This is a genomic window from Vibrio sp. D404a, assembly GCF_030248535.1.
GTDB lineage: Bacteria > Pseudomonadota > Gammaproteobacteria > Enterobacterales > Vibrionaceae > Vibrio.
Map to the genome: position 1 here is coordinate 1 of NZ_JAHGAJ010000025.1, position 115,054 is coordinate 115,054.

The 115,054-nt window shown below is 46.3% G+C and carries 107 protein-coding genes and 3 pseudogenes (1 of these 110 cut by a window edge); 47 read left to right on the top strand and 63 right to left on the bottom strand.

Going from position 1 to position 115,054, the window contains the following annotated elements; translation table 11 throughout:
- The 14 genes and pseudogenes from KI655_RS15530 to KI655_RS15595 form a co-directional block, all read right to left on the bottom strand.
- Window positions 1–87: pseudogene (locus tag KI655_RS15530) on the bottom strand (peroxiredoxin); the annotation flags it as partial.
- Between the two features lie 267 nt (window positions 88–354).
- Window positions 355–876 carry a DUF3833 domain-containing protein gene (locus KI655_RS15535; RefSeq protein ID WP_285406881.1) on the bottom strand — a complete coding sequence of 174 codons (522 nt, stop codon included), beginning with the start codon at window positions 874–876 and terminating at the stop codon, window positions 355–357.
- Between the two features lie 15 nt (window positions 877–891).
- Window positions 892–1,452: a chalcone isomerase family protein gene (locus tag KI655_RS15540; RefSeq protein WP_285406884.1), complete on the bottom strand. Its 561-nt coding sequence runs from the start codon at window positions 1,450–1,452 to the stop codon at window positions 892–894.
- A 3-nt stretch (window positions 1,453–1,455) separates the two neighbouring features.
- Window positions 1,456–1,980 (bottom strand): DUF2878 domain-containing protein, encoded by a 525-nt coding sequence (locus KI655_RS15545; protein ID WP_285406886.1) that lies wholly within the window; start codon window positions 1,978–1,980, stop codon window positions 1,456–1,458.
- Complete coding sequence (locus KI655_RS15550) at window positions 1,958–3,238, bottom strand: cyclopropane-fatty-acyl-phospholipid synthase family protein (protein ID WP_285406889.1); 1,281 nt, start codon at window positions 3,236–3,238, stop codon at window positions 1,958–1,960. Before KI655_RS15550 ends, KI655_RS15545 begins: the two co-directional genes overlap by 23 nt.
- Before the next feature lie 31 nt (window positions 3,239–3,269).
- Window positions 3,270–4,163 carry a DUF1365 domain-containing protein gene (locus KI655_RS15555; RefSeq protein ID WP_285406890.1) on the bottom strand — a complete coding sequence of 298 codons (894 nt, stop codon included), beginning with the start codon at window positions 4,161–4,163 and terminating at the stop codon, window positions 3,270–3,272.
- Window positions 4,160–5,413, bottom strand: a complete 1,254-nt coding sequence (locus tag KI655_RS15560; protein ID WP_285406893.1) for an NAD(P)/FAD-dependent oxidoreductase — start codon at window positions 5,411–5,413, stop codon at window positions 4,160–4,162. Before KI655_RS15560 ends, KI655_RS15555 begins: the two co-directional genes overlap by 4 nt.
- 2 nt (window positions 5,414–5,415) lie before the next feature.
- The gene (locus tag KI655_RS15565) at window positions 5,416–6,129 is read right to left on the bottom strand and encodes an SDR family NAD(P)-dependent oxidoreductase (RefSeq protein ID WP_285406896.1); all 714 of its coding nucleotides are present in this window, start codon (window positions 6,127–6,129) and stop codon (window positions 5,416–5,418) included.
- A gap of 1 nt (window position 6,130) precedes the next feature.
- Window positions 6,131–6,562 (bottom strand): nuclear transport factor 2 family protein, encoded by a 432-nt coding sequence (locus KI655_RS15570; protein WP_285406898.1) that lies wholly within the window; start codon window positions 6,560–6,562, stop codon window positions 6,131–6,133.
- 28 nt (window positions 6,563–6,590) lie between these two features.
- The gene (gene phrB / locus KI655_RS15575) at window positions 6,591–7,988 is read right to left on the bottom strand and encodes a deoxyribodipyrimidine photo-lyase (RefSeq protein WP_285406900.1); all 1,398 of its coding nucleotides are present in this window, start codon (window positions 7,986–7,988) and stop codon (window positions 6,591–6,593) included.
- Complete coding sequence (locus tag KI655_RS15580) at window positions 7,985–8,932, bottom strand: DUF523 and DUF1722 domain-containing protein (protein WP_032553637.1); 948 nt, start codon at window positions 8,930–8,932, stop codon at window positions 7,985–7,987. The genes phrB and KI655_RS15580 overlap by 4 nt, the downstream gene beginning before the upstream one ends.
- 72 nt (window positions 8,933–9,004) lie before the next feature.
- A complete protein-coding gene (locus KI655_RS15585) occupies window positions 9,005–9,721 on the bottom strand; it encodes a ChrR family anti-sigma-E factor (RefSeq protein WP_285406905.1) in 717 nt (238 codons plus the stop codon).
- On the bottom strand, window positions 9,714–10,343 hold the full coding sequence (locus tag KI655_RS15590) for a sigma-70 family RNA polymerase sigma factor (RefSeq protein ID WP_032553635.1): 630 nt from the start codon (window positions 10,341–10,343) through the stop codon (window positions 9,714–9,716). Before KI655_RS15590 ends, KI655_RS15585 begins: the two co-directional genes overlap by 8 nt.
- Window positions 10,344–10,426: 83 nt before the next feature.
- On the bottom strand, window positions 10,427–10,996 hold the full coding sequence (locus tag KI655_RS15595; protein WP_285406910.1) for an LON peptidase substrate-binding domain-containing protein: 570 nt from the start codon (window positions 10,994–10,996) through the stop codon (window positions 10,427–10,429).
- A 297-nt stretch (window positions 10,997–11,293) separates the two neighbouring features.
- On the opposite strand from KI655_RS15595, the gene KI655_RS15600 reads away from it, so the two are divergent.
- Window positions 11,294–11,680 carry a tautomerase family protein gene (locus KI655_RS15600; protein ID WP_285406914.1) on the top strand — a complete coding sequence of 129 codons (387 nt, stop codon included), beginning with the start codon at window positions 11,294–11,296 and terminating at the stop codon, window positions 11,678–11,680.
- Between the two features lie 23 nt (window positions 11,681–11,703).
- On the opposite strand, the gene KI655_RS15605 is transcribed toward KI655_RS15600, so the two are convergent.
- Window positions 11,704–12,504, bottom strand: coding sequence for a DUF4344 domain-containing metallopeptidase (locus KI655_RS15605; protein ID WP_285406917.1), 801 nt, complete (start codon window positions 12,502–12,504; stop codon window positions 11,704–11,706).
- A gap of 184 nt (window positions 12,505–12,688) precedes the next feature.
- On the opposite strand from KI655_RS15605, the gene KI655_RS15610 reads away from it, so the two are divergent.
- Both KI655_RS15610 and gltS read left to right on the top strand, forming a co-directional pair.
- Complete coding sequence (locus tag KI655_RS15610; RefSeq protein ID WP_032553629.1) at window positions 12,689–13,045, top strand: YibL family ribosome-associated protein; 357 nt, start codon at window positions 12,689–12,691, stop codon at window positions 13,043–13,045.
- A 315-nt stretch (window positions 13,046–13,360) separates the two neighbouring features.
- Entirely contained in the window at window positions 13,361–14,587 is a 1,227-nt protein-coding gene (gene gltS / locus KI655_RS15615; protein ID WP_285406920.1) for a sodium/glutamate symporter, read from the top strand.
- Between the two features lie 279 nt (window positions 14,588–14,866).
- Here the strand turns inward: gltS and norW are convergent, their stop codons facing one another.
- The 4 genes from norW to KI655_RS15635 all read right to left on the bottom strand — a co-directional run bounded on the left by norW (window position 14,867) and on the right by KI655_RS15635 (window position 19,632).
- Window positions 14,867–16,030, bottom strand: a complete 1,164-nt coding sequence (gene norW / locus KI655_RS15620) for an NADH:flavorubredoxin reductase NorW (protein WP_285406923.1) — start codon at window positions 16,028–16,030, stop codon at window positions 14,867–14,869.
- A gap of 1 nt (window position 16,031) precedes the next feature.
- Entirely contained in the window at window positions 16,032–17,531 is a 1,500-nt protein-coding gene (norV, locus tag KI655_RS15625) for an anaerobic nitric oxide reductase flavorubredoxin (protein WP_285406925.1), read from the bottom strand.
- Between the two features lie 318 nt (window positions 17,532–17,849).
- Window positions 17,850–18,506 carry an NAD(P)H-dependent oxidoreductase gene (locus KI655_RS15630; RefSeq protein WP_285406927.1) on the bottom strand — a complete coding sequence of 219 codons (657 nt, stop codon included), beginning with the start codon at window positions 18,504–18,506 and terminating at the stop codon, window positions 17,850–17,852.
- 256 nt (window positions 18,507–18,762) lie between these two features.
- Window positions 18,763–19,632 (bottom strand): glycerol kinase, encoded by an 870-nt coding sequence (locus KI655_RS15635; protein ID WP_285406929.1) that lies wholly within the window; start codon window positions 19,630–19,632, stop codon window positions 18,763–18,765.
- Window positions 19,633–20,172: 540 nt separating this feature from the next.
- Between KI655_RS15635 and KI655_RS15640 the strand changes: the two genes are divergently transcribed.
- The 3 genes from KI655_RS15640 to KI655_RS15650 all read left to right on the top strand — a co-directional run bounded on the left by KI655_RS15640 (window position 20,173) and on the right by KI655_RS15650 (window position 23,941).
- A complete protein-coding gene (locus tag KI655_RS15640; RefSeq protein WP_285406932.1) occupies window positions 20,173–22,065 on the top strand; it encodes a PTS mannitol transporter subunit IICBA in 1,893 nt (630 codons plus the stop codon).
- A 140-nt stretch (window positions 22,066–22,205) separates the two neighbouring features.
- On the top strand, window positions 22,206–23,354 hold the full coding sequence (locus tag KI655_RS15645; RefSeq protein ID WP_285406934.1) for a mannitol-1-phosphate 5-dehydrogenase: 1,149 nt from the start codon (window positions 22,206–22,208) through the stop codon (window positions 23,352–23,354).
- A 50-nt stretch (window positions 23,355–23,404) separates the two neighbouring features.
- On the top strand, window positions 23,405–23,941 hold the full coding sequence (locus KI655_RS15650; protein ID WP_285406938.1) for an MltR family transcriptional regulator: 537 nt from the start codon (window positions 23,405–23,407) through the stop codon (window positions 23,939–23,941).
- A 313-nt stretch (window positions 23,942–24,254) separates the two neighbouring features.
- Here the strand turns inward: KI655_RS15650 and nagB are convergent, their stop codons facing one another.
- Together nagB and KI655_RS15660 are read right to left on the bottom strand one after the other, a co-directional pair.
- Complete coding sequence (nagB, locus tag KI655_RS15655) at window positions 24,255–25,055, bottom strand: glucosamine-6-phosphate deaminase (protein ID WP_004737010.1); 801 nt, start codon at window positions 25,053–25,055, stop codon at window positions 24,255–24,257.
- Between the two features lie 467 nt (window positions 25,056–25,522).
- On the bottom strand, window positions 25,523–25,876 hold the full coding sequence (locus KI655_RS15660; RefSeq protein ID WP_285406941.1) for a DUF413 domain-containing protein: 354 nt from the start codon (window positions 25,874–25,876) through the stop codon (window positions 25,523–25,525).
- Window positions 25,877–26,032: 156 nt separating this feature from the next.
- Between KI655_RS15660 and KI655_RS15665 the strand changes: the two genes are divergently transcribed.
- Window positions 26,033–26,923: a LysR family transcriptional regulator gene (locus KI655_RS15665; protein ID WP_285406943.1), complete on the top strand. Its 891-nt coding sequence runs from the start codon at window positions 26,033–26,035 to the stop codon at window positions 26,921–26,923.
- 128 nt (window positions 26,924–27,051) lie between these two features.
- Here KI655_RS15665 and KI655_RS15670 read toward each other — a convergent pair whose 3' ends face one another.
- A complete protein-coding gene (locus KI655_RS15670) occupies window positions 27,052–27,255 on the bottom strand; it encodes a hypothetical protein (RefSeq protein ID WP_285406945.1) in 204 nt (67 codons plus the stop codon).
- Window positions 27,256–27,484: 229 nt separating this feature from the next.
- Here KI655_RS15670 and KI655_RS15675 point away from each other — a divergent pair, with 229 nt between their 5' ends.
- From KI655_RS15675 to KI655_RS15685, 3 genes are all read left to right on the top strand, one after another.
- Window positions 27,485–28,876 carry a DNA-3-methyladenine glycosylase 2 family protein gene (locus KI655_RS15675; RefSeq protein ID WP_285406946.1) on the top strand — a complete coding sequence of 464 codons (1,392 nt, stop codon included), beginning with the start codon at window positions 27,485–27,487 and terminating at the stop codon, window positions 28,874–28,876.
- A 49-nt stretch (window positions 28,877–28,925) separates the two neighbouring features.
- On the top strand, window positions 28,926–29,411 hold the full coding sequence (locus KI655_RS15680) for a methylated-DNA--[protein]-cysteine S-methyltransferase (RefSeq protein ID WP_285406947.1): 486 nt from the start codon (window positions 28,926–28,928) through the stop codon (window positions 29,409–29,411).
- A gap of 89 nt (window positions 29,412–29,500) precedes the next feature.
- Complete coding sequence (locus KI655_RS15685) at window positions 29,501–29,869, top strand: hypothetical protein (protein ID WP_285406951.1); 369 nt, start codon at window positions 29,501–29,503, stop codon at window positions 29,867–29,869.
- 166 nt (window positions 29,870–30,035) lie between these two features.
- On the opposite strand, the gene nhaD is transcribed toward KI655_RS15685, so the two are convergent.
- Both nhaD and KI655_RS15695 read right to left on the bottom strand, forming a co-directional pair.
- Window positions 30,036–31,472 (bottom strand): sodium:proton antiporter NhaD, encoded by a 1,437-nt coding sequence (gene nhaD / locus KI655_RS15690; RefSeq protein ID WP_285406952.1) that lies wholly within the window; start codon window positions 31,470–31,472, stop codon window positions 30,036–30,038.
- 210 nt (window positions 31,473–31,682) lie between these two features.
- Window positions 31,683–31,853: a hypothetical protein gene (locus KI655_RS15695; protein WP_285406954.1), complete on the bottom strand. Its 171-nt coding sequence runs from the start codon at window positions 31,851–31,853 to the stop codon at window positions 31,683–31,685.
- Window positions 31,854–32,383: 530 nt separating this feature from the next.
- Here KI655_RS15695 and KI655_RS15700 point away from each other — a divergent pair.
- The 4 genes from KI655_RS15700 to KI655_RS15715 all read left to right on the top strand — a co-directional run bounded on the left by KI655_RS15700 (window position 32,384) and on the right by KI655_RS15715 (window position 35,127).
- A complete protein-coding gene (locus tag KI655_RS15700; RefSeq protein WP_285406957.1) occupies window positions 32,384–33,121 on the top strand; it encodes a nucleoside recognition domain-containing protein in 738 nt (245 codons plus the stop codon).
- Window positions 33,121–33,588: a YjiG family protein gene (locus tag KI655_RS15705; protein ID WP_285406959.1), complete on the top strand. Its 468-nt coding sequence runs from the start codon at window positions 33,121–33,123 to the stop codon at window positions 33,586–33,588. Before KI655_RS15700 ends, KI655_RS15705 begins: the two co-directional genes overlap by 1 nt.
- A gap of 613 nt (window positions 33,589–34,201) precedes the next feature.
- Window positions 34,202–34,588, top strand: coding sequence for an MAPEG family protein (locus tag KI655_RS15710; protein ID WP_285406962.1), 387 nt, complete (start codon window positions 34,202–34,204; stop codon window positions 34,586–34,588).
- An 8-nt stretch (window positions 34,589–34,596) separates the two neighbouring features.
- Complete coding sequence (locus tag KI655_RS15715; protein WP_150868349.1) at window positions 34,597–35,127, top strand: DNA mismatch repair protein; 531 nt, start codon at window positions 34,597–34,599, stop codon at window positions 35,125–35,127.
- A 42-nt stretch (window positions 35,128–35,169) separates the two neighbouring features.
- Here KI655_RS15715 and KI655_RS15720 read toward each other — a convergent pair whose 3' ends face one another.
- Together KI655_RS15720 and KI655_RS15725 are read right to left on the bottom strand one after the other, a co-directional pair.
- The gene (locus tag KI655_RS15720) at window positions 35,170–35,796 is read right to left on the bottom strand and encodes an START domain-containing protein (RefSeq protein ID WP_285406966.1); all 627 of its coding nucleotides are present in this window, start codon (window positions 35,794–35,796) and stop codon (window positions 35,170–35,172) included.
- Between the two features lie 202 nt (window positions 35,797–35,998).
- Window positions 35,999–36,856: a DUF2608 domain-containing protein gene (locus tag KI655_RS15725; protein WP_285406968.1), complete on the bottom strand. Its 858-nt coding sequence runs from the start codon at window positions 36,854–36,856 to the stop codon at window positions 35,999–36,001.
- A gap of 340 nt (window positions 36,857–37,196) precedes the next feature.
- Between KI655_RS15725 and KI655_RS15730 the strand changes: the two genes are divergently transcribed.
- Window positions 37,197–38,654 carry a bifunctional NUDIX hydrolase/phosphatase PAP2 family protein gene (locus tag KI655_RS15730; RefSeq protein ID WP_285407228.1) on the top strand — a complete coding sequence of 486 codons (1,458 nt, stop codon included), beginning with the start codon at window positions 37,197–37,199 and terminating at the stop codon, window positions 38,652–38,654.
- Window positions 38,655–38,739: 85 nt separating this feature from the next.
- On the opposite strand, the gene KI655_RS15735 is transcribed toward KI655_RS15730, so the two are convergent.
- Entirely contained in the window at window positions 38,740–39,216 is a 477-nt protein-coding gene (locus KI655_RS15735) for a YHS domain-containing (seleno)protein (RefSeq protein WP_285406970.1), read from the bottom strand.
- A gap of 110 nt (window positions 39,217–39,326) precedes the next feature.
- On the opposite strand from KI655_RS15735, the gene KI655_RS15740 reads away from it, so the two are divergent.
- Window positions 39,327–40,151, top strand: a complete 825-nt coding sequence (locus KI655_RS15740) for an AraC family transcriptional regulator (protein WP_285406971.1) — start codon at window positions 39,327–39,329, stop codon at window positions 40,149–40,151.
- Window positions 40,152–40,230: 79 nt separating this feature from the next.
- Here the strand turns inward: KI655_RS15740 and KI655_RS15745 are convergent, their stop codons facing one another.
- Window positions 40,231–41,271 carry an acyltransferase gene (locus KI655_RS15745; protein ID WP_285406973.1) on the bottom strand — a complete coding sequence of 347 codons (1,041 nt, stop codon included), beginning with the start codon at window positions 41,269–41,271 and terminating at the stop codon, window positions 40,231–40,233.
- Window positions 41,272–41,395: 124 nt separating this feature from the next.
- Complete coding sequence (locus KI655_RS15750) at window positions 41,396–42,352, bottom strand: AEC family transporter (RefSeq protein ID WP_285406975.1); 957 nt, start codon at window positions 42,350–42,352, stop codon at window positions 41,396–41,398.
- A gap of 198 nt (window positions 42,353–42,550) precedes the next feature.
- Here KI655_RS15750 and KI655_RS15755 point away from each other — a divergent pair, with 198 nt between their 5' ends.
- Entirely contained in the window at window positions 42,551–43,144 is a 594-nt protein-coding gene (locus KI655_RS15755; protein WP_285406978.1) for a TetR/AcrR family transcriptional regulator, read from the top strand.
- A 214-nt stretch (window positions 43,145–43,358) separates the two neighbouring features.
- Window positions 43,359–44,204, top strand: a complete 846-nt coding sequence (locus KI655_RS15760) for an alpha/beta hydrolase (RefSeq protein ID WP_285406980.1) — start codon at window positions 43,359–43,361, stop codon at window positions 44,202–44,204.
- 142 nt (window positions 44,205–44,346) lie between these two features.
- Here KI655_RS15760 and KI655_RS15765 read toward each other — a convergent pair whose 3' ends face one another.
- A complete protein-coding gene (locus tag KI655_RS15765) occupies window positions 44,347–46,887 on the bottom strand; it encodes a glycosyl hydrolase family 18 protein (protein ID WP_285406983.1) in 2,541 nt (846 codons plus the stop codon).
- Window positions 46,888–47,260: 373 nt separating this feature from the next.
- The gene (locus tag KI655_RS15770) at window positions 47,261–47,725 is read right to left on the bottom strand and encodes a DUF2850 domain-containing protein (RefSeq protein ID WP_285406986.1); all 465 of its coding nucleotides are present in this window, start codon (window positions 47,723–47,725) and stop codon (window positions 47,261–47,263) included.
- A gap of 303 nt (window positions 47,726–48,028) precedes the next feature.
- On the opposite strand from KI655_RS15770, the gene KI655_RS15775 reads away from it, so the two are divergent.
- Window positions 48,029–48,310, top strand: coding sequence for a pyrimidine/purine nucleoside phosphorylase (locus KI655_RS15775; RefSeq protein ID WP_285406988.1), 282 nt, complete (start codon window positions 48,029–48,031; stop codon window positions 48,308–48,310).
- Between the two features lie 410 nt (window positions 48,311–48,720).
- Here the strand turns inward: KI655_RS15775 and KI655_RS15780 are convergent, their stop codons facing one another.
- Window positions 48,721–49,575 carry a pirin family protein gene (locus tag KI655_RS15780; protein WP_285406991.1) on the bottom strand — a complete coding sequence of 285 codons (855 nt, stop codon included), beginning with the start codon at window positions 49,573–49,575 and terminating at the stop codon, window positions 48,721–48,723.
- 294 nt (window positions 49,576–49,869) lie between these two features.
- Here KI655_RS15780 and KI655_RS15785 point away from each other — a divergent pair, with 294 nt between their 5' ends.
- Complete coding sequence (locus KI655_RS15785; RefSeq protein WP_285352971.1) at window positions 49,870–50,151, top strand: hypothetical protein; 282 nt, start codon at window positions 49,870–49,872, stop codon at window positions 50,149–50,151.
- Here KI655_RS15785 and KI655_RS15790 read toward each other — a convergent pair.
- From KI655_RS15790 to KI655_RS15805, 4 genes are all read right to left on the bottom strand, one after another.
- Window positions 50,148–51,302 (bottom strand): GGDEF domain-containing protein, encoded by a 1,155-nt coding sequence (locus KI655_RS15790; RefSeq protein ID WP_306416367.1) that lies wholly within the window; start codon window positions 51,300–51,302, stop codon window positions 50,148–50,150. The genes KI655_RS15785 and KI655_RS15790 overlap by 4 nt on opposite strands.
- A 258-nt stretch (window positions 51,303–51,560) precedes the next feature.
- Window positions 51,561–52,031, bottom strand: a complete 471-nt coding sequence (locus KI655_RS15795) for a GNAT family N-acetyltransferase (RefSeq protein ID WP_285406994.1) — start codon at window positions 52,029–52,031, stop codon at window positions 51,561–51,563.
- An 88-nt stretch (window positions 52,032–52,119) separates the two neighbouring features.
- On the bottom strand, window positions 52,120–52,383 hold the full coding sequence (locus tag KI655_RS15800) for a YdcH family protein (protein WP_285406995.1): 264 nt from the start codon (window positions 52,381–52,383) through the stop codon (window positions 52,120–52,122).
- Between the two features lie 133 nt (window positions 52,384–52,516).
- Window positions 52,517–53,500 (bottom strand): rhodanese-related sulfurtransferase, encoded by a 984-nt coding sequence (locus tag KI655_RS15805; RefSeq protein ID WP_285406997.1) that lies wholly within the window; start codon window positions 53,498–53,500, stop codon window positions 52,517–52,519.
- Window positions 53,501–53,879: 379 nt separating this feature from the next.
- Between KI655_RS15805 and KI655_RS15810 the strand changes: the two genes are divergently transcribed.
- The 4 genes from KI655_RS15810 (at window position 53,880) to KI655_RS15825 (ending at window position 58,645) form a co-directional block, all read left to right on the top strand.
- A complete protein-coding gene (locus tag KI655_RS15810) occupies window positions 53,880–54,734 on the top strand; it encodes an ABC transporter substrate-binding protein (RefSeq protein ID WP_285407230.1) in 855 nt (284 codons plus the stop codon).
- Window positions 54,735–54,738: 4 nt separating this feature from the next.
- On the top strand, window positions 54,739–56,211 hold the full coding sequence (locus KI655_RS15815) for a methyl-accepting chemotaxis protein (RefSeq protein WP_285406999.1): 1,473 nt from the start codon (window positions 54,739–54,741) through the stop codon (window positions 56,209–56,211).
- Window positions 56,212–56,445: 234 nt separating this feature from the next.
- Window positions 56,446–57,387: a LysR family transcriptional regulator gene (locus tag KI655_RS15820; protein WP_285407001.1), complete on the top strand. Its 942-nt coding sequence runs from the start codon at window positions 56,446–56,448 to the stop codon at window positions 57,385–57,387.
- 229 nt (window positions 57,388–57,616) lie between these two features.
- Entirely contained in the window at window positions 57,617–58,645 is a 1,029-nt protein-coding gene (locus KI655_RS15825; protein ID WP_285407004.1) for a hypothetical protein, read from the top strand.
- Between the two features lie 85 nt (window positions 58,646–58,730).
- On the opposite strand, the gene KI655_RS15830 is transcribed toward KI655_RS15825, so the two are convergent.
- Window positions 58,731–58,988, bottom strand: coding sequence for a DUF2999 family protein (locus KI655_RS15830; RefSeq protein ID WP_032553574.1), 258 nt, complete (start codon window positions 58,986–58,988; stop codon window positions 58,731–58,733).
- Window positions 58,989–59,093: 105 nt separating this feature from the next.
- Window positions 59,094–60,245, bottom strand: a complete 1,152-nt coding sequence (locus KI655_RS15835; RefSeq protein WP_150868381.1) for a PLP-dependent aminotransferase family protein — start codon at window positions 60,243–60,245, stop codon at window positions 59,094–59,096.
- Between the two features lie 116 nt (window positions 60,246–60,361).
- Here KI655_RS15835 and KI655_RS15840 point away from each other — a divergent pair, with 116 nt between their 5' ends.
- Complete coding sequence (locus KI655_RS15840; RefSeq protein ID WP_150868383.1) at window positions 60,362–61,231, top strand: GyrI-like domain-containing protein; 870 nt, start codon at window positions 60,362–60,364, stop codon at window positions 61,229–61,231.
- 23 nt (window positions 61,232–61,254) lie between these two features.
- Entirely contained in the window at window positions 61,255–61,503 is a 249-nt protein-coding gene (locus tag KI655_RS15845; RefSeq protein ID WP_150868385.1) for a hypothetical protein, read from the top strand.
- Between the two features lie 90 nt (window positions 61,504–61,593).
- Here the strand turns inward: KI655_RS15845 and lldD are convergent, their stop codons facing one another.
- Together lldD and KI655_RS15855 are read right to left on the bottom strand one after the other, a co-directional pair.
- Entirely contained in the window at window positions 61,594–62,736 is a 1,143-nt protein-coding gene (gene lldD, locus KI655_RS15850) for an FMN-dependent L-lactate dehydrogenase LldD (RefSeq protein ID WP_150868387.1), read from the bottom strand.
- 238 nt (window positions 62,737–62,974) lie between these two features.
- Entirely contained in the window at window positions 62,975–64,669 is a 1,695-nt protein-coding gene (locus KI655_RS15855) for an L-lactate permease (protein WP_285407011.1), read from the bottom strand.
- A 183-nt stretch (window positions 64,670–64,852) separates the two neighbouring features.
- Between KI655_RS15855 and KI655_RS15860 the strand changes: the two genes are divergently transcribed.
- Window positions 64,853–65,761 carry a LysR family transcriptional regulator gene (locus KI655_RS15860; RefSeq protein WP_285407013.1) on the top strand — a complete coding sequence of 303 codons (909 nt, stop codon included), beginning with the start codon at window positions 64,853–64,855 and terminating at the stop codon, window positions 65,759–65,761.
- Between the two features lie 117 nt (window positions 65,762–65,878).
- On the top strand, window positions 65,879–67,927 hold the full coding sequence (locus KI655_RS15865) for a prolyl oligopeptidase family protein (RefSeq protein WP_285407015.1): 2,049 nt from the start codon (window positions 65,879–65,881) through the stop codon (window positions 67,925–67,927).
- 170 nt (window positions 67,928–68,097) lie between these two features.
- Here KI655_RS15865 and KI655_RS15870 read toward each other — a convergent pair whose 3' ends face one another.
- Both KI655_RS15870 and KI655_RS15875 read right to left on the bottom strand, forming a co-directional pair.
- Window positions 68,098–69,726 carry an ABC transporter ATP-binding protein gene (locus KI655_RS15870; protein WP_285407016.1) on the bottom strand — a complete coding sequence of 543 codons (1,629 nt, stop codon included), beginning with the start codon at window positions 69,724–69,726 and terminating at the stop codon, window positions 68,098–68,100.
- 13 nt (window positions 69,727–69,739) lie between these two features.
- Window positions 69,740–70,234 (bottom strand): hypothetical protein, encoded by a 495-nt coding sequence (locus KI655_RS15875; RefSeq protein ID WP_285407019.1) that lies wholly within the window; start codon window positions 70,232–70,234, stop codon window positions 69,740–69,742.
- 258 nt (window positions 70,235–70,492) lie between these two features.
- Here KI655_RS15875 and KI655_RS15880 point away from each other — a divergent pair, with 258 nt between their 5' ends.
- Window positions 70,493–72,853 carry a Lon protease family protein gene (locus KI655_RS15880; protein WP_285407022.1) on the top strand — a complete coding sequence of 787 codons (2,361 nt, stop codon included), beginning with the start codon at window positions 70,493–70,495 and terminating at the stop codon, window positions 72,851–72,853.
- A gap of 163 nt (window positions 72,854–73,016) precedes the next feature.
- On the opposite strand, the gene KI655_RS15885 is transcribed toward KI655_RS15880, so the two are convergent.
- Window positions 73,017–73,763 carry a flagellar brake protein gene (locus tag KI655_RS15885; protein ID WP_285407024.1) on the bottom strand — a complete coding sequence of 249 codons (747 nt, stop codon included), beginning with the start codon at window positions 73,761–73,763 and terminating at the stop codon, window positions 73,017–73,019.
- A 240-nt stretch (window positions 73,764–74,003) separates the two neighbouring features.
- Between KI655_RS15885 and KI655_RS15890 the strand changes: the two genes are divergently transcribed.
- The 3 genes from KI655_RS15890 to KI655_RS15900 are packed head-to-tail and all read left to right on the top strand — an operon-like array spanning window position 74,004 to window position 76,543.
- Window positions 74,004–74,288, top strand: a complete 285-nt coding sequence (locus KI655_RS15890; RefSeq protein ID WP_285407027.1) for a GNAT family N-acetyltransferase — start codon at window positions 74,004–74,006, stop codon at window positions 74,286–74,288.
- Window positions 74,289–74,298: 10 nt separating this feature from the next.
- Complete coding sequence (locus KI655_RS15895; RefSeq protein ID WP_285407029.1) at window positions 74,299–75,372, top strand: aminoglycoside phosphotransferase family protein; 1,074 nt, start codon at window positions 74,299–74,301, stop codon at window positions 75,370–75,372.
- The gene (locus KI655_RS15900) at window positions 75,362–76,543 is read left to right on the top strand and encodes an MFS transporter (protein WP_285407030.1); all 1,182 of its coding nucleotides are present in this window, start codon (window positions 75,362–75,364) and stop codon (window positions 76,541–76,543) included. The genes KI655_RS15895 and KI655_RS15900 overlap by 11 nt, the downstream gene beginning before the upstream one ends.
- A 113-nt stretch (window positions 76,544–76,656) precedes the next feature.
- On the opposite strand, the gene KI655_RS15905 is transcribed toward KI655_RS15900, so the two are convergent.
- From KI655_RS15905 to KI655_RS15925, 5 genes are all read right to left on the bottom strand, one after another.
- Complete coding sequence (locus KI655_RS15905) at window positions 76,657–77,568, bottom strand: DMT family transporter (protein ID WP_285407032.1); 912 nt, start codon at window positions 77,566–77,568, stop codon at window positions 76,657–76,659.
- A 314-nt stretch (window positions 77,569–77,882) separates the two neighbouring features.
- The gene (locus KI655_RS15910; RefSeq protein WP_285407035.1) at window positions 77,883–78,536 is read right to left on the bottom strand and encodes a hypothetical protein; all 654 of its coding nucleotides are present in this window, start codon (window positions 78,534–78,536) and stop codon (window positions 77,883–77,885) included.
- Between the two features lie 75 nt (window positions 78,537–78,611).
- A complete protein-coding gene (locus KI655_RS15915) occupies window positions 78,612–79,265 on the bottom strand; it encodes a hypothetical protein (RefSeq protein ID WP_285407037.1) in 654 nt (217 codons plus the stop codon).
- Window positions 79,266–79,445: 180 nt separating this feature from the next.
- The gene (locus KI655_RS15920) at window positions 79,446–80,381 is read right to left on the bottom strand and encodes a LysR family transcriptional regulator (protein WP_285407039.1); all 936 of its coding nucleotides are present in this window, start codon (window positions 80,379–80,381) and stop codon (window positions 79,446–79,448) included.
- A 134-nt stretch (window positions 80,382–80,515) separates the two neighbouring features.
- Window positions 80,516–81,424 (bottom strand): DMT family transporter, encoded by a 909-nt coding sequence (locus tag KI655_RS15925; protein ID WP_285407041.1) that lies wholly within the window; start codon window positions 81,422–81,424, stop codon window positions 80,516–80,518.
- A 125-nt stretch (window positions 81,425–81,549) separates the two neighbouring features.
- Between KI655_RS15925 and KI655_RS15930 the strand changes: the two genes are divergently transcribed.
- A complete protein-coding gene (locus KI655_RS15930) occupies window positions 81,550–82,032 on the top strand; it encodes a MarR family winged helix-turn-helix transcriptional regulator (protein ID WP_150868408.1) in 483 nt (160 codons plus the stop codon).
- A 155-nt stretch (window positions 82,033–82,187) separates the two neighbouring features.
- Here KI655_RS15930 and KI655_RS15935 read toward each other — a convergent pair whose 3' ends face one another.
- Together KI655_RS15935 and aceB are read right to left on the bottom strand one after the other, a co-directional pair.
- On the bottom strand, window positions 82,188–82,628 hold the full coding sequence (locus KI655_RS15935; RefSeq protein WP_285407044.1) for a heme-binding protein: 441 nt from the start codon (window positions 82,626–82,628) through the stop codon (window positions 82,188–82,190).
- Window positions 82,629–82,720: 92 nt separating this feature from the next.
- Window positions 82,721–84,343, bottom strand: coding sequence for a malate synthase A (aceB, locus tag KI655_RS15940; protein ID WP_285407046.1), 1,623 nt, complete (start codon window positions 84,341–84,343; stop codon window positions 82,721–82,723).
- 314 nt (window positions 84,344–84,657) lie between these two features.
- Between aceB and gcl the strand changes: the two genes are divergently transcribed.
- The 6 genes from gcl (at window position 84,658) to KI655_RS15970 (ending at window position 92,281) form a co-directional block, all read left to right on the top strand.
- Window positions 84,658–86,430 carry a glyoxylate carboligase gene (gene gcl, locus KI655_RS15945; protein ID WP_032553539.1) on the top strand — a complete coding sequence of 591 codons (1,773 nt, stop codon included), beginning with the start codon at window positions 84,658–84,660 and terminating at the stop codon, window positions 86,428–86,430.
- Window positions 86,431–86,519: 89 nt separating this feature from the next.
- Window positions 86,520–87,296, top strand: a complete 777-nt coding sequence (hyi, locus tag KI655_RS15950) for a hydroxypyruvate isomerase (protein WP_032553538.1) — start codon at window positions 86,520–86,522, stop codon at window positions 87,294–87,296.
- 37 nt (window positions 87,297–87,333) lie between these two features.
- Window positions 87,334–88,230: a 2-hydroxy-3-oxopropionate reductase gene (locus KI655_RS15955; protein ID WP_285407050.1), complete on the top strand. Its 897-nt coding sequence runs from the start codon at window positions 87,334–87,336 to the stop codon at window positions 88,228–88,230.
- A gap of 275 nt (window positions 88,231–88,505) precedes the next feature.
- Window positions 88,506–89,816, top strand: coding sequence for a glycerate kinase (locus KI655_RS15960; protein WP_285407052.1), 1,311 nt, complete (start codon window positions 88,506–88,508; stop codon window positions 89,814–89,816).
- Between the two features lie 134 nt (window positions 89,817–89,950).
- Window positions 89,951–90,559, top strand: a complete 609-nt coding sequence (locus KI655_RS15965) for a TetR/AcrR family transcriptional regulator (RefSeq protein ID WP_261883222.1) — start codon at window positions 89,951–89,953, stop codon at window positions 90,557–90,559.
- A gap of 285 nt (window positions 90,560–90,844) precedes the next feature.
- Window positions 90,845–92,281, top strand: coding sequence for an amidohydrolase (locus KI655_RS15970; protein WP_285407056.1), 1,437 nt, complete (start codon window positions 90,845–90,847; stop codon window positions 92,279–92,281).
- Window positions 92,282–92,389: 108 nt separating this feature from the next.
- Here KI655_RS15970 and KI655_RS15975 read toward each other — a convergent pair whose 3' ends face one another.
- On the bottom strand, window positions 92,390–93,163 hold the full coding sequence (locus KI655_RS15975; protein ID WP_285407059.1) for a hypothetical protein: 774 nt from the start codon (window positions 93,161–93,163) through the stop codon (window positions 92,390–92,392).
- An 85-nt stretch (window positions 93,164–93,248) separates the two neighbouring features.
- Here KI655_RS15975 and KI655_RS15980 point away from each other — a divergent pair, with 85 nt between their 5' ends.
- Window positions 93,249–93,929, top strand: coding sequence for a hypothetical protein (locus KI655_RS15980; RefSeq protein WP_285407061.1), 681 nt, complete (start codon window positions 93,249–93,251; stop codon window positions 93,927–93,929).
- 83 nt (window positions 93,930–94,012) lie between these two features.
- Here the strand turns inward: KI655_RS15980 and KI655_RS15985 are convergent, their stop codons facing one another.
- The 4 genes from KI655_RS15985 to uraH form a co-directional block, all read right to left on the bottom strand.
- Entirely contained in the window at window positions 94,013–95,365 is a 1,353-nt protein-coding gene (locus KI655_RS15985) for an 8-oxoguanine deaminase (RefSeq protein WP_285407064.1), read from the bottom strand.
- Between the two features lie 188 nt (window positions 95,366–95,553).
- Window positions 95,554–96,981, bottom strand: a complete 1,428-nt coding sequence (locus tag KI655_RS15990; RefSeq protein ID WP_285407066.1) for a nucleobase:cation symporter-2 family protein — start codon at window positions 96,979–96,981, stop codon at window positions 95,554–95,556.
- Between the two features lie 228 nt (window positions 96,982–97,209).
- Window positions 97,210–98,553: an NCS2 family permease gene (locus tag KI655_RS15995; RefSeq protein WP_032553527.1), complete on the bottom strand. Its 1,344-nt coding sequence runs from the start codon at window positions 98,551–98,553 to the stop codon at window positions 97,210–97,212.
- Between the two features lie 195 nt (window positions 98,554–98,748).
- Window positions 98,749–99,102 carry a hydroxyisourate hydrolase gene (uraH, locus tag KI655_RS16000; RefSeq protein ID WP_285407069.1) on the bottom strand — a complete coding sequence of 118 codons (354 nt, stop codon included), beginning with the start codon at window positions 99,100–99,102 and terminating at the stop codon, window positions 98,749–98,751.
- A gap of 398 nt (window positions 99,103–99,500) precedes the next feature.
- Between uraH and puuE the strand changes: the two genes are divergently transcribed.
- The 7 genes and pseudogenes from puuE (at window position 99,501) to KI655_RS16030 (ending at window position 104,983) form a co-directional block, all read left to right on the top strand.
- Window positions 99,501–100,415, top strand: coding sequence for an allantoinase PuuE (gene puuE, locus KI655_RS16005; protein ID WP_285407071.1), 915 nt, complete (start codon window positions 99,501–99,503; stop codon window positions 100,413–100,415).
- Between the two features lie 77 nt (window positions 100,416–100,492).
- The gene (uraD, locus tag KI655_RS16010) at window positions 100,493–101,008 is read left to right on the top strand and encodes a 2-oxo-4-hydroxy-4-carboxy-5-ureidoimidazoline decarboxylase (protein WP_032553523.1); all 516 of its coding nucleotides are present in this window, start codon (window positions 100,493–100,495) and stop codon (window positions 101,006–101,008) included.
- Window positions 101,009–101,130: 122 nt separating this feature from the next.
- Complete coding sequence (gene alc, locus KI655_RS16015; RefSeq protein WP_032553522.1) at window positions 101,131–102,117, top strand: allantoicase; 987 nt, start codon at window positions 101,131–101,133, stop codon at window positions 102,115–102,117.
- A gap of 14 nt (window positions 102,118–102,131) precedes the next feature.
- The gene (locus tag KI655_RS16020) at window positions 102,132–102,692 is read left to right on the top strand and encodes an ureidoglycolate lyase (protein WP_285407074.1); all 561 of its coding nucleotides are present in this window, start codon (window positions 102,132–102,134) and stop codon (window positions 102,690–102,692) included.
- Between the two features lie 14 nt (window positions 102,693–102,706).
- A pseudogene (locus KI655_RS16025) lies at window positions 102,707–103,648 on the top strand (urate hydroxylase PuuD); the annotation flags it as partial.
- 87 nt (window positions 103,649–103,735) lie between these two features.
- Window positions 103,736–104,038: pseudogene (locus KI655_RS24180) on the top strand (hypothetical protein); the annotation flags it as partial.
- A gap of 228 nt (window positions 104,039–104,266) precedes the next feature.
- Window positions 104,267–104,983 carry a hypothetical protein gene (locus KI655_RS16030; protein WP_285407077.1) on the top strand — a complete coding sequence of 239 codons (717 nt, stop codon included), beginning with the start codon at window positions 104,267–104,269 and terminating at the stop codon, window positions 104,981–104,983.
- A gap of 15 nt (window positions 104,984–104,998) precedes the next feature.
- Here the strand turns inward: KI655_RS16030 and KI655_RS16035 are convergent, their stop codons facing one another.
- The 8 genes from KI655_RS16035 to KI655_RS16070 all read right to left on the bottom strand — a co-directional run.
- Complete coding sequence (locus tag KI655_RS16035; protein WP_150868444.1) at window positions 104,999–105,877, bottom strand: AEC family transporter; 879 nt, start codon at window positions 105,875–105,877, stop codon at window positions 104,999–105,001.
- A gap of 317 nt (window positions 105,878–106,194) precedes the next feature.
- Entirely contained in the window at window positions 106,195–107,529 is a 1,335-nt protein-coding gene (guaD, locus tag KI655_RS16040; RefSeq protein ID WP_285407080.1) for a guanine deaminase, read from the bottom strand.
- Between the two features lie 59 nt (window positions 107,530–107,588).
- Window positions 107,589–108,467 carry a xanthine dehydrogenase accessory protein XdhC gene (gene xdhC / locus KI655_RS16045; protein WP_150868448.1) on the bottom strand — a complete coding sequence of 293 codons (879 nt, stop codon included), beginning with the start codon at window positions 108,465–108,467 and terminating at the stop codon, window positions 107,589–107,591.
- Window positions 108,468–108,587: 120 nt separating this feature from the next.
- Window positions 108,588–110,978, bottom strand: coding sequence for a xanthine dehydrogenase molybdopterin binding subunit (gene xdhB, locus KI655_RS16050; RefSeq protein ID WP_285407081.1), 2,391 nt, complete (start codon window positions 110,976–110,978; stop codon window positions 108,588–108,590).
- Complete coding sequence (gene xdhA / locus KI655_RS16055) at window positions 110,971–112,416, bottom strand: xanthine dehydrogenase small subunit (protein WP_285407083.1); 1,446 nt, start codon at window positions 112,414–112,416, stop codon at window positions 110,971–110,973. Before xdhA ends, xdhB begins: the two co-directional genes overlap by 8 nt.
- A 421-nt stretch (window positions 112,417–112,837) precedes the next feature.
- A complete protein-coding gene (locus KI655_RS16060; protein WP_032553512.1) occupies window positions 112,838–113,572 on the bottom strand; it encodes a GntR family transcriptional regulator in 735 nt (244 codons plus the stop codon).
- Window positions 113,573–113,805: 233 nt separating this feature from the next.
- The gene (locus KI655_RS16065; protein ID WP_150868454.1) at window positions 113,806–114,492 is read right to left on the bottom strand and encodes a DNA-3-methyladenine glycosylase I; all 687 of its coding nucleotides are present in this window, start codon (window positions 114,490–114,492) and stop codon (window positions 113,806–113,808) included.
- Between the two features lie 65 nt (window positions 114,493–114,557).
- Window positions 114,558–115,054: the 3' portion of an HD domain-containing protein gene (locus KI655_RS16070; RefSeq protein WP_285407231.1), read on the bottom strand. Its footprint extends 130 nt past the window's final position; the window shows 497 of its 627 coding nt (coding positions 131–627); its start codon lies off the right edge, out of view; the stop codon is at window positions 114,558–114,560.

Consider the following 115,054-nt stretch of genomic DNA (forward strand, 5'->3'; position numbering starts at 1 on the left):
ACCTTTCACGTCTTGCTCTGAGATTTCTACGAATTCGCCGTTTTTGAATGCCGTTGCGTTGAATGGTTTGATTTCTGTGTTGATCATGATTTTACTCTCTTTAATTTGTTGTTTTGACGCTGCCTTGCGTCGATGGAGATATATTGCCTCGATAGGCTCAGAGGGTAAATTCGGACGTTTCTATTGTTCTAATAGGAGATAGCTATCAAGCATGAAAGGCAAAAGCTATTGAAAGGTAAATCTAGTGATAGGTAAGTTCAATCAGCGCTGTGAAGGTTGATTTGAGATGATGGAAACAGAAAGCCTCGACTCAAAGAGTGAGTCGAGGCTTGTGTAATCTGTTGCTATGGACGGCTAGCGTTTTTCGATAAACAGTACGACTTCGCCAACCTTGAAACCGAACTTGGACATTTCGGTTTTGTTGAACAGACGTTTGTCGTCCATTAAAAACATCCAGTCATCTAGCGTCACTTCATACATTGAACCGTCGACTTCGATTTCTAGCGTGTATTTCCAGTAAAGGGCAGAGCCTTGAGTTTCACCATACGCTTCGCCTATTACGTCACCCGCTGTGCCTGTGTAGGTGTTGTCGCCAGTTTTAACCAGTTTCCAGATCCGAGTGGACCGTTCACCATCAGCGAAGCGAAACCACTCTTTGATTTCACCCTGGTCGCCTTGCCACTCTGCTACCAAATCCGCTTCAAAACGTCGCAGTAGATTACCAGAGCGATCGAGCACCATGCCATAAGCGATGAGGTCGCCGTCAAAGAACTGTTCGAGCTTGAGTTCAGGTGTGGTGCCCGTATGTTCGGATAAGTTGGCAGAGCCACACCCTATTAGAAGAGAGCAAAGTAAAAGAAGCCATCCTGTTTTCATTCATTGTGTCCTGTTTTATTTATTGAGACCTAACAACTGCTGGCGGAGTTTCGGTTCCGACGTGTTTTCTGACAGCCAGATAGAGAGAAAGGCTTGTCCAAATTGGGTATCGGTAATGGTGCCGATTGGTTGTTCGTCGAAATAGAATTGGCTCTGCTGGTTTTCTGAAACGCGAATGGTCAGAGTGCTGCCCTGTTTTACGTTCGGCCACATTTCGTAGAGTGGAGCGATCCAGCTCTTGATTTTGCTGTCTGAGTAGCCGAGTTTTTCCCACTGATCTTGCGTTGCATCGACTAGATCTTTGCTATCAATGTCGCGGTAGTATTCGATTTTCAGTGCTTGCTCAGAGCGAGTGGGTGTGGTGTACAGCTCGGCGTTGTACAGTGTCCAAAAGAGATAAGTCATCTCTCCCTCGCCCTGCTTATTCAAATCACCGACGGGAGAGGCGTTAGCGGCGTTGTGGAAGATAAGTGCACTGCACGCAAACAGGGTTGCAAGCGCTGACAGTAAGTAACGCTTCCATTGCGAATAAGGGTGGCGCTGAGCTTTAGCACGACCCTGTGATGAATAAGCCATAAGTCACCTCGTTGTCTCCGCCATATTAGGCTTGTTTAGATACGAGTAGCCGACCACTAACAAGGGAATCACTAATCCCCAACTGACCGCAAGCGTGGATAACACCCACACATCTGGCCATGTGGACTGAAGCGCACCTGCCTTGATGCCGCCCCAGTAGCTACTAGTACCTCCTACGAAACCGAGGAGAATGAGGATCACGTTCGGACATTTCATTAGCCAATTGAGGCTATGGTTAAAACTGATTAAGAACATCACCCACAAGCAGGCGAGCCACACCGGGAACCAAGTTTGGTTAGCGATACTTGGGTGTGCTGAAAAGGCGCCAAGGCCAATCATTAAGCTATCGAGAAGCAGACCTATTGGCAGCAAGAGTAAGACTCTGAAGTCGTCACGACGAGTGGGTGAAAGAAGAAAATGCAGCGCCACCAATAGTGGCGCTATAAAGACGGCTTGCTCGGTAAAGAAAGCACTGCTTACCCAAGTGGCTTGAAACAGAACAAGGTTAATAATCCAGAACCGTTTCATCTTTTGCTCCATAGTAGCGAGGCTTACGCGCCACAATGTGATGAGTGCTGATCACGCGTTCAAGGAAGGCGCCCTCGCAGTAGCAGAAATAGAAGGTCCACAGTCGCTTGAACTCTTCTGAATACCCTAGGCTTTGTAGTTCATCCCAGCTCCGCTCAAACGCGACATTCCAATCGTTTAGCGTGCGCGCGTAGTGCAAGCCGATGTCGTCAATTTCTTGGACGACAAGATCAGTGCTCTGTGCAAGGTGACCTGTCATGACAGCAACAGAGGGTAGGCAGCCGCCTGGGAAGATATATTTCTGAATGAAATCGACCCCTTTACGGTATTTCTCATAACGCCCATCTGCGATGGTGATCGCTTGTATCAACATCTTGCCTGTTGGCTTGAGCAGCTGAGAGCAGGTAGTAAAGAAGGTTTGTAGAAATTCATGACCAACCGCTTCAATCATCTCAATAGAGACTAGCTTGTCGTATTGGCCTGATAGGTTGCGATAGTCCTCTTTAAGCAGAGTGATCTTGTCGCTTAGTCCGAGTGCTTCAATGCGCTGCTTGGCAAGTTCGTGCTGAGCATCAGAGATAGTCGTGGTTGTAACATGGCAGCCGTAGTTTTGCGCCATGAATATCGCAAGTCCACCCCACCCAGTGCCTATCTCAACCACACTGTCTTGTTCTGTTAACTCTAAGCGTTCACAAATGGTACGCATCTTATTTTGCTGAGCGTCTGCGAGCTGGGTAGCTTGTTCACTGTAGATAGCTGAAGAGTATTGCATTGATGGGTCTAAGAAGCGCTCGTAAAGCTCATTGCCAATATCGTAGTGAGCCAGAATGTTACGTTTCGAGCCTTGCTCTGTATTGGCGTTCTGCTTTCTCAAAAACAGATTTTTAATCTTGGACAGCCACTGTGTCTTGTCATCTAGCTCGTCGAGTTGCTGCTGGTTGCGAGCCATGATTTGAATGACACGAGTTAAATGTGGACTTGTCCACTTGCCGTCAATGTACGCCTCTGAAGCGCCAATACTGCCGTTAAGGACAACGTCTTTAAAGAAACTAGAATCGTGAATGACAATCTCGGCGTGAAGGTTGGCTTCTCGGTCACCAAATATTGAATGCTCATCCCCTTCGATGACTTCGAGCTGGGCTCCCTGTAAGCGTTCCAGAATAGTGAAAACAAGGCTTCGATACTTACAGTTTTTGTTCAGCACTGCGGTTTGAGGCTGCTGCTTGATGTTGTGATTTTGTTTGGCAAGCTGTTCCATGTAGACCTCGCTGAGAAAATTCTCGTCTTAGTTAATTCTTGTATTGTGGTGGCTTGGAAACTGAATCTGGGTGCGAGATAAAGGGCACCTTTTTGATGAACAGTTTTAAAGCCTGGTAATAAATGCCTAGCACAACCTTAGTGGTCATGGCCGGAGTTCGAATCAGTGTTTGTCGTATATCACTGGCAGTCATCGGTTGTTTTTCGAGTGCCAATGTGGCGTCAAACACCTTCTTGTCTCCGGGATATTGCTCGTCCCTATGATTTTCAATATGGACTAAAGTGCGGCGTGATGGAGGCTTGATCTTCCAATGGTAAGTCATGTCTAAATCCATAAATGGTGACACGTGGAAGTCTTTCTTCGCCTTCAACTCTTGCTGCATGTCTATCAAATAATAGTGTCGTTCACGCCAAGGGGTGTTGCTTACCTCAGCCAGCATGTAACGGCACTCCAAATTTTCGTCAAAGCAAAAGAAGCAGTTGATTGGGCTAAAATAAATCCCGAAACAACGGCACTGTGCGAGCATGGTGACACGGTTGGATTCGCTCCATTGACCGCCCAGTGATTTCACTTTGAGAGCTATACGCTGCTTTAGAGTTTTTGGTTCAATGCTGTTTTGCGTTTTATAGCTATTTGACGTTTTATCATTGATTTGCGATTCATGATTGCCTAAAGACTCATCTCCGTTGAATGTCTTCTCCGGAACATAATCTGTCTCAACAAAGCGAATGGGGTTGAACCAACGGGTACCGAAGACCAAGCTACGCGCTGTTGTCTGCTCGATCTCATCCAAATCAAGTCCCATCATATACAGCTGATAGCTAAACTCGTGGGTAATGGCACCGAAACGGCGGTGCCTTACGTTGCCCCAGTAGATGCCACTGCGTTCGGTGTTTTCATCAAAGTGGCGAGTTACCGTGCTCATAGTTCTAGTCCAAAGCGTTTGGTCACGTCGAGTGCACTACGCACACCATCTTCATGGAAGCCGTTGTACCAGTACGCACCCGCAAAATGAGTGCGATTGTGCCCACACATGGTTTCACGTTGCTGCTGCGCTTGAACGGTATTGGAGTTAAGCACTGGGTGATGGTAGACAAATTGACGAATGATCTTATCTGGGTTAATGGCATCGCTCTGGTTGAGGGTTACACAGAAGGTGGAATCGTCTTCAATCCCTTGCAAAATGTTCATGTTGTAGGTGACACAGGCTGGTCGCTTGCTGTTGCCATCTAACATGTAGTTCCAACTCGCCCACGCTAGCTTGCGATCAGGTAGTAACTTTGTATCGGTGTGAAGCACCACTTCATTGCGGCTGTATGGAATTTCACCCAATACCGCTTTCTCTTGTTCAGTCGCGTCACCGAGTAGCGCCAGAGCTTGGTCAGAGTGACAAGCGAAGATCACTTCATCAAAAATTTGTATTTCACCAGATTCAAATTCGATAGCGACTTCACTTTCATAGCGGGTCACCTGTTTGATGTGGCTGTTGAGCTGAACGGGTTTAGATAGGCGAGATAGAATAACATCGACGTAGGAGCGTGAACCTTTTGGAATCACATACCACTGCGGCCTATTGGTGATATCGAGTAACCCATGGTTAAAGAAGAATTGGATAAAGAACTTAAGTTCGAACTGTTCCATCTCTTCTAGGCTGGTGGACCAAATAGCCGCACCCATAGGAAGTATGTAGTGTTGGCTGAAAAAGTCTGAAAAGCGGTAGTGATTCAGGAAATCGCCCAAGGTTTCATCTTCGGTAAACTGATGGTTTTGAAAGCGTTCCTTGCACAGTTTGTTGAATTTGATGATCTCAAGAATCAGGGTCCAAAACTGCGGCTTTAAGATATTGCTGCGCTGAGCGAACAATGAATTGATGCTGTGACCGTTGTACTCAAACTGAGTGTCAGTGTTGTGAACACTGAAGCTCATTTCTGTTTCTTGACGATCGACGCCAAGCTGTTCGAGTAGCTTGTTGAAGTTAGGGTAGGTGCGATCATTGAAAACAATGAAGCCGGTATCGATAGAAAATGCCTTGCCTTGGTGTTCAATATCGACTGTGGCGGTGTGCCCACCGACATAATCATTTTTCTCGAAAACCGTGATGTCGTGGTGTTTATCTAATACGTGTGCGCAAGTGAGTCCGGAGATACCGGAGCCAATAATGGCAATCTTTTTCATTGTTATACCATCCTTGAGGCAAGCTTATGCCAAACCGACTTGGGTAAAAATCGCAAGCATTTCATGATGAAGATAAACCTGCGAGGAAAATCTACTTCGCTCTTTCCTTGTTCGAGTCCACTGATGATTCTTTGAACGGCTTGTTCGCTACTTATAATCATAGGCATAGCGAACGTATTTCGCTCTGTTAATGGTGTATCTACGAAACCAGGATGAACGATAGAAACGTGAATATTGTGTGCTGCGAGGTCGACAGCAAGCGTTCGACCTAAATAGGTCAATGCAGCCTTTGAAGCTCCATAGGCTTCAGCTCTTGGTAATGGCAAAAACCCTGCACTGGAGCTGACTAGAACGACTCTGCCTGCTGGCTTTATACATTTCAGCCAAGCCTCTAGGGCGTAGCCAATTGAGATCAGGTTAATGTTGATTACGCGTTCAAATAGCTTGGCGTCAAAGTTGACTGGGTCATCAATATACTCGCAATCCCCAGCGTTCAAGATGACCATATCTAATGGTTCATCTGAAGTAAGGTCTGGGTAATTTTCGTAGTCCAAAAGATCAAAGCAGAGCGGCTCAACATTATCTTGCTCATTGGTTAGTGAATCGAGCTTGTCTTGGCTACGACCACAAGCGATGACGACATGTCCAAGTTGAGCGTATTTGATTGCTAGATCTCGACCGATACCTGAGGTTGCGCCTGTGATAAGAATTCTCATGTTATTGGCTCGCTCTACGCTTGATGGACTTGATCGCACAGCCAAGAACTGGAATGTGCTCGTAAAGCATGGATCCCACGTCGAGATAGTCTCTGTGATAAATCACAAGGTCGTCTTTCATTTGAAGGTGAGAGTGTCCCTCAACGGTAATCGGCTTGCGTCCATTAAGCTGTTTGTGGGTAAATTCCATAGACCAGTAAACGGCGGCTTCTTCGCCAGACTCGAACGCACTGATGATCGTAAATTTACAGCTGGCAACATTGGTGTAGATGTTCTCGAAGTAACGGGTTAGTGCGTCCAACCCGTTTACTTGATGAAGTGGATCTTTGAATTCAACCTGCTGGTGGTATACATCCTGTAATGCACCAAAGTCGTCAGTACCCAGCTGCCTATACATATCAAGAAAATTATCTAGCCATCGTGAATTTTCCATGGGTTCACTCTCACTTCCGTCTATCGTGCTATTTGTAAAAATCTAGGGCCCTTAACCGCGCTTCTTTATGTTCAACGATAGGTCCCCAATAACGACTGTCATGTCCACTCTTGGTGATAAATGTGTGCGGAAAATGCACGTCTCTATCGGGAATGTTTTGCAGCTCTGGGAGATATTTACGGATGAAAACTCCTTTAGGATCAAACTTTTCACTCTGAGTTATCGGGTTGAAAATCCTAAAGTAAGGCTGCGCATCACAGCCGGTGCTTGCAGCCCACTGCCATCCGCCATTGTTGGCACTGTAATCACCATCAATCAGGTGCTCCATAAAGAAGCGCTCGCCCCATCGCCAATCAACCAACAAGTGCTTAGTCAAGAAGCTGGCGACGACCATTCGTAGACGGTTGTGCATCCACCCTGTTTCGAGTAGTTGGCGCATTGCTGCATCAACCAGTGGGTAACCGGTTTTCCCTTCACACCAGCGTTGGAAATCTTCTTGATCGTTGTGCCAGGTGAGTCCGTTGTATTTTTCTTGGAAGTTCTCGCCTTTCACTAATCTCGGATGGTGGAAGATCAGGTGTTTATAGAAGTCACGCCAGATCAACTCGTTGAGCCAAGAGAACTCAGCGCACTGGGTATCGACCAGAAGTTCTGGGTGTTCTTGAATCAATTGAATCGCCAACCAACGAGGGCTAATTGCGCCAATGGCAAGATAAGGAGATAAGCCAGAGGTTCCCTTTATGGATGGGATGTCTCTATTGTCCGCGTATTGGTAGAGCTTTTCTGCAAGAAACTGAGGTACCACTTGCCCTAACACATCGTCGGCTAATGGCCAGCGAGAAGAGTCCTGCTTTGGGAAATCAAAATCATACTCTCTTGAGAAGGTTTGAAGTTCTGGTTGCGCTCTTTTTGAATCGACTTTCGGATAGGGTGCGCAATCAATGCCAGAAGCTTGAACATACTTTAGCCAAGCCTTTTTGAACGGGGTAAATACCTTAAACATCTCCCCCTGCTGATTGAGAACTCTTCCTACAGGAACAATGACGTCGCAATCAAAGGTGGTCAATGTGATGTTGAGGGCACGTACTGCTTCATCTCTCTGTTGTTCGTCCACTTCCGGCTCAGAGTTGGCCATGACTTGGGTGATGCTGTGCTCGCGGCAGTAGTTGGCTAGGGTGCTCGCTTGATCGTCAAAGTCGGAGGCTTTCAGGTGAACGAGCTCAATGCCAAATGAGGCGAGTTGTTCTGATAGCAAGGTTAGGTGGCGGTATATGAAGTCAGCTTTGATCGGCGCTAAATGGTGTTGTTGCCACTGTTTAGGTGTAGAAATAAAAACGGCGTGTGTAGCGCCGTTTTCAATTGCAGAGACCAAAGCTGGATTGTCATGAACGCGCAGGTCGCGTCGTATCCAGAGTAGAGTGCTCAATATCCGTATCTCAACTTAAGTTCTTGTGGGTGCGGGTTTAGATAAACCTGCGACTGTAAGTACTCGTTTGGGTACTCCATCAAATAGTGATTAATCAGCGTAAGTGGCACCAGCAATGGGATAGTGCCTTCACGGAAATCGTTGATTTGTCGTGACAGCTCTTGCTTATGAGTGCTGCTTAGTTGCTTCTTAAAGTAACCTTGTAAGTGCTGAAGTGTGTTAGCGTGCGTACCACGGTTAGCATGGTGTTGCAGTGCCGTCATTAGCCCCTCAATGTAGCGTTCAGCCAGCTCATTGATCTCTAGATCACTTTCACCCAATAGTTGGCCGAGTTCTTTGTAGCCTTCAACGTGGTGACACATAACTAGGTATTTGTGAGCGCTGTGGAACTGAATCAACTTGTGCTTAGTGATGCCTTCATCAACCAAGTCGAGCCATTTCTGGTACGTAAACACACGAGTCATGAAGTTTTCGCGAAGGATTGGGTCGTTCAAACGGCCGTTCTCTTCGATCGGCAACAATGGGTTATGATCCATTAGCTGCTTGGTAAACATACCAATGCCTGTCGATTCTGAGCCGCGACCGTGGTGGTGATAGACCTTCACACGTTCCATACCGCAGGTCGGGCTTTTTTGACACACAATAAAGCCCGCAATGTGTTCGTTATTTTTTGCGTAGTTTTGCCCATATTCGATCAGCTCATTAGTGACATCACCAGTACCATCAGGGCGAGACACATGGATGACGTCGTCTAGCATTCTGGTCTGACGAATCGTTGGGCGAGGCGTTGGAAGCCCCACTCCCATTTCCGGGCACACTGGCTCTAACTCAACATAGTCAGCCAGATCGTCAGTGCAGAAACGAGAGCGTTTATGACCTGTATCGAATCTAACCTTGTGTCCTGCAACACAAGCGCTGATACCGATTTTTATTTTTTTGTCCATAGGTCAAATCCTTATAAACATTACTCAAGACGTTGTATATAAGATGGTGTATTTATTAATGTTTTTCAATCACTAATAAATGAACTTGCCAATTGGGTTAAACAACTGACTCACACCTTTCGTAAAGTATAGAGCATCGCTTGAAACCGTTAGGCACACACAACCTTCCTTAGTAAAAGGTTGGTGCGTATGTTCACCATCTAACCAGATAAAATCGCCCTTATGATATTCGCCCATCTCATCTTCAAAACTGCCCTCTAAAAGCAAGGTAATCTCAAAGCCTTTGTGAGTATGGCAAGGCACAGCGCCCTCTTTATCAATATGCAGTAGGCTGGTGTGATGATCACCATCTTCGAAGTCGAGACGTGCGCGCGAGATCTTGCCTAGATTGAGCCAATCTTTTCTCACGACTTGGTTAAGTGCTCGTGGTAATTCAAATTCCGTGTCAGCGACTTTCACCAGCTGCGGTGAATGGTCTTCAGTGGCATCGATGCTAGCCAGCTGTTCATCAGCCGTGATCATATCGATGAGGCTCATGTCGAAGTCTGCGTGGATATCGTCATCGTTGCCGTGAAGTACCGCATTCACTTGGTTCTCAATCAGCTCGTCAGCAATAACTTCTTCCGAGCCAAAGCTATCAGTTGCTGCAAGTTCGGTAAGGCGCATAACCTCGGCTTGGCACTGTTCACACATCTCTACATGGCTTGATACGATCAATGAGAGAGAATCAGGAAGTTCACCAGTGACGAAGTCTCTGAGTATTTCTGCTGTTGGGTGATGTTTAATCATGGTTCTGTTCCCCCATATGAAGCTTCAACTTGGCGAGTGCGAGTCTCAGTCTTGATTTCACTGTGCCGAGTGGCACTCCGAGTTGCTGCGCCAATTGCTCTTGAGACAGCTCTTGATAATAAACCCCTTCAACGATGGTTCGCTGCGCTGGAGGCAGCTTGTCTATTTGATTACGTACATGGCGACTCATCAAGTGGTCGCTGTATTCGCTCTCATCATCGCTTGCTTCAGACAGTGCAGCATCGATAGGCCAGATGTCATCCGCAACATTTTGCTCTGCTTTGGCCTTCACTTTACGCAGCATGTCAAAAGCGGCATTACGCATTACCGTATAAACCCAAGTGGTTGCAGCACCTTTCTCGCTGTTGTAAAGATGCGCCTTTTTCCAAACGTTGGTCATGGTGTCTTGTACTAACTCGTTAGCGGACGCTTCACTCCCCAACTTGTTAATACCAAAACGCTTGATCTTGGGCGCGAAAAATTGAAACAAACGAGTGAACGCTTGCTTGTCTCGATGAGATGCAACTAAAACTAGCCAGCTGGATAACTCTGGCGGCACTTTACTGTCGGGTACGATGACAGACTCCTTGGCTTTTTCGTTTTTTACTTTACCTAATTGCATAATAGACTAACCTTCATCCGGGTTTGAGGACTTATACGGAGGAAAGTGATGCTTAGATCAAACAAAAAGAAAAAAAGTTTGAGCTAGTCGTTACCAGTAATTATTTGATTTAAAAAAGGAACCAAAGCTGGGAAGCTTGATGGCGAAGTGAAGCGCACTTTCTTCTCGATCGGAAGTGGCATCACCTCCAACAAGCGTGCACAGATCCATTGCGGATCTTCGAAATTAGTATGCGGGTAGAGCTCTCTAATCGCGTCATGTTCTCTGAAAAGTTGGACTAGAAAGTTACTGAACACTGGGGGAAGCTGACAATCTAAACTTGGCCAGTGAGGTAGTGTCTCGAAGTCCGCTTTTAAAAGGCCTGTGTTGTCTCTTCGTGTGTTGAAAAGCCTAACCAAAGACTCACCTTCCACATCAATTTCCAGCAACTTGTCGTCAGAAAGATTGAAGTCGACAATCTTGACCTTTGTACCCCAATCTTTAAGGGGGCTATTGTTGCGGTTATCGTGGCTCGCTATTACAAAGCCATCGCCTTGAGCTGCTTGTGCCACCATGGTTAGGTACTTTTGTTCAAAGATTCTCAACCGTTGTCGACCGCCGGGTAGTATAAACAGCGGCAACGGGAAAATTGCGTAGTCGGTTTTTGTTTCCATAGAAAGTGTGCCCCAAAAAATAAAAAAGTATCAAACACCAAACTTTCTGTGATTCGTGAAGGTTGGTTGTGATAGCTATACGCTACGCAATTTACTTTCGATCAAACTGCCACACGGTTCACTTCATGAAGAGTTAAAGACAAACCCGCTTTCTGTTAGAGCTGTCTAGAAAAACAACAATGGCACTCTCTATTCAGGGGAATTTTAAGTAGTATATGTAGGGTGATTGATACCTATGCGTATCAAATGAAAAATTCGTTGAGTGAGCTCAAATCATAGAAAATCCAAGGAATGGTCATGATTGTGATTTACGGAATTAAGGAACATCTAAACCCAATTAAACAGCAGTTGTCGGATGTATTGCAGCAATGTTTGAATCGTGAACTGGGTTTGCCGGATGATAAACGCGCTCATCGCTTTGTTCCGCTAGATAGAGAAGACTTTTTCTTTCCTCAAGGTCGCACAGAGGCCTATACCGTTATTGAGATTAATATGATGGAAGGGCGCACGGTCGATACCAAAAAGCGCTTGATTAAAACGATTTTCGATGAAGCAGAAAGGCAGCTTGGTTTATCACCTACCGATATAGAAATTACCATCAAAGAGCAGCCGTCACACTGCTGGGGTTTTCGCGGTATGACGGGCGATGAAGCTCAGGATTTAAAATATAAAATCAATGTTTAACGCCAGCACTGAGTTGGCTTTATCTATTCGCTCTCTGTTGATGCACTCAAATATCGGTGCCAGTTCTCGTTCATGATTTGATAATGCTCGACACAAAACTCTTTTCTGTCTTTTAGGTAGTCTTTTTCGACTTCATCAAGCAGGTTTTTGTGGCTCTCAGGATCGCTACCATAAACAAGGCACAAGGTTGAGAAGTAGCGTTGTAGATCAAAGCTGTGTTCGTCGATGTATTCGCCAAGATCGTAGTATTCCGGTCGATCTTCTGACTCATAAGCAAACAGATCAGCGGCACTGATTGCTGCGTCTGCTCCGTGTTCAACATAATCAATCAGTAATAGCGTCGCGAAGTTATCTGCGGCATCTTCTTCTTTACCCAAAATGGCAATGTTCTGGTCGGCGATATACGCGTGTGCCGCTTCATGCAGTAACGTATGGAGTAAGGTGTCTACCGCGCCAGCTTGGGCTGATTTATCGTACTTCTCTTGATACTTGTTTTTCTCAAAATAGTTCACTGATTCAGAGTAGAACTGATAAGGCATGTGGATGACATGAGTGTTCGGATCGTAAAGCGGACCATCAGAACCACCGTATTGCACCACAAGCGGTGAGTCGAACGGAAACAGCTGCTCAGAGAGATCAACCAATGTGTCGTTCACTTCACTTTCTATAATGGCTTGTTTGATGTCCGATTCGAGTTCATTGGTGGGGGCTTGATACTGAATCGAGATATTTTGAGTTGGTGTCGTCTCTGCAGAGACATGAGTTGCGGCAAGTAATGCGCACGCGATACCACTGTTAAGTACGGTTTTTCCGAGGGTGTACATAATGACGTCCTGTTGTTCTTGTATTGGCCCTAAATCGATGTTTTCTGAGCGACTTTATCGCTTTCCAGTTTAGGCTATATTTAGCTTGGTGTGTATTTAGCAGATAAATTTCGGTTCAGGATAACCCTTGTGCTATACTCCGCGCCCCAATCCGCATTGGCTTGCTTAATTTTAGGAAATTATTATGAGTGCTAAAAACGAACTTCAACAAATTAACAACCGTCTAGACAAGTGTCGCCACAAGTTAGCGGCTGCTAAGGCTCGTAATGATCGTCCTGTTGTTCGTCAATTCGAAGACGAAATCAAAAAGCTAACCAAGAAAATCGCACAGCTGAAACACAAGCAAAGCTACGATGTAAACAAAGAGCGTAAAGCACTGCTAGATATGCCTTTTAGCCGTGAAATTACTAAAGCTGAGCAAGCGGACATGGGTAAACTGAAAAAGTCTGTAAAGGGACTCGTAGTTGTTCACCCAATGACGAAGATCGGTAAAGAACTTCGTCTAGAGGTTATGACTGGTTACGCACCGAAAAAATTCTAATTACCACCACTGGTAATGAAAGAGGAGCTATCAATAGCTCCTTTTTGCTTTTTTAGGTTTCCAGAACGATAGTTAACGTTAAAAGTTTCCAAATGTCATAGTGAATTTTTCGAGGTGATTGCGGTCACAAAATACCCTAGACCTCGCTTAAATTGACCTAGCACTAACATCTTGGTTGTCTTTCACACTATTGTGGAGCGTTTTCTAAACTCACTATCTCACCATTTGCATAAACACAGGTAGAGCAGCACCAAAAACTACAGATAAAACTAGACTCATTAGGGAAGATGAGGAACGTAAAAATATAGAGGTGATATGAATCATTTAATTTCAATAGGGCCACTAGAATCTTTCCTAATCGCGATTAGTGTTTTGTTTCTAGGTCATTTTGTAAACGCGAAGCTTCCGGTTCTTAAAAAGTACAATATCCCAGAACCCATTGTCGGCGGCTTGATTGTCGCGTTTGCAATCACAGGTCTTCATTTCAATGGCATTGATCTAGAGTTCTCACTCCCGTTACAAAACACATTCATGTTGATGTTTTTCGCAACGGTTGGTTTAGCCGCGAACTATACCCAGTTGATGAAAGGGGGCGCGAAGGTGTTCCTATTCTTGGCCGTCGCGTCGGTTTACATCATCATTCAAAACGGTGTGGGCGTGACCTTGGCTACAGCGTTAGGGTTAGAACCGCTGATGGGCTTGATTGCTGGCTCGATTACTCTGTCTGGTGGACACGGCACCGGAGCCGCATGGTCTCAGACTTTTGCTGACACGTACGGAATTGCTAATACACTCGAAATCGCAATGGCATCGGCAACCTTTGGTCTGATCATTGGTGGTTTGATTGGTAGCCCAGTCGCACAGAAACTGATCGACAAAAACAACCTAGAGTCAGAGTACGGTACGGGCACACATACGCACGAGCGCTTCCCTGAGCTGGTGACGTACAACGAGTATGAAGAAGACAAGGTAACGGCGAAGAAGGTCATTGAAGTTCTGTTTATCCTTCTTATCTGTATTACCGGTGCTAAATACCTAGAGCAGTGGGTATCGACCTTTGAAATTACTTGGCTGATGATCCCTGACTTTGTTTACGCGCTGTTTATCGGTGTGTTCATTACCAATATATTTGAAGTCACTAAGCTGCACAAAACCGACAGCGAAACGGTTGATATTCTTGGCACAGTGTCGCTTTCTCTGTTCTTAGCGATGGCGTTAATGAGCCTTAAACTGTGGAACATCTTCGACCTTGCGATCCCATTCTTGGTGATCTTGGGCGTGCAAGCGGTCGTGCTAGGTTTGTTCTCGTACTTTGTGACCTTCAAGGTGATGGGCTCAAACTACGATGCGGCGGTTATGTCGGGCGGCCACTGTGGCTTTGGCCTAGGCGCAACTCCAACGGCTGTAATGAACATGGGTTCTTTGGTGAACCGATTCGGTCCATCGCCACAAGCCTTTATGGTAGTGCCGATTGTGGGCGCGTTCTTTATCGATATCGTGAACCTGATTATCCTACAAGGCTATATCTCGTTTATCGGTTAACCCATTGATGATGAGATAATCCGTTTTAAAGTGAAAAGCTCCACGATGATCGTGGAGCTTTTTTTATGGGTTGCGTTTACCTACTTGGGAGAAAGTAAGTAGTGAGCTTACAGGCACTTACAACAGAATTTCGCTAACCGTGTTACCTTCTTATCTCATTAGATTTGTAACTCGGAATCGCTCTTCTTGAGTTAATTATTGGGCTGTTCGGCTTGGGTTTGAACAGCCCATTTTTTTATCTTATTCTCGCTTCTCGCTTCTTTGATTTGTCAGCTAGAACTAGGCGGTCTGTAGCTCGCGAAACAGTGCAAAGGAAGAAGAAGCATCGTCACCTGTAACGACAAACCCTACCATTTTTTCGCTGTCGTCAAAGGCTCGTGCAACGATGCCACTTGGTTTGATGCTGGCTTCCCAGCGTGCGTTTTTCCCGAACGTTCCAGAAAACAGAATTGGGTACTTAGGCGTTTTTACCTTGGTCATCATGTGCGGCAGCGCCAGTTTGCTCGGCAGTCCAAGTAGCTGCTTCGCGAGCACGTTGGCCGACAAGATCGCAGGTTGTAAGTACGCGCGTATTTGCCCATCTATCTCGGTACAATCGCCAATCGCGTAGACATCCGGTGCACTGGTCTGCATTTGTTCGTTAACCAAAATACCGCGCTGAGTCGCGATGCCTGCTTGCTGTGCCAATGCCATATTTGGCTTAAGCCCTGCAGCGACGATCACCTCGTCGACCTCCAAAGATTGCTTCTGTTCATTGGCGGTCGGTGTCGTAGATTCTAGCCACAGTGTCTTGGTGGCTTCGTTATCCACTATCTCAGCTACCTGCGAGCTTGTTTTAGTTTGCACCCCTGCATCGTTTAGAGCGTTTTCCAATTCTCTAGCAATGAACCTAGGCAGCAAACTCGCCAGTAACGATGGAGCAGGCTCTACAATAGTGACCTGTTTCCCTGATGATTGCAGATCGAGTGCGAGTTCGACTCCGATCAGTCCACCACCGATCACTGCAACGCTATTGGCTGTTTGAAGCCTCTCTTGGCCTTGCGAGAACTCTTGCAAACTGTTCATGGTTAACAGCGAGGCTTTATGCTCTGCTATTGCTGGTGGCACAAAGGTATTCGCTCCGGTTGCCAGCACTAATTTAGAATAGCTGTAGCGCTCGCCACGCTCAGTGATCAGCGTATGCTCGTCAGTATCCAGTGAGGTGACGCGCGTATTTGTGATCATGGATACGCAATATTTTTGCTCAAGTTGCTCTGCTGTATGTGTGACCAAATCATTTGGAGACTGTTTTTCACTGAACACGTGCGACAGACTTGGTTTGTTGTACTCAACACCTTGGTCTGCAGTAATGACCGTGATTGGCAGTTCGGTATCACCATTTCGTATCATCTTGATGGTTTGTAGGGCAGCGAAGCCACTGCCGATAATAATGATGGGGGCCATGTTATACCTCCACAAACACTTCTTTGCCCAAGTGGCACTCTGGACACAGGAAGCTATCGGGTACTTGCTCCCAAGGTGTGCCAGGAGCGACATCTTGGTTGGGCTCGCCCTGTTTAGGATCGTAAACCCATTCACAAACCGTGCAGCGCCAGCAAGTACAGTCGTCGGCATGGGGAAGGTGCTGCTCAGTTTGCTCAGGCACAGGAGTTTCAGCTTGCTCAGATACAGGAGCTTCATTTTGCGTGTCCGATGCTTCTAATTTGGTTGCTTGCTGCTCGACGACTTTAGGCTGACTGTACGACTCATCTTGGTTCCAGACCTCGGCCAGAGTCGCACCGTAATCAATACACTGACGTAGAGCATCGGTATCTGGCTTCCAATGAATATGTTGTGGTGGGCTCACCTCAAAGTTTGCCTCGCGTAGGCGACTGTCGATACGTTTGACGGCACCACCTGTCCAGCCAGAAGAACCGAAGGCTGCGGCTTTTTTGTCAGCAAAGCGCAGGCCGTGCATCTCTTCTAGCAAGGCTGCGATTTGCGGCATCATCACGTTATTCATGGTTGAAGAGCCAACAAGTACGCCTTTAGAGCGGAAGATATTGGCGAGAATATCGTTCTTATCATGCTTCGAAATGTTGAACACTTTAATCGCAGTGTCAGGGCTACCTTGACGAATACCCTTGGCGATCGCATCGGCCATCATTCGAGTGTTGTTCGACATGGTGTCGTAGACGATAGTGATGCGATCTTCTTTGTACGCTTTCGACCACTCATAATATTGCTCGACGATCTGAGTCGCGTTATCGCGCCAAATACAGCCGTGTGAAGTGGCGATCACATCGATCGGCACACCGAGGCTCAATACTTCTTCAATTTTTGCTTTTACTAGAGGGGCGAACGGCGTCAGGATGTTCGAGAAGTAGCGTAAGCACTGTTCGTGCAGTTCTACTTGATCGAGTTGGTCGTTGAACAGGCGTTCGTCACAGTAGTGCTGACCGAAGGCGTCATTACTAAATAGAACCTCATCGCCAGTGAGATAAGTTGCCATCGAATCTGGCCAGTGCAGCATTTTCATTTCTACAAAGATAAGCTGTTTGCCATTACCTATGTCGAGAGTGTCACCGGTTTTGACTGTACGGAAGTTCCAGTCAGGTTGGTGATGATGACCAACAATGGAGTTAACGCCCGCTTCAGTACAATAAACAGGTGTGTTCGGGATTTTAGCTAACAGTGCCGCGAGTGCCCCTGAGTGATCTTCTTCGGCGTGCTGACAGATGATGTAGTCGATCTCGTTGAGGTCGATCTCCATCTCTAGGTTTGCTAAGAAATGATCAGTAAATCTGTGGTCTACAGTATCAACCAGCACAGTCTTCTCTTCACGAATCAAGTATGAGTTGTAACTTGTCCCTTTATTCATATGGTACTCTTTGCCGTGGAAGTGCTCTGTTTCCCAGTCGTGAATACCAACCCAATGGACATTTGATTTAACGTGAATTGTCATAACGATACTACCTTCTATGAATGTTTCTAAGGTCTGTACTGCATCGCTTGTGCCAAATTTTTAAGTTGCTGATAAGTATGGATTAAATTGTTGGTTCTATCTGTTTTTGAGTCCAAATGACACGCGTTGTTTTTGTGTCTAATTAAATGCTATGTGTCTTTTGGACTTGGTTCAGAAATGCGGTTTGCTCTTCAAATAGCGTTAATGTCTTTTGCCTCATTCTCTCTTTCCTTTCTTCCAAATACAAAAAAGGCCAGACGTGTCTGGCCAAATAAAGCAGTGCGATTATGTGAACGATAATCGTGTCTTAGAGACGGATTATAGAGTCTCTACAACTTGTTCTAGTGCTAGGCGAGCTTTTGGCAGGCCGTGGTTGTAGTCTTCGCCGTCTTTGTGGTAACCGATAGCTAGAGCAACGTCTACAACGTGGCCTTCTAGTTCGTCTGCAAACTTCTCACCGATCAGTGCTGAATCAACACCTTCCATTGGAGTCGATGCAATACCTAGACGCGCCAGCGTGTGTAGGATGTTACCTAGAGCGATGTAAACCTGAGCTTTAGTCCAGTTACCGTTGAAGCCTTCTTCGTCAGTATTCATGTCTGCGAATGCGTAAGCACCCATGAACATGTCGTACATGTCTGCAGGAAGGTGACCAGAACTTACTTCAGCATCTACACGCTTAGCAAACTTCTCTTTTGTGAATTTAGGGTCGTGAGCAAACAGAATTGTGTGAGACGCTTCTTTCGCATGCGGTTGGTTAAACTGATGCATGTTCTCGAATGTATCGTGGAAGCGTTGTTTTGCTTCGTCACTCTCAATGATGATGAATTTCCAAGGCTGAGAGTTAATAGAAGACGCAGATAGACGCAGCGCTTCTTTGATGATTTCCATATCTTCCGCAGAGATGCGTTTGTCAGCATCGTATTTTTTAGCAGTGTAGCGAGTGTTCAAATCTTTGATGATTGGATGAGTCATGTTGGCTCCTAGTATCTATATGAATAAATGTTGTAGGGTTTAATGTTCAGTAACGTCAACAATAAACGGATAACCAAAACGGTCATCGAACATGCCCCAATGATCGAGAATCTGCGGTAGCTCAAATCGATGGGTGTAAGATAAAGGAACTCTCGAGGGAGAAAAATAGCGAAGATCTCAAATGACTATGGACTTAAATGTCCATAATCATGTGAGGTGTGTTGGGTTATGCGTGCTACACAAGGCGGAAAGCGTTTTAATACGCCTTAATACCGAATTGTCGTAATAGAGGAGGGAGCACTTTATCAAGGTTGGGAATATCTTCTGGGTAGATCTCAATCAGATCGAAGCCGTGCTCTTGATAGACGAGCTTTGTGCTCTGTTGCTTCTTTTCATCGACCATACCCTTATCGCTTCCCCAAAACTGGATGTATACCTTACCCGAGGGTAAATAGAAGTCACTGACAATTTCGGTTGCGATAGGAAGAGGACGCTCATAAGCATGGACGACACCCGCCATATAGAGCCAGTTGTCGATAATAAGCTCCCCCTTGGAGCGAACATAATGCCCATCTAAGGTGCGGTGCTTAGCCTCAAACTTCTGTCTAAAGCTAGAGAACGATACATCGGTAGAGTGACTCTCGGCATCTTTACCCAAGAACTCAACCACGGATTGCTTTAGGCGTTTGTTCTTGGCGACCGTGTCGTGCCAAACCACAAACACATTATTGGTGGCTTTATCTTCTCTTTGTTCACCACCCACTTTCAAACCAGTATTGGTAACATGCCATCCATCGTCTTCACGGCGAATCCAACCTAGCTCATTGAGCAACAAGTTGACCTTTTTAGCACTTAACCTTAGGGACTGCCCTAATTGGGTGGCTGTCAGTGTCGCGCCTGTGGTCGAAGCGGTATCTATTAGTAGGTTTTCCGGCCACACAATAAATTGCCCAAACTTTTTATGTTCAACGTATTCGCCACCAAAAGACTCACCGCGTTCTGTTAATACCCATTTATCCTGATTACGGACAATATAGCCTGCACTCTTCAATTGATTGAAAAGGGCTTTGGGTTCGCTCTCTCTCTGCTTGGCGAGCGCTGATGTTGATAGTTTATTTGATGGCATATAAGTGTTTCTTTTTTTGGCTGTGGCTGACAGTAATCACGTGAGTTCTATTTATATCACTAACTTAATCACAGACAGAGTGTCGCAACGACATTTATCTGCTCTATGCTCTTTTGAAATACCAATAAGCACATGTTCAAAGTTGTAATTAAATTACATAATGAGGGTTTTGATACATATGGGTGCATATAAATTGAACTTGGTATGCTGTGTTTTTATTCGGTGGGTTATGGTTTATGGTGCTATGTTTTAATAAGTGTGATTTGGGTCACTATTTATTTTTGAGGATTCGAAATTAAAGTGTGATCTAGATCGTATGTAAATGGTAATCAATCTCATCCATTTGCGCTTGTAATTTAGATTCACCCTATTTTTGTGATCAAAGTCATCATGACTAACTCGTAGTTGTATTTTGTGTGTGATTTGCATCACTAAATTGGCGTCGACGTGCGTTTTTTGAATCTTGTGTTAGATTTTACTCAACTTTTGAGCACACACTTTCGGTCATTTGACCAACCAATACACTACGGGGTTCTACCTATGTTATCACCAGAAGCTAAGATCAAGGTTCAAAACTTTGGTCGATTCTTATCCAATATGGTAATGCCAAATATCGGCGCATTCATTGCGTGGGGTTTCATTACTGCACTATTTATTCCAACTGGTTGGCTTCCTAACGAAACGTTAGCGTCTATGGTTGGCCCGATGATCACTTACTTGCTGCCTCTACTTATCGGTTACACCGGTGGTAAAATGGTTGGCGGCGACCGTGGTGCGGTAGTAGGTGCTATCACAACAATGGGTGTTATCGTAGGTACGGACATTCCAATGTTCATGGGTGCGATGATTGTTGGTCCTCTTGGTGGTATCGCAATTAAGAAATTCGATGAAGCAGTTCACGGTAAAGTGAAGAGCGGCTTCGAAATGCTAGTGAACAACTTCTCTGCCGGTATCATCGGTATGATCTGTGCGATCATTGCTTTCCTAGCAATCGGTCCTGCAGTAAAAGTGTTGTCTGGCGGTCTAGCGGCTGGTGTTAACGCAATGGTTGAAGCAGGTGCACTTCCTCTAGCATCTATCTTCGTTGAGCCTGCGAAAATCCTGTTCCTAAACAACGCAATCAACCACGGTATCTTCTCTCCTCTAGGTATTCAGCAGTCTGAAGAGATCGGTCGTTCAATCTTCTTCCTAATCGAAGCGAACCCAGGTCCTGGTCTAGGTCTACTACTTGCTTACATGGTGTTTGGTAAAGGTAGCGCGAAGCAGTCTGCTGCGGGTGCATCTATCATCCACTTCCTAGGTGGTATCCACGAAATTTACTTCCCTTACGTTCTAATGAACCCACGTCTAATCCTTGCGGTAATTGCAGGTGGTATGGCTGGTGTATTCACTAACGTAATGTTCAGCTCGGGTCTAATTTCTCCAGCGTCTCCAGGTTCTATTTTCGCAATCCTACTGATGACACCAAAAGGTTCTTACATCGGTGTGATTCTATCGGTTATCGCAGCAACAGCAGTATCGTTCGTAGTCGCGTCAATTCTTCTAAAAACATCAGCGCAAGATGACAACGAAGATTCACTAGAGAAAGCATCTGCACAAATGAAAGACATGAAAGCGTCTTCTAAAGGTGCAACAACAGGTGCAGACATCAACCTAGCAGACGTGAAAGCGGTATACGTAGCATGTGACGCGGGTATGGGTTCAAGTGCAATGGGCGCGGGTCTACTTCGTAAGAAAGTGGATGCAGCAGGCCTAGACATCACAGTAACCAACTACGCGATTAACAACCTACCAGCGGACTCACAGATTGTTATTACGCACAAAGACTTAACAGACCGTGCTCGCAATACCATCCCAGGTGCAATGCACATGTCTCTAAGCAATTTCCTAGACGGCGCGGTATACGACAACTTGGTTGCAGAACTGGTTGAAGCACAAAGCGGTGACGCAAAAGCAGCACCTGCAGCAGCGCCAGCACAAGAAGAGTCAAAAGAAGAAGGCCTAGCACTAACAAGTGATGCGGTATTCCTTGGCCTAAAAGCTGCGGATAAGAACGAAGCGATTAAGTTTGCAGGTGAGCAACTTGTGAAACTTGGCAACGTAGCACCTGAATATGTAGATGGCATGTTCGCTCGTGAGGAACTGGTTTCAACTTACCTAGGTGAGTCTATCGCAGTACCGCACGGCACGATTGAAGCGAAACAGCACGTACAAAAGACCGGCATCGTATTCTGTCAGTACCCTGAAGGTATTCAGTGGGGCGAAGACGAAGACGATATCGCGAAAATGGTAATCGGTATCGCAGCTCAAGGTGACGAGCACAACATGGTACTGATGGCTATCACGAATTCACTTGATGACGAAGAAGCAGTGGAACGCTTACAGAACACCACCAACCCAGAGGATGTTCTGAAGATTCTAAACGGACAATAAGAAGCTTTAAGTCAAGCTCCTGAGTGAACCGAGGCCAGTCCCCCCTGGCCTCATTTTCCCAGTCTAGATAGCTCACGGTTTAGAAGTATGTTGTTGAACCGTCATCTATACAGATTACATAGTTAAAAGGTCTAAAAATTATGAAAGCGTTACATTTCGGTGCTGGTAATATCGGTCGTGGTTTCATTGGTAAGTTGCTTGCTGACGCAGGTCTTGAAGTCACGTTTGCAGACGTTAATGAGACTGTGGTTAATGCGCTAATCGAGCGTAAAGAGTACCCAGTTAAGATTGTTGGCGAAGAGTGTGTTGTTGAAGTAGTTAAAAACGTAACAGCAGTAAACTCAGCGACAGGCGCAGTGGTTGACTGCATCGCTGAGTCAGACCTAATCACAACGGCTGTTGGCCCTACTGTATTAAAGATCATCTCTAAGTCGATCGCACAGGGTATTGAGAAGCGTGCAGCGGCAGGTAACACTGCACCAATGAACATCATCGCGGCAGAGAACATGGTTCGTGGTACCAGCCAACTTAAGGCTGCGGTTCTTGAGCATCTATCTGATGAGATGAAGGCGTTCACTGAAGAGAACATCGGTTTCGTTGATTCAGCGGTAGACCGTATCGTTCCGCCGGCAGAAGCGGGTGAGACAGATCCTCTAGCGGTAACGGTTGAAACGTTCAGCGAGTGGATTGTTGATGAGACTCAATTCAAAGGTGAGATTCCAAACATCCCAGGTATGGAATGCACAGATAATCTAATGGCGTTTGTTGAGCGTAAGCTATTCACACTGAACACGGGTCACCTAGTAACAGCTTACCTTGGTGTATTGGCTGGTCTTGAGACAATCAAAGACTCTATCGAGAACGATGAAATCCGTGCGCAAGTGACGGCGACGATGGAAGAGAGTGGTGCGGTTCTAATCAAACGCTACGGTTTTGATCCAGAAGCTCACGCCGCTTACATCCAGAAGATTCTGGGTCGTTTTGCAAACCCATATCTACGTGATGAAGTGGACCGTGTTGGCCGTCAACCAATCCGTAAACTGAGCCCACAAGATCGTCTAGTCAAACCACTGAACGGTACGCTAGAATACGGCTTACCAAATGAGAATTTGATTAAAGCGATTGCTGCGGCGTTCCACTACAAGAATGAAGATGACCCTCAAGCGGTTGAACTTCAAACAATGTTCGCAGAAAAAGGTTTTGCTGAGACATTAGCACATTATTCTGAGCTGAATATCGACTCAGAAGTTGTTAAACTAGCGGAACAAGCTTATCAAGCATTGAAATGATAAATCATCAAAGTGCCACTCCTGTGGCACTTTCTTATTGCAGAGCCGTTATGCCAATACATCCTAGCCATGAAACAGAACTCCTAGAAGCACTTGCAGAGGCGACCACCGCTAATGCATGTTTTATGGCGGCTTACGATGCATTGGACGACACGGTCGATGCAGTTCTTAAAAGCATATTCCAGAAAGATGACACTGCGGTGAAATTTGTGGTCGAGCCTCTCCTTAATAGTGGAGGCCCGCTAGGCGAAATCATGGTTCGTGCAAAGCTGTTGTTGGGCTTGGGTGTGATCAGTAAAGAGGTCTACGATGACCTAGAGATTTTTGTTACTTTGAAAGAGTGGGCAAAAATCCAAGGTGATGAGGTTTCATTTACCGATCCTAATGTTCTGTTTGAACTGAATAAAACCCATGCAATCCAAAAGATTATGCCGATTGAGTACGATGCGGAAATGGTGGAGTCGATGTCGGGCCCTATGCTCGATATGTTTATGGGTCGCCATAATCAAAAGGTTCAGTCGACCATCGTTTTGGCGATTACAGACCTCATCAATACGCTCTGTCGTGATAACGCACTGATTGTTTAGTCTCATTTCATCTATCTAATTGCACCGCTTTCCCTTTATCTGAGCTATTGCCTTTGAGTGTAGTCAGCTCGGCTTAGTTCAACCTTCCCCTATGGGTTGCCAGCTTAGGTTGGGGAAAGCTCGCTTTCGTTATTATCTATTTGTTTTAGAATTCCCTTTCGTTTTGGTTACCGCCTTTCACGCTCTCAAATTTCTCCTTTGCTATTCTCCCTAAGCCCTGAATTCAAGTTATCGATAGCTGGTATCTGCTTGATGAAATAGCAGGCACAAAAAAAGCCACCGAAGTGGCTTTTTGTATCAGCAAAACCTTAGATTATAGGTCTTGGATGTTTTCAGCTTCTAGCTCTTGGAAGTAGCGTAGAGTCTTAACTTTAAGCTCTTGTTGAGCTGGCTCATCAGCAACGATGATAGCTTTACGGTGCATTTGAAGCGCTGTAACAGTCCACATGTGGTTTACAGAACCTTCGATAGCCACTTGTAGAGCTTGTGCTTTGTTGTGACCCATAGTCAGGATCATTACTTCTTCAGCGTCTAGTAGAGTCGCAACACCGATTGTTAGTGCGTATTTTGGCACTTGGTTGATGTCGTTGTCGAAGAAGCGAGAGTTCGCGATGCGAGTCTCTTCAGTTAGCGTCTTGATACGAGTACGAGAAGCTAGAGAAGAACCTGGTTCGTTGAATGCGATGTGACCGTCGATGCCGATACCACCCATGAACAGGTTGATTTTGCCGTATGAACGGATTTTTTCTTCGTATGCAGCACAGTGAGCGTCGATGTCTTCAGCTTGGCCGTCTAGTAGGTTGATGTTCTCTTCTTGAATATCAACGTGGTTGAAGAAGTTTGTGTACATGAAAGTACGGTAAGACTCAGGGTGGTTAGGATCGATACCTACGTACTCATCCATGTTGAATGTAACAACGTTTTTAAAGCTAACTTCACCCGCATTGTATAGCGCGATTAGCTCTTTGTAAGTCGTTAGTGGTGTGCCACCAGTAGGTAGACCAAGAACGAATGGACGATCAGCTGTTGGGTTGAATGCTTTGATCGCTTCAACGATGTGACGAGCTGCCCATTTACCTACTTGTGCCGCGTTGTTTAAAGGAATAAGTCTCATTTTTGTAGCCCCTAAGATAAATAATTTATAGTGTGCTGAAACATTAATTCGCATTATAAAATAAGTGATCTGTTTCTGCCATTGTTTTAGGTCAAATTTTTAGTTTTTTAATGATATCTGTGACAGTAAGTCTCAAAATTGCACAATGTTACTAGGGATATTTATCATCGTTAAACAAGCTTCATCTGCTTGTCATAAAAGGGATTTTTGCTCGAATTATCACCGCTTAGTTTGTAACAAATTGATGGCTTAAAAAAATGACATTTATTTTGTTGTTTAGAAGGGGAGGTAAGGCGCTTCGGGTTGCAGTAAATGCGGGATGTGCAGAGGCATGATGACGAGAAGATTCTCGCTATCATTATGAAATTTATAAATATATTGTAAAGGCGCGCTTATTCGCTACACTTGTAACAGGTGCCGTGTGGGGAAGTAAGCTCAAGGCGTAACAACACCTTGAGCTCAGAAGATTAATCTTCCAACACTAACTCGCTGTCGTACTCTTCTCTTGGCATTTCGCCACGTTTACAGCCGTTAAGAGTGTGGAAGCGACGACGCCCGCGGGCAAGCTGGATGTATTTCAACCAAACACGCTCTAACTTAGACTTCGCCTTGTGAGGGTGAGATAACACTTTCACAAAGTGTTTTTCTTCAGCGTTGGTCGGTGCAAGTTCGCCCGATTCAAGTGCTAGCATGGTATCACCAAACAAGGTTAGGATTTCTTCTTCTACAAGAGTAAAATCACCTGACTTAGCAAACCCTCTTGGGAATTTATTGGTGTCATAAAAACGTTTTTTTCCGTGTCGGAATTCGGTCTCAGACATAACAGCCTCAGTAATGTGGTTGGATTGAAATTAGTGTTTTTGTTGCTCACGCGAAAATATTGTTAAAAGGCAAAAATGGAAAACAAAACGTTTTTGCCCTTACGATAAACAATCCTAGATCTGCTAGTTAGCAGATTTATTACAGAGATGTATTTGATGGATGTGAAAGTATTTAGAACCTTTCTAGAGGTTGCAAGGGTGCGCCATTTCGGTCGTGCTGCTGAAAACTTGTATTTAACTCAGGCGGCAGTCAGTGCCCGAATCAAACAGCTTGAGGGCTATTTTGATACTCAGCTTTTTATTCGCGATCGCAACAATATTAAGCTGACTTCCTCTGGTGAGCGCTTGATTGGTTATGCAGAAGTAATGGTGTCTACCTTGCAACAGGCGAAGTTTGAGCTGTCTCTTGAGAGCGGCAAAGCGCTTCAACTCACGTTAGGTGGAACTCCGAATATTTGGGATGCCTACTTACAAAACTGTTTGAGTGTGGTGACGGACTCTTTTGGGGGTTATGGCTTTATGGCGGAAGTCATGGGACGTGAGCAACTCAATCGAAGCCTGTTAGAGCGCACTCTAGATATGGCCTTTGCTTTCGATCAGATCAAAGCGGAAGAGTTGAACTGCAAAAAGGTGGCAGACTTAGTCTTGGTGTTGGTTTCTACCCAGCCGGATGACCTAGAGAGCGTATTCCAGCATAAATATGTATACGTTGATTGGGGGACACGCTTTGGTTCAGAGCACGCCGAGCGTCACCCGAAAGTGCCAGCACCTTATTTACGCACCTCAACGGCTCGTATTGCTCTAGACTTTATTCTCGAGAAAGGCGGCAGTGCTTACTTGCCTGTCTCTTTGGTGGAGCCGTTCATTGAGTCTGGCCAACTGCACAAAGTGAAAGGCGTTGAGGACTGGTATCGCCCTATTTACCTAAGCTATCGCAAGTCGAGCACCTCTGTGGACGCGATTATGCAGGTCGAAGAACTAGTGAAAGAGATTGACCCTTCTACAGCTTACACCTTGCAACAAGCAGCGGATATTTCGCCTGAGTAGTCATCGTTATTAATAACAATTGTTGATTGGTGAAAGCGAATAACAAGCTAAATCCAAAGAAATAATGGCTCCCAATTGGGAGCCATTATAGTTTTAAGCCAGCAAAGGCAAGCGACACGGGTGAGATGTCATAAATTCATTAAGTTCTCAATGGACTCTTCTAACGAGTGAGACATGTAAGAGTGTATTTGATGACCGTCAGTAGCGTCGATCTCAATCATGGAGATACCGCTTTCGGAAGTGTCTTCGAGATATCCGAGCGATTGCTCGACAGACTGACAGGTGAGAACTTGATTGTTCTTGAGAACAATGCGACAGGTGTGCAGATCCATAGCCAATTATCCTTGTTATTCAGCCAGCCTCGGCATCTTAGGCGCCAAGTGATAGCTGTGACGTTGTGAGAGAAAACCTCGTTCTATATAAGGGTAGTTGAACTATGTGAAAAGCAAATTAAAAAAATTCAATTTATTGTATATTCAGTTCCGGAAATGGCTAGCGTTCGCTTGGCTTGTCGGTACACTTTAATTTATTACTTGACGTTATCGGGTTGAAGGTAGGCATATGGAAGGCAAGATTCATCAATACAGCGATCTGAGCAGTGCTCAATGCCAACAGGCGCGACTCGCGCGAGACGCCCGCTTTGATGGCCTGTTTTTTATCGCTGTAAAAACGACGGGTATATTCTGTCGTCCTATCTGTCCAGCCTCGCCGCCGAAAGAGCAGAACGTCGAATATTTTTCTAATCAAGCTCAAGCGCTGCAAGCTGGCTATCGCCCATGTTTGCGCTGTCGTCCAGACAGTGCGCCGTTCTCTCCGGCTTGGAAGGGTGTTGAAACCACCTTTTTAAGAGCTCAAAAGCTGATTGAAGAGGGTGTGTTGGCAGAAGGAAGCAGCCAGCAGTTATGCGAGCGTCTAGGGATATCAGATCGCTACCTTCGTAGCTTATTTTCTAAATATATGGGTGTGTCGCCCAAGCAATACGCGATTTACAACCAACTGATGTTTGCCAAGCAATTGCTCCATAACAGCCAGATGAGTATCACTGACATTGGATTTGCTTGCGGCTTTAAAAGCACACGTCGTTTTAATGATGCTTTTTTGAAAGTGATGAAGCTGTCACCCTCTCAGATTCGAAAGTCAGGAACCGACAGTGTTAGTACCAATGCGATTCGCCTTCCAGTGAAGGGGGCGATCAACTGGCAACATATGCTGAACTTTTATCGTAAGCGGATGATAGAAGGTGTGGAAGAGGTTGGAGAAGACTATTACCAGCGAACCGTGATCATCAACGGAGCGAGTGGTTGGTTTCGAATCCGTCACGTCAACCGTCGTCAGTCAACGGATGACCAGTTGGAAGTTGAGTTTGAGTTAAGCCAAATGAATCAGCTGAGGAATTTGATACGTCGAATTCGTCGGATGTTTGATCTCGATGTCGACATCAATCGAGTTGAGGCGCACCTTGGCAATGTAGACGCCTCTCTGATTAAAGAGCCCGGCATTCGTATTCCCGGAGTATGGTCGCCTTGGGAGGCGGGTGTGCGTGCGATCTTAGGGCAGCAGGTTTCGGTTAAAGCCGCTATCGGTCAGTTAAATTTACTGGCCAAGCAGCTTTCACCGCAAGAAGGAACTCTCTACTTCCCGACACCAGAGCAAGTGCATGCGGCGGATATCAGCTTTCTACGAATGCCGCAGAGTCGCAAAGACACCTTGCACCGATTTGCCGCTTACATGATTGAAAACCAGCATCAGCATCCAAGTAAGTGGCTCGATCTTAAGGGCATTGGTCCGTGGACAGTTCATTACGCTTTATTGAGAGGCCTGAGCGAACCCGATCATTTACTGACTGGCGATTTGATTGTGAAGAAATTCATCGACCAACATGCCAATATCACAGCAAACAAGGTGGCTCCTTGGGGAAGCTATGCAACATTCCATTGCTGGAGCCATTTCTAATGCCATTTCTAAAGCATGCGGTTTCGTACCGATATTGGGATATATGACAATGATTAAACGATTTACTTACTACACGAGCCCACTGGGTATTGTGACGATACAAGGCTGCGATGATGGATTATTGGGTGTTTGGTTTGAAACCCACACCACTAAGCCAGAAGAACTGGGTGTACAAGATGATGCGTTTGCGCTGTTTGCAGAAACTAAGCGTCAACTCGATGGCTATTTTTCTGGAAAGCTGAACAACTTCTCAATCCCAGTCGCAGCAGAGGGAACGCCATTTCAGCAGTCGGTTTGGCAAGCTTTAATGCGTATTCCTTTTGGGGAGACATGGAGTTACCAGCAGCTTGCTGATGAGATTGGTAATCCTAAAGCGGTTAGGGCGGTGGGGTTGGCAAATGGAAAAAATCCGGTTTCCATCATAGTACCGTGCCATCGCGTGATCGGTAAAAACGGTAAACTGACAGGCTATGCGGGTGGTGTTGAGAGAAAGTCAGCATTGCTGAAATTAGAAAGTGATCTATCAATTAGTTGAATAAATGCTCTTATTGTTTTCTGGTATTTCTATAATTCCCTGCTTATCATTTACAAATTACAGAATAAATATAAAAGCAGAAAACCTCTATGAACCGACAAATGATGACGGTAATCGGGTGTAGCAGCGTTTTATTGACTGGGTGTTTGAGTGAGACAACGAAACCATTTGAGGTTCCTCAACTGGTTCTATTCAGTGGCATGTATGAAAACCCAGAGAATGAGAGTTACTTGGTCTTCGAATCGGGTAAAGTGCGCTACCAAACCACGGACACCAGCGTTACACGCGATTATACCGTCGATGATGACTTGATCAGCATTGAGCTGAATAGCGCGAGCAGTAAAACCGGCCCCGGATTGGTGATGCGTATCCACAATGATGGCGATAGGCTGACCTGTAACGGCTGCCCAGGCTTGCAACTGAGTAACGTTTGGACGCGAGTACCTGAATCAAAGTAATAATCCTTCGATGGTTCGGTAGTGTTCCTTTAGCTTTTAGTGATTAAAGCACGCTAACTGGAGCTCTATGACACTTAACATGTTCACCATTTAAGACATAAATCCTGAGGTCCTCTCTTCCCCAACTCAGGCATGTCTCTGATCAAACATCTATTCACTCAAGTGACTAAAACAGGCTAGCGTTCATCGCGAGATGCACGGCAATGCTCAATGCGTAACCAATAGCGATCACCGGCATCCATTTTAGGTGACCAAAAAAGGTGTATTTACCATGTGCAGCCCCCATCAATGCTACTCCAGCAGCACTGCCGATCGAGAGTAAGCTACCACCAACCCCTGCCGTTAAGGTGATCAACAACCAGTTGCCAATCGACATTGAAGGCTCCATAGAGAGCACGGCGAACATCACTGGGATGTTATCGACGATGGCAGACAGCACACCGACCATAATATTGGCCCAAATTGGGTTCCATTGGCTGTACATGACGCCTGATGCTAACTCCAAATACCCAAGCAAGCTAAGCCCACCAACACACATTACAACGCCATAGAAGAAGAGCAGCGTATCCCACTCGGCGTGGGAGACACGTCGAAAGACATCAAAAGGCACCACAGAACCCAAGCGTTTAAGAGCGGCTTCATCGTGGTTGGCGATGGCGATCGCTTTCTTCTTCGCGAGTGATTTAGGCAAGGTTTTGCGTAGGAAGAACCCAAAGAACTGCAAATACGCTAAGCCCATCATCATCCCCATCACCGGTGGGAAATGAATGACAGCGTGGAAAGCGACCGCGGTTGCAATGGTCATGATGAACAAGAACACAATACGTTTGGCTCCGCGTTTGAGCTCAACGTGTTGGTGCACAGTGTCCGGCTGGGTTGTCGGTACGAAATAGGACATGATTATTGCGGGTGCGAGATAGTTTACTGCCGATGGGATAAACAGCGGCATAAATTCCGAGAAGCTCACGTAACCCGCTTGCCATACCATCAAGGTAGTAATGTCACCGAATGGGCTAAAGGCACCGCCGGCGTTGGCGGCAATCACTATATTGACGCACGCAAGGTTGACGAATTTAGGGTTGGAACCAGCGACTTTGAGCACCACGGCACACATTAACAACGCTGTCGTGAGGTTGTCGGCAATGGGAGAAATGAAGAACGACAGAATACCTGTTAGCCAAAACAGGGAGCGGTAGTTAAACCCTTTGCCTACCATCCAAGCCTGCAGTGCATCAAACAAACGACGCTCCTCCATGGCACTGATATAGGTCATCGCCACTAACAGGAATAGCAGCAGCTCGGCATACTCAAGTAAGTTGTGCTCTAAGGCGGCCTGCGCGACTTCAATTTGGTGGTAGTTTTGATAGGTCAAACCGATAGCAATCCAGATGAGGCCAGCAGCAAGTAGAACCGGTTTGGATTTTCGCAGTTGAAGATACTCTTCCATCATGACGAATGCATACGCTATGACAAAAATCGCTAGGCACAAGTAGCCAACCGAAGATTGAGTTAGGTTGAGGGTTTGAGAGGTTCCTAGCGCACTGGCAAAAGAGAGTGACGGAAATGCAGCCAAGATAAAGGCGAGAATCTTTGTGCCTGCCATAATATACGCTCCATGTGATTAGGCCAGTGAGTACGCGTAAAAGCGTAGACCTAAATATTCAAGCGTAGTGTGATAGAACTCTTAATAATTCAAGAGATTAGTGAATTGGTAGTAGAGAAGAGCGAATAGTATGAGAGAGAAAAGTGCAATGCATAAAAAGCGAAAAAGCTCTATCAACCATTGTATTGATAGAGCTTGATCTTAATCGCCCTAAGCAGCGCTGCGATCAAAGGTAACAGTTTGCTCAACGGCACACACTTCAACAGGCCAACCGTACGATTGGTATTCCAGTGCAAGTTTGTCAGCGACAACGCGAGAAACAGTTGCGCTAATCCACATACCTTTGCCCATTACTTGATATTTCAAAGTTCTCATTTCCATAGTAACCACTGCTTCCTTTTCCTTGCTATTGGCTAACGGCAGTCTATAGCAGGCCCTAGGGCTGAAATTTCACAATCAGCTCAGATCTTTTCTATTCAAGCTCAGGGGTAGTTAGTGTGGATTTACCCTAGTATTAGTATGCTGTACTGATGGGTTTGGAACTAAAATCACAAACTAAGTCTATGTATTTAATGAGAAATATAAATTCGAAGAAATTTTGTGTAAGAGATCTCTCACATCACTTTCAGAGATAATGAGAACGTAGTGTCATAAAATGTAGGTAAATGATAATTACAATGAGTAATTGTTAAGTGTGGCGGCTTATATTTTGATGGGTTTTGTGTTCTAAATATTAAGTTATCATTAGCAGTAATTTCTATACTTTTGCTGATATCACAGTTCTATATTTTATATCGGTAGTTATAAATAATATTATTATCTAATTGATTTTGGTCATAACCTGCTACTGCATAACTTTGCACTATCTATACGTGTTCTGTTCCACATAAACAATATGTATAGAGGCGATTATGACTAATCCAGTTCAAACCGATCGTAAAGTGACGATTGGTTGTTACATAGCACTCGCGTTCGCGATTGTCTTCTTTTCCGGTTTACTGAAGTCAAACGAATGGTATGGCGTTTTTGACTTTACGACCCTCAATGGCTCCTTTGGTAAGGTGGCATACGACGTCAGTGAGACAGCTGATGGCGTTCAGGCTGCCACCACCTCTCTGCGAGGTAAAGGCGGCAGTGGCGCCCGTGATGGCTTTATCTTCGCGCTAACCTTGATTCCTACCGTGATGTTCGCGTTAGGTATGATCAACGTTCTAGAACACTATGGTGCTCTGGATGCAGCTCGAAAACTACTGACACCTTTATTACGCCCGTTGATGGGTATTCCGGGCAACTCAGGCTTAGCACTGATTGCTTCTTTACAAAGTACCGATGCTGGTGCGGCGATGACAAGGCAACTGAAAGACGAAGGCCACCTCACTAAGCGTGAAACCGATGTCTTTACCATGTTCCAGTTTACCGCCGGCGCAGCCATTGTGAACTTCTTCTCTTCTGGTGCTGTGCTGTTTACCTTAACCACGCTCGATGGCTCATTGGCTGTCTCATCTTCTATCGGTCTTGCTGTTGCAGTGATGTTTGTCTTTAAGTTTGTCGGGGCTAACTTGTTCCGCATTTACTTGAACATCACAGAAGGCAAAGAAGATAAGTCTGGCTCTAACAAAAAACAAAACATGACAGAGGAAGCAGCGTAATGAGCGAAGTAAAAGCAAAGAAACCTATGGTGACCGATATTTTCGTTGAAGGTGCGAAAAAAGGCTGGGTAATCGCGACGACTTCGACGGTACCAAACGTACTGATGGCGTTCGTGATCATCAAAGCGTTGCAGATCACTGGCGCGCTCGATCTGATGGGCAGCGTGTTCTCTCCGATTATGGCGGTATTTGGTTTACCTGGCGAAGCGGCAGCCGTGTTGATCGGTGCTTGGATGTCGATGGGTGGTGCGGTAGGCGTGGTCATTACTCTGTTTGACCAAGGCATTCTAAATGGCACCCACATCGCGATTCTGGCTCCAGCTATCTACCTGATGGGCTCACAAGTCCAATACATGGGTCGCATCATGGGGCCGATTGGTACCGAAGGGCGCTATATTCCGGTGATGATCGCTATTTCTGTGTTGAATGCGTTTGGTGCGATGTTGGTAATGAATATCTTGCTATAGCGTGGTGATGTTCATGCGGTCACAAGTGGCCTGAGTGGATCGTAACCCAAAAAGAAACCCCGTTTGGCTTTCACCAAACGGGGTCTGTTCTTTTTCGTAGCCGTCCTGCTACCGACGTTGTATCTTATTTATTTTTAAATAAGGTAACGTATGCTCCCTGCATCGTTCCTTGACTTGGTTAACTCCATTAACCTATCCAATTCATCGCCTTCCTAGCGGTGTCCTTGACCTTATCATCCTGATAAGCACTCATCCTAGAGCATCACTTCCTTGCTGATAACGCATCCTGTGTTACCAAATCTTCATCCTGAAGATACCTAATCCGTTAGGCTTTTTCCTGTTCCTGCCAACTCCCTGTCGACAACTTAATTAAACACTGTCGTGACCTCACTCGCAATGGCGAAAATTTATAATTCAGCTCAATAAATAGAAAGAAATGTGCGCTGATCATTAGAAAACAATAAGTTGAGTTTGTTTTTTGAGTATATTCTGCGAAGCTTATTTGAGATCTCTCACAACGGTTGTGAGAGATCTCTTACAAACTGACGAGCAAGCTTGGTACCCCTTTGAGTTGCTCATTATCTATTGTTATCGCTTAGGAAAAGGACACACCATGGTTACTGCGTTATACGCCTCTTTACTTGCTCTCGTTATGCTTTGGCTAGCGATTGAAGTGATCAAACAGAGAAGGAAAAATCAGGTCGCTCATGCTGATGGTGGCGTTGAGTCATTACAGGTAGCGCGCTCTGCGCAGAGTAATGCGATGGATTACATTCCTATTACCGTGATTTTGATGGCGTTGGTTGAGTTCAATGGCGCGAACGTATGGTTGATCCACGTTATCGGTATCGCTTTTCTTGTGGGGCGTATTGTTCACGGAAAAAGCATTTTGGCACGCAGTCTAAAAGGCAGAAAACAAGGCATGTATTTGACCTTTGGCAGCATGGTATCTCTGGTTGTTCTAAACTTGATTTATCTTCCCTTTGATAAGCTCATATAAGGATAGCCATGGCGTTACGCCTTCCACCACCGTGGATGATTGTATTAACCGGCTTGGTACTCAATATCCTGGCCATTGTTGTGTCGAGCTTAGTGCTCGACAAAATGGTGGTGGAGCAGGCTCAATACCGAGAGCGTCAGCAGGGTAATATCTACTCAATTCAATTAGCGTGGAATACGATTGAAACGCTAGAGCGTAAGCGAGAATCCATGCTGTTACACATGGATATCAGCACTTCATCCAACTCAGCGGTGACGCCGGAACTTGAAGAGGCGATGCGAGGCCAGTTAGGCGTGTGGGTGAGTGGGGATGTTCCTGAGATCACCGTCGAAAATCTTTCTGAGATCATGATGATGATTAATCAAGCTCAGCAATCGCAACGGACACGCATCGACGATTTCTATCTTGATAATCTAACCCTATCCGAGCTTCTTCAGGCCCTTGAAGAGCAAATGACCCTTTATAAAAACATCGCCCTGTTTCTGCAAATCTTCGGCTTGGCTTTGATTCTTGCTCGCGACTTGGCGAGACGTAATTAAGGCTGTGATTAGTGCATTTTCTGATGAACGAAAAACAACGCCCTATTGGCTTAAATTTGGGTGCTGTTTCCCTTGGTATTTTGGTAGCTGTTTCTTAAGCTTTTGGAAGGTGCTAAAAGCGTTTTTGGCGGACAAGCGATTCATTAACCAATCTGGCAATATGCCACCTGCGTTCGCATAGGCCGCGTAGTTGATGTGTGTGAAGCCGTTAGTGAGTGGCTGTAGCGTCCAAATAGCATCGACATCCCGAATGCGAATGTAGCCGGACTCTTTGGCTAGATAGTTGGAGGCATCTTTGATGGTGAGTGTAAACTGCCCTTCCTGTTCCTCATATTTTGAATACGTCACCATGTCGCGATTTCGCGCCGGCCAAGGTGCTTTGAACTGGGTATAGACAATGTTTTCGTTGTCGGAGATTTGCATTAGTACTTCACTGTGCGACACATTATCGATCCAGTTTGGAACATTCTCACTGTCTTCTAATAACAATAGGAATCCAGAGTAGCTGGTCTCGACCTGCATTTGTGCACGTACTTCTACTAAGCCATTGCCGTGGTCGCGTTTGTGGATGATGATGCCGTCTTCGCTTTTTACGAATTGCCACGGCGTGGCGTGGGTGAGAGTCGAAAACAAGCACAACCCAAATACCAAGATCCTAGCTAATCTCATTCTTCTTCCTGAAAAATAAACACTTATTAATTAGGAGTATAGAGTAAAAATGAGGCGGAATCGTGTGATCAGAGTAATCATGCACATCAATGATAGTGTCAACAGAGGACTATCGAATGTTGGGGAAGAAAAAAGTGAATGGTTAAAAAGAAAAAGGTCGTGAAGCTCCGCGCCCCACGACCCCTAAACGTAGCGGTCTAGATTATTGCCCCAAACACGCTTCCCCAAGTCGAGCTGGGGCAACTTTATCAAGAACTACATTTAATTCTTTCCAATCACTGGCCATTTTGTCTGCTTGCTCTTGAGTCAAGACTGAGCCGTACTGCTTCATACGATCGTGCTCTACTTTGGTGTAGTGGAAGATCGTCATATCAATTGAAGCATCGTCTTTGTAGGCCTTTTCCATATTGACGATGTTCTTTTTACTGTCGTCGATAAATACTACGCTGCTAAAGCTTTGGTCGGTTTTATCGAGGATGTAATCCAACATCGTGCCTTTGTTCATACCAGTCGTCATCATAATGCCGTTGATGTAGCTCAACGGGCGCTCAGGATTATCGATGTAGATAGGTAGTTCATCAGAGCTTTTCTCTTTTAATGCTGTGCGTGTCATATCGAAACCTGCACGAACCATTTCACGCTCTGTCGCGTAGCGGTAGTTTGGAGAGCGTGATGTCAGTGCCATCACAGTCAGCCCTTGGTCCTGCCAACCTTTTACCGTTGCTGGAGCATTGTCTTCAATGATTTTCATTGGAACCAGTTCGTAAAGCAGACCAATAGAGTCTTCAAATAGACAGCCTACTTTGTCTTCCGCTGACGGTTTTACATCTAACTTGCCGCGTTGCCATTGGTACCAAATGTCGCCACCGATGTCGCTTGTTGATGTGAGTAGCGTGTTGTCGATATCGATAACGATCAGCGGGCTTTCACCTTTCGCCGTTAGTTGACTGACTTTCTCTGCAACATCTTGGAATTTGTCCGTTTCTTTTACAGTAACGTCTGCATAAGCGTTACCAGCGATAGAGAGCGCACACAGAGCAGTGAGTTGTTTTAGTTTCATTATAAGGTCCTTTAACTCTAGTTCCCTTCCGAAAAGCACCACTGATAGCCTTAAATATCTCGGAAGTTGTGAAATGTTATAACATAACAATCACGAATCGCTTTAGTATCAACAATTTTTGCACTGAAAAACGTTGGCTCGATCACATTGGAATGGTTAGAAGTAAGGAAAACAGTGTTTTAAGGGCGCAAGCAATTAACCAATAGGATTGGTGAACAAGTCCCAATGTTGTTTTGGTTCAGATAACAGAACTGATTCTTATTTTAACTGGATATTGAAGCAACAACATTCATAATGGCGGCCATGTTATTACAATTGTGAGCGCTTTATTTTGCAACATGTGTTACTGCCATTTTTAGTTTTCATCAGTGTACTCAGTTCGTCGGTCTTTGCTCAACAAAACCAAGACTCACAAACGGTTAAGCCTTATCAACCCAAAGGCGCGACCTGCGTGATTCATAATGGAGAAGATGAGATCGTTTTGGTTCAAGATTACCTGACGCGCACGCTTTCTTTACCCGGTGGGTATATTGGTAGTGATGAGACCTTTCAAACTGCCGCGAAACGAGAAACGTTCGAAGAGACAGGGATAAATGTCGATGTGGGTGAGCAGCTTGATATTGACGACAATCGAGTTGTCTTTGCTTGTCAGCCCAAAGAGAGCATTGGTTATATAGAACCTGCTATCGAGAACCGTTTTGGTGCTGAAATCATCCCTGCTCTTAAATCCCAACATTTTGGCAAAGAAATTCGTCAGGTTTATCTTGCTCCTTTAACGCCAGCTGTCGTCGATAAGTACCGTTATCCAACTGATAGTGACGCTCTTAAATCTTGGATCAAGACGAGCCACATCAGCACTTTTCATGTGCTCGATGATTTGACCGATGGAGCAAGTGAGCTTCATACCAAGCAATTGCCGTTTATGAACTCTTTCCAAGCTTGGGTTAAGTCAATGCCTATCATTCCTAGCTTACTCACTTTTGGTAATGGTTTAGGTGAAGGGGCATTTGCGGTCGGATTACTGGTGCTGTTATTACTGCTGTTGCCTTTACGCTATGGTCTGACGTTTGCTTTTGCTTTGTTGGCGACGGCTTATTCGGTCAATCTCCTAAAAATGGGTTTTGCAATTCCACGTCCTTTCTATTTGCTTCCAAGTTTGCAGCAAGCCCAAGCCAGTGGCTTTAGTTTTCCTAGCGGCCACACAACTCAAGCGGCAGCCGTGGTCGGGTTGTTACTTGGTTGGGTAACAAAGAAAGGTGAGCAACATGGCTATATCAGTCCAAGTGCCGCGATAGTAGGTTGGTTTGCACTGTCGCTCCTCGCTGGCGCAGCGAGGGTTTGGCTGGGTGTTCATTACCCGACCGACATTGTCGCGGGAGTCGGACTAGGTGGTTTGATCGCTTTGATATCTCTGAAGGTCTACCAGTTTAGATTCGCAAATCAGAAACGGTTAGTTGAATCTAAGCGTTTGTGGCTGTTGTTATTGGTGGTTTATTTCTTTGGTACCTTACAGTTGCTGCAGCCTCTTTACGTGTTCTCATGGTTTGCTGCACTTGGGCTATTCATTGCATTGTTGGTGCGTAGCGACCAGTCAGAAGCTTTGAAGCTTAACCCTTGGCAGCAAGTTATTGCTTCGATAGTCGGTGCTGTGGTCATTGTGGGAACGAGCCTGTCTTTAGTCTCGTCTGCGACAACCAGTATCGTGCTGTTAGCCGTGAACGCACTGGCTATTTTGGTTGGGATGCTCTGGATCTTGATTGGTGCACCTTATCTCACGCGACGCTTTAAGCGTGGATAAAGAGGTACGCTGATCATATGGAAATGAAAACGGAAGAGTCATACTCTTCCGTTTTGCTTCAAGGGAAGGGAAAGATGGTTTCCTTTTAAAGCTTAGCGGCATCAACGGTTTTGATCTCTGGCCAGTTGCCGTTAGCATCTTGAATGAAGCCTTGGGTATCTTCTAACCAGCGTTTTTGCACCGATTTATCTAAGTTCAAGTAGAGTTTACCGTCTTCAATCTTCCATGCGTTAGGGTCTGTTTCGAACTTCTTACCCATTGCTACACCAAAGGCACAGTAGCCGCCATATTGAGGCGCATAAGCTTGTGGATCGGCGCGGAATTGGTCGCGGTTTTCGCTGCTTGCAAACTGGTAAATGGCATTTTTGTAAGTGGCAGTATATTCAGGTGAACCTTGTACTGCGCCTGCATCCGTAAAGTAGGCCACAGGATCATAACCTTTAATCGCCAAATCATTGCTATCGACGCTCATGTCGATGTCTGCTGCCATCACTGAAAAACTCGCGCCAACTAATGCTGCTGCAAGAGTGAATTTTTTACCTGCTGATTTAATAGGTGACATAGCGTATTCCTTGTCTCTGTTTGGTTAGCTTGTATGAATAAATTAGCTAACTTGTCCGGTCTATAGAGGGACAAAAAACCTAAAAAGTAAGCGAATCGTTCGGAGGGAACATGGATCTGCTTTCTCAATTGATGGAACATTTCTCGATACGCACAGGTGTTTTCTATTCTGGGCAGTTGTGTGGTGTGTCTTCATTTAACGCGCAACAGGGCACGGAAGGGCATTTACATGTGTTGAATTCGGGGCAGCTCAAGCTCTCAAGCAAATACAGTGGCGAAAGAACCATCACGCAGCCTTGCATTGTCTATTTGCCTCACAGCTCGCCTCATGTGATTGAAGGGGTGGGCGAGGGAGCAGAGTTGGTGTGTGCAAATGTGGCGTACCGCGCTGGGCGAGCTAATCCACTGTTGTCAGCTTTGCCCGAAGTGATCGTAATTCCTTTTGAGGACGAACCCAATCTATTGTCGGTTATCGAGACTCTATTTCGAGAGTCGCACCAGACAGCTTCTGGTCAGCAGTACTTAATGGATAAGTTGAGTGATGCCTTGATGGCTTTAATCTTTCGTCACTTAATCGAAGCGCAGAAAATCGATAAAGGTGTATTTTCTGCGCTAGCACATCCTCGTCTTGCTACCGTTGTTAACGCCGTTCATCAGTTACCTGCTAAGCATTTCTCAGTCGCTGACATGGCCTCTCTGGCCGCCATGTCTCGGACACAGTTTGTTGAGGCGTTTAAGCGAGAAGTGGGGGAGACCCCGGGAGATTATGTGCAGAAGTGGCGGATTTCAGTGGCTCAATCACTCCTATTGCAAAATAAGCCGATCAACTGGGTGGCCGATGAGGTCGGTTATCACAGCTACTCTGGGTTTTCTCGGGCATTTCAGCATGTATCGGGCGTGTCGCCACGTAGATGGCTGAAAGAGACTGAAGAGTAAGCGAAGGTCTTTTGAGATATGCCCGCTCAGTGAAAAGCACACGATGAGCGGGTAAATTCGATATTAAATGTAAGAGGATCTAGCGAAGTAGCACACGGCTAAGCGGACTTTTTTCAATGGCAACGACTAAGCCAAAGCTGAGAGCAATCGTCATGCTGTAGGTGAGCGCATCTTTGGCAAATCCTGTAATGCCAAGCATGCCGCAGATATTGAACATCACAATAATTAGCAGTAGATGGCTGACATAAATACCGAGCATACGGCTGGAAATTGCGCGTACCCAAGCCGTGTCTCCAAGGCTAGGGTTGGCTAATAACCACATAAATACGCCAGTGCCCCATAGCGCCGTGCCCGCTAAGAAATCATTGATATTGAATGCGACATCAAATCCCATCAACCAAGCCGCTTCGGCAAAGTGAATCGCCATGCCTAATCCTGCCATCATTAGAGACTGGCTCGAAGACAGTCGCCAGTTGTTTTGGCGAATCATAAAGCCAATGGCAACCAGAAGCGTGCTAAAGAAAGGGCCATTTCGAGTAAAAATTGGCGCTTCCAATTCAGTCAGAGGTGCGTAACTCCCTGCTAAAACCCCATACAGGTATAACACCAGAGCCAAAGGTAAAATCGCTTTGGTTAGCTTCATTTCGATGAGTAGCGCGAGAATGGCGACGGCACAAACGAGTGCTGGGATGAACCATAAATGGACCAACCCACCTTCGAATAAGCTGTTCAGCGGTGTCGACATTAGAAAGCCCCAGTAGCCCTCGCGCTCTGCTAGGTAACCAACTTCCATTACTTTACCGAGATTGAACGGCATCAGTAAGCTAATGATGCTCCAAGCCAACCAGACTTTAAGTAGAGGCTTGGAGTAGCGCACTAATGTATTCCAAGGTGAATTAACCAGCTTGGGTTGAATCAGGAAGCCCGAGATCAGAAAAAATAGTGGTACAGCAAATCGAGCCGCTTGGTTGAGGGCGTAACCTACCCAAGGTACATCGTTAATTAAGGCGTAAGAAAGGACCATTTGGCAGTGAAGGCCGATGATCGCCAAGATAGCCACCACACGACCCAGCTCAAGGCTGGCAATGTGTGTCGATGGTTGTGGATGAGCGCTAGACATAACAGGTCTCTAAGTGAAAATTTTACAAAAGTTATCAGTGTTTATATCGAACGCCCTAGTTTTAAATCAAAGTATCGGGCGATTATTGAGGCGCAAAATATCAAATATTTGAAGTTACTCGCAGCTAGATCAAGCTGGTGGCTTTGAGAATGAAAATCCCCAATGTACAGGTGATGAGCGACATTACCGTCGTGACCGCGATAATGTTTGCTGCTAGGGTCGAGTTCCCGCCCATCGCACGAGCCATCACATAGCTTGCCGCTGCGGTAGGTGCTGCGCTCATCAAGAATATCAACCCAAGATCTTGGCCAGAGAATCCAAAGAACAGCGCACCTATGGTGATGATCAGTGGCGCAAGAATCAGCTTATATCCAGTAGCAAACCAAGTTGGGGCTTGGTCTTTCTTGAGGGAACGAATATCGAGAGAGCCACCAGTACATAACAGTGCTAATGGCAGCGTCATATTGGCGAAGTACTGCCCAGCGTCCGAGACCATTTTAGGTACAGGAATTGAGAGTGCATAGAACACGACCCCAAGTGAGATGGCAATGATTAGAGGGTTTTTGGTGAGTGTTTTCACGATGACCTGCACCGCTTTTTGACCGGATTCTTGGCCTTTTGGTGTCAGAGCAACCACCGCTTGTATGTTGTAGAGCACGGTTAACGAAGCAACATAGATCGCCGCCAGTGCAACGCCGTCGTTACCATAGATATTGGCGACGTAGGCAAGTCCAATGATCGCGGTATTGGCTCTAAATCCACCCTGTACGATGACGCCTTTATCCTTCGGCGATGAAAAAGTGAATCGGGTCGAGAGCATGGTGAAGACAAAAAACAGGAAGTTTGAAAGTACGCCAAAGACAACCAGTTTTCCGCTGGCGGCAAAGTCATGATTCGATTGCACAATGCTTAAAAATAGCATCGCCGGAAGGGTGACCTGAAAAACCACTTTAGACGCGACATCAATGAAGTTCTCGTTGATTAATCCAATGCGCTTTAACATCACGCCCAACACCAACATCAAACAGATAGGCCCGGTGATTGAAGCGGAAAACGCAAATTGTTGCCAAAGAGAGGTCATATGCAGTCCTTGCAGAGGTGGCGATTAAGGTTATGAGTGCAGTACACAGAGACGGTAAGACAAAACGCATTGAATACTGTCGCATTTTTCCACAATAGTTGTCGCTAAAGAAATCAAATTTTGTTGAAGCGGTAAGATTATTTGCAAAAAAGAACGAACGTGCTAAAAATAGAGTATCTCAGTTTTCTGTGGTGAATGATGAGCAAAGGAAAAATTACTAAAGAGTATATTTTGAGTCATGCTTTTGCATTGGCGAGTGAGAATGGCCTAGAAAGCCTTACCATTGGTGAGCTGGCAAAGCAGTGTGGTATGTCGAAGAGTGGACTCTTTGCACACTTTAACTCGAAAGAGAACTTACAGCTTTCTGTGGTGGAGTACTCCAATGCGATTTTCACCGAGCGAGTGATAGCTCCTGCGCGTGAGCTGAGTGATCAAGCCATTGAAGCCAAGTTGAAGTACCTGCTTGATAGTTGGCTGGGTTGGAATCATTCATTTCAAGGCAGTTGCATGTTTATTGATGCATGGAAAGATCACCAGAAAGAGACCTCGGTGATCCAACAAGCGTTGCAGAAGTCGATTTCGGTCTGGATTGATTATCTCACCATTCAAATAGCAAAGGCTGTGGAGGCCAAAGAGTTTCGCCAAGACCTCGACCCCAAGCAGGCGGTTTTTGAGCTGTATGGACTCTATCTCAGTGCGAACCTTTTTTACTCTTTGCATGGTCAAGAGGCAAGCCATCGCCACTTCTGGAGTGGTGTGGAGCGCCTAATATCGAGCTGGAAACAACAATAGCACTGTCGACAGCATGTGTAGCAATGTTGTACTTGTGAGAAATGCTGCACTTTTAAGAAATAGAGCACACGTAAGAAAATAACAAAATAACAAAATAACAAAATAACAATGACTTATGCTTATCAAGCGTGAGTCTAACTATAAATAGCACGGTCGTTCTTTTTCGGCTGAGCAAACAAGCCACCCAATGTTGGAGTGGACAAAAGGAACGGTCATGAGTGACAAAATTTATTTCAACACTTCAACGAAATTCAGCTTTAAGAGAAGCCTGATCGGTGCGACGACGAACTTGCACTACATTCTCGCCCCAAGCCACGCAAAGAAAACCGCGCGTAAGTTACTGCTTACGCCAGTGCGTTCAGAGCCGAAAAACACCGAGCCACAAGGGCTGATCAAAGGTGAAGTCGCTATCCGCGATGGAGTGCTAAAAACCTATACGTTGGGCACAGGGCCGGTTTGGGTTTTGAGTCATGGCTGGTCAGGTACCGCGAGTCAGTTCTTCCCATTAATGGAGCATATTGCGGCGAAAGGCTTTACCGCTCTGGCTTATGACCACCCTGCTCATGGTGGTAGCGACGGCGTGTATGGTCATATTCCTGCGTTTGTTGATGGACTAGAAGCCATTTTAGACAGTGTGGACGATGTCGCTGGTTTGGTTGGGCACAGCATGGGCACGGCATCGGCTTTGGAGTGTAAGCACGCGAAACTTGAGAACAAACCGCTGTTGCTGATTGCGCCAGTGCTCGATTACCTAGAAAATCTCTTTGGCAGCGTGGCTCGTTCAGGTTACTCAATGAAACTGTTTGAAGCGGTGGTGGGTGAGGTTGAAGAGCAGTTTAACTACCCAATTCAATCGGTGGATCCATACGGCAAGTTAGCGAACCGCGAGTCACAAACTATTATCGTGCATGACGAGAAAGACAAGTTCACTAAGTACTCGGTCTCTGAGCGTGCAGCGAATGAAATGGATCGTGTGACTTTGGTGACCACGCAAGGTCAAGGACATGGTCGAGTGATGAAGTGCCCGCAAGTCTTTGAGAGCTTTGACGCTCTGATTTAATGATGCATGATTTAATGATGTCGCTTTGAATCAATGTTGAATACGAAGAAGGCCAATCTACGATGAGATTGGCCTTTGGTTTTAACTAGGCTTGGGTTTTAATTGAGCCTAGGTTTTAGCTGAACTTGAGTTTTAAATGATCTTAGTTAGCACAGCTCGCTGGGCCAACTTCTTTCCAAACACCCCATTGACCAGACTGTGATGGATCGTCTCCTTTCGTCCACCATTTCGCTTCCCAAAGCGTATTGCCTTGAGTTACTTGGTCGCCGCCATTGTAGATGGTGTTTGCATCCCAAGCATTACTACACGTGCCGCCGCCAGTACTTGTCTTAAGAACCTTCACCGAAGCGGAAGCCACAGACGTTTCGGTTCCATCACTGACTGTAACCGAGAAGTTCAGTAGCGTATCTTGAGTGTACTCAGCTGCTACAAAACTGACCGATGCACCTTGAACTGTTGCATCCAGTCCAGCAGGTACGTCCCAAGTAAAGGTCAAGGTATTGTTGTCCGCATCCGTTGAGCCTGAAGCATCCACCACCACGACATCACCAGCATTCACTTCAGCAGGTGCTGATATCGAAGCGACCGGAGCTGTGTTGACTGGGCCTGTATCTTTCGCGGTTACCGTTACCACCACTGAATCTGTCGAAGTTGCACCTTCGTTGTCTGTCACGGTTAGGCTAAAGGTGAGCGTTTCCGTTTGCGCGACTTCGACTACATCAAAGCTTGCAACCGCCGCATTAGCATTCGTCAGTGCTACTGCAGTTCCGCTCGTTTGCGTCCAAGCGTAGCTCGCAATCGTGCCATCACTGTCTTTGGAAGCGCTGCCATCAAGAGTGACAGATGCAGGGCCTTCTACTGTGATATCCGCACCTGCAGACGCCGTTGGCTTACGGTTAACAGGATCGGTCGTACCGCCTGCTAAGCCTTCATGCATCGCATTTAGGATGTCACCGTTATCGGCGTCAATTTCCCAAGAGAACAGACCCGCCAAGCCAAGGCTACGAACGTATGCCCCTTTTGCTTTGACTGAACGGTCATCATCGAACGTAATCAACTGACCTGAGGTACGATTCCATACATAAGGCGCCTCAGCCATTTCATCATAGCCATACTCAAAGCCATTAATGCCCTGATTGTTCTCGCCTAACATATTGGCTTTAATGCCTTTGTAGTCTATCACGCCATCTTCCCAAACACCCTGTGCGGTGCTGCCCTTAAGCTTACCGTTGCCGACGCCAGTCATTGGGTCACTCGGATCGCTCAGAGTCGATGGAAGAACGCCTTCCCAGCCGCGGCCATACATCGCGGTACCGACCACTAATTTGTTCGCAGGAACACCTTGGGCAAGCAGCAATTGAATGCCGTTGTCTGTAGTGTAAGCAGGTCCATTGTACGGTTCTCCATTCTCATCAATACCAGAACCATCACACTGGCCTGGGCGCATGAAATTGCCACAGTTAAGCGCCGTTTGGTGACCAAGCACATTGTTCCAGCCACCGTAGAAGTCGTAGGTCATTGCGAAGATGTAATCCATGTACTGAATGGCTTCGCCATAGTTCACATCTTCAATCTTGTCATAGCCTACGCCAATTGCTGAGGTAAGTTCGTACGTTCTACCTGTTTCGGCTTCAAGCTCATCCAACATTGCACGCAGTTCAGCCATTAACGCGATGTAAGCTGGGCCATCGTTGACCGGATCGCCTAGTTCAGGCGCAGCACCGCCGCCACCTGGGAATTCCCAGTCAATATCAACGCCGTCGTAAAACTTCCATGTATTTAAGAACTTTTTCACAGAAGTGACAAAGGTGTCGCGGTTGGCTTTAGTGGTAAAGTCAAAGAAAGGGTCAGAAAGAGTCCAGCCTCCAATCGATGGGATGATCTTCAGGTCTGGGTTACGTTGCTTCAACGCCATCATCATGGCGTAGTTACCCTTGATCGGTGTGCTGTATTCATGGCCAGCTTGGTTAAAGCTTTTCTGGAATGCAGCCCATGGGTCGTGGATAACCACCTCATAATCATTCACGCCATTACAGGCGGTCATTAAGGCGTTGTAGCTGTTGCCGCCGACGGATTTCACTGATTCATTCGGACCACAGATTGGGATAAAGCCGTAAAGGATGTGGGTCAGATTATCAGCAGGTATGTTGTCGACAGTATAGTCTCGACCATAAATGCCCCATTCAACAAAGTAAGTACCCACTACCGTATTAGGATCAGTGTTGTAAGTCTTATTGTTTGGGTCGATGTTCATAGCGAGTGGAGCAAGGTGAGAACCATCGGTATCGGCAATGGTGATTTGTGCTGGTGCACTTTTGCTACATCCTGTGGCATCACAAGCCTCAATTTCCATCTGATACAAGCCACCTTGGCCGTATTCAAATGACGCGGTGGTTTGACTGCCAGTGATCGCGCCTGTCGCCACTTTTACGCCATCAAAGTAGATGTTGTAAGTGTCGCCAGAGGTGCCACTCCATTGGTTAAACTTAACCGCGATCTTGGCTTTGTCGTGGTATTTAACCATGTCGTTGTAGCCAGAGGTTGTCTCCATCGCAAGTTCAATCTTAGAGAACTGCAGGTTATTGGAACCATACATATCAATGCTTGGTGCGGTAGGTGCGGCCAGTGCGGTGCCAGATAGCGCTAGTGCTATACCGGTCGCACACGTGTTTAAACGAATCATATTTTCTCTCACTCCTTGAATGTGTTTGAAGCGCACTGCGGTTGATGAAACCGACAGCGTCTCCATGTCAGCCTCTTAGGTGAGGCATCGAATTCAGTATTCGAAAGAGTTTTAATTTCATAAGTGAAAATAAATCCGTTTTCGATGGACAACGAAAAAATCACAATTTGTTACAAAGTTGTTGCGCAGCGGGTGAGAGGTCGAGTCCATGTTTTATAAAATTATTGCCGCTAGTGGAAAAGTCTCATAGGTGAGTTTTTACGACATGACGTGATGCAATATTTTGAAGTTGCATGTTTTTATGTTGAAAAATGGAATAGGTGTGGTGTTTTTGAAAGCCAGTAATCACAAAGATTTCAAAGAATTGAATGAGTTATTTACTGAATTGCTCTGCTAAAGAGGCTCTTCTTTGCTGCACGGCGCTGCTGTTTAAAGGGATAGCCGTATGCTCATAGCCTTCTTTCACAAACTGTTGTGTTGGAATTTCGGGTACTAGACGTTTCAATTGAGGTGAATTGAAGGTACCACTTATCGCATACACCGTTTCCCCTGAACCGGTCTTTATGGTGATGGTTTTGCCATTGAACTTAAAGTTGGTGCTGATTAAGCGATGGTTCATTACCACCCCTTGCTCAGAGAGGGAGAGTACATCAGTATCATAAGGTGGTGCCCCCACCTCAATCCACTTGCCGTAGACATTACTTGGATCGACAAATTTCTGATGAGTTTGATAGGCGGTATAACTGGCATAGACTGCTGCAATAAGTCCGATCAATAGAAGTAGGTAAAACAGCGCTTGAGTCAATAGATCTCTGTTTTTCGATTCTTTTTGTCCCATTTTTACAGCTGTTTCCTTCCATTTGAATCAGCAATTCTATTTATTGATAACCTACATTGCAATGAAACTTGTCAAAGTTAGAAGCAGGATCGACATTCCACAAGCCAACGCAAGAGTTAAAGCGTTAATTGTGTTGGGTATGAAGTGATTTCAGTGAGTTGATGGAACACTCAAAAGCACTAACTTATGACGATTAATTGCTTGTAGGAAACCGGTGAATTAGTTAAAACAATCAGGCACGTAAATTTGGTGATGAGACAGGTTATAAGCTCACGCCGTTCTGAATAAAGACAAGGAAGTACAATGATTAAAGAAAATACCTATTTCGATGGTGGCGTTAAATCTCTTGGTTTTTCTCAAGAGGGAGAAGACGTCAGTGTAGGTGTGATGCAAGCGGGTGAGTACACGTTTGGAACTGCGGCCCCAGAAAGAATGACCGTAGTAAAGGGTGCACTAACGATTAAACGTGTGGGCGAAGAAGATTGGTCTACATTTAAGTCTGGCGACTCATTTGAAGTTGCGGGTGACTCTTCATTTGATGTGCAGGTGGCAGAGGCGACTGCGTACCTTTGTGAATACCTATAAGCACGTTCGATGCTTACATAGAGCAATATAGGCTCGCAGAAAGAAAAACGCCACGCTCGGTTGAGCGTGGCAAATCAGTGAACGATATTCTTGGCAGTGGATAACGTCACGTTTTAGCTGCCTTCTAGGGCGTGTTGACCTTTCGTGGTTGAATTTTGTTCGAGATAAAAGCGTTTTAATCGCGGCGAGGGAGAAGTAGCCTAGTCATTCTAAGCAAATCTCCCTCAACAAAGAGTAAAACGCTTTTAGCCGAACCCTTCGGGCAGCGTTTGCTGGTCATTTCTACTGCGTTATCGGCTTCTCATGTAGGCTAGCTACACATCAAAGCCTCTGCCTTGTATAAATACCCAGCAACTCGCTGCAAAAACAAACTCGAAAGATCAACACGCCCTAGTAAGAAGGCAAAATTCTTAGTAGGTCTCAAAGACACCATTGTTAAAGTCATGGATGGTCTGTTCTATCTCTTCCATGCTGTTCATCACAAAAGGACCATAGTGCACGACAGGCTCATCGATAGGTTGACCTGAGAAGATCAGTGCGCCAGCTGTCTGAACCGCGTTCATTGCAATCATCTCAGCCTGACTAAGCAGCGCAAATTGCCCCTCAGTCAGTGCTTGTCCAGCCACCTCAATACCACCACGATAGACGTAAATTAGTGCGTTGTGGTTTTTATCTGTTGTCAGTTCAATACTCTGACCTTGCTCTGCTCTCCAGTCGGCTACACTCAATGGCACCCCAGTCGTTTGCAGCGGGCCAATAAGCTCAGTGCCATTCACCTCTGTTTTTCCAGCAATCAGGCGCAATAAACCTGTGCTTGAGCTTGAAAACTCTTTGAGGGTCTCACTCTGAAAGTCGTGGTATTGAGCGGGTTGCATCTTGTTGCGCGCTGGTTGGTTAATCCAAATCTGAAAACCGTGCAACTGCCCCTCTTCCATCATTGGCATTTCACTGTGAATTACACCTCGGCCTGCTGCCATCCATTGAGCACCGCCACTACGAAGCTCACCCACATTGCCCATATGATCCTTGTGTTGGAAGTGACCTTGAAGCATGTAAGTTAAAGTCTCGATGCCACGATGAGGGTGCGGTGGGAAGCCGCCAACATAGTCTTTGCTTTGATCTGACTTCAGCTCATCCACCATCAAAAATGGAGAGAAGCGTGCGTTATTAAACCCAGCAATACGTTGAATTTTCACGCCGTCTCCGTCAGACGTTGCTTGAGCATTGATAATCTGTGTAATACGTCGATGTTCCATTGTCGTCATCTCCCGCTATTTGAATACCCTTAGTCTAGGGAGGAAGCGCTTTTACCAACAGAGTGCAAAACTGACAGGCTTGTTTGAAAATTTCGAACAAGTGAAAGATGAACCAAAACGCACTCTTTGAACCCGCGATTTTCCGACAATGAGGCCGTTTGATCCTTGTCTAGCATGATGGCGTAAAGAAGTTAAATAGTGGGTAGCAATGAGCTTTGGTGATAATCATAAGGTTGAATATCAGAAAGTTCGCAATTACTGACTATACTTACAATAAGGAAAACTCTAGCCAAGGAGGCGACGATGGCTGTGCAATCTAAACACAACGATAGAAGCGGCCGAGTTGGTTTCGAGCATGATTTTACAACAGACCAACGTCACCGTTTTACCGAAGTCGCGAATGCGGCATTTCGCCGTCGAAAGAAGAAAGAGGAGTTAGACCGCCCTTTCTTTGAATCGGCGAGAAAGACGGTGTTTAAACCCGTTCTCAAACCAAAGAAAATGAGCCCGAGCAAACAGCGTCAGGTTGTTTGGATTGTGATCATTGGGCTGGTCAGTTTATGGGCCATGTACATGGCAGGTTAGCTTGATTGTTGATGCAAAGCTGTCACATTGCTTGGCATTGATTCACTTGGTTGTGGTTCTATTCGGTTCACATCTTCAATTAATGGCGTCGTGAGATCATCTTGGTAGTAAGCAAAACGATTCTTGCCGGAATGCTTGGCAAAATACATCGCTTTGTCTGCACAGCGTGTCAGTTCGGCAAGGTCTGTGGCATCGGTTGGATACATCGCTACACCAATACTCAAAGTGAGGGTGCCCACTTGGTTGTTAGTTAGGTTTTCGTTTTCAAATAACCCGCTGATTCTCTGTAAAATACCATCTAGATCTTTCTTACTTCGCACATCATAAAGCATTAATACAAACTCATCGCCAGCAAAACGGGCAATCGAATAGTCGTGGTTGTGGGTGGTTCTGTCTTTGTTGCGAACGTTATTTTTCAGACGTTGTGCAAAGTGCTGCAACACGCTATCGCCAACATCGTGTCCAAAGCTGTCATTGATGGTTTTAAAGTTATCAATATCTAAGAAGACTAAGGCGGTAACGCTGTTGTTCGGGTTGATGGTATTGAGTTTCTCTATTGCCCAACGTTCAAAGCTCCATCGATTAGCAAGCCCAGTCAATTGGTCACGGTAAGCCAGATCTTCAATCCCTTCTTGGTATAGGCGCTGAATGTAGCTGACAGCCTTGGTGTAATAGTATGAGGAGACATGACACACGGCACTCATGGTCACCAAGCTAAGAGAAAAGCGATGAGTACTGTTAAATGGCAGCGCGAATTTGGCGGGTAGTATCGCCATTAAGCAGCTGATAAAGATTAAGAAAGTTGTGCTGAGAATCAGCCCTATCCTGAACTCATTAATAAAGATCACTGCGGCAAGAATAGGGTAGAGCCATAAAACGCGATCGGGGATTGTGCCACTGTACAAAAACAGTACCACGCCTTGCACAAGCAACACACAACTCAGCAGAATTTCACAGTAATGGGGTTCTTGTACTTTTTTGATATATATCGCGTTGATAACGGCAATAACGGCGAACATCAGCTCAAAAACGGCGAGGGTGTAATAGCCATCTTGGTAGTAGGCCCAAGTGTAAAAAACAAACAAGGCTGTAGAGGTGAGCGAAAAGGAGTAGACGATCTTTTGTTTTCGAGTCGAACGAATATCGGCCATCTCTTCTAGGTGTCTTCCGACCAACTTGTTCATTTTAAATGCCGTAGTGAGAATTAATGCCCTTAATATTAGGTTAAATTGCTCCAATAAATGATACAAATAACAACTAATTGTGTGATTAGTCTCTAAGTTTCATATAAATAAATCAAACAATAAGCATTTGTTCACTCAATAATATACGGGCTGTTGTTCTTCACGTCGTAACCTAAGCTTGTCCAATAAGCATGGGATTAAGTAGCAAGCGGCCTTTATTTCGCTTTATTCGATGACACGAAGCGCTAGGCTGACAAAGTCCGCTTCGCTGTCATCGGTTATCTGATAGCCCAACCTCTGATAGAAAGCGATCGCTTGCTGATTGCGTCTAAAGCTTGAAAGGGTGATGGTTCCGCGTTCTTCTTTGAGGGCGAGTGCTTGGATATCTCTCATTACTCGATACCCTAGCTTTCGATTTTGGTATTGCGGGAATACGATCAACAAATGCACGTGATAGGCTTGCTGGTAAGGTTTGTAGCAGACTAATCCGACTCGCTCATCTTGGTCGTGTATCCAATAAAACCAGTCCGGTTGATAGTCATTGTTTATCCGCTGCCTCTGAAATTCATCATCCCATCCAAAGACGGCTTCAACATGGGAATAAAGCGCCTCTTTTATCACCGAAAACTGCGTCTCGGCTTCTGAAGGAAGAATGGGGGAGTAGCGTAATGGAAGTGATTCGACACCTTGTCTCATTGTTGAAAGAACGTCCCTGTATCTATGTATCTATGTATCTATGTATCTGTGAACCTATGTGTTGCTGTGACTTGAATTCGGTTTCTTGTTATTTGGATTCTTCAGCAAGATGGTGGTGGCGAGATAGCTGCTTGTAAAGTGTGTCTTTCAGTTCCATGCGTTCCACTTTCAGATTGTGCATGTTGTCGTCATCGATTGGGCTACCCGAAACTTCAAGTTCGCGAATGGTGTAGTCGAGTTCGTGGTATTTCTGCATGTTATTTTTGAACTTCGGGTCGTCGTGGTTAAGCTGAACGATATCGAGTTTGAACTCTGGGAAGTCTAGGATAAAAGCGTGGTTTTCATTGAGCATTCTAGTGTCCTCATTAATGTATTTGCTTACCAGTATAGAAGCATAACCATTAAAGAAATGTGTCACTGAACGCAAAGCTCGAAAGCAATAAAAAAGGGCACCAAAAGTGCCCTATCTATCTCAAAAATAACAATTATTTATTGTTCGCTCGCTGTTGAGCTTTCTTTTCAAGTTTTTGCTGTTTTCTTTGTTCGATCAGCTGTGCAGCATCACCACCGACGTGAGTTTCACCGCGAGCAGCAGAAAGCTGTACCTGCTTTTCACGCTCTCTAAAGCGTTGCTTCTGTTCTTCTGTGTGTTTGTCGATACACTTAGGGCAGCTTACACCTTTTTCGAAGTCAGCAGACTGCTTGTCTTCTTCAGTGATTGGTAAGCGACACGCGTTACACACGTCGTAGCCACTCTTTTCTAGCTGGTGGTTAACCGCAACACGACCATCGAACAAGTAGCAGTCACCTTCCCACATGCTCTCTTCTTCAGGCACTTCCTCAAGGTATTTTAGGATGCCGCCTTCAAGGTGGTACACCTCTTCGAAGCCTTGCTCTTTCATGTAAGCCGTCGACTTTTCACAACGAATACCACCCGTACAGAACATCGCTACCTTTTTGTGTTTAGCAGGATCTAAGTTGTCCTCAACGTATTGTGGGAACTCACGGAAAGTTTCTGTGTTTGGGTTCACTGCGTTTTTGAAGGTGCCGATATCGACTTCGTAGTCGTTACGAGTATCGACCAGTACTACATCAGGATCTGAGATCAGTTCATTCCAGTCTTTTGGTTTCACATATGTGCCCACAACATGGCGAGGGTCAATGCCCTCAACACCCATGGTCACGATCTCTTTCTTGAGCTTAACTTTAGTGCGGTTGAACGGCTGTTGCTCGTTGAACGACTCTTTATAGACAACATCTGCTAGGCGCTCATCAAGCTTGAACCAAGCAAGCAGAGCGTCGATAGACTCACGCGAACCTGCCACAGTACCGTTGATGCCTTCTTGAGCAAGCAACAAAGTGCCACGGATTTGATTGTCGAGGAGCAGTTGAGTAAGTGGTTGGCGGATATCTTGGTAATCATCCAGTGCGACAAACTTGTAGAGAGCGCATACAACATATTGAGACATGATTTTTCCTTTCGCGAGCTGGAGCGTAATTCCAGAGCAATCTCACTTGTCAGTGAGGGATTTATAAATAGTTTTCGGCGTGAGTATAGCTAAGCTTGTTGGGGACAAAAACCAACCAAAGTTAGGGCTATATAGCACTGCTTTGAGTGTGGTCTTAGGACGTGCTGTCTAACGCTCTGAAGTGAATCGAAAAACAGATCCAAAGCTGAATCAGGAGAAACCAAAACTGTCGATTTTTTCATCTTGATGACGATCATGAAAAATCACCCCTACAAAGCGTTATCTATGTCTCATATCAAATCATTTTAGTTACAGTTTGTCATTCCGTTACCGGGATAATAGGGTACAGCATCAACGACGATGGGGAACGGATGTGAAGATGATTAAAGTGATGGCTTTGATCGCGAGCATGGCGGCTGCGCCACTGTTTGCTCAGCCATTGAAAGTAGCGGGTAAGCCAGACGACCAAAAGCTGCATTTAACACTAATTAAAGAAGTGGTTGCACGCTCAGACCGCTTCGACAGCATAGAATATGTTTATGCGAAGACAGGTGAACCTGCAGGTTCAAGGGTGATGGCTGACTTGGAATCTGGCAAGTTGGACGTGATCTGGACAGCGACCAGTATCGATATGGAGCAACGCTTTGACCCGGTATATTTCCCGATTTTTAGGGGCATGCTTGGTATGCGAATTGGGTTGATCCATCAAAACGATCACAACCTGCTTGCCGGAGTTCAGAACCTTTCTGATCTGCAAAAATTTACTATCTGTTCAGGTAAAACTTGGCCGGATACCTTCATCATCGATGCCAATAACGTCAAAACAGCGAAGTCACTTAAGTACCCTAACATCTTCGAAATGATGCTGGCAGGCAATCGTTGCCACTTCTTCGCTCGCGGTGTAATGGAACCTTTCGCTGAAGTGGAGTCGCAGCCGCATCTACCAATGGCGGTCGATACTCACATTATGCTGCGCTACCGAATGCCTTACATGTTCTTTGTGAAGAAAGGGGACAGCGAACTTCAGCAGCACCTTCTTGGCATCATCAATGACATTTTCGAGGATGGTACCTATGAGCAGATGTTCTTTGCTGATAAAGAAGTAAAGATGGCGCTGTCGCTTGCCAAGTTGGAAGAGCGCGTCATTATCGACCTCGATAACCCTTACCTGACACAACAAACTCAGGCGATACCTGAAAAATACTATTTTGATCCATTAGCGAATCGGAAGTAATCACATGAATAAACTGACAAAGAAAATGGTACTGATGATCGCTGTGGTCATGGTGTTGGTGGCTGCGGTAGCACTGCCAGCGCAGTACTTTATTAGTAAGAATGCCGCAGAGTCTAAGGCGCAGCAAAATGCTTCAGAGGTGGTCTCGGAGCTTGAGGTTATCTTGCAAGAACCTGTGTACGTGTATGACAAACCCTTGGTGCAAAATATCATTGATGCCTATGCACAAAAGAACTCGATCGCGTCGATTTCAGTTCTAGACCAAAACGGTAAGGCATTAGCGAGTGTTAACTCGTTGCCGGTCGAAACCTTATCTTCTCTGACCATTACATGGGATAACCTACCAGTTGGACAGGTGGAAATCGGTTTTAACCAACAAGCTGCGCGTGATGAGCTAGCGAGTGCGATGAAGGTCTCGTCACTTATTATGTTCAGTGTCTTTGCGATTAACCTGCTGCTTATTTCATTGGTGCTTGACCGCAAAGTGGTTGCGCCAATCAAGCAGATGTCAGACAACATGAATGACATTGCGGCGGGTGGCGGTGATCTGACGTCAAGGGTGGAAGAGAAAGGTGACGATGAAGTGACTGAGCTGGCTGGCGCATTTAACCAGTTCGTTGCGACGGTTCAGAGCATTATTGTGGATACCGCAAAGACTACTCAACACCTAACAGGCAATGGTCATGCAATTGCCAAGCTGCGTGATGAGATGAATGTACAGACGACGCAACAGTCAGGCCTGACTCATGAAAGCCTGAGCAAGATTGAACAGTTCAACATTGCGACGAAAGAGATTGCCTCGCACACGGAAAATACTTTGCATCAATCGAACGACGCACTGCAATTGAGCCATCGTAGCGGTCAAACCATCGAAGTGAATGCGAAAAATATTGATGAGTTGGTTGAGAGTTTAGAGGGCGCGGCGGATTGTGCTAACTCGCTCAAAGTGAGCAGTGATGACATTGGTCGCGTTATTGAGGTGATCAAAGCGATTGCAGAGCAGACTAACTTGTTGGCATTGAACGCAGCGATTGAAGCGGCACGTGCTGGAGAAAGTGGACGTGGCTTTGCCGTGGTAGCTGATGAGGTTCGTGCCTTGGCATCGAAAACGCATGAATCTACCAACGAGATTGAGACTATTATCGAGCGTCTACAGACTGAAACATCGGCCTCTTTTGACGCCACTCAGAAGTCGAAGAAGCTGGTAGAAAAGACCAAAGAGAGCTCAGATGAAATCCAAGAAGCGCTAACCAGTATTATTAGCTCGGTCTCATCAATCAACGAGATGGTGGATTCAGTAGCGTCAGCGTGTGAAGAGCAATCAAACGTTAGCTCTACCGTCGCAGATGACATGAACCTACTTGATGCGAGTGCAAGCCAGATGCAAACGGTCAACGGCAACCTACAATCACTGGCCGAAGATATCTTGGGTCATACTGAAGAGCTGTCGAGTCAGATTGCTCGATTTAAGTATTAACTTTTAGCTTTACTTCGTTTTAATCATGAGCTCCACTTCGGTGGGGCTTTTTTATTGCCATTGATCTCTATCTATTGCCTTACTTTTTATCTATTGCGTTAGCCTCTACTTATTGCATTGCTCTCTATTTATCGCGTTCGGCTCGGATTCGTGTCGCCATTATTGTCTAACTAAGATGATTTTCTGATCAAAACGTATAATACTGGTTTTATGATATAACTTAGGTGCATGTTGATGGTAACCCTAGAGCAGCAACTTTCTCGTCTCGATTTGAATCTATTGGTCTCGTTGAGTGTGTTAATTAAAGAGCGCAATGTGACACGTGCAGCGCAAACCCTTTATCTTTCACAACCTGCGATGAGCCGAACTTTGGGGCGGTTGCGAGAGCTGTTTGATGATCCATTGTTCTACCGAGAATCTAACGGCTTAGTGCCAACCCAAAAAGCGTTAGAGCTGCAAGAGCCCTTGGAAGAACTGCTCAGGAACATGCAGAGTTTGATCGCCAAGTCGGCCTTTACGCCACAAGAGTGCGACCAGACTTTTGCGATTTCCCTGCCGCCATTGATGAGTGGTTTTGTGTGTATCCCTTTAATTACAGCACTCAAAGAGCACGCTCCAAAAGCGAGCCTTATGGAGTTCCCAGTTGCGAAAGACCCGACCCAGCAATTGGCGACAAGAGATGTGGATTTCTCGATTCATGTTGACCAGCCAGAGAATCAAACTGAATTCCCCTCTCAGCGCATTGCGACCACTTATCCGGTTTTTTATGTATCACGAAACCACCCATTGGCGCAGCAAAAAGAGGTGACACTGGATGACTGTCTGCGTTACCGCTTTGTCGATATGAGCCTAGATATCCGCTCTCCATTTGATTTGGTCAACCCGATCGATAAGTACTTAGTTAAGCATGGAAAGCAGAGGGATGTTGCCTTTCAGAGTGGTCAGGTGAACTCCTTAGTTGAAGTGATGCAAAACACCGATACCGTGATGGTGTCTTCCGATAAACTGTTAACCTCTGCCCATTTACATGAACAGTTGGTGCCTGTTTTGGCGATGAGACAGGAGCCTGAGTTAAGCATTAACATCTACCTGATAGAGCACAAGCGCACGTTAAATAGTGCGCCTCACCAGTGGTTGAAAGCTCTAATTCTATCTACGCAAAAAGAGTTGTCTTAGAAAGGGCGGAACGAGTGATATGCACTTGGTGCATTTCTTAGATAATTATTAATCATTTCTAGTAATGAGTTCGGTTCGTTAAAGTAGGTATCAAGTTGTTAGCCGCACTGGAAGCCAGAGTCTTGCCACACAGACCCTCGCCGCGAGCTGAACAGTTAACCTTGATGACTTATCGTTAGCGAAGAGAATGGATTTGGCTAGGTAAGTTCGACTCTAAGAGAGAAGCATTATGAAAGCTATTAAACGATCTCCAATCGCTCACGTTTCAGGTGTTGTTATTGCAGGCCTGTTGATGTCGACTCCAGTGTTGGCTTCACAACCGAACGCTATCGAAGTGACAGCGGAAAATTTCACTCACGCAGAAACTGCTCGTAACTACCGCAACTGGGCGAGCAAAGGTGCGACTGAAAAATTCGTTAAAATGCACGGCTTACCACCACGCGGAAAAGCCGCTCCTACCGTGCAAATGAACGATGACACCCTCTACGGGGTAGCAATCGTAAAGCGTGTTGATGGAAAGGTGACGTTTTCTATTCCAGAGACAGATAACTACATGGCGGTGCAAGTTGTCACTGAGCGTGGTCACGGCCAACACTACGTCGTTGAAGATGGCAGCTACCAACTGCCGGTAGAGTCTGAGTATGCGTTTCTTCTTTACCGTTCAGGTACAGAAAATGGCATTGAAGCCGCCAAGGCATCACTGGATAAAGTGAACTCCTCTCAGTTCAATTTTGCTACAGACTATAAAACGCAGCCGTATGATTATGATGAGGTAGAAGCTTGGGTACAGGCATTTACCAAAGAGGTCAACGATACCAGTAACTTTACCTACACCTTCCCAAGAACGTCAGACAAGGTGTCGGATCTGCACCAATGGAACTTGGAAAATGCAGCGGGTTGGGGTGGCGCAAGTCCAGAGGCGTTTGTAGGTAATAAATATTCGAACAGTCCGAAGATGAAGGCCGATGTGTGTTACACCACCACCTTCGAAGATCCAGAAAACAAGTTCTTCACCTCGATTACGGCTTATGATGGCGACAAGTATCTGATGGAAGGTGTGCGTAACATCAACTCTCACACCTGGGACAAGAACGAGGATGGTACGATTACCGTCTCTTTCAACTGTGGTGAAACGGCGAAAAACAACATCGATACCCAAGGACAAGATTATACCTTCACGTCGCGTCACTATGGGGTGAATCCAAAAGTGATGGAAGCAGATAAAGACCCAATCATCTCTGCTGTGATGACTCAATAGAGAGTGAATCGACAGCAACAAAAAACGCGCCCAATAAGTTACGTAATAACCTGTTGGGCGCGTTTTGTATTGGGTTAAAGCCAAATTAGCCTTGTTTGTTTAGCTGCTCTTTTGCTGCTTCTACTTTTGAGAAGTCTAGGCCAAGCTCTTCTACTGCTTCTTTGATAAGTGCAGGGTTTTGCATTACTTGGCCCATAAGAAGTTGTAGCTTCTCTTGAGGCAAGCCAAGCTGGCTAATGGTTGCCATTGCAGCTAGCGGGTTTTCAGTCAACGTTTTGAAAATGCTGTTGATCTGCTCATCACCGATGTTGTTCTCTTTTAATAGCGCAATAATTGGGTTCATTACCTTACCTTTAAACTAGCGACTGTTAATTTGGGGGCATTTTAGCACTGGCTGCCATTAGGATGAAACAGCAATCGCCCCAATCGTCATCAACTCTTCTAGAAGTTAGCTAATCGCCGCTAAGCCTTCTGCTAAGCGAGACACTGCTTCTCGCAGTTCATCTGGATTTGCATTAGTGAAGTTAAGGCGCAATGCCGCTTTGGCACCATTTGCATCTGGGTAGAACACAGGGCTTGGTACAACCGCAACGCCGTTACCAAGTAGGCTCTTCGCCAGTTCAAACGTATCGCACTCTGGAATCTCAACCCAAATGAACATGCCACCATCAACAGGTTTCAATACACAACCTTGAGGCAGCTTCTGCTCTAGTTCAGAGAACAGCACCTCGTAGCGAGATTTGTATAGGTTGCGGATGTTCTCCATGTGCAGGCCAAAATCTTGGTGCTTAAGAAGACCAAGCAGAAGCGCTTGCATTGGAACGCTTGAGTGTAGGTCAGCGCCTTGTTTAACCTTGATAAGTGGTTCAAGGTAGCTGCGTTTGCCGGTTACCGCGCCGATACGCAGACCTGGAGAAGCAATCTTAGAGAATGAACGCAGTACGATTGAGTGATCTGGGCAGAACGACGATACAAGTGGCAGCTCAGAGCCGGTAAAACGCAGTTCACGATAAGGTGCGTCTTCAATGAAAGCGACGTTGTATTGTTCACAAAGCGCAGCGACTTGTTGGCGGCTCTCTAGAGTCCAGCATACGCCCGTTGGGTTATGGAAATCCGGTACCGCGTAGAACATTTTCGGTGCTTGTTGTTTGAAGCAGGTTTCGAGCTCGTCTAGGTTTGGTCCGAACTCAGTTTGAGAAACAGTCACAATGTTCGCTTGTACTAAACCGAATACCTGCATTGCACCTAGGTAGCTTGGCGCTTCCATTACAACCGTATCGCCCGGATCAACATAAGCACGAGCGATCAAATCTAAACCTTGCTGTGAGCCTGTACAGATCATCGCAGTGTGTGATTCTGGCAATTGGTAGGTATCGCTAAGATGATCGATCAGCGGGCCGTAACCTGCGGTTGAACCGTATTGAAACACTTCTGGCATGTTCGCTAAGTTTTCTAGGGTCGGCTTCATCAGCTCAATCGGAAATGTTTGTTCATCTGGCAGACCGCCGGCCAACGAGATGACGTTTTTGTCGCTCGCGGCGGCAAGAATTTCGCGAATATAGGAAGACTGGATTTGTTGTAATGATTTTGCGATTTCCATGTGTAGTTATCTCGTTGTGTCTGCTTTTTTTGTTTATCCAGTGATATTACATGGCATTGAAAAAATCGATGTGTCCATTTATGCTCTTAAATATGTCCATTTATGCTATTTAAAGAATGTCACGCCAACACATATCCAGAATCAATGATGTGCTCTTCTACATTCATCAAGACATCAGTAAAGATTTGCCCGCTAAAGAGTTAGCTGAAGTCGCCGCTTATTCAGAGCAGCATTTTCACCGAATCTTCAAAAGTGTGGTGGGAGAGTCGATTCATCAATACATCCGCCGTACCCGAATGGAGTATGCGGCGAATCAATTGATGTTTGATACAGGGTCATCCGTTGCCGAGATAGCCAATAAGTGTGGTTTTAGCTCGCTCTCATCGTTCAGCCGCGCATTTAAGGCGACCTTTCATATGGCGCCGGGGGAGTGGAGAAAACACGATTTACAGACGGCAGAAAAGCCGTACCTTAAAGATGCTGAGATTGCGGCGGGTTACCATCGTGTCGCACAAAGGGAACTGCCTGCTCCTAAGATCATGGAGGTGGCACCGCGTTTGGCTGCTTATGTGAGGCATACTGGTTACAATCGTTCGATACGTAATGCTTGGCTTATCTTAAAAGCGTGGGCAAATGCTGAAGAGCGCGATTTTAGTCGCCAATTTGGTTTGCATCACTCAAACCCAGCGTGGGTTGAAATGGACCAATGTCGTTATGTTGCCTGTATTGCGATTGATGAGCCGATTAAATATCGCAGTGTGGTTAATCAGATGGTGATACCGGGTGGCTTGCATGCGGTGTTTCGTCTTACTGGTATTTATGGTGAACTGTTGCCCCAGATTAGTCAGGTTCTAGAGCAGTGGTTGCCAAGTTCAGGCTTCAAGCAGCGTTCGACACCGGCATATGTTCACTATCATCAAAACCACTTTCTCAACAGTGAAGAAGCTTTTGAGTTGGACTTCTATCTCCCTGTCAGTTTTTACTAATTTCAATTCGTTAAGGAAACGCGATGTATCTTGTTCTCTACTGCCACAACATCGGCAGCACCGACTTTTCATTTTTTGAAACAGAGGATTTTGACCCAGATGAGGGTTACGTAGTCCGTGGTAAATGGCCGAATGAGAAGGCGTTTCGTGACTACCTGAAAACGGAGTTTGGTGATATGAGTGACTACAAGGTGATTGATTTGATTGCCCAAGGTGCTCAGGCAGAAGCGTTAGATGCGAAGGCGCTTGCAGATCTCGCTGAACAACTGTGATCGTCCAAGTTACAGGTATAAAAAAGGCCACACTCCGGAGGTAGAGGTGGCCCAAATGTTTTCTTAGGCTTCCGTCTTACTTATTGTCGCTTACTTGGTCAAGTTAACCAGTGAATCGCGGGTAAGATCTTTTATTGTTTTCGCGCCTGTTAGCGTCATCGCCACACGCATTTCTTTGTCGTAAAGGTCAAGAAGGTTCTCAACACCAGCTTGGCCTTGTGCTGCTAGTGCGTACACAAATGAACGACCTAGTAGAGTACAGTCTGCACCCAGTGCCATCATGCGAACTACATCAAGACCAGTACGGATACCAGAATCGACCAGAATCTTAGTGTCACCTTTTACTGCATCGGCGATCGCAGGTAGGGCTTTTGCACTTGAAAGTACGCCGTCAAGCTGACGACCACCGTGGTTTGAAACCACGATTCCATCGGCACCAAAGCGAACTGCGTCTTTTGCATCTTCTTCGTCAAGGATACCTTTGATCACCATTGGGCCATCCCAGAAGTCACGAATCCATTCGAGATCCTTCCACGAGATAGATGGGTCAAAGTTATCACCTAACCAGCCGATGTAATCTTCCAGTTTGGTTGGTGTGCCACGGTAAGTTGAGATATTTCCAAGGTCGTGTGGTTTACCAAATACACCCACATCGAATGCCCAGCTTGGATGACGCATTGATTGGAAAATGCGACGTACAGCTGCGTTCGGGCCGCTCATGCCTGAGTGCATATCACGGTAGCGAGCACCTGGTACTGGCATATCTACAGTGAACACAAGAGTAGTTACACCTGCCGCTTTTGCGCGCTCTAGAACGTTCTTCATGAAGCCACGATCTTTAAGTACGTAAAGCTGGAACCACATTGGACGTTCAATCTTAGGAGCCACTTCCTCGATTGGACAAACCGATACTGTCGACATCGTAAATGGGATGCCTTTGTTGTCTGCTGCTTTAGCCGCTTGAACTTCGCCACGACGAGCGTACATACCTGTTAGACCAACTGGGGCAAGTGCGATAGGCATTGCTAGTTTTTCACCGAACAGTTCTGTGTCTAAACTCAGTTCCGACATGTCATTAAGAACACGTTGCTTAAGCGCGATTTCAGCTAGGTCTGCTGTGTTGCGGTGCAGAGTGTGCTCGCCGTAAGAACCACCATCAATGTAATGGAAAAGGAATGGAGGTAGCTTAGATTTGGCAGCAGCTCGGTAGTCTGTAGATGCGGAGATAATCATAATCTTTATCCTAAGGTTAGGGCTCGCCTCTCTTCGAAGGCTTACTCTGTCGAATGTGGTGCCAGTTGGAACAGGCGTTTGGAAATAAAATGGCGTCAACGTACACAGTAATTGCTAGGTTGCTGGCTTCCAGAAGGTGCGTAGTCAACGAGTAACCAGTACAAACGTTCGCGGTGTCGGGGAATGAACGCTGACGCCAAGTTGGGTGGCGGTGATATGAACACCGCCGAATTTAAGCTTAACGCATTAGCGCGTCAGTAACGTTGAATCCGTAGATAACCACAAGACCAATGATGCCTGTCATTACTAGGTAGTAGAACGTTGGGATAACTGTCTTACGTAGTGTCGCACCTTCGCGGCCTAGTAGACCTACTGTTGCTGATGCTGCAACAACGTTGTGAATCGCAATCATGTTACCTGCTGCTGCACCTACCGCTTGTAGAGCGACAACCACGGCACTTGAGATAGTCAGAGTCTGCGCGACTTCGAATTGGAATTGGCTAAACATCATGTTCGAAACTGTGTTTGAACCAGCGATGAAAGCACCCAGAGCACCTACGGTTGCACTCAATGCAGGGAAAGCAGAGCCTACAAGGTCAGCGGCGAAGTTTGCTGTGGTTACCGGCATACTTGCTAGGTCAGCGGCGTTCACGCCAGAGTTGATGAAGATACGAACCATCGGGATTGTGAACACCAGTACGAAACCTGCACCAATCAGTGTCTTGCTTGATTCACCAAACGCTTTTGCTAGTGGTGCAGCGCTACGGCCTTGGATAAGAACAGCGATCAGAGCAACGAAGACTAGGATACCGCCCGGTAGGTAAAGAGGTTGAATCGCAGTGCTCACACCTGTCTCACCAAGGATGTTGCTGAACGATAGGCTAACGCTCTTTAGGAATCCTTTGAACTCAGGGCTAACACGGCTCGCAACTAGAGTAACAGCAAGCAGTACATAAGGAGCCCAAGCGCGAGCCATGCTCATCTTCTGTTGATCTTTGTTTTCGTCTAGGTTGATTTTTAGAGAACCTAACCACTCTGCAGGCCACTTGTCTTCGCTCTCGAAGTCCCACTTTGATTTTGGTACTAGGAAGCCACGTTTTGCTGCTGTAACAACAATTGCAAGACCAACCAGACCACCAATTAGCGATGGGAACTCAGCACCTAGGAACACGCCTGTTAATGCGTAAGGGATGGTAAACGCTGCGCCAGCGAACAGTGCAAACGGAAGAATATCTAGGCCTTCAGTCCAGCTCTTGTTTTTGCCAAAGAAGCGAGTCAGCATCATCGCCATCAGTACTGGGATCATCACACCCACAGTCGCGTGAATCATCGCAACGCTTGATGTGATTTGTTGTAGGTATGCGTCCCATGTTGAGCCATGAGCCACTAGGTTTTCACCGATGTTGTGCGTATCCAGACCCTTGTTTACGCCGACAATGATTGGTGTGCCAACCGCGCCAAAAGAAACAGGCGTTGATTGGATCATCATACCCATCAGTACCGCTGCAAGCGCAGGGAAACCGATAGCAACCAGTAGAGGTGCTGCGATAGCTGCCGGTGTACCAAAGCCCGAAGCGCCTTCAATGAAAGAGCCAAAACACCAAGCGATGATGATGGCCTGCACGCGACGGTCGGCTGAAATATCAGTAAACCCGTTACGAATGGTAGTAATGGCTCCGGTGTGCTTCAAAGTGTTAAGTAAGAAGATAGCGCCGAACACAATCCAGAGAACCGATACTGTGATACCAAAACCTTGGAATACAGATGCCAACACACGAGTGCCTGACATGTCCCAACCAAATAGTGCGATAAGTACGGTCAGACCAAAGGCCACCGGCATCGCTTTTTTTGCTGGCCAATTCAGGCCAACCAGCAGAATTGCTGCCACAACTATTGGTGAAAATGCCAATAGAGCTAGTAGAGTTTCATTCATGGGTACTTCCTCGTCCTTGCCTCAATCCTTGTCGGTTTGAAGTGACTTACACGTTATTGTTTTTTGTTATTACAACGGCAGTTGTTGTAATGGTTTTGTTAATTTGGCGTGAATTTACCCCTTTATTTTTTATAGATATAGGGAAATAATGAAAATAATTAATTCCAAAATTGGCATAATAGTATGCGTGCAGACGACTTAATCCTGTTTTCACAGGTAGTAGAATTAGGCTCTTTTAGTAAGGTGGCAGAGCAAAATAACCTTACAAATTCGGTAGTTAGCAAGAGAGTTGCTCGTTTAGAGGAAGAGATAGGTGTTCAATTATTATACCGCACAACGCGTAAATTAACGCTGACCGAGGCAGGCAAGGCGATCCTGCATGGAGCCAAAAATGTGAAGCAGGCAACCCAAGAGGCTATGGATGCAGTTTCAGGCTTTGGTGAAAATGTCAGCGGTCACATCAAAATGTCAGTTCCGAGTATTTCTGGTGATTTGATCTTGGCGGACGCAGTGGCGGAGTTTTGTAACATGCACCCGGGGCTCACGGTCGATATGTCATTGGATAATCGCTTTGTAGACCTAGTCAACGATGGCTTCGACCTCGTGATTCGTACCGGATATCTGGAAGATTCGAGCTTGATTGCAAGGCACATTTTGGACTCACAATGGGTGGTGTGCGCATCGCCCTCTTATATTGCTCGTAACGGTAAACCGCTCATCCCGACGGATTTAGTGAAACACAACTGCTTGCAATACGCCTACCAGACCACGGGGGCCAGTGAGTGGCAATTTATCCGTGAGGAGCAAGGCGATAACAAATACATAGTGCGTGTATCAGGCTCGTTCTCGACCGATAACGCAACCGCATTGAGAAAGGCGGCTTTAGGGGGACATGGTATTGCTTACGTACCGCGCTGCTTGGTGTATCACGATATTCGTAATGGTCAGTTGGTGGATCTGTTTCCCGACATCGTTGGCAAAAAACTGGGTATCTACGCGGTTTATCCGTTCACGCGTCAACCGCCGAATAAGATCAAGCTATTGATAGAGCACATTCGTGCACGCTACTTAGCAATTTCCCACTACTTTTAGTGAGTTGCCCTTTATCTAAGGTTACGTTTTGGTGCAAATGGTTACTTGATTTAACCGTGGCGATTCGTCATCTTAGTTGCGAATTATTATCATTTGAAAATTAAGGAAGAGGGAAGAATGAAAAAGATCTCCTACCCAAAGACTGAGCAGCAGAGTATCTCTGACGACTACTTTGGTACCCAAGTGAAGGATCCTTACCGCTGGTTAGAAGACGACACCAGTGAAGAAACGGCTGCATGGGTGGAGTCTCAAAACGCCCTGACGTTTGGTTATCTCTCAGACATTCCATTCCGTGATGCTTTACGTGAACGTATCGCAAAGGCACAAGACTATAAGAAGAGCTCTCAACCGTTTGTGCGCGGCGACTATACCTACTTCTATAAAAATGATGGCCTGCAGAATCACAGCATTCTCTATCGTCAGAAAGAAGGTCAGCAGGTTGAAGTCTTTTTAGATCCCAATACTTTCTCAGAAGACGGCACCACATCATTAGGCTCGGTGTCGTTTTCCAAGGACTACAGCTTGGTGGCTTACAGTATCTCGGAAGGCGGTAGCGACTGGCGGAAGATCTTCGTGATTGATGCAGAAACCAAACAGCAGCTAGAACCAGAAATCACCGATGCCAAGTTTACGGGTGTTTCGTGGTTGGGTAGTCAAGGCTTCTACTACTCTAGCTATGATAAACCCGATGGCAGTCACCTTTCAGCTCGAACTGAGCAGCATAAGCTTTACTATCACCAACTAGGAACGCCTCAGAGCAGCGATAAGGTGATATTTGGAGCCAAGCAGGAGCAAGCGCATCGCTATGTCTCTGGGTACACCACAGAGGACGATAACTACCTGATCATTATGGCTCAAGAGTCGACATCGGGTAATCGCATGTTCTACATCGACTTAAACAGTGAATCGCAACACATCAATACGGTGATTGACCACGTCGACAGCGATACTTATGTGATTGATAACCAAGGCTCCCAATTCATTCTTTATACCAACCTAGATGCGCCAAACGGTCGAGTGGTGAGCTTGGATACTGAAACTCAGCAATGGACGGATATTATTCCTGAACGCGAGCAACCGCTGGACATCAGTACCGGTGGTGGGTACCTATTGGCTCACTACATGGTGGACGTGCTGTCGAAATATGAGCAATTTGATTATCAAGGTAACAAGGTGCGTGATATCCGATTGCCAGCGCAAGGTGCAGCAAGTGGACTAGGTGGTAAGCGAGAGCAGACACAGCTCTACTACACCTTCACTAACTACGTGACGCCGCCAACCATCTTCTCGTTTGATGTCGAGACGGGTGAATCTAAGGTGTTTGAGAAGTCGCAAGCGCCATTTGAGAGCGAGCAATATCAATCAGAGCAAGTGTTCTACAGCTCTAAAGATGGCACGCGTGTTCCGATGCTTATCTCTTACAAAAAGGGCATTAAGCGCGATGGTTCTGCGCCTACCATTCTTTACGGCTATGGCGGTTTCAATGTAAGCCTGCCTCCTTCGTTCTCTGGCAATGTCGCGAGCTGGCTAGAGTTGGGTGGTATCTATGCTGTACCTAACCTACGTGGTGGTGGCGAGTATGGTAAGGCGTGGCACAAAGCCGGCACACAGCAGCATAAGCAGAATGTGTTTGATGACTTTATTGCTGCAGCGGAGTTCTTAATTGAGAACAACTACACGAGTTCTGGCAAGTTGGCGATTCGTGGTGGTTCTAATGGTGGCTTGTTGGTCGGGGCTTGTATGACTCAACGCCCTGAACTATTCCAAGTGGCTCTGCCTGCTGTTGGTGTGCTAGATATGCTGCGCTACCACACCTTTACCTCTGGTGAGGGTTGGGCTTATGACTACGGCACGTCTGCGCAAAGCAAAGAGATGTTCGAGTACCTATTGGGCTATTCACCGGTGCACAATGTTAAAGAGGGGCAATCTTACCCGGCTACATTGGTGACAACGGCGGACCACGATGATCGTGTTGTACCCGCGCACTCATACAAGTTTATCTCTGAGCTACAGCTTAAACACCAAGGTGAGCAACCCGTGATGATTCGTATTGATGTGAATGCGGGCCACGGTGCAGGTATGCCGCTCAACAAAGCGATTGATCTATCGGCGGATACTTACGCCTTTACTCTTTGGAATATGGGAATTAAGGAGTTGAGCGTTTAGCTATCGCTCATTCTTTAAGTGTAAAAAAGAGGTACAAAAAAAGTCGCATCCGTGCGACTTTTTTCATTTTTGGCGGCCAAACCAATTTGCTATATCCACTCTGTAGCAATCCATTAATGCAAATTTTCAGAATGTATTTATATGACGTTGTTAATGTGAATTAGTTCCACTTACGCAGCATCTTTTTTCGGCTTTTCATCAAGATCGAACGACGCATCGATGAGTTTCTGCGTATATTCATGCTGTGGATTTTGGAAAATGTCTTCCGCTGTACCTTGCTCCATTACTTCACCCTTCTGCATCACCAATACGCGATCGGATAGGGCTTTTACTACCGATAAGTCATGACTGATGAACAAGAAGCCGATGTTGTGTTTAGCTTGAATGTCTTTCAGAAGATCAATCACGGTTAGCTGTACTGAACGGTCAAGTGCCGACGTTGGCTCATCCAGCAAGATGAACGAAGGCTCAAGGATAAGCGCTCGTGCAATCGCGATACGTTGACGTTGTCCGCCCGAGAACTCATGTGGGTAACGGTTGATTGAGTTCGGCTCTAAGCGAACTTCAAGTAGTGCTTTACGTGCACGATCCAAACGCTCTTTCTTAGTTAGATGAGGCTGATGGACGGTCAATCCCTCAGTGATGATCTCACCGACTGTCATACGTGGTGATAACGAGCCGTATGGGTCTTGGAACACCATCTGCACATCTTTCTTAAGGTTGTGGCGCTCTTTATCCGTTAGCAGACTTACATCTTGCCCTTTGTAAACAATACGGCCAGTAGATGGCAGAAGACCGATTAGAGCACGACCTAAGGTCGACTTGCCTGAACCTGACTCACCAACAATACCTAAGGTTTCACCCTGCTTAAGCTTAAGCGAGATGCCTTTCACTGCCTCAAAGTATTGGCAGCGACTCTTAATAAAGTGCGGCTTAACGAGGAACTTAACGCGAATATCGTCCGCTTCGAGTAGTTGTGGCGCTGACTCTTCAATCGGTGTTTTTGAACCTTTTGGTACTGAGTTGATTAGCATGCGAGTGTATTCGTGTCTTGGTGCTTCAAACAGCGGTACAGTCTCGCCTTCTTCGACCAATTCACCCTTACACATTACTAATACGCGATCAGCGAAGTGTTTTACTACACCTAAATCATGGGTAATGAACAGGATCGCCATGCCCATCTTGGCTTGGATCTCTTTGATAAGAGACAGCACTTCAGCCTGTACCGTTACATCTAGAGCTGTTGTCGGTTCATCGGCGATAAGAATGTCTGGCTCATTAATCAGCGCCATAGCGATCATGATGCGTTGCAGTTGACCACCAGAAAATTCGTGTGGGTACTTAGTGTAGGCCTGGCTTGGATTCGGTAGGTGTACCAAATCAAACAACTCTAACACGCGCTCTTTGGCTTGAGCTTTCGACACGTTGCGGTGACACATAATCGCTTCAGCTACTTGAATGCCGACACGAAGGTAAGGGTTTAGCGAAGTCATCGGTTCTTGGAAAATCATACCGATACGGTCGCCACGCACGGCTTGCATCTCACGCTCAGACTTATCGAGGATAGATTCGCCTTCAAACTCGATGTACGACTCTGGGTGGATGATGGCGTTATCAGGTAAGAGGCTCATGAGAGCATTAGAGGATACGGATTTACCAGAACCGGACTCACCCACAATCGCGAGGGTTTCGCTTGGGTTGAGCGTGAAGTTAATGCCTTTTACCGCGTCAATGATTCCATCATTGGTTTTAAAACTCACGGAAAGGTTGTTGACCTTAAGAATAGCCTTGTCTGACATGATACGTCCTTATTCAGTTTAAGACATTGGGTGTCGGGTTGGTGTCGTGGGTCGACTTGAGTTGTCCGAAGTAGTGGTGAGCTCTCTGTATCTGCTCTAGCTCTAGCATCCAGTGAGCATTGCGCTGGGCACTACAAAAAGCGATCAAATGTCTGAGAAGTTCTTCGCTTTGCTGTTCTAGTAGCGAATAAGTACGCTTTATCAGTGAGTTATCTTCTAATGAGATGAACTGCATCAAGGCGTAGCTTTGGTTCAATGTATCAAAAGCATCTTGCTGCTGACCCAGTTTATTTAGGATCTCAGATTGAGAAACACTGGCGTCTCTTAGGCCTGTAAGTAGACAGGCAAACTGGCAAGGCTTGATATCGTTTTGGAATGCGGCATTTTGAATGTGGCGAGGAAGCGAACTCAGAACATCGCCATACAGACGTTGAGCTTCCGGCCAATGACCCTGCTCCATGAGTTGTTCCGCTTTAAGGTAGTGCATCCAGCATCGTTCTAAATCCATCTTCTCAGCCTCTAATCTATAAGACCAAAGAATGTTAATGATATTTATTATCAAATGCAAACTAAAATCATTTGGTTTTGTTGCAAATGTTAAATCATTTTAGTGTCACTGATTTCTGTTAGTTTCATTGATTTACAGCGAAATCGTTCGTTATTTGTTCAGTTGAGCTGTGGTGTAGCGTAAGTCACTAAATTTAGGGGAAATTACATCTACACTTATTTGAACTATACCCATAAGAAAAGGATTAAGGAGGCGGCGATGGCGATTCAAAGACTCAACTCAGAGCAACTGTATCAGGTAGCTGAACTTGAAAAGTTGCCTTGTAAGTCGACCAAGGAACTGGCTCCCATTGATGAGATAGTTGGACAAGAGCGCGCGCAGAAAGCGGTCGAGTTCGCTATGTCGATCAAGGAAAAGGGTTACAACATTTATGCGATTGGCCGCAATGGCCTTGGTAAGCGCACCATGATCTTGCGTTACCTCAATCGTCACCCACAAGAGCCTGATCAGCTGTTCGACTGGTGTTATGTCGCGAATTTCGATGATATTCGTACCCCTAAAGTACTCAAGTTACCGAGCGGTGTGGGCACAAGCCTGAAGCAAGACATCGAAAAGCTGATGCGCAAGCTGTTAAAGGCGATGCCGTTGGCGTTTGACAACGAGATGTACTTTGGCCGTGCAGATACGCTCAAGAACCAACTTGCGAGTAAACAGCAGGTGGCGCTTGAGGCGATCAGTTTAGAGGCGAAGGAGAAGGGTATTAACCTCACCATCACCTCGAAAGGTGATTATCAGTTTGTAGCGATGAACGGCGAAGAGCTGCATACCGAGGAGACGTTTGACCAACTCACAGCCGAAGAGCAAGAGCAGTTCGATAAGAGCATCGACGCACTTGAGGTCGGGCTGCGCACCATTTCTCGAGAGCTGACCGAGCTTGAAGAGACCTACACAGAAAAGATCCAAAAGCTTAATGACGACACCACACGTGATGTGATCACGCACTTCATCAAACAGTTGAAGCAGGATTACAGCAAGTACCCAGAGATCAAAAAATACCTCACGGCGCTGCGCAAAGACATCGTCGAAAATGCGGAGATCTTCTTAGAAGAGAGCAACGAGCAAGCGGAAATTGCGACAGCCTCGCTGGATAAGAAGCTGCCTCGTCGCTACAAGGTTAATGTTCTCGTGAGTCAGAAAGAGCAAGAGTTGCCGATCGTGGTTGAAGACAACCCGAATTATCACTCATTGTTCGGCTATGTAGAAACGGCGACTTTCAAGGGCACGGTATTTACCGACTTTTCATTGATTCGTGCAGGTAGCTTACACCGTGCAAATGGTGGTGTGCTGCTGATGGACGCGGTGAAAGTGTTGGAGCAGCCATACGTATGGGATGGCTTAAAACGTGCACTTCGTTCACGTCAATTAAGCCTTACTTCACTAGAGAAAGAGGTGACATTGACGGGCGCTGTCTCGCTCGACCCAGAGCCTATTCCACTCGATGTGAAGATCATCCTGTTTGGTGATTATCGCACCTACCAACTGCTGCAACATTACGATGCAGAGTTTGGAGAGCTGTTCCGTGTGACTGCTGATTTTGAAGATGAGATGAAGCGTACACCAGACTCTGAGCTGCATTACGCCCGCTTTATTTCCAGCATTGTGCATGACAACGGTATGCTGCATTGTGATCGTAAAGCAATTGCTCGCATTATCGAGCACAGCTCTCGTCAAGCAGGCGACCAAAGTAAGCTGTCTCTGCACTCGGCTCATATTGCGAACCTACTGCGTGAGTCTAACTACGTCGCGAAAGGGGCGAACTCGAACCTGATTCGTGCCGGTCACGTTGAGCAGGCTCTGTCTAATCAGCAGCTACGTGTTGGTCGATTGCAAGACAGCGTGATGGAGACCTTTACTAACGGCACCACCTTGATGCGGGTTGAGGGTGAAGCGATCGGTCAGGTGAATGCCTTGTCGGTACTGAGCACCACAGATCATATGTTCGGCGCGCCGAACCGTATCACCGCAACCACTGCTTATGGTGATGGCGAGGTGATCGATATCGAGCGTAATGTCGACTTAGGTGGCAGTATTCACTCGAAAGGGGTGATGATCTTGTCCGCGTATCTCTCTTCGGTATTTGGTAAAACCGCCAAGGTACCACTCACGACCAACATCACCTTTGAGCAATCTTATGGTGGTGTCGACGGAGACAGTGCGAGTATGGCTGAGTTCTGTGCCGTGGTTTCGGCTTTCTCGAAGCAACCGAACCGACAAGATATTGCGATTACAGGCTCAATGAACCAGTTCGGTGAGTCGCAGCCTATCGGTGGTGTGAACGAGAAAATCGAAGGCTTCTATGATGTGTGTGAAATCAAAGGGCGCAGCAACACTCAAGGGGTGATCATCCCACGTTCGAACGTACACAACCTAATGCTACGCAGCGATATCGTTAAGGCGGTAGAGAAAGGTGAGTTTAACATCTGGGCTATCGAGCATGTGACTGAAGCGATTGAACTGTTTACCGGCAAAGCCGCTGGAGAACCAAGCGATGAAGGGAGTTATCCGATCGATACGATTTTTGGCATCGCACAGGCCAAACTCAACGCATTGAGAAAATAGCCCTTTAATGCCGAGGGCAGTCAACGCCTTCGGTATTTATTCATGGGGAACCACTAACGAAAACAGCCATCGCTTTGATGGCTGTTTCTTTTTTGATGGAGGAGAGGAGCGCTTGTGTCGCTAGTCTACCGATCGCTAGTTGATCTATCGGGGATACTTTAAATTAGCCCTGTCTTAGACGCAGCTTTGTCCCATCAAACTTTAATTTACTTAGTAAGTTACGGGCATTCGCGCGACCAACTTCATCGAACTCAACACCATATCTCGCATAGTGCGTCGATTTCTGTAGGTTACAGATCACCCCTTTCAGTGGGGGAAGTAGTGGACCGTTGTAGTTGTCCGGTGCAATCTCAATCGAGACGCGCTCTGCAACCTGCAGGTTTCTTGAGGTAGGCGAGGTAACGAATCGACAGCCACTCTTCGACAAATCGCGGATCTCACAATCCGTACGCTGATCATTGATGTTGATTCGACCCGCTAGGTTTACCTCATAACGCGTCTCTTTGCGCAGTTGTGTTACCTGCATAGTGCTTGGTGTTGACAAGATCAGCAGTGGGAAGGGTTCACCGATGTTGTGGTGAATCTGACTTCTAAAGTGGATCAGTGCGCCTTCACCTCGAAGGGAATATGCGCGAACGGTCATCCAAAAGCCTTCTTGAAAGAAAAAACCAAGATCGTCTGAAGAGACCTCAGGAACTTCAATCAAGATACAGTTTTCACTGTGTGTACCAATGAATTTAGTGGTGGCCAAAAACTTGCTGCCAACGGGGGTAGTGATGTTGAGAGTCAGTTCACTGCCATGCTCAATCATAGCCAAAGCGTCGGTACTGTTAATGGTTGAAACCGTTCGGTTTCGAGGGTCTTGCAGTGATTGGTTCGGCTCCACAGGTTTCTTTAGTGGTGCGTTCATTGTGTTTTCTCCATGCGCCAACATGCGTTGTCTGACAATAGACGTGTTCTACGTGCTAGATTTAAGTAAGTGGGGACGTTGTGAGTGATGAGTACGGGACGAGAGCCTGTGAATCCTCACGGGTTATTTTAATTGCCACCACAGGGTTTTATTTATATGCACATACGTTAGTCTATTAACATCAATCCAAGACTTCAATCGTTTATCGTGGAGCATGTCGAATATTTATAGGAGTTGAGAATGCAGGCAGTAAAATGGGATAAGGAAGCTCACCAAATAACGGTAGAGTTGGCTTCCGACCAATACGCCGTGGTGAAGTATCAACAGCAAGGGCAAGTGCTCCATATTACTTCAACACGAGTCCCGGATGAGCTACAAGGGCAGGGCATGGGTAAAGTGATGATGGAAGCGGTACTTCCAGAAATAGAGAAAGCGGGCTTCAAAATTGTCCCGGTTTGTAGCTATGTAGTTCACTATATGGCGCGACAAAAGCAGTGGGCTCATCTACTTGCAGATGAGTCATAACGAGGAAAGTATGTCTTGTTCAACCGCGGTGTCTACATCGCCGCTTTATAATAATATTGCTCGCTCAATTCATGGCTCGGATTGTCATGAAGTAGAAGTGATTCAACGTCTTTGGGGTGGATATGGAGAGTTGGTTAGGCTTCATTTTCCTAAGACCCAGTCAGATAGCGTGACCAGCGTGATTGTTAAACATGTTGCGTTGCCGGATAAAACCGATCACCCCAAGGGATGGAATACTCAATTATCCCATCAAAGAAAGGTGAAGTCCTACCAAGTAGAAACGTCATGGTATCAAGCGTTTACTCAAGAATATGACGAGAACTGCCCGATCCCAATTGGCTTACAATGCCAACAAACGGAAGGGGAGTGGTTAATCGTGATGCAAGATCTTAACACACTCGGTTTTCCAAAAACGTCAGGCTTTGACGTGTTGGCGAGTGATGTTCAAGGCTACAGCCTTGAAGAGGTGCAGCAGCGCAATGCCTGTTTACGTTGGCTGGCCCATTTCCACGCAAAACACATCCAAACAAGTGCGGACAAGTTAACCTCGTTATGGGAATCCGGCACTTATTGGCATTTGGCTACACGGCCTGATGAACTTGATGCATTGACTGATCTCGAACTGAAGCAGCATGCCGCTCAGATTGACCAGATGCTTAAAGATTGCCCCTACACCACCATCGTGCACGGCGATGCTAAGTTGGCGAATTTCTGCTTTGATACGGACAATCAAAAAGCCGCTGCTGTGGACTTTCAATACGTAGGACTTGGCTGTGCCATGAAGGATGTGGCGCTGTTTATGAGCAGTGCGATTAGGCCAAGAGATTGTGCAGAGCGAGAGATCGAAGTGTTAAATGTCTATTTTGAGCAGCTTGCTCATGCGTTGGCATTTTATCAGCCCCAATTAAATGCAGTGCAAGTCGAAGCGGCTTGGCGCCCTATGTTTGCAACCGCATGGGCCGATTTTCAACGCTTTGTTAAGGGCTGGAGCCCAAATCACTGGAAGATTAACCCATACACTGAGCAACTCACTCAAAAAGCGCTCCGTGAAATGAACGAACAGGAGTTGGTTGATGTTCGATAAAACCGCAAGCTGGAAGACGCCGCAGAACTTTTTGTTGCTGATTTCGATTATTGTCCCGATCGCGTTTTCGAGTTGGATGGCGCTGCTGAACAACTTTGTTGTAGAGCGTGCAAACTTCGATGGAGCGGATATTGGGTTACTTCAGAGTGTGCGTGAGATCCCTGGGTTCCTAGCGTTCACCGTTGTGTTTGTGTTGGCCTTTATCCGTGAGCAGCGATTCATGTTGGTGTCACTGGCGATGCTGACAGTTGGTACGGCGATCACAGGTCTGTTTCCAACGCTAACAGGGCTTCTTCTCACAACCATTTTAATGTCGACCGGCTTTCACTATTTTGAAACCCTGAAACAATCGCTGTCACTGCAATGGCTGAGTAAAGAAGAAGCGCCAGAGATGCTGGGTAAGATGATCTCTGTGGGTGCACTGGCGTCTCTGATCACTTACGGCTCAATTTGGGTGATGCTGGAGCAACTGAAGCTCGACTTTGCATGGGTTTACGGAATTACTGGTGGGATAGGCTTCTTGCTGGTGTTGGTAATGACCTTTGGCTTTCCTGAATTTAAAACCGAGACCCAGCAGAATAAGAAATTGGTGCTACGTAAACGCTACTGGCTCTACTATGCGTTGACCTTTATGAGTGGTGCTCGTCGACAGATCTTTACCGTGTTTGCAGGTTTCTTAATGGTAGAGAAATTTGGCTACTCTGCGGCTGATGTAACCTTACTGTTCCTGATTAACTACTTGTTTAACTTCTTGTTTGCTAAGCGTATTGGTAAGTTCATCGGAGTCGTCGGTGAAAGAAAGGCATTGATGTTTGAGTACGTAGGCTTGATCGGTGTGTTTGTCGGTTATGGCTTGGTTCAGAGTGCGGAGTGGGCAGCCGCGCTGTACGTAATTGATCATCTGTTCTTTGCATTGGCATTGGCGATTAAAACCTACTTCCAGAAGATCGCAGATCCAGCAGATATGGCTTCAACGGCAGGAGTTTCTTTCACCATTAACCATATAGCAGCCGTTGTTATCCCGGTGGTGTTTGGTGTTATCTGGCTAGCCTCTCCAGCAACTGTATTCTTTATTGGTGCTGCGATGGCGGGTGTCTCTTTGCTACTGTCTCTGAACATTCCTAAGATTCCTGAAGATGGCAATGAGGTGCGTTACTTTAGTTGGCGATAGCAATAGATTGCTTTGATGAAGTTTGAATAAAACAAAAGCTCCAATGTCGCCATTGGAGCTTTTTTGTATCTGAATGGATTTAACTACAGCGTTGGTTTTATGAGGCCAGTTTATTACTGACTTGCCTTTAACCCGCTGCGTAGTTTGAACATGTTCTTTGGAGCTTTGGTCAGTAAGATACCAAACAGTAGCGGTAACATAAGAATCAATGACTGTTCCGCGAGCATTTCACCGTTGATAACGGCTGAAATCACGAGCGCAACCACTGGGAAAATTAGGAAACAGATTGAAGCTTGGAACGGTGTCGACACTTGTCCCAGTTTGAAGTAAGCCACAATGCCACCGACACTTGCTACAAAACCTAAGTAGACAACGGCAGAGATTGAGTCCCAAGTAAATGCAGACACATCGACGTTTTCACCAACAGCAGAAACGGCGAACAAGAAAATAGCAGCGATGAAGCTTGGTACCGCGTTGTAAGTCAGTATTTCAATGTCTTTACAGTGCTTCTGAACCAGTACGTACATGACTGCGTGAATCGCAACCGCTAGACCAAGAGAGACGGTACCAATCAGGTAGTCTTCACCGCCCATTTGCATCTCATTCCCTAGGATAAGACATAAGCTGATAACGGCTGTGATAAGGCCAAAAACTTGGTGTTTCGCGAGGCGTAATCCTAAAAACAAGCCAGACATCAACATCACCGCGACAGGCATGTTAGCGAAGATAATGGAAGCGAGACCTGAAGAAATGTACTGCTCACCATAGATCATCAGGGTAAACGGAATCGCAAAGTACATCAGAGCGACAATTAAGATCCACTGGCGTTTGCCTTTTGGAAACAATAAAGGTTGGTTAAACGCTTTGGCTAGTACGACTAGTAGAGGTGCCGCTAAAAGGAAACGTAGCGCCGTAGCAAAGATTGGTGGGATAGAGTGCAAAGCAACTTCCATCGCGAACCAAGTGGTGCCCCAGATAAGACACACCGACAAAAAGAGCAAAACAGTAAAAGACTTCGAATTCATGGTGACTTCCCAATACTTATAATTGTAAATCATAGGCTTGTGCCGCCTAATTGATGTGCCACAGTATAAGGAGCTCGCAAGAGAAAAAGTTTGCCTTTTTATCTCTAATTTGAAAGATTGGCAAAATTTATTTCTTTTTATTGTTTTATATATAGAAAATTTTTTCACTCAAGTAAGTTAATGTAATGTCATTGTTCTTTTTAAGGGTATATTGAGTGCTTGAATGGAAAAATCCCCTCTATCCAAGATACGAAAATAAAGGGGTGAGAGTTACCAAATGAAACGGTAAAAAAGGTTCAAATCTCAACAGGGTTCTAGAACCTTAAGTTAAACCCCAGTTCCACACTGCCATCAGAGCGAAATACATCTCCAGGACTGACTCGTTTTTGTCCAAAGGTGTATTTCACATAAGGCTCAACCCATTTAGGCTTCAAAGTAAAAGTGACGTCTTGGCTGTTGTAATAGCCTTTTGCTCCCGTTAATTGGCGATCATGGCTGAAAGAGTAGGAAAAGCTCATATGCTCTGAAGGTGAATAGCTCGTACCGATCGTGTTCTTCCATTCGCGATTGGCATCACTCAAATCTAAGAGTGAGAACTTCCGCCATTCATGCGAGGTGTTGGCGAACAGCATAATGTTGTTTGTGAGTGCTGTCCCTGTGAACACTCCTACATCATAGACGTCAATTAGATCGGCGCGGCCATAACTGACGAAGGCTTCTGTATAGAACTGCCCGAGCACTACGCCATAGCCTGTTCCAAGCTCTAGGTAGCCTTCACTGTCGATCTCAGCATTAATATTGATGGCATCAGTCGCTTGAATCACGCCAGATACCGTGCCGACCCATGTATCGCCTGCCTTAGCGGTTTGAAAGCTGAGGCTCGGTTCGTGGTAGCTTAGTTGTTGTAGCTGGTGGTCATTGGCGGAAACACTGAGCGTAACCAACATAGCCAAAGATAGTCGTTTCATATCACTCTCAACTCAGATTCAAATAAAAAGGAGCCACTTATAAAGCGGCTCCTTTGCTTTGATTTGCTGTTTTATCTAGCCGCGGCTCACACGGTCTTTTACAGCTTGTTTGATTTGTTGACGTTGTTCTTGAGAAAGCGATTGAACTTGCTCACGGATATCTGCTGCTGAAGTAGCGTCTTCTATTGGATGAGCAGGAGTCGCATCTTCAATCGGATTCGAAGGTGTGTCTTGAATCGGGTTAGACGGCTTTCCTTCAATTGGGTTAGATGGCGTTGAATCCTCTTTAGGGTGTGACGGCACCCCTTGAATTGGATTCGATGGATCGCCTTCAATTGGATTTGAAGGAGTTGAATCCTCTATAGGGTTAGACGGGTCGCCTTCCATTGGGTTAGATGGCGTTGAATCCTCTACTGGGTTTGACGGTACCCCTTGGATTGGATTCGATGGTTCGCCTTCAATTGGATTTGAAGGAGTTGAATCCTCGATAGGGTTAGATGGGTCGCCTTCCATAGGATTAGATGGTGTTGAATCTTCAATAGGATTAGATGGCTCACCCTCAATTGGGTTCACCGGGGTTGAGTCTTCGATCGGGTTTGATGGCGTATGTTCAATTGGGTTTGTTGGAGCTGGTGTTACTTGACCACCATCGTTGCTACTTGAACCAGAAGAAGAACAGCCAGCTAGGAAAGAAGCGGCGATTAGGGTACTTAGTAATTTTAGTTTCATGGATCTACTCTCAAAAAAGTTAAGGAACTCGTGGTGCGTCTTGCAGTGTTATGTGGCGTTCCTAGCCGATGAGAGAAGTATATGGAGTGGACAAAAAAGCCTCTAATCGCTTGATGGAATAGAGGCTTTAACGTTCGGTTATTAATGAGAGAGCAGAAACAGCGTGATAACTCAGGGTTATTATTGAACCTTTTGAGAATCGCCGTTCAGCAGATTCTCGAGGATCTTTTTCAGCCACAGTGTTGTTGGACTATTGCGGTTTTTGTGGTGGTAGTAGGCGCACATTGTTGGTTGTACATCTTTGCTGTCGAACAACAGGTTGATGGCTCTCAATGATGTCTTTTGTTCAATCTCTAAGAACTTAGAGGCAGGGAAAAGCATGTCGGAGTTACGCACCACGTCGATAACTGCAGAGGGCAGTTCAGAGCGGAAACCAATATTGGCCTTGTGACCCTTAATCTTCAGTATTTTTTCAGCCAGTGACTGATGCGAGTTCCAGTCGACCGCAATAACAGAGGCCAGCTCGAAATTCACCCCATCTTTCACCTCGATGAAATCACCTTGATAAGGGTGGTCTTCACGTACATAACCTTTAAACGTATCTTGTGCAATGCGCTGTTGAAGTAGCTCTTTGGGAGCGTGGTTGATCTCGTAGTTCAAGCCGATATGAACCTCATCGTTGATGATGTCAGTCATGGTCGAGCTAGACCAATTCAATAACTGAACCTGAACGTTAGGAGCCTGAGCGCGGATCGCCTTGAACAACTTGCTCGATAGCGGACTTAGCAAGTAAGGGGAGAGCGCAACCTTGATGACGCCTTGCAGTTCGGCAGGGTTGAACTCGTTGCTGTTGTTCAACGCGCACGACAGTTCGTCCAATATCGGCGAGATACTTTCTGCGAGCAGATTGGCATGTTCAGTCGCCCGTAAGCCGTGATGTGTTTTAACGAACAGTTCATCATCGAAATGATCACGCAGGCGCTGGAGAGCTTTACTTACCGCGGGCTGAGAGACAAAAAGGCGCTCTGATGCTTTTCTCATGTTGCGCTCTTGGTGCAATATGATGAACGTTCTCAGAAGGTTGAGATCGAGATTCGCGAATAAGTCTTTTGCCATTTTGCCCCCTAACGTCACGTGTACTCTTTAATCATAAGACGACGATACAGGTAGGACAAATTGAAACTTTGTATAGAGAAGAGACCAAATAAATAAAACCCGTGTGAAACGGGTTTTATTTAAGTTTGAAGGGGTTATCTTGCTTTTAGCGGCTTGTTCGGCGCTGATACCGTTTTAGGTTGTCGAATCGCAAGGATGACTTGAGGGAGTAGCGACATCACGATCATACCTGTCATTAACGAGTACTGAGCGGCAGTAAATGACTCACCCATCAACAGCATACCCATTACGATACCTGCGACTGGGTTAGCAATACCACCAAAGGTAAAGTCGACCACTGACATACGTTGTAGTAGCCATACATACATGCCATAGCCCAGTGCCGTATTCAAACCAATCACCCACAATAGACCCATAAAGTTACGTGAATCGAAGTGGGTTACCGCGCTGACATAAGGCTGCGGGTCGATGAAAGCGTGAACTGCTGAAGCTACAGACAAGATCACACCACCAAGAATTAGTTGCCAAGTCAGCACTTTCCACCAGTGCATGCGATCGCCGAGTGATTTAGTAATGCTGCTGCCCACAATGATACACATGATAGCGGCAAACATAGCACCTAGTCCGACAGGGCTGAGTGAAATCTGACTTGGATTAAATAGCATCCACGCCAGTGAAATTAGACCGATACCCGACAAAGCTTGAATCAGATTAGGGCGCTGCTTTTTAACAACCCAATGGAAAATCATTGCGAATACAGGCACTGAGATCATACCTACGCCTGAAATAGCTGAAGGCAAGGTGAGAGCCATAACAAAGATCAGACCGAAGAAGGTCGCAATATTGATTAAACCTAGTGTGAAAATGATCTGCCACTCGCCTTTTTTAGGTAGAGTAGGTTTCACGGCAAGCAATAATAACCCTGCAGGCAAAGCACGCAGAGCACCAAGTAGTAATGGTGGCCACTCCTGTAGCGTAAACTGCGTCACTGCATAAGTTGTACCCCAGAAGAAGGCGGGGATCATTGCTAATAATATATTCATCTAAAATATCTTTACGTTAAGATAACTCTTGGTGTGAAGAGTATACCCATAACTAGTGGTTGTAAAGTATCTTTATGTTAAACTAGTTTGAAGCAACTAAGACTAATAACGGAGCGTGATTGCAAATGGATGCTATTGACCGCGTGGTAGAACAATGGGCAAAGGAAAAGCCCGACCTAGAGACAGAGCCGATGGCGATTATGGGCCGAGTAATGCGTATCGCCAAATACATGGAGACACAAGTTGCCGACCTTCATAAACAATACGATATGAAGCTGGGCGAGTTTGATGTATTGGCGACGTTACGACGCTCTGGTAAGCCTTATCGACTCACCCCATCAGAGCTTATTGGTTCAATGATGTTGACTTCTGGTGCCATGACTAACCGATTAGATAAGCTAGAAGCCAAGGGGCTTATTAGCCGTGAGCACAGCAAAGAAGACCGTCGTAGTGTGAGTGTTAAGCTCACAAGAAATGGCCTAACCCTGATTGATGAGATGATGACTGAACATGTTGAGATGCAGAAGAAGTTGGTGAAAACTCTCTCCGCAAGTCAGAAGAAGAATACCAATCAACTGCTGAAAACATGGCTAAGTGCATACGAATAAGTTCTCTGGCGCTTCACTATTGATGGCTGTTTAACTATTTATAACCGTCTAACAAATGCCACCAAGTTAAAACGAAAAACCGAAGCTCAGTGCTTCGGTTTTTTTGTGTCCACAATTTACCCCATGTAGAGGGAAGTGGTATCGAGATTTAAGGTTTAGGCTTGTAGCATCTCATCACTGTAAAGGTCTGCACAGCCAATTCCATTAATCGCGCAGCTTTCGTCGATATCTGAGATATCACCACTGACGCCAATGGCACCGAGTACGGTTTTATCTTTATCTCTGATGAGTAGCCCCCCGGGTACAGGCACCATGTTCCCGTGTGCGAGTACGTTTACTGCGGAGATAAATGCTGGTCTGTTATCAGCATCTTGGGCGAGTTTTCTAGAAGAGCAACCGAGTGCGAGTGCTCCCCAAGCTTTAGCAATGGCGATGTCTGGTCGCATCATGCTAGAGCCATCCTGACGTTGCAGGGAGATGAGCTTGCCGCCGCTGTCTAAAACCGCAACGGTTAGAGGCTCAGTATGGATCTTTCTGCCTGCTTTAAAGGTTCCATCTATGATGGTTAACGCTTGTTGTAGAGTCAAACTTCCCATGTTATCTCCTGTTTTTCAGGGGCTTAAACCAACTTGTTCCCGAGTCGTTTAAGGATTAAAGCGACACAAGTTCAAGTTGGCCAAGCGTCAGGTCAAGACGCTTGTAATAGCCCATAGCTGGGTAAAGTTAGGAAGGCGGCGAACGCTTCTGCTGTAGACAGTTGATAGAAGAGATCGGCTGTCTCCTCGAATCGACCTGCAGCATAGCGAGCTTCTCCGACTTCTTGTTTAATGGTGTCTAGCTCTTGGTATAGCCAAGAGTGGAAGAGTTCTTTAGTAAAGGTTTGGCCATCGTCTAACGTGACGCCGTGGTGAATCCATTGCCAAATATTGGCTCTAGAGATCTCAGCCGTAGCGGCGTCTTCCATCAGTCCATAAATTGGCACACAACCATGGCCTTGAATCCATGCTTCGATGTAGTAGAGAGCGATACGAATGTTCTTACGCACGCCTGCTTCGTCGCGGGTTCCTTCGCAAGGCTTTAGCAGAAGCTCTGCACTGATCTCATGTTGTGGGCTTTGGAAGTCGATTTGGTTGACCTTTCCATCTAGATGTTTGTCGAACTCAGACATTGCAAGGTCAACCAGTGCTGGGTGCGCGACCCAAGTGCCGTCATGACCGTTTTTAGATTCTCGTTGCTTGTCTTCAATAACCTTGGCGGTAACGCGCTCCATCTCAGCGGGATCTTTCGCTGGGATGAATGCTGACATGCCGCCCATCGCCAGCGCGCCGCGAGCGTGACAGGTTCTCACTAGCAGTTGGCTGTAGGCGTTAAGAAACTCTTGATCCATACCGATACCATGACGATCAGGCAGAATACGGTCTTGGTGGTTCTTTAACGTTTTGATGTAGCTGAAAATGTAGTCCCAACGGCCACAGTTCATTGCAACAATGTGGTCACGCATCGCATAAAGAATTTCATCCATCTGGAATACAGCAGGAAGTGTTTCTATCAATACTGTTGCTCGAATCGTGCCTTTTGGTACTTTGAAATATTGCTCGGTGAAGCTGAAGATATCGTCCCACCATTGCGCTTCTTCCATGCTTTCAAGTTTTGGAATGTAGTAGTACACACCTAAGCCTTGCTCTGCACGTGATTGATAGTTATGAAAAAAGTAGAGAGCGAAATCCATTAAGCAGCCAGCTATCGGTTGGTGGTTAAATTGGATAGACTGCTCTGGGAGGTGAATACCACGTGGGCGCGCGATCAACAGTGCAGGGTTATTCACCAGTTGGTAGTTCTTCTGTTTCTTTTCATCGTAGTAGCTGATGGTGCCAAGGTTGGCATCTCTGAGGTTGATTTGACCGTCGACCATGTTCTCCCAAGTCGGAGATGAAGCGTCTTCAAAGCAACACATGAAAACTTTAGCGCCGGAGTTAAGCGCATTGATGACCATCTTACGTTCAATAGGACCGGTGATCTCAACGCGGCGGTCTAATAGTTCTGGTGGCGGTGTCGCGACCTTCCACGTTTTGTCGTCACGAATCGCTGCCGTATCGTCTCTGAAATCAGGCAATGCACCCGCATCGAATTGGGCTTGTTTAGCTTCGCGGTCAGTTAGCAGGTTTTGACGGCGCTCTCCAAACTTTTTCACCAGTGCTTCTAAGAAGATCAAAGCATCTTTAGACAGGATCTTTTTGTACTCAGCGTTGTCCATATTGCCAAGTACCTGCATACACAAAGTCTCTTCTCTCTCTTTTACGTCATTCATCATTGTCTGTCTCCTTTGAACAATACGATGTCATTTTGTATACAAAATTCTATTTTTAAGTTTATTTATATGGCAAAAACTGTAAACAATCAAAGCCTATTTAACATTTAATTATCATTCGAAATATTTGAAATTTATTTTTATGTAAAGATATTTTATGTGAAGCAATGAATTGTAAGCTTTTCGGGGTTAGTGCTTACTTAAAACGCGCGTTTGATGTAACAAAAATGTTTCAAATTGGACTTGATAAATGCTGAGAATGGCTCATAGTACACAAAAGTTAGTTTAATTGTATACAATCTGAACTGGAGGTTCGAATGGCAATTATGAAAGCGATTGAAGCAGCGGTTGAAGTGCTTAAACGTGAAGGAGTAGACATCGCATTTGGTGTTCCGGGCGCAGCGATTAACCCTATGTATGCGGCGATGAAAAAGCTTGGTGGTATTGATCACGTTCTAGCTCGTCATGTAGAAGGCGCTTCGCATATGGCAGAAGGATACACGCGCACCAATCAGGATAATATTGGTGTCTGTATCGGTACTTCTGGCCCTGCGGGAACGGATATGATTACCGGTCTATATTCAGCCTCGGCTGACTCTATTCCTATCTTATGTATTACAGGTCAGGCTCCGCGAGCTAGGCTGCACAAAGAGGACTTTCAAGCGGTAGATATTGAATCGATCGCTCAGCCTGTCACTAAGTGGGCGACGACGGTGCTCGAACCTGCACAAGTTCCTCGCGCGTTTCAAAAAGCCTTTCATTTGATGCGCTCCGGCCGCCCGGGTCCAGTTCTTATTGATTTGCCGTTAGATGTTCAGTTGGCGGAAATTGAGTTCGATATTGACTCTTATGAACCGCTAGAGCCATACAAACCAACGGCAACCAGACAACAAGTCGAGAAAGCACTCGCCATGATGGCGGAAGCGGAGAAGCCACTGATTGTTTCTGGTGGCGGCGTGATCAACGCGGGCGCCTCTGAACTTCTTCAGCAGTTTGCTGAGATCACTGGTGTTCCTGTTATACCAACGCTAATGGGTTGGGGTTCGATTCCAGACGACCATGAATTAATGGCCGGTATGGTAGGGCTACAAACCTCCCACCGTTACGGTAATGAAACCATGCTTAACTCGGATTTTGTATTCGGTGTTGGTAACCGCTGGGCAAACCGTCATACCGGCTCTGTGGATGTGTACACCGAAGGCCGAAAATTCGTGCATGTTGATATTGAACCAACTCAAATAGGACGAGTGTTCTGCCCTGATCTAGGCATTGTTTCTGATGCTAAATCTGCACTAGAGCTGATGGTGGAAGTCGCTCGAGAGTGGCGCGACGCAGGCAAGTTGCCAAATCGAAGCGATTGGGCGGGGGAGTGTCAGCAGCGCAAGGCCACCATGCTACGCAAAACCAATTTTGAAGAAGCGCCGATGAAGCCAATGCGCGTCTATGAAGAGATGAACAAAGCCTTTGGCCGCGACACCTGTTACGTAAGTACGATAGGTCTGTCGCAGATTGCTGCGGCTCAGTTCCTTCATGTGTACAAACCGCGCCACTGGATTAACTGTGGTCAGGCTGGCCCGTTAGGATGGACAACCCCTGCTGCGTTAGGTGTTCGAGCTGCTGATCCAAATCGTGACATCGTGGCTATCTCCGGTGACTACGATTTCCAATTCATGATTGAAGAGTTGGCGGTAGGTGCACAGTTTAATCTGCCTTATATCCATGTGTTGGTGAACAACTCTTATCTAGGTCTGATTCGTCAAGCTCAACGTCAGTTTGATATAGATTACTGTGTACAGTTGGCATTTGATAACCAGAATGCGCCAGAGCTTGAAGGCTATGGTGTAGACCATGTTGCCGTTGTAGAAGGCTTGGGCTGTAAGGCGATTCGAGTACGCGAACCAGAGCAAATTGCGCCGGCGTTTGAACAAGCTAAAGCGCTTATGAACAAGCATAAAGTGCCAGTAGTTGTTGAATTGATTCTTGAGCGAGTGACCAACATTTCGATGGGTGTTGAGATCAATGCCATCAACGAGTTTGAGCCGCTAGCGGAGACTCGCGAAGACGCGCCGACAGCGCTTGCGCACAAATAATGTGTTTCCGTTAAGCCGATAGTCGCTTAACGGAACGTCAATGGGCACAGGCTTAGTGCCCAAAGATTACAGATAAAAAGGACAGAGTCATGGCGAAATTTGCGGCTAATTTGTCAATGTTATTCACTGAAGTGGATTTTATGGATCGTTTTGAAGCGGCTGCCGACGCAGGGTTTCAAGGCGTCGAATATCTATTTCCATATGCTTTTGACGCGCAAGCGATCAAACAGAAGTTGGTTGAGAACAACCTAGAACAGGTGCTGTTTAACTTGCCGGCTGGTGATTGGGAGGCGGGTGACCGAGGTATTGCGGTTGACCCTGCAAGAGTTGAAGAGTTCCAAGCGGGCGTGCCGAAAGCAATAGAGTACGCCAAAGCGCTAGGTTGCAAACAGGTGAACTGCTTAGCGGGAATTGTGCCGCAAGGGGTAACTCCGCAAGATGCGCACTCTGCGTTCGTGATTAACCTTCACTATGCGGCAAACGCACTGGCGGCTGAAGGAATCAGTTTAGTGATTGAAGCGATCAACACGCGCGACATTCCGGGCTTCTTCCTTAATACCACGGAACAGGCGAAAGCGATCATTAAAGAAGTCGGGAGCGACAACCTCTCGATTCAATACGACATCTACCACATGCAGATCATGGAAGGCGATCTTACGCCAACTATGCAGCAGAACATTGGTCAGATAGCTCACGTCCAATTGGCTGACAATCCAGGTCGTCATGAGCCGGGAACGGGGGAGATTAACTACCCATTTGTGCTCAACTACCTAGATGAACTGGGCTACCAAGGTTGGGTTGGCTGTGAGTACAAACCGAAAACGACCACTACAGAAGGCCTTGGTTGGCTGCACCAGTACCGTTAATTGTGTCTGGTTATCTTAAAGCGTTAAGGAGAACAACATGTCTAAAATTGCATTTATTGGTACAGGTATCATGGGCAAACCAATGGCGAGCAACCTTCAAAAAGCTGGCCACGAAATCCTTCTTTCAGACCATTTCAACCCAGCACCTGCTGATCTTGTCGCTGCTGGTGCAACGGTTTATCACTCACCTGCGGAAGTGGCAGAGCAGGCCGATGTGATCATTCTAATGGTGCCAAACACACCTCAAGTTGAAGATGTTCTGTTTGGTGATAACGGCGTAGAGCAAGGCCTTACTGCAGGTGGTGCGGCTGGAAAGCTGGTGATTGATATGAGTTCAATTTCTCCTATCGCCACCAAAGCGATCGCGGCTCGCATTAACGAGGGCGGTGCGTCCTATCTTGATGCTCCGGTATCAGGGGGCGAAGTGGGTGCTATCAATGCGACGCTGACTATCATGGTTGGTGGTGAGCAGTCTGCTTTTGATAAGGCGCGACCTCTATTTGAAGTGATGGGCAAGAACATTACCTTGGTGGGTGATAATGGCGCAGGCCAAACGTGTAAAGTCGCTAACCAAATTATCGTAGCATTAAACATTGAAGCGGTCTCTGAGGCACTGGTATTTGCCTCTAAAGCGGGGGCCGATCCTGCTCGCGTGCGTCAGGCGCTGTTGGGTGGTTTTGCTAACTCTAAGATCTTGGAAGTGCATGGTGAGCGTATGGTGGAAGGAACCTTTGACCCAGGATTTAGAATCTCGCTGCATCAGAAAGACCTTAACCTTGCACTGACTGGTGCCGAAGAATTAGGTGTATCACTACCGAATACGGCGACGGCTCAACAACTGTTTGGTGAGTGTGCTGATATGGGCGGTGAAGGTTGGGATCACTCAGCACTAATTCAAGCCATTGAAAAACGCTCGGATCACTCAATCCGATAGTACCCGATTTAGGGTAAATCTATTCGTTACTCTGGTATTGAATGCATGTTTCATGAAACCAGAGTAACGAACTTAGGCTGCCACTTCTCCAGGGTGGGTGGCAGACCCCACAGGCTCAAGCAGTTTGTTTATAAATCGCGTAGTTTCGTCTCCTTTTATGCGCGTTCCTAATATAAGGCAGAGGTTGAAGTTGTTCCTTTTCAACTTATTTCTTAGCAGGCACCTGTGTCCTTGTATTAGGGTTCTTTTTTATTCCGTCGACTAAGGAGTGGCTGATGGACATCGATGCTAAACAGTTTTTACATACCCTTTTCTCTAGCGCAGTTAATGAAGCGCTACCGCGAAACCACATCGAACCTTTTCTTTCTGAATCTATTTTTTATCGCTCCTCCAATCAGGCTGGACGTACGGTGGTGATCGGTGCGGGTAAAGCGGCTGCGTCGATGGCAGCAGAGTTAGAAGCTGTATGGCGTGATAAGAAAAAGCACGACCTCGCACTTCGAGAACTCGAAGGTCTAGTGGTTACTCGTTACGAACATACCGCACCCTGCGAGCATATTGAAGTCATCGAAGCGGCGCACCCAGTACCCGATGAAATGGGGCTAGAAGTGAGCCAGCGAATGCTGAAATTGGTGAAGAACTTAAGTGCCGATGACACAGTGATCTGTCTGTTGTCAGGCGGAGGTTCGGCATTACTGAGTCTACCCGGTGGTGATATCACTCTTGCTGAGAAGCAGCAGATCAACAAAGCTCTGCTTAAATCTGGTGCAGCAATTGATGAGATGAACTGTGTACGTAAACACCTATCGCTGATCAAAGGCGGGCGTCTTGCCAAAGCGGCCTATCCTGCAAGAGTCGTTTCATTGGCTATCTCAGATGTACCCGGTGATGATATCAGTGTGATTGCATCGGGCCCAACCGTTCCAGATACTACGACTCGTTTTGATGCACTCGCCATCTTAGAGCGTTATCGAATAGATATGCCAACATCAGTATTTGAGTGGCTCAACAATCCAGAATCGGAGACCATCAAACCTGATGACACATGTTGGAAGAGCGCTGAACACCATATTATCGCGACCCCGATGTCAGCGTTAGAGTCTGCCGCTGCGGAAGCTGAAGGGTTAGGAGTTCCTGCGTATATTTTGAGTGATTGCATTGAGGGCGAAGCGAGGGAGGTCGCTAAGGTGCATGCTGCGCTGGCGAAACAAGTGGCTAGTCGACAGCACCCTTTCAATACGCCTTGCGTATTGCTTTCAGGTGGAGAAACGACGGTAACCGTAAAGGGTAATGGTCGAGGCGGGCGTAACTGTGAGTTTTTGCTAAGTCTATTCAATGAACTCAAAGGGCATGACAACATATACGCACTGGCGGCGGACACCGACGGTATTGATGGGGTTGAAGATAACGCAGGGGCTTGGATAACGCCGAATACGTGGCAACAGAGTGAGGCACTGTCTTTGAAAGCGGAAACTTATTTAGATGCGAATAACAGTTATGACTTCTTTGACAAGGTTGATGTGTTACTAACAACGGGGCCGACACTGACCAATGTAAACGACTTTCGAGCGATTTTGATACTTTAAAGTTAATCTCCCTCTCATTTATTAAAATATGTGAACCAATCGATTGGCCGTCTCATGCACAATAAAGGGGCGGTCAAAGTTATTTGTATCGTATAGGACACTAAAGCTAAATCAATCGGTTGTAGGGATATGATATGTCTAAGATCAGGCAGAAGAACCAAGACTTAATCATTCAAGTGGCGTGTGAGCAGTTCGCGATGCACGGTTATGCTGCGACCAAAATGGTTGATATCGCCAAAGCTGCCGACATTCCAAAGCCTAACGTATTCTATTACTTCAGTTCGAAAGACAAGCTCTACAACGCGGTATTGGAGTCGGTGACGCAACCCTTGTTGGAAGCCTCTCGCCCTATTGAAGAGCTCGATGATCCTGTCGAAGCTCTTTCGCAATATATCCAAACCAAACTCATCATCTCTCGTGATCACCCACACGCTTCCAAAGTGTTTGCCAATGAAGTGATGTCGGGCGCTAAAGTATTGCCAAAAGAGATTGGGGATGAGCTTTATAAGCAATCCCAGATGATCATCGATAAGTTTGCTACTTGGTCTGCACAAGGACTGATGGACGACGTGCCTGCACATCACTTAATGTTTACCATTTGGGCCGCGACTCAAACCTATGCTGATTTCGGCTGGCAGATATGCAGTGTGATGAAAAAAGACCAACTCGATGACCAAGATTACGAAGACGCAGCTAAATTCATCACACAGTTGGTGATAAAAGGGTGTGGCGTAAAAAGCTAAGCTTTTTGAGTTTCATATAAGGCCTGCAATTGCAGGTCTTTTTCATATCGGCCCCAATATATTCAATTGCAGTGATTGCGCCTCGTATTCCCATAATTGTGACTTTGTGTGCAATAACGGATTTCAGTATCGGCTCGACTCGATTTAGTATGTCGTTTTATTTAATGGCAAGGTTGTCTTTGCTATCAAAAGTGAAAGTAGCAAAATCTCACGGGCAAGCTACTTTGACTTTATTAAGGAAGCATCTGCTCCCGATAAATGAACGCACAACTCAAAGGTACACGCATGACTCTCAAAAGCTTGGCTTACACAATTAGCGCCGTTCTTTTAACTGGCTGTGGTTCGACTATAGCGACGAACGATTACAACGCAGACTTAATGATAACCAATGGCCAAGTCTTGACGATTAACGCGACTAAGGACGTGATTGACGATGGAGTTGTCGTGGTGAAAGACGACCAGATCATCGCGGTTGGTAGTGAGGAGCTATTGACCCAGTATCGTGCGGAGAAAGTAATCGATGCTCAAGATGGTATCGTCATGCCTGGTATGGTCAATGCTCACAACCACCTTCCTATGATTGCATTTCGCGGATTGGGAGAAGAGGGGATCTCAAATCGCTTATTTGCCTACTTCTTTCCTCTCGAAGCGGAAAAGCTAAGTCGTGAGCTCATCTACAATGCCACTAAACTCGGCAGCATCGAATTAGCGCAAAGTGGTGTCACCACCTATGCCGACATGTATTACCACATGGATGAAATGGCAAAGGCAACCAAAGAGGTAGGTCTACGAGCTGTTTTGGGTGAAACCGTGATTAAATTCCCAGTGGTTGATGCGAAAGAACCTTATGGAGGTATTGACTACGCAAAAGGATTTATCGAAGAGTACAAGAACGATGATTTGATCACACCTGCCTACGCGCCCCATGCCGTCTACACAGTGAGCAAAGATAAACTGCAAGAAATCAATAGATTATCGGCTCAATACGATGTGCCAGTGTTGATTCACGTTGCGGAATTTCCCAATGAAGAAAAGCGTATTAAAGATGAAACAACAGCCAATTCACCGGTGGAGTACATGGATGAAATCGGCGTACTCGATGAGCGTGTCGTGATTGCTCATGGTATTCATTTGTCTGAGAACGATCAGAGGCTTTTAAAACAGGCTGACGCTGGTATCTCTTACAATCCGATGGCAAATGCTAAAGGAGCGACGGGAATTGCGCCTGCATGGGATATGTACCGGGCTGACATGCGTATAGGCTTGGGCACGGACGGCCCAATGAGCTCTAACCAAGTCGATATCATGCGTACTCTGAGTTATGCAGCCAACATGCAGCGTTTGAAGCACTCAGACCGCACTATCATGATTCCTGAACAGGTGATCGAGATGGCAACTCTGGGCGGTGCAAAAGCTCTGCATATGGAAGACCAAATTGGTTCACTAGAGGTGGGGAAAAAAGCCGATATCGTGATTGTAGAGACGCAATCGGCGAACATGATGCCGAGCTATGACCCATACGCGACCTTGGTTTACCAAGCGAACCCAAGCAACATCGACACCACGATCGTTAATGGTCAAATCGTGATGGAAAACCGCGTGATGCAGACAGTACAACTGAATGAAATCCGTCAAAGCGTTGATGAATTCGAAGCCGATATTGCTGAGTTTGCAAAGGAGCTAGCGAAGAAGGCAATCAAGTCAAAGAGTTTGATGGATTAGGGCATGGTGGATTTATGATTTTGTGGGCTTAAAAAGGCGTCTATCGATTCCTTTTTAAGCCTGATATTGAAGTTACTAAGTCATATTGTTCGAGTTAGTTGGGATTTATTAGGTTAAATTACTAACTTTATTCAGAATTACTTCTCGAGCTGAGTCTATTTTTTCTGGGTTTGTTTTGACGGACAATTGGTCTTTTGGCTTTTCATTTAAAAAGTAAGCAATTCTTTCTGCGTTAGCTCCTGATGGGTGAGGTAAGCCACCTAATACTTGTTCTGGTTTGATGACACCTATTTTCGCACAGTAGTTCAATACTTCCTCAACCTTAGGACCTAGAGGAATATAAATGGTTTGTTCGCTGAGAGAACTTAATTCTGGAACTAAGAATGAATCAACCTGTTTACGAAGGAGAGGATTGGAAAGCATTGACGGCGTACCACTGTAATTTTTCCCTGACTTGAATACAGGGTAACGCAGTGCTGATGTGTAATGGACTAAATGAGCAGATGTATCGAACAGGTCTGAAGTCGAATTAATTCCTAGAACCTTGTTGATGCCCACAAAATCCAACATACGAACTAAGTTGGATCGCATTGGACCACCAAAACTAGCAGTTTTTTTTGCTGAAATTTTTGCTTGTTCTTGTGTTGCTCCGCTTCTCAACTGGGTGCTAGCCTCTTGCAATGCCAGTTCCGCTTGTTGTAACCCCGGTGTAATACCACATAACACAATTTTAGCGCTCTTATTTACATAATCGAATGGAGCATAGAAAACAGCTAAGTCTTTACTCTCTTCAATTAATAATTCTTCAGGCAACGCCTTCTCGTTGCAACTTGCATTTCCGTCTTTAAGAAGCTGCTCGTATTGGGAGAATAGATCATTCATCGCGTTTGTCTCATAGTTTATTACGTTGACGGCATCATAGTTTGTGTTTTATGATGTTGTCAACGTAATAATTAAAAGAAAAATAATGAGCACATTAAAGATTACGATCTCAAGTAAAAGCAAATTATCTCCAATTACTGAAGCTGAAATGAACCAGTATGCTTACTATGCGTTAACCTGTATTAATCAGACCGCTGAACTGGCTAATGGAACGGGTTGGCCAGATCTGACTATCGAGTGGAATAACACTGAGTCAGAACGAGAAGTTGTAAAGCGTTCATACCTCGGTGAAATAATGCGGTTTATGTGGGAGTATGCCGAGCACGGTTTTCACTTAGATGAAATGAAGAAAGGGAATTTCTATGACCCTTTAATGCAACTTTATAGATGGACCGCGACGTGTGATGCTTATTTGGTACACCTTGGGAGCTTTGGTGATGAACCATTAGAGGTGATTGAAGTTGGCAGTAAATTAGCTTACAAGTTTATCGCCAGACTTAAATTAGATTTGAAATTAGATATGAGTCAAGAGTTTATAGTTGCAAACATCTACCCAATGAGTCACGACACTGAATTGACGACCTTAGAGTACGCACTTCTTTCTGGGTTTAGTCATGTTGGCGCAGTTAGAAATGAAGTAAGCAACAAAAATGATCCACTTAAAGTAAGTAAAATTGGAAATCAAACTTTGATTTCAGTGGATGAAGCACGAAAACGTTTAGCAAAAAAGCGTAAGTTTATCCCAACGAGAGAAGCAGACTTTTAATAGATAGCATTATCAATAGTAAAAGACCGACATTACGTCGGTCTTTATTTATAGAGAGTGAAAAAGAGATAAACTCTAGCTATTCATCGCAACTTACCAAGCCTCATTGCGGCGGCGTGGTGGCGGTGCATGAGGTGTTCCATATCGACACCTATCACTGCGCCATCGTTGACACGCCATTGTCCGGCTATCATTACTTTATCTGCCTGCTGGGCACCACACAAAAGCAGTGCGGCGAGCGGATCATGACTGCCAGAGAAACGAATATCATCAAACTTGAACATAGCGATATCGGCTTGTTTGCCAATCTCAAGAGTACCGATATCGGTGCGACCCATTGCGCGTGCAGACCCAGATGTTGCCCAGCGCAGAGCATCAAAGTGCGAGACATTGGCGGAGCCGTACTGCAGCCTTTGCAGATACATCGCCATTCGCACTTCGGCAATCATATTCGAACCATCATTCGAGGCCGAACCATCAACACCGAGACCGACTTTCACCCCAGCGGCTTCAAGGTCGTTGTTCTTACATATGCCTGAAGCAAGCATCATGTTCGATGTTGGGCAATGGCTGATGCCAACGCCAGCCGCCCCTAGCCGTTTTATCTCTTCTGGGTTGAAGTGGATACCGTGAGCTAACCAAGTTCGGTCATTGAGCCAGCCCACATCTTCGAGATAATCGACCGGACGCAAACCAAACTTCTCAATACAGAAATCTTCTTCATCTAGGGTCTCGCATAGGTGAGTGTGCATCATCACGCCTTCACGTTCACTAATTCTAGCAGTCTCCCTCATCAAATCTGTGGTGACCGAGAATGGTGAGCATGGTGCAAGGGCAATTTGAACCATCGCGCCTTCATTCCGCTGGTGGTAGTCACGGATCAAGCGTTGGCTATCGTCGATGATGGTTTGCTCAGTCTGGATGGTGTGCCTTGGAGGTAGTCCTCCTTCATCTTCTCCTAAACTCATTGAACCGCGGGTAAAGATAGCTCGAACACCGAGCTTTTCTGCGGCTTCGACTTGCAGATCAATCGCGTGTTCAAGCCCGTTAGGAAGCAGGTAATGGTGATCGGAAGCAGTGGTGCAGCCAGACATCATCAGCTCGACCAAAGCCAGCTCAGTGGCAAGGCTCATCATTTCAGCATCAAGGTTTGCCCAAACTGGGTACAAACTTTTCAGCCAATGAAAAAGCTCTTTGTTGAGTGCGCCTGGGTAGGCACGAGTAAGGGTTTGATAGAAATGATGGTGGGCGTTAATCAGCCCTGGAGTGACAACATGACGCGAGGCATCAACACTATAGTCAACAGGGATAGTTGGTTCTTGGTGCTTACCTACTAACTCGACAATGGTATTGCCTCTGACGACGAGTCCGCCTTGTGCGTCGGTATTTGAACCTGTGTAGATTGCGAGTGGATTCTTAATCCAGATGGTTTCCATTCATAATAGTCCTTAGCCATCTCAGCCTTTTCAGGGAAGAGGGTCTTTGGTTTTGTATTGTTTACGATAAGGGTTTATAAAGCAGCGCGTTTCTTCAACTCACTGCTGTATGCTTCTTTAACTGATGTAAGTGTTCGTACTTCTCATTAAGTCAGTTAAGCCTGAAATCACTAGCGAATGTAAGGCGTTTAATTTGCCTTAACCTCTGTTGTTTCAGTTTGTTCTTTTTGCTGTAGTTCTGCGTGCTCTTCCTGCTCTAGTATTTCAGCTTGTTCTTGCATCTCTAGCTTTACTTGAGCTCGGCTTTCGGCGAGTGCTTCTTGCTCTTCAGCACGTGAAGATTTAGGTAGAATCAGGTTCAGTAAAACTGTCATGATTGTCCCGGTCGTAATGCCAGAGTGTAGGAAGTTCGCTAAATCATGAGGTAAGTGCTGTAGCAGTCGTGGTTCGAACGTTACCGCAAGTCCAGAAGCCAGACCAACACAGATCACTAACGCGTTTCGTTTGGTGTCTGCAGCTTTTATTAACATACGAATACCTGCGTAGGCAATCATGCCGAACATAACAAAACCCACGCCCCCTAATACTGGCTTAGGGATAGTGACAGCAATGGCAGCGAGTTTCGGAAACAAACCTCCGAGGATCAGCAAACCACCCGTTGCCGCAACCACATAGCGACTAGCAACCCCAGTGATGCCGACGATGCCTACATTCTGGCTGAACGAAGCGAGCGGCATAGCGGTCAGAATCGATGAAAGCGTACTACCAAGTCCATCACCTAACAGACCGCGTTTAAGATCTTTACCGCTGACTTGGGTTTGGCAGTTATTGCCGAGCGCCATGAAGTCACCCGTTGCTTCAGCGATAACCACGATGTACACCAAGCTCATGCTAATGATGGCGCTCATTGAGAATGTGAAGCCGTATTTGAAAGGCTCAGGGCCGCCAATCCATGCAGCAGAGCTAATTTGGTCGAGGTTTACCATGCCAAGTGATAGTGCCACGATGTAACCGCCCGCAAGGCCGATCACGATTGCTGAAGCAGCCACTGCGCCTTTACAATAAACAGAGACGCAAACCACAATACCTAACGAGACCAGCGCCAAAAAGAGCTTCGGTAGCGTGGCAAATTGTTCACTATTGGCAGGCGAGTCTCCGACCCAATTCATGGCAACCGGTAAAATGGTTAGTCCGATAAGAGTAACCACAACACCACTTACCACGGTAGGGAACAGTTTCCTCACCTTGTCCATGTAAAAACTGGCTGCAATCACTACGAAGGAGCCAATCAGGGCTGAGCCCATAATTGCACTTACGCCACCTTCATTACCAATAGATATCGCGACACCGAGAAAGGCGAAGCTAGAACCCATCACTACGGGTAAGCGAATACCAATAGGGCCAAAGCCAAGACACTGGGCAACCGTGACGATCCCCGATGCCAGCAAGGCCGCGTTAATGAGCGAGACGATTTCAGTGTTGGGCAAACCAATGGATGCGCCAACAATCAGTGGTACTGCAACGATGCCGCCAATAGAGGCCAGCATATGTTGCAGAGCAAGTAGGAGGGTGAGCCCGTGAGGGGGTCTTTCATTTAGGGTATACAGAAGTTTCATTTGATATTCCTCTGCTTGTGTTTAGGTTCACAAGCGAATGACAGTCAAACAATGACTTCTACAAACTGCGTAGGGTCATAAAAAAGGTGCACGGAGGGAGCGCGTCTAAACACGCCGTGGATTCCGCACAGTTAGCTTTCTTAAAAATTGATAGAAACGCTTGGCTTGATTAATAAACCAAGCGTTCAAGGTGCGTGACTCAATAGCGGTTAACTAATGAACCGAAAATTAGCCAATGAACACCAATTTAGCGATGAAGATAGCCGCTAAGAAGTACATCGAGATAGAGACATCTTTGGTTTTGCCTGTTGCCAGCTTTAATACCGTGTAAGTAATAAAGCCAAGCGCAATACCATTCGCGATTGAGAATGTGAGTGGCATCATTAACGCCGTGATTGCAGCTGGTGCACCATTGGTGAAGTCTTTCCAATCAACGTGTTGCATGCTACTCATCATCACAAAGGCTACGTAGATCAGTGCGCCTGACGTCGCGTAAGCCGGGATCATGCCAGCAAGTGGTGATAGGAAGATCGCAGCTAGGAACAGCGCGCCAACCACAATGGCAGAAAGGCCAGTACGAGCACCCGCTGCAACACCAGCAGCACTCTCGACGTAACTGGTTACTGGTGGACAACCCACACAAGCCCCTGCGACACTTGAGATACTGTCGGCTTTAAGTGCCTTGCTTAGACCTTCGATTTTACCTGTTTCTGGGTTAGTTAGATGTGCACGTTCTGCCACACCCATTAATGTCCCCGCGGTGTCGAACATGTTTACAAAGAGGAAGGCTAAGATAACGCTGATCATAGAGACATTGAGTGCACCTGCGATGTCCATTGCCATAAAGGTTGGCGCTAAGCTTGGCGGCGCAGCGAAGAAGCCATTGTATTGCACAAGACCAAGCATCATACCGATAAGCGTTACGCTCAAAATCCCAATCAGTACTGCACCAAAGACTTTACGCTCACTCAGTACCGCGATAATAAGGAATGCGATAGCAGCAAGCAGAGCTTCTGGTTTGGTGAAATCACCTAATGAAACCAAAGTTGCTGGGTTTTCGACGACAATGCCCGCGGTTTTAAGACCAATCAGGCCCAAGAACAGACCAACACCAGCGGTCATGGAGTAGCGTAAACTCTCTGGAATGCTCTCTATGATCCATTGACGAACCTTGTAGAAGCTCATCCCGACAAATAGCACACCAGAGATAAATACCGCCCCAAGCGCTACCTCCCAGCTGTAACCCATTTCACTCACCACGGTGAACGAGAAGAAGGCGTTGAGGCCCATACCCGGTGCAAGGCCCACTGGCCAATTCGCAAACAGTCCCATTAACAGACAGCCAATCGCTGCACCAATACAGGTTGCAACGAACACCGCGCCAGAATCCATGCCAGATGCCGCCATGATCTGTGGGTTGACGAAGATAATGTAAGCCATGGTTGCGAAAGTGGTCACGCCACCAACCAATTCATTTTTTACACTGCTTCCGTGGGCCTTAATTTTAAAAAACTTCTCTAAAATTCCGTTATTCGCATCTTGGTTGAGTATTTCAGTTTTACTCTCACTCATGTCAGCAAGTCCTTTTATGTTGTGATCCATGTATTGAATACAGCAAGATTTCAATATTAAGGTTTCATGTGTTTAAGGTGATTTCTCTTTTTTGGGCACGAACAAGCCTGACCAAGCTCGCTGACAGAAGTGGTCAGCGAAGGCCTAGCAAAAATTAAGTGCGGCTAAATTTCCTTTATTTGTTATTGCTTGAGGTTAACTTCCGCGATATGTCGAGAAGCTGTAAGGGGATACTAAAAGAGGGACGTGGTAATGCGCATCCGGATCATCGAGTCCGAAGCGAATCACGACATCGTCTAAGAAAGGCACGCCATCAAGTTCGACGCCTTTGCTTTTGTAGTAATCTGCCACATAGAACACCAATTGATACTTGCCAGGGAGGAAGTTGCTACCAGCAAGAATCGGTGCATCGGTTCTACCGTCGGAGTTGGTCACAACCGTTGCCAATTTTTCAGTTGAGTCTTCATTTACCTTGTAAAGCTCTACCTTGATTTCTGCTCCAGGTAGGCCGTGGGTGGTATCTAAAACGTGTGTTGTTAATCTTCCCATAATCCTTCACGGCGCGTTGTCGCGTCCTGTCCTTCTGTTGTGTTTCATCTGTGATTTTTTGCCTGACAAAATCAATATCTGCTCACTTTGTCAGCACTAACTATGAACGAACTGTATACAATTAGTAAAGTCAATTGTAGAAAAAATGTTAACTTTAAGTCGCTTTTTTTACGCACTAACTCTGTGCATTATCAATATAAACTTGCACCAAGATATTTTAAGTTGTTGTTATTTAAAGGTCTAGTGTGGTGAATTTAACTTTAATAACGAAATCTTTACATTAAGATAAGTTATTGTATACAATAAATGTATGGGGTGAGGTTGCTCTTATGTCTAAGCCTGTAGAAGAAATTTACAGCTGAGCCACCAAGCCAAACACTTATGTTAGGAGTACTTGGATGAATAAGGATTATTCAAGAGATTTGATTGGGTATGGAGCTACCCCTCCAAATCCTCAATGGCCGGGTAATGCGCGTGTCGCGGTCTCCTTTGTATTGAACTACGAAGAAGGCGGTGAACGTTGTCTATTGCACGGTGATGATGAGTCAGAAGCATTTCTCTCAGAGATCCCATCAGCACAACCGATCAAAGGCGAGCGCCATATCAGCATGGAATCGATCTACGAGTATGGTAGTCGAGCTGGGGTGTGGCGTGTACTTCGTCTGTTTGATGAATATGAAATCCCGTTAACTGTCTTTGCTGTCGCTATGGCGATTGAGCGTCATCCAGATGTCGCCAAAGCGATGATGGAAGCGGGGCATGAGATCTGTAGCCACGGTTACCGCTGGATTGACTATCAATATATTGATGAGTCTGAAGAGCGCGACCATATGGTTAAAGCGATTGAGATCATCCAGCAAGTGACAGGCCAACGTCCACTCGGCTGGTACACAGGCCGAACGGGTCCAAATACGCGTCGACTTGTCGCAGAAGAGGGGGGGTTTTTGTACGACTCTGATGCCTACGATGACGACCTACCATACTGGCATACCGAGACTGGGCACCCTCAACTGGTGATCCCTTACACCCTAGATGTGAACGATATGCGCTTTTCGACAGCGCAGGGCTTCAACTCTGGTGAACAGTTTTTCCAATACCTAAAAGACACCTTTGATGCTCTTTATATGGAAGGTGAAACCGCACCGAAAATGATGTCGGTTGGGCTTCACTGCCGATTGGTCGGGCGTCCGGGTCGAATCATGGCACTGAGACGTTTTCTAGATTACGTAAAACAACACGACAGCGTGTGGCTATGTCGTCGTATCGATATTGCCAATCACTGGCATGAACACCATCCGTATAAAGCGGGATAGTGAACTAGGAAAAGCAGTAACAACTCACAACGATAAAAACAACACAAGCAAAGAGAGCAATAGCAAGGAGGCTAACAGTGACAGTATTTCGATCATGCCAACCCACAAAAATGGCTCGCGATGAATTTGTCGCCCATTTTGCAGATGTGTACGAGCACAGCCCTTGGGTGGCCGAAGCAGTGTATGACCAAGGCTTAAATGCAGAGGATGATCATATCGAGAATCTTCATTTGAAAATGGCATCCACTCTTTTGCAAGCCGACCACGGCAAGCAGTTGGCTTTGATCAATGCTCACCCAGACTTAGCCGGTCGAGCAGCAGTAAATGGCGAACTCACAGAGTCGTCTACTAAGGAACAAGCGGGGGCGGGCATCGATAAGTGCAGCGCCGAAGAATTTGAAAAATTCACTTCTTACAACAACAGCTACAAAAGTCGCTTCAACTTCCCTTTTATCATGGCGGTAAAGGGAGCCAATCGTTACCAAATTCTTGAGTCGTTCGAGATGCGATTAGGAAATGATAGTGAAACTGAGTTTGCTACGGCGATACAAGAGATCAACAAGATCGCAATGTTTCGTCTCTGGGATATGTAGGTTAACGGAGTTAGCAGCTATTTCAGAACTCGCTTAATGCGTCGGATGCTGAGTAGTCAGCCACTGAACCTTTAAGTTCTCATTTTATTATTACTTGATTAATTTCATAGGATTACACGGACATGACCCATAAATTTGAACAGTACATAAACCTAGCAGACGAAAAACTCGGTGCAGAAGCGATCTTCGCCACGGACGATTTCTTTGCCGACAAAAGCCGCCTACTCAGCCACGCAGCACCCGTATGGAAAGATGACCTATACGATGACAACGGTAAATGGATGGACGGTTGGGAAAGCCGCCGTAAGCGTGGCGAAGGTTATGACTACTGTGTGATTCGCCTTGGTCTAGCAGGCACGATTGCGGGTGTTGATATCGATACTTCATTCTTTACAGGTAACTTCCCGCCTTCTGCATCGATTGATGCATGCTATTCACCACAAGGCGAGCCAACAGACTCTACTGAGTGGCAAGAGATCCTTCCCTCTATTGGCCTGCAAGGCGACCACCATCACCTTGAAGAGATTGAAAGTGACCAAGTATTTACTCACCTGCGTCTAAACATTTATCCAGATGGCGGTGTTGCGCGCCTTCGTGTTTACGGTCGCCCGAGCGTTGATTGGGATGCGATTGATGCACAACAGCAAATTGACCTTGCAGCGGTTGAACATGGCGGACGCGCACTGGCATGTAGTGATGAGCACTACGGTAATAAAGCGAACATTCTTGGCCCTGGCCGCGGTGAAAACATGGGTGATGGTTGGGAAACAGCACGTCGTCGTACACCGGGTAACGATTGGGTGATTGTTGCGTTAGGCCACCCGGGCAACATTGAACGTATCGTTGTTGATACTGCGCACTTTAAAGGTAACTTCCCAGACAGTTGTTCAATTCAAGCGGCGTATGTAAAAGGTGGTACCGACGACCAAGTAGAGACGCAAAGTCTATTTTGGCGTGAGCTTCTACCGGCGCAAAAACTGTCTGCCCACAATATTCATGAATTCATTTCCGAGGTGAACGATCTTGGTGCGGTGACACACGTACGTGCCAACATCTTCCCAGATGGCGGTATCAGCCGTTTACGTCTATTTGGCACCAAAGCGAAATAGGTAAGGAAAAGAGTATGAGTAATGGAATACGTCGTTTAGTGATCGAACCGTTAACCAAACAAGCGTTTGCTGAGTTTGGTGATGTTATCGAGTCTGATAACAGTGATTTTTTCATGATCAACAATGGGTCAACTCGTCGCTACCACAAGCTTGCGGCAACGGATGTGCAAGATCAAGGTGGAGAAGCCATCATCAGCATCTTCCAGGCCACTCCGCTGAAGTACCCATTGACTATCGAGATGCTAGAGCGTCATCCACTTGGCTCTCAGGCATTCGTTCCATTACTTGGTCAACCCTATTTAATTGTTGTCGCGCCAAAGGGCGAAAATCCAACATTAGCCAGCTGCCGAGCGTTCCTCAGCAACGGTCGTCAAGGAGTGAACTATCACAAAGGTGTGTGGCACCATCCTGTTCTCGCGCTTACCGATCAAGACCAGTTCTTGATTGTGGATAGAGGCGGTGAAGGCCATAACTGTGATGAAGTTTATTTTGATAGCGACCTCGTGGCACTGCACTTGGAAGACCTGCCGACGGACAACAATAAGGAAGATCAGCGCGTTGAAAATGCGCTGTGATACAGGAGTTTATTATGGATCCGCATATTACAGAATGGTTGAATTTGGCGATTCGCTGGATTCACATGATCGTTGGTGTCGCATGGATCGGCGCATCATTTTACTTTGTCTGGCTTGAAAACAACCTAAACAGAGTAAACCCAAAAACAGGCCTATCTGGTGATTTATGGGCGATTCACGGTGGTGGTATCTATCACCTTGAAAAGTACAAGCTGGCACCACCAGAGATGCCAGAACACCTTCACTGGTTTAAATGGGAAGCTTACTTCACTTGGATCACAGGTGTGTGTCTACTTGGGGTTGTCTACTACCTTAACGCTGAGATTTACCTGATTGCACCGGGCTCAGGCCTTGATTCGACTACCGCAATCGCGATTGGTATTGGTTCTTTTGTCGCTGGTTGGTTTATTTACGATCTGTTGTGTGACTCTCCATTAGGTAAGACGCCAGTACTGCTTGGTATTGTGTTGTTCGTCCTGCTGGTGGCCGCGACTTACGGCTTGACCCAAGTGTTTAGTGGCCGTGGTGCTTACATTCATGTGGGCGCGATTATCGGTACCATCATGGTGGGTAATGTATTCCGCGTTATCATGCCTGCACAGCGCAACCTAGTGAAAGCGATTGAAGAGAAGCGCGAACCTGATCCAGCACTTCCAGCGAAAGGCCTACTGCGTTCTCGTCACAATAACTACATGACGCTACCAGTATTGTTCATCATGATCAGTAACCACTTCCCGAGCACGTATGGTTCGGAGTACAACTGGTTGATTCTAGCTGGTTTGGCGGTATTCAGTATCTTGGTTCGCCACTACTTTAATACCCGACATGGCAGTCAGAAGTTTGCTTGGACAGTGCCAGTCGCCGCACTCGGTATGATTACGCTTGCGTTCGTGACCTCACCTTACGCGAAAAAGCAGATGACACCGACACCCGTTGCGAAAGCACCAGTGGTTGAGCAAGTGCAAAACAATCCAGAGGCTATACCAGTCGTGGAAGAAATTGCGACAGGAGCTGTGGAATCTGACAATGGTGTTCAAGTTCAGCAAACAGCAACTACCAGTGATACAGCATCTTCGGACGCAGGTATTCGCTTTGAGACCATCAACCAGGTCATTCAAGAGCGCTGTTCGGTGTGTCACTCAGCTTCGCCGACTCATGCTGCCTTTGCTGCAGCACCAGCTGGAGTGATCTTAGATACACCTGAAGAGATCAAAGCCAACGTACCGAGAATCATCGCTCAAACTGTAACAACGAAAGTCATGCCACTTGGAAACCTCACCCAAATGACGGATGACGAACGTACTCTTATCGGTGATTGGGCAGCACAAGGAGCGAAACTTCAATAGCAGCATCCTTTACCTAAGAGCGTGAGTCTTAGGTGAGGCTTGGGGAGAGTTTGGTTATACGGGCACGCGCCAAACTCGTCCCACCCTGTTTCCCCGGTTCCTATACCGGGGCTTTTTGTTTTATGGGCTTAATTCTATTTTTTGAGATGTCGTACGGATATGTGTGTTGATGCACTTTAGGGTGTGGTGTATTGTTTGCGCTTCAATTCGCTATATATAAGAATTATAATGATAAAACAATTAGTTATCTTCTCTTGCTGTGTGTTAAGCACTGCTTCTTATGCCCAATCTTTCAATAATCCCTACATCAGTTTTGAACTGGGTGGGAGCGCTCAAATATTCGCGAACCAGAGTGATGTATGGCAGTCCTCGGATCATGACCATATTCTTCCTCCCTCTCCGCCTCATGATCTCAATGAAGAGCTTGCACGCCCGGATTTTGGCAGTGGCTTCTTTACTGGGTTTAGTGCTGGAGTGTCGTTTAATCGAGATTGGGGTGCGGAAATCGGTTATCGAACCCAAGACATCTCGGTCGACCCTGAATCTCAAACTATCGATATTTCAGACAGCCCAGCATTCACGTATTGGCTGGAAACTCAATCGGATGACATGGTTGAAATGAAGCAACTGAGGCTTGCAGGCTTTCGCGAGTTCCAAGTCAATCGATATGTTAAATCGAAACTAAAGTTAGGGATCACTCAGTCTGAGTACCAATTCTCACACAGGATTGATGAGTGGCATGATTCGGTTTCGACTCCAGGAAACCCATCAATAACTGAAACCTACTATTTGAATGTGAACGAGAAAGTATTCGGCGGTTACGCCGGTATCGAGGTTGGTGTTTTGCTCACGAGAAACATCAACCTGAATCTATTTGTCGATATGTCTATCGATGAGTTTATGCTGCAAACCAATGCGGGTTTAAACACCGCGTATTACTTCTAGTTTTAACGGCAGACCCTACTCAAACGACAGCGCAAACGTCAGCAATATTGGTAGGGTCACGATACTTAAGAAGTTGCCAAACAGCACCATAGAGGCAACCTTAGGTGGCTCCACATTAAAGCGTTCAGCAAACAAGTAGTTCATTACCGCTGGTGGCAGCATGGTGAACAGAACCATCATTTGAAGCTGCAGGGTTGGTAGCGGGATAAAGAAGTAGATAATGCCGAAGGCGATGGCTCCGGTGAACAGAGATTGCGCCGTGCATAGTAAACCTACCTTAAGGCCGCTGAGCCTTAGGTTGACCATTTGTGAGCCAAGCGACAACAGCATGATAGGTACGGCTGCTTGCCCAAGTAGCGATGTTGCTTCGTAAAGCGGATTCCAAACCGCGACGCCAGATAAGTTGAGCGTCATTGCCACGGCTGCGGCAAGGAAAATCGGCATCTTGAAGATCTGTTTTAGCGGGTTCCCTTCACTTAATAGTGCCAAACCCAAACTGATATGGATGCAGGCTGAAACCACGAACAGCAATACTGCTGGCGCCAGCGCTGTGTCACCAAAGGTATAGGTGAATAGTGGGATCGCAAGGTTACCACTGTTGCGAAACATGTGTGGAGGTGCCCAAGCTTTGAAGTTGAGCTTAAAGATCTTACAGATTGGAATCATTAACACTGCAGGTACTAATACAGCCACTAATGAGGCAGTAATCAGTGGTACTTGCTCAGTATCGAGCGGCATGGTTGCGAGGGATGCAAACACCAGAGCAGGGATACACACGTCCATATTGATGCGGTTGATAGGCTTAAAGTCCGGCTTGAGCCAACGGCCCACGGCAAAGCCAGCAGCAGCGAGCGCAAAAACGGGAAACAGAATGCCAACAACCTGCTCGAACATAGAATTCCTTTTCTAAGTGACGGGTAAACTAAGGGTATGCTCAACACGGATTAAGCAGGCTGAGCGACGTGCATAAGTGTCCTAAGTTACCAACATAAATCGCTTACGTCGTGGGCATTTAGCACACAGTAGAGATTTAGTTATATTTGATGAGAGTCTTCGACCTTTTTCGGTTAACAGACCTTGCGACAAAAAAGACCAGAGGCTGCGGTGCGACTGGTCCTAGAAGTCGAGGTGAATAGAAGGCTAGGCGAATCTGGACGGATTATTAACAACGATTGTCGTTGTTGCCTAGCAGGTGTTACTCGCTTTTAAGCCTAACTGACGAGTTTTTTATATTCTTTGAAATTAGCGTCGTACGCCTTTTCACCGTAGATGTATGTCTCGCTGACGGTTCTGTCATCTCCAAGACTCATCAATACAAACAGCTTCTCTTCAAGCTTGGTTGCTTGCTCCATTCTAAAGCGCATTAGCTGAGTCGCGTGCATATCCAGAACCACGAAATCTGCCTCTTTGCCCACTTCCAGGTTACCGATTTTGTCTTCTAGGTGAAGAGAGCGTGCACCACCTAATGTGGCTAAGAACAGTGATTTAGCCGGGTGTAATTTCTTATGTTGCAGCTGCATGATCTTGTACGCTTCACTCATGGTTTGCAGAATAGAGAAGCTAGTACCTGCGCCGACATCGGTACCTATACCAACACGGATTCCGTGCTCTTCCATTTCAGGCAGTCTGAACAGACCTGAACCCAAGAATAGGTTTGAGGTTGGGCAGAAAGCGATAGCAGATTCAGTATCGGCTAAACGCTTACACTCGCAATCAGACAAGTGAATGCCATGTGCGAAAACCGAACGTTTGTGCAGCAAGCCATAGTGGTCGTATACATCTAGGTAGCTATCACGTTCTGGGAATAGAGCTTTCACCCACTCAATCTCTTTCTCGTTCTCTGAAAGGTGAGTGTGCATGTACACATCTGGATACTCTTCTAACAGTTTACCGACGGTTGCCAGTTGCTCCGGGGTGCTCGTTGGCGCAAAACGCGGTGTCACTGCATACAGCAAGCGGCCACGGTTGTGCCACTTGTCGATCAGCTCTTTTGAGTCGGCATAGCCTGATTCTGGTGTATCGGTTAGGTAATCTGGTGCGTTGCGATCCATCAGCACCTTACCCGCAATCATACGTAGGTTACGTCTCTCAGCTTCTTCAAAGAACACGTTGACCGATTCTTTATGAACAGTGCCGAACACCAGCGCTGTGGTTGTACCGTTGCTTGCCAACTCATCCAGAAATAGCTTCGCAACCTTGTGCGCGTATACTGGGTTTTTAAAGCGTTTCTCTTCTGGGAAGGTGTAGTTTTCAAGCCAGTCGAGCAGCTGCTCGCCATACGATGCAATCATACCGGTTTGCGGGTAGTGGATATGAGTATCGATAAATCCCGAGGTGATCAGCTTATCTTTGTACTCTTTGACATCGAGGGTTTTCGGCTGACGAGCAAGCACATCATCGGCATTACCCAAATCAACCACATGGCCATTCTCAACCACTAAAATACCGTCTTCAAAATACTCATATGATTCTTCTAAACCGACATCCTTTGGGTCGGCCACGCTATGAAGAATACTGGCGCGATAAGCTTTGCGTTGCGTTGTCATGTTTACTTCCTTTTAATGCCCTCCAGTCACGTTATGGCGACTGGAGTCTGCGATTTGTGTTAGGCGATTTTCTCTTCCAGAGGGTGTTCGTCTACATCGCTTGTTTGCTTGGGATCGTTACGATCCTCAGTTTGATAATGTTGGGTCGGGCGCTTCTGTTCAAGCGCTTGTCCCTGATAGTGTGCGATTAGTTCACCGGCAACCGATACCGCGATTTCTGCAGGATGTTTTCCATTCACAGCGCTAATACCAATCGGACAAATCATGGTGTTGATCTGCTCTTGGTTATAGCCGCGTTGTTCCAATCGGAAATCGAACTTCTTGCGTTTTGTTAGTGAGCCAATCATGCCGAAGTAACGACTGTCTTCGCGGTCAATGATGGCTTTAGCAAGGTCGAAATCGAGCTGGTGGTTGTGGGTCATCACTAGGTAGTAACTGTTTGGTGGCATCTGTTTCACTTCACCAACTGGGTCGTCAGTGACAAGCTTTTTAACGCCTTGAGGTAAGGTTTCAGGGAACACTTCTTCGCGCTCATCAATCCACGTTACGCGGAAAGGCAGAGTGGCGACAATGTGCAATAGCGCCTTAGCCACATGGCCTGCACCAAATAGCACCAGATGGTTCTGTTGAGTACCAATCGGCTCGAAGCTCAGAGTAGCCATTCCACCACAACATTGGCCTAGGCGAGCACCAAGGTTGAAGCGCTCGACTTTGAGAGACTTTTCGCTGGCGATCAGCATCTCGCGCGCCATTTTAGTCGCAACATGTTCAAGGTGGCCGCCGCCAATGGTCGCAATGATGCGATCGCGAGTGACCAGCATTTTTGTTCCGGCATCACGAGGCACAGAACCTCGATCTTCAAGAACCGTCACCATGACACACGGCTCGTAGTTCTCTTCCAGTTTTGCCAGTTCGTGAATCCAATTATCCTTAAACATACTTCCTCCAAAAGCTCCAGCTTGATGCTTCTTACGCCAGTCTAAAGAGCTCCCTGCTCAATACTGCGGACTGGCGAGTGTCCTTGTTACTTGTTTGTCACAGCTTGATGATGTTAATCACTACGCCGTCTCTTGCTCAGTGTCGACTGACGCCTTCGCGGGCTCTGAAACAGCTTGAACGGCCATCAGAATGCGCTCTGGTGTCGCGGGTGTATTCAACTTCGGAATTGCCCCATCCACGGCGACTGAATTAATGGCATCTTTGAGCGCACTCCACACCGACATCCCCAGCATAAACGGTGGTTCACCAACCGCTTTTGAGTTGAAGACGGTGTCTTCTGGGTTACTGCGGTTCTCCAATAGATGCGTTCTAAAATCGATCGGCATATCGGCAATCGCTGGGATCTTGTAACTTGCAGGGCCATTGGTCATTAGGCGGCCTTGCTCATTCCATACCAACTCTTCGGTGGTGAGCCAGCCAGCGCCCTGAACGAAGCCCCCTTCTACTTGGCCGATATCGATAGCAGGGTTCAATGAAGCCCCGACATCGTGCAGGATATCGACGCGCAGAATTTTGTTCTCACCTGTCAGCGTATCGATGATCACTTCAGAACATGACGCGCCGTAGGCGTAGTAGTAGAACGGTCGACCGCGCGCTTTCTCGTGATCGTAATAGATTTTTGGAGTGCGGTAGAAGCCGGTGCTGGAGAGCGAGATTTGGTTAAACCAAGCCAGTTCGACAAACGCGTTGAAGGTCATGATCTCGTCGCGGATCTGTACCATACCGTTCTTGAATACCACTTCTTCTTGCGAGACTTTGAAGTGCGAGGCTGCAAAGTCGATCAGTCGTTGCTTAATCGTTATTGCGGCGTTCTGCGCGGCCTTACCATTGAGGTCGGCGCCCGATGAGGCCGCGGTTGGTGATGTGTTCGGAACTTTGTCTGTGTTTGTAGCGGTGATCTGGATACGTTCGACATCGACTTGGAACTCCTCTGCAACGATTTGCGCCACTTTGATGTTCAAGCCTTGGCCCATTTCCGTACCGCCGTGATTCAAATGAATACTGCCATCGGTGTAGATATGGATAAGCGCACCAGCTTGGTTCAAGAAAGTTGCGGTAAACGAGATGCCGAATTTCACCGGAGTGATTGCCAAGCCTTTTTTCAAGATAGGGCTCTGCTTGTTGAACTCATCAATTTCTTTACGGCGAGCGTGGTAGTCACTGCTGCGTTCAAGCTGTTCGGTTATCTCAGGAAGAAAGTTGTCTTCAACGGTTTGGTAGTAATGGGTCACGTTACGGCCTTCTTCGCCGTAATAGTTCGCCTTACGTACCTCCAATGGATCTTTTTTCAGGTAACGAGCGATCTCATCCATGATGTGCTCAATTGTCATCATGCCTTGAGGGCCGCCGAAACCACGGTAAGCGGTGTTAGATGCAGTATTGGTTTTACAGCGGTGTCCTACCACGGTTGCATCGCCAAGGTAGTAGGCGTTGTCTGAATGGAACATCGCGCGGTCAACAATCGAGCTTGAAAGGTCAGGCGAGTAGCCACAGTTACCCGCAACGGTAATGTCAGCACCTTGAATCACGCCGTTGTCGTCAAAACCGACCGTGTACTGATTGTAAAATGGGTGTCGCTTGCCCGTTTGCTGCATATCTTCGTTACGCAGTAGGCGCATCTTGGTTGGTCGGCCAGTTAAGCTCGCGATCACAGCAGCAATACAAGCAGGAGATGCTGCTTGAGTCTCTTTACCACCAAAGCCACCACCCATACGGCGCATATCAATCACTACTTTGTGCATTGGCACACCAAGCACTTCTGCAACCAATTTTTGTACTTCGGTCGGGTTTTGTGTCGAGGTGTAAACAATCATCCCGCCGTCTTCGGTCGGCATCACGCTGCTGACTTGAGTCTCAAGATAGAAGTGCTCTTGACCGCCGATCTCGAGATCACCAGATATCACATGTTTGGCTTTGGCAAGCGCCGCTTTCGAGTCACCACGTTGCTGTGTGTGGCTCTCTGTGACGAAGTGCTCTTTAGCTAAGGCTTCTTTCACATCGAGAATCGCTGGCAGCTCTTCGTATTCAATGATGGCGGCGTGCGCGGCTTTGCGTGCCGTTTCAAGATCGTTGGCCGCCACAGCAATCACTGGCTGGCCGTAGAATTCGACTTTGCCGTCTGCGAGTAGGGGATCGCCAGGAAGGATGGCACCGATATCTAGTTCACCCGGTACGTCTTTAGCTTGAATCGCGATAGCTACGCCTTCAAATTCGTAACATGGCGATACGTCGATTTTAGTGATTTTTGCATGCGCTTGAGTACTAAGGCGCGCGTAGACGTGCAGTTGGTTTGGAAACTCTAAACGGTCATCGATGTAGACCGCTTCGCCCGTTACTTGCTTTGGTGCACTGTCGTGTTTAACGCTTTTACCCACGCCAGTTTTAAGATCTTGTTTTGCGATAGTCACCATCTCTTCGTGGGTCATCGCCTGTTTGTTTTTGTTAGACATAAGACGTTACCCTTGTTTCGATTTGATTGTGCTTGTTTTGCTGTTCAATGAAGTAACGGCGCAACATATTGGCTGCCGACAATGAGCGGTACTCTTGGCTCGCTCGAAAATCAGAGAGTGGCTCGAAGTCTTGATACAGTTCCTGCATCGCTTCTTTAATTGTAGCGTCTGTCCAAGGGCTGCCTAATAACGTATTTTCACAACGAGCGGCGCGCTTAGGCGTTGCAGCCATACCACCAAAGGCGATGCGAGCATGCGTTATCTTGCCTTCTTCCACCTGAATGTCGAAGGCGCCACACACGGCTGAGATGTCATCATCTAGACGTTTTGAGAGTTTGTAAGCGCGGAAGTTATCGCTGCTTGGTTTAGGTATGATGATCTGCTCGATAAACTCACTCTCTTTCTGAGCAGTGACTTTATAGCTGATAAAGTAGTCCTCGATCGGCATGGTGCGCGACTCATCACCACAACGCAGTTTGATCTTGGCATCTAACGCAATCAGTAGTGGAGGCGTATCACCGATAGGGGAAGCATTGGCTACGTTGCCGCCAATAGTGCCTTGGTTACGTACTTGCAGTGAAGCAAAGCGATGAAGCAGTTCGCCAAAGTCTGGGTAGTGCTTTTTCAATAGTGAATAAGCGTCGCTGATTGGAAGGTTGGCACCGATGATAAGGTCGGTGTCTGTCTCTTCACACAGCTTCATGTCTTCGACAAGGTTGACGCTGATAAGGGTCTCAATCTCGCGGTGGAATTGAGTCACTTCTAGTGCTAAATCAGTACCGCCAGCCACTAACTTGGCCTTTGGATGCGCGATATACAGTTTCGCTAGTTCATCAATGCTTTTCGGTGAGAATGCGGTGAGGTGACCTAGGCGCAGGTTAGCCTCGGTATCTTGAATACTTTCGAGTTTTTCAATCGTCTTGCGTTCCAGCTCGGCGAATTGGTCAATCAGGGGTTGGTCGCTGGAGAGAGACATGGCTGCATCAATGATTGGTCGGTAACCCGTACAACGACACAGGTTGCCCGCAAGGGATTCCATGACATCTTCTTTGCTCGCATTCGGTTTATTTTTGCCAAGTGCAAACATCGACATGATGAAGCCCGGCGTGCAGTAGCCACATTGTGAACCATGAAAATCCACAACCGCTTGTTGAACTGGGTGCAGAGATCGATCTCGGCTTTGCAGATCTTCAACGGTGATCAGTTGCTTGCCATGCAGAGCGGAAACGAACGTTAAGCATGAGTTTACCGAGCGATACTGTAATTGCCCGTCTACCACTTCACCTAACACCACAGTACACGCACCGCAATCGCCAGAACCGCAACCCTCTTTGGTACCTGTCTTCTTGGCGTTAGTACGCAGGTAATTAAGTACGGTCATATTCGGCGACAGATTGTCTTCGTGTCTTATTTCCTGATTGAGCAAAAAAGTAATCAAGAGACCTCCTTGTATATCGACATATTCCATGTGTAATTTTTTTGACTTCTTGGTCAATAATTATCCATCCTGACCCTGTGGTCAACTATTTATTTACAAAAATGCAACAAAGGGGTTTTGAGTAAGATTGTATACAATAATTTTTTTATTTTAATTTGTTGTTTTTAATTGAGTAAATTTGGAAATTGAGGATTTAACTAGGTGAATGAATTTACTTCTATGTATACAAATAATGTTTGGATAATTGGAGGGTTTTGGTGAATATTCGGCCGTCGTTTTGGGGCAAAATTTGATACGAACGAGAGCAAAAAGCACAGAAAATGAGTCGTGAGAGAGTATGACTTTTGGTTTCAGGCATGAAAAAAGCGAGTATAGAACTCGCTTTTAAAGAGGATTTTAACTTGTTCAGCAAGCGTTCGAACTAGGACTTACTCTTGAGAAGATCAGAGAAAACCACATGAAGATCGCTAGAGGCGGTGCTGCTGTCTAGGTTGAGCTTAGAGCGAATATGGCTCAAGTGTTCACGCATCAAATCAACCGCTTGCTCTTCATCACCGGATTCGATGGCATCAAGTAACTGCTCGTGTTCGTCTTGAGAACAGTTTGAATGAGTACCTGTTTCGTACTGGGCGATCAACAGGGAGGTTTGTGAGACCAAGCTACGTTGGAAAGCCAGTAGCGGCGCGTTTTCTGCCATTTCAGCAAGTTTAATATGGAACTCGCCAGACAGTCGCAGGCCAGAACCGTAGTCGCCCTGTTCAAAGGCGCAGTTCTCTTTCGCGACCAGTTTTCTGCATTCGTCGATCTGAGCTTTAGTGGCATTCTTAACCGCAAGTTCAGTGATGGCCAATTCCATCACTTCACGTGCTTTGAAAATCTGTTTTGCTTCATCGACCGTTGGTGCGGCAATCACGGCGCCTCGGTTTGGACGAATAACCACAACTTGTTCTAAAGATAGACGTAGTAAGGCACGGCGGATGATGGTACGGCTTACACCGAAGATTTCTGCTAATGCTTCTTCGCTCAGTTTGGTGGCTGGTGGCAGCCTTTGTTCTAGTATCGCATCGAAGATATGGCAGTAAACAACGTCATCTTGGGTTTGACCCGTTACTTTCGTTTTTACACCTTTTGAGACAGAGTTTTTGAGAGCTGTCATAGAGATAAAGGCCCTTGTTTAGTCGAATAGGGATTGTTGAGCATATTGCACTGGTATTACTCTATATTGTATACACTTATCCATACAATGCTACTGCCAGAGGCCAGTAGGTTAGAGAGTTTGCGTATATCTGATAACAATTGAGACACAGTTTTCATCTTGCCTGAAAAACTGTGCCGTCGAGTATGAAATCTAACCAATATGATTTGACGAAATAGTGGTTTGGTGAGCAGTTAAACGCGGTTATCGCCGCCACTGTAGGCAACAATTTGGCTTATCTCACTCAAGCTTCTTCCTGATTGCTGTTGCCACTCATTAAACGCGTTACTTGCGGCTTGTTGAGCGCGTTTGGTGTTGCGTCCGCTGTCGATAACACCGGTTGTGCGCAAGTGTGCTTCGACGTCTGTCGACAAGATAAACGTATCTTTACCCATTTGACGTAGGGTGTAGGCACCAGTGTTACCACCGAGTCGTTTACCGTGCTTTTTGAGGTGATCCCAAAGTTCGGTAATGCGTTCTGATGGCCACTCTGCAACCATTTGAGCGAAGCTGCCGTATTCACGCTGAGCGTTGCGGATCATCATCGCATTCGCAGGGATCGTCATGACTTTGGTCAGGTGGCGAATAATGCGTGGGTCTTGTGCTTTTTGCTCCCACATTTCATTAGGTAGCATCAGCATCTTCTCAACATCGAACTCAAAGAATACCTCTTCGAATTGAGGCCACTTCTTCCTCACCACACTCCAAGAAATACCACACTGAAACACTTTTTCTGTAAAGGCAGCGAGCCAGCGATCATCACCGATCTGCATCAGTTCATCGTGGGTCAGTGGTTTGCGAACGATCTTCTCAAGTTCAGCTTCGCCACCCTTACGGTGAGCCGCTCTTTGATAAATGGTTTCAAACTTTTCTTGGGTCATAACGGATTCCAAATTACTTCGAGTTTTTAATGATATGGGGACTAATCTACAGATGAAAAGGGGGGCTACACCTCACTCGCTAATTGATCGAGGAATCCTCGCATATAGTTGGTGCGACGCTCAGCTTCTTGTTTGGCCGATTTGGTATTCATGGTCTGTGCGAGCTTGAACAGCTTCACGTAGAAGTGGTCAACGCTGAAATGTTTATCATCTAAATCACGCTCCTCGGCGAACGGGTCTTCATGGTTATAGAGCTCAGCATCAAAGCTCTGACCGACAAACAGACAGCGAGCAATGCCAATCGCCCCAAGAGAGTCCAGACGGTCGGCATCTTGAACGATCTGCGCTTCAACGGTTTCTGGCGTGATATTCGCGCTAAAACTATGGGTAACGATCGCATGGTGAATCGCATCAAAATGATGAGCGGGGTATTCGATTGACTTGAGAAATGCGATCGCTTTGTCGGCTGCGACTTTTGAACTTGTCGCTCGCTCGGGGTGATTCTTAGGGAAAGTAAAGCAGTCATGCAAATAGGCTGCAGGTAGCACAACTTCAAGCTCTG

What these genes read in the sequence shown, in the direction of transcription:
- KI655_RS15635 (WP_285406929.1), bottom strand. Translation starts at nt 19,632, where the DNA reads ATGCCATCAAATAAACTATCAACATCAGCGCTCGCCAAGCAGAGAGAG.
- KI655_RS15670 (WP_285406945.1), bottom strand. Translation starts at nt 27,255, where the DNA reads ATGGATCTGCACACCTGTCGCATTGTTCTCAAGAACAATCAAGTTCTC.
- KI655_RS15700 (WP_285406957.1), top strand. Translation starts at nt 32,384, where the DNA reads ATGACTAATCCAGTTCAAACCGATCGTAAAGTGACGATTGGTTGTTAC.
- KI655_RS15935 (WP_285407044.1), bottom strand. Translation starts at nt 82,628, where the DNA reads ATGGGAAGTTTGACTCTACAACAAGCGTTAACCATCATAGATGGAACC.
- KI655_RS15580 (WP_032553637.1), bottom strand. Translation starts at nt 8,932, where the DNA reads ATGGACAAAAAAATAAAAATCGGTATCAGCGCTTGTGTTGCAGGACAC.
- KI655_RS15870 (WP_285407016.1), bottom strand. Translation starts at nt 69,726, where the DNA reads ATGTCAGACAAGGCTATTCTTAAGGTCAACAACCTTTCCGTGAGTTTT.
- KI655_RS15970 (WP_285407056.1), top strand. Translation starts at nt 90,845, where the DNA reads ATGACTCTCAAAAGCTTGGCTTACACAATTAGCGCCGTTCTTTTAACT.
- KI655_RS15540 (WP_285406884.1), bottom strand. Translation starts at nt 1,452, where the DNA reads ATGGCTTATTCATCACAGGGTCGTGCTAAAGCTCAGCGCCACCCTTAT.
- KI655_RS15825 (WP_285407004.1), top strand. Translation starts at nt 57,617, where the DNA reads ATGAAAGCTATTAAACGATCTCCAATCGCTCACGTTTCAGGTGTTGTT.
- lldD (WP_150868387.1), bottom strand. Translation starts at nt 62,736, where the DNA reads ATGATTATCTCCGCATCTACAGACTACCGAGCTGCTGCCAAATCTAAG.
- KI655_RS15985 (WP_285407064.1), bottom strand. Translation starts at nt 95,365, where the DNA reads ATGGAAACCATCTGGATTAAGAATCCACTCGCAATCTACACAGGTTCA.
- KI655_RS15795 (WP_285406994.1), bottom strand. Translation starts at nt 52,031, where the DNA reads ATGAGACAAGGTGTCGAATCACTTCCATTACGCTACTCCCCCATTCTT.
- KI655_RS15820 (WP_285407001.1), top strand. Translation starts at nt 56,446, where the DNA reads ATGGTAACCCTAGAGCAGCAACTTTCTCGTCTCGATTTGAATCTATTG.
- KI655_RS15660 (WP_285406941.1), bottom strand. Translation starts at nt 25,876, where the DNA reads ATGTCTGAGACCGAATTCCGACACGGAAAAAAACGTTTTTATGACACC.
- KI655_RS15875 (WP_285407019.1), bottom strand. Translation starts at nt 70,234, where the DNA reads ATGGATTTAGAACGATGCTGGATGCACTACCTTAAAGCGGAACAACTC.
- norV (WP_285406925.1), bottom strand. Translation starts at nt 17,531, where the DNA reads ATGACAATTCACGTTAAATCAAATGTCCATTGGGTTGGTATTCACGAC.
- KI655_RS15535 (WP_285406881.1), bottom strand. Translation starts at nt 876, where the DNA reads ATGAAAACAGGATGGCTTCTTTTACTTTGCTCTCTTCTAATAGGGTGT.
- KI655_RS15555 (WP_285406890.1), bottom strand. Translation starts at nt 4,163, where the DNA reads ATGAGCACGGTAACTCGCCACTTTGATGAAAACACCGAACGCAGTGGC.
- KI655_RS15980 (WP_285407061.1), top strand. Translation starts at nt 93,249, where the DNA reads ATGAGCACATTAAAGATTACGATCTCAAGTAAAAGCAAATTATCTCCA.
- KI655_RS15990 (WP_285407066.1), bottom strand. Translation starts at nt 96,981, where the DNA reads ATGAAACTTCTGTATACCCTAAATGAAAGACCCCCTCACGGGCTCACC.
- KI655_RS15890 (WP_285407027.1), top strand. Translation starts at nt 74,004, where the DNA reads ATGCAGGCAGTAAAATGGGATAAGGAAGCTCACCAAATAACGGTAGAG.
- KI655_RS16020 (WP_285407074.1), top strand. Translation starts at nt 102,132, where the DNA reads ATGAGTAATGGAATACGTCGTTTAGTGATCGAACCGTTAACCAAACAA.
- KI655_RS15640 (WP_285406932.1), top strand. Translation starts at nt 20,173, where the DNA reads ATGTTATCACCAGAAGCTAAGATCAAGGTTCAAAACTTTGGTCGATTC.
- KI655_RS15710 (WP_285406962.1), top strand. Translation starts at nt 34,202, where the DNA reads ATGGTTACTGCGTTATACGCCTCTTTACTTGCTCTCGTTATGCTTTGG.
- KI655_RS15705 (WP_285406959.1), top strand. Translation starts at nt 33,121, where the DNA reads ATGAGCGAAGTAAAAGCAAAGAAACCTATGGTGACCGATATTTTCGTT.
- KI655_RS15860 (WP_285407013.1), top strand. Translation starts at nt 64,853, where the DNA reads ATGCGTGCAGACGACTTAATCCTGTTTTCACAGGTAGTAGAATTAGGC.
- guaD (WP_285407080.1), bottom strand. Translation starts at nt 107,529, where the DNA reads ATGACAACGCAACGCAAAGCTTATCGCGCCAGTATTCTTCATAGCGTG.
- KI655_RS15800 (WP_285406995.1), bottom strand. Translation starts at nt 52,383, where the DNA reads ATGCTCAATGAAAACCACGCTTTTATCCTAGACTTCCCAGAGTTCAAA.
- norW (WP_285406923.1), bottom strand. Translation starts at nt 16,030, where the DNA reads ATGGCCCCCATCATTATTATCGGCAGTGGCTTCGCTGCCCTACAAACC.
- KI655_RS15750 (WP_285406975.1), bottom strand. Translation starts at nt 42,352, where the DNA reads ATGACCTCTCTTTGGCAACAATTTGCGTTTTCCGCTTCAATCACCGGG.
- KI655_RS15910 (WP_285407035.1), bottom strand. Translation starts at nt 78,536, where the DNA reads ATGAAACGACTATCTTTGGCTATGTTGGTTACGCTCAGTGTTTCCGCC.
- KI655_RS15865 (WP_285407015.1), top strand. Translation starts at nt 65,879, where the DNA reads ATGAAAAAGATCTCCTACCCAAAGACTGAGCAGCAGAGTATCTCTGAC.
- KI655_RS16065 (WP_150868454.1), bottom strand. Translation starts at nt 114,492, where the DNA reads ATGACCCAAGAAAAGTTTGAAACCATTTATCAAAGAGCGGCTCACCGT.
- KI655_RS15585 (WP_285406905.1), bottom strand. Translation starts at nt 9,721, where the DNA reads ATGATTAAACATCACCCAACAGCAGAAATACTCAGAGACTTCGTCACT.
- KI655_RS15600 (WP_285406914.1), top strand. Translation starts at nt 11,294, where the DNA reads ATGATTGTGATTTACGGAATTAAGGAACATCTAAACCCAATTAAACAG.
- KI655_RS15835 (WP_150868381.1), bottom strand. Translation starts at nt 60,245, where the DNA reads ATGGAAATCGCAAAATCATTACAACAAATCCAGTCTTCCTATATTCGC.
- KI655_RS15965 (WP_261883222.1), top strand. Translation starts at nt 89,951, where the DNA reads ATGTCTAAGATCAGGCAGAAGAACCAAGACTTAATCATTCAAGTGGCG.
- nagB (WP_004737010.1), bottom strand. Translation starts at nt 25,055, where the DNA reads ATGAGACTTATTCCTTTAAACAACGCGGCACAAGTAGGTAAATGGGCA.
- KI655_RS15590 (WP_032553635.1), bottom strand. Translation starts at nt 10,343, where the DNA reads ATGCAATTAGGTAAAGTAAAAAACGAAAAAGCCAAGGAGTCTGTCATC.
- KI655_RS15755 (WP_285406978.1), top strand. Translation starts at nt 42,551, where the DNA reads ATGAGCAAAGGAAAAATTACTAAAGAGTATATTTTGAGTCATGCTTTT.
- KI655_RS15805 (WP_285406997.1), bottom strand. Translation starts at nt 53,500, where the DNA reads ATGTCTCAATATGTTGTATGCGCTCTCTACAAGTTTGTCGCACTGGAT.
- uraH (WP_285407069.1), bottom strand. Translation starts at nt 99,102, where the DNA reads ATGGGAAGATTAACAACACACGTTTTAGATACCACCCACGGCCTACCT.
- gcl (WP_032553539.1), top strand. Translation starts at nt 84,658, where the DNA reads ATGGCAATTATGAAAGCGATTGAAGCAGCGGTTGAAGTGCTTAAACGT.
- KI655_RS15995 (WP_032553527.1), bottom strand. Translation starts at nt 98,553, where the DNA reads ATGAGTGAGAGTAAAACTGAAATACTCAACCAAGATGCGAATAACGGA.
- KI655_RS15880 (WP_285407022.1), top strand. Translation starts at nt 70,493, where the DNA reads ATGGCGATTCAAAGACTCAACTCAGAGCAACTGTATCAGGTAGCTGAA.
- xdhB (WP_285407081.1), bottom strand. Translation starts at nt 110,978, where the DNA reads ATGTCTAACAAAAACAAACAGGCGATGACCCACGAAGAGATGGTGACT.
- KI655_RS15885 (WP_285407024.1), bottom strand. Translation starts at nt 73,763, where the DNA reads ATGAACGCACCACTAAAGAAACCTGTGGAGCCGAACCAATCACTGCAA.
- KI655_RS15740 (WP_285406971.1), top strand. Translation starts at nt 39,327, where the DNA reads ATGGATCTGCTTTCTCAATTGATGGAACATTTCTCGATACGCACAGGT.
- KI655_RS15720 (WP_285406966.1), bottom strand. Translation starts at nt 35,796, where the DNA reads ATGAGATTAGCTAGGATCTTGGTATTTGGGTTGTGCTTGTTTTCGACT.
- KI655_RS15785 (WP_285352971.1), top strand. Translation starts at nt 49,870, where the DNA reads ATGGCTGTGCAATCTAAACACAACGATAGAAGCGGCCGAGTTGGTTTC.
- KI655_RS15695 (WP_285406954.1), bottom strand. Translation starts at nt 31,853, where the DNA reads ATGGAAATGAGAACTTTGAAATATCAAGTAATGGGCAAAGGTATGTGG.
- KI655_RS15770 (WP_285406986.1), bottom strand. Translation starts at nt 47,725, where the DNA reads ATGGGACAAAAAGAATCGAAAAACAGAGATCTATTGACTCAAGCGCTG.
- KI655_RS15815 (WP_285406999.1), top strand. Translation starts at nt 54,739, where the DNA reads ATGAATAAACTGACAAAGAAAATGGTACTGATGATCGCTGTGGTCATG.
- alc (WP_032553522.1), top strand. Translation starts at nt 101,131, where the DNA reads ATGACCCATAAATTTGAACAGTACATAAACCTAGCAGACGAAAAACTC.
- KI655_RS15685 (WP_285406951.1), top strand. Translation starts at nt 29,501, where the DNA reads ATGAACCGACAAATGATGACGGTAATCGGGTGTAGCAGCGTTTTATTG.
- KI655_RS15630 (WP_285406927.1), bottom strand. Translation starts at nt 18,506, where the DNA reads ATGACTCATCCAATCATCAAAGATTTGAACACTCGCTACACTGCTAAA.
- KI655_RS15790 (WP_306416367.1), bottom strand. Translation starts at nt 51,302, where the DNA reads ATGGCCGATATTCGTTCGACTCGAAAACAAAAGATCGTCTACTCCTTT.
- KI655_RS15780 (WP_285406991.1), bottom strand. Translation starts at nt 49,575, where the DNA reads ATGACGACAATGGAACATCGACGTATTACACAGATTATCAATGCTCAA.
- puuE (WP_285407071.1), top strand. Translation starts at nt 99,501, where the DNA reads ATGAATAAGGATTATTCAAGAGATTTGATTGGGTATGGAGCTACCCCT.
- KI655_RS15955 (WP_285407050.1), top strand. Translation starts at nt 87,334, where the DNA reads ATGTCTAAAATTGCATTTATTGGTACAGGTATCATGGGCAAACCAATG.
- xdhC (WP_150868448.1), bottom strand. Translation starts at nt 108,467, where the DNA reads ATGTTTAAGGATAATTGGATTCACGAACTGGCAAAACTGGAAGAGAAC.
- hyi (WP_032553538.1), top strand. Translation starts at nt 86,520, where the DNA reads ATGGCGAAATTTGCGGCTAATTTGTCAATGTTATTCACTGAAGTGGAT.
- KI655_RS15650 (WP_285406938.1), top strand. Translation starts at nt 23,405, where the DNA reads ATGCCAATACATCCTAGCCATGAAACAGAACTCCTAGAAGCACTTGCA.
- KI655_RS16060 (WP_032553512.1), bottom strand. Translation starts at nt 113,572, where the DNA reads ATGACAGCTCTCAAAAACTCTGTCTCAAAAGGTGTAAAAACGAAAGTA.
- KI655_RS15550 (WP_285406889.1), bottom strand. Translation starts at nt 3,238, where the DNA reads ATGGAACAGCTTGCCAAACAAAATCACAACATCAAGCAGCAGCCTCAA.
- KI655_RS15775 (WP_285406988.1), top strand. Translation starts at nt 48,029, where the DNA reads ATGATTAAAGAAAATACCTATTTCGATGGTGGCGTTAAATCTCTTGGT.
- KI655_RS15595 (WP_285406910.1), bottom strand. Translation starts at nt 10,996, where the DNA reads ATGGAAACAAAAACCGACTACGCAATTTTCCCGTTGCCGCTGTTTATA.
- KI655_RS16030 (WP_285407077.1), top strand. Translation starts at nt 104,267, where the DNA reads ATGATAAAACAATTAGTTATCTTCTCTTGCTGTGTGTTAAGCACTGCT.
- KI655_RS15975 (WP_285407059.1), bottom strand. Translation starts at nt 93,163, where the DNA reads ATGAATGATCTATTCTCCCAATACGAGCAGCTTCTTAAAGACGGAAAT.
- KI655_RS15915 (WP_285407037.1), bottom strand. Translation starts at nt 79,265, where the DNA reads ATGAAACTAAAATTACTAAGTACCCTAATCGCCGCTTCTTTCCTAGCT.
- KI655_RS15680 (WP_285406947.1), top strand. Translation starts at nt 28,926, where the DNA reads ATGATTAAACGATTTACTTACTACACGAGCCCACTGGGTATTGTGACG.
- KI655_RS15570 (WP_285406898.1), bottom strand. Translation starts at nt 6,562, where the DNA reads ATGGAAAATTCACGATGGCTAGATAATTTTCTTGATATGTATAGGCAG.
- KI655_RS16035 (WP_150868444.1), bottom strand. Translation starts at nt 105,877, where the DNA reads ATGTTCGAGCAGGTTGTTGGCATTCTGTTTCCCGTTTTTGCGCTCGCT.
- KI655_RS15715 (WP_150868349.1), top strand. Translation starts at nt 34,597, where the DNA reads ATGGCGTTACGCCTTCCACCACCGTGGATGATTGTATTAACCGGCTTG.
- KI655_RS15845 (WP_150868385.1), top strand. Translation starts at nt 61,255, where the DNA reads ATGTATCTTGTTCTCTACTGCCACAACATCGGCAGCACCGACTTTTCA.
- KI655_RS15895 (WP_285407029.1), top strand. Translation starts at nt 74,299, where the DNA reads ATGTCTTGTTCAACCGCGGTGTCTACATCGCCGCTTTATAATAATATT.
- KI655_RS15960 (WP_285407052.1), top strand. Translation starts at nt 88,506, where the DNA reads ATGGACATCGATGCTAAACAGTTTTTACATACCCTTTTCTCTAGCGCA.
- KI655_RS15645 (WP_285406934.1), top strand. Translation starts at nt 22,206, where the DNA reads ATGAAAGCGTTACATTTCGGTGCTGGTAATATCGGTCGTGGTTTCATT.
- KI655_RS15765 (WP_285406983.1), bottom strand. Translation starts at nt 46,887, where the DNA reads ATGATTCGTTTAAACACGTGTGCGACCGGTATAGCACTAGCGCTATCT.
- KI655_RS15900 (WP_285407030.1), top strand. Translation starts at nt 75,362, where the DNA reads ATGTTCGATAAAACCGCAAGCTGGAAGACGCCGCAGAACTTTTTGTTG.
- KI655_RS15905 (WP_285407032.1), bottom strand. Translation starts at nt 77,568, where the DNA reads ATGAATTCGAAGTCTTTTACTGTTTTGCTCTTTTTGTCGGTGTGTCTT.
- gltS (WP_285406920.1), top strand. Translation starts at nt 13,361, where the DNA reads ATGAATCATTTAATTTCAATAGGGCCACTAGAATCTTTCCTAATCGCG.
- KI655_RS15665 (WP_285406943.1), top strand. Translation starts at nt 26,033, where the DNA reads ATGGATGTGAAAGTATTTAGAACCTTTCTAGAGGTTGCAAGGGTGCGC.
- KI655_RS15725 (WP_285406968.1), bottom strand. Translation starts at nt 36,856, where the DNA reads ATGAAACTAAAACAACTCACTGCTCTGTGTGCGCTCTCTATCGCTGGT.
- KI655_RS15810 (WP_285407230.1), top strand. Translation starts at nt 53,880, where the DNA reads ATGATTAAAGTGATGGCTTTGATCGCGAGCATGGCGGCTGCGCCACTG.
- KI655_RS15565 (WP_285406896.1), bottom strand. Translation starts at nt 6,129, where the DNA reads ATGAGAATTCTTATCACAGGCGCAACCTCAGGTATCGGTCGAGATCTA.
- KI655_RS15840 (WP_150868383.1), top strand. Translation starts at nt 60,362, where the DNA reads ATGTCACGCCAACACATATCCAGAATCAATGATGTGCTCTTCTACATT.
- nhaD (WP_285406952.1), bottom strand. Translation starts at nt 31,472, where the DNA reads ATGGCAGGCACAAAGATTCTCGCCTTTATCTTGGCTGCATTTCCGTCA.
- KI655_RS15855 (WP_285407011.1), bottom strand. Translation starts at nt 64,669, where the DNA reads ATGAATGAAACTCTACTAGCTCTATTGGCATTTTCACCAATAGTTGTG.
- KI655_RS15545 (WP_285406886.1), bottom strand. Translation starts at nt 1,980, where the DNA reads ATGAAACGGTTCTGGATTATTAACCTTGTTCTGTTTCAAGCCACTTGG.
- KI655_RS15745 (WP_285406973.1), bottom strand. Translation starts at nt 41,271, where the DNA reads ATGTCTAGCGCTCATCCACAACCATCGACACACATTGCCAGCCTTGAG.
- KI655_RS15735 (WP_285406970.1), bottom strand. Translation starts at nt 39,216, where the DNA reads ATGTCACCTATTAAATCAGCAGGTAAAAAATTCACTCTTGCAGCAGCA.
- KI655_RS15675 (WP_285406946.1), top strand. Translation starts at nt 27,485, where the DNA reads ATGGAAGGCAAGATTCATCAATACAGCGATCTGAGCAGTGCTCAATGC.
- KI655_RS15830 (WP_032553574.1), bottom strand. Translation starts at nt 58,988, where the DNA reads ATGAACCCAATTATTGCGCTATTAAAAGAGAACAACATCGGTGATGAG.
- KI655_RS15930 (WP_150868408.1), top strand. Translation starts at nt 81,550, where the DNA reads ATGGATGCTATTGACCGCGTGGTAGAACAATGGGCAAAGGAAAAGCCC.
- KI655_RS15610 (WP_032553629.1), top strand. Translation starts at nt 12,689, where the DNA reads ATGAGTGCTAAAAACGAACTTCAACAAATTAACAACCGTCTAGACAAG.
- KI655_RS15920 (WP_285407039.1), bottom strand. Translation starts at nt 80,381, where the DNA reads ATGGCAAAAGACTTATTCGCGAATCTCGATCTCAACCTTCTGAGAACG.
- KI655_RS15925 (WP_285407041.1), bottom strand. Translation starts at nt 81,424, where the DNA reads ATGAATATATTATTAGCAATGATCCCCGCCTTCTTCTGGGGTACAACT.
- aceB (WP_285407046.1), bottom strand. Translation starts at nt 84,343, where the DNA reads ATGATGAATGACGTAAAAGAGAGAGAAGAGACTTTGTGTATGCAGGTA.
- KI655_RS15605 (WP_285406917.1), bottom strand. Translation starts at nt 12,504, where the DNA reads ATGTACACCCTCGGAAAAACCGTACTTAACAGTGGTATCGCGTGCGCA.
- KI655_RS15760 (WP_285406980.1), top strand. Translation starts at nt 43,359, where the DNA reads ATGAGTGACAAAATTTATTTCAACACTTCAACGAAATTCAGCTTTAAG.
- KI655_RS15560 (WP_285406893.1), bottom strand. Translation starts at nt 5,413, where the DNA reads ATGAAAAAGATTGCCATTATTGGCTCCGGTATCTCCGGACTCACTTGC.